At 70.3% G+C, this 115,343-nt stretch carries 99 protein-coding genes and 2 riboswitches; of the genes, 57 read left to right on the top strand and 42 right to left on the bottom strand.

Annotated features, from left to right (window positions below):
- Window positions 1-136: 136 nt before the first annotated feature.
- From IEY73_RS17900 to IEY73_RS17890, 3 genes are all read right to left on the bottom strand, one after another.
- A complete protein-coding gene (locus IEY73_RS17900; protein WP_189080370.1) occupies window positions 137-1,399 on the bottom strand; it encodes a pyridoxal phosphate-dependent aminotransferase in 1,263 nt (420 codons plus the stop codon).
- 97 nt (window positions 1,400-1,496) lie between these two features.
- Window positions 1,497-2,618: a phosphoserine transaminase gene (gene serC, locus IEY73_RS17895; protein ID WP_189080369.1), complete on the bottom strand. Its 1,122-nt coding sequence runs from the start codon at window positions 2,616-2,618 to the stop codon at window positions 1,497-1,499.
- Between the two features lie 36 nt (window positions 2,619-2,654).
- Entirely contained in the window at window positions 2,655-3,755 is a 1,101-nt protein-coding gene (locus tag IEY73_RS17890; RefSeq protein WP_189080368.1) for a citrate synthase 2, read from the bottom strand.
- A gap of 208 nt (window positions 3,756-3,963) precedes the next feature.
- On the opposite strand from IEY73_RS17890, the gene pdxH reads away from it, so the two are divergent.
- Genes pdxH through IEY73_RS17855 form a run of 7 tightly spaced genes read left to right on the top strand, consistent with a single transcriptional unit; the run spans window position 3,964 to window position 9,781 of the window.
- Window positions 3,964-4,587, top strand: coding sequence for a pyridoxamine 5'-phosphate oxidase (gene pdxH, locus IEY73_RS17885; RefSeq protein ID WP_189080412.1), 624 nt, complete (start codon window positions 3,964-3,966; stop codon window positions 4,585-4,587).
- A 59-nt stretch (window positions 4,588-4,646) separates the two neighbouring features.
- On the top strand, window positions 4,647-5,897 hold the full coding sequence (locus IEY73_RS17880) for an MFS transporter (RefSeq protein ID WP_189080411.1): 1,251 nt from the start codon (window positions 4,647-4,649) through the stop codon (window positions 5,895-5,897).
- 11 nt (window positions 5,898-5,908) lie between these two features.
- On the top strand, window positions 5,909-6,829 hold the full coding sequence (locus IEY73_RS17875) for an aldose 1-epimerase family protein (RefSeq protein WP_189080367.1): 921 nt from the start codon (window positions 5,909-5,911) through the stop codon (window positions 6,827-6,829).
- A 13-nt stretch (window positions 6,830-6,842) separates the two neighbouring features.
- On the top strand, window positions 6,843-7,472 hold the full coding sequence (locus IEY73_RS17870) for a nitroreductase family protein (RefSeq protein ID WP_189080366.1): 630 nt from the start codon (window positions 6,843-6,845) through the stop codon (window positions 7,470-7,472).
- Window positions 7,473-7,502: 30 nt separating this feature from the next.
- Window positions 7,503-7,799, top strand: coding sequence for a type II toxin-antitoxin system VapB family antitoxin (locus IEY73_RS17865; protein ID WP_189080365.1), 297 nt, complete (start codon window positions 7,503-7,505; stop codon window positions 7,797-7,799).
- Complete coding sequence (locus tag IEY73_RS17860) at window positions 7,796-8,962, top strand: acyl-CoA dehydrogenase family protein (protein WP_189080364.1); 1,167 nt, start codon at window positions 7,796-7,798, stop codon at window positions 8,960-8,962. The genes IEY73_RS17865 and IEY73_RS17860 overlap by 4 nt, the downstream gene beginning before the upstream one ends.
- A gap of 39 nt (window positions 8,963-9,001) precedes the next feature.
- On the top strand, window positions 9,002-9,781 hold the full coding sequence (locus IEY73_RS17855; protein WP_189080363.1) for a DUF4230 domain-containing protein: 780 nt from the start codon (window positions 9,002-9,004) through the stop codon (window positions 9,779-9,781).
- Window positions 9,782-9,811: 30 nt separating this feature from the next.
- Here IEY73_RS17855 and IEY73_RS17850 read toward each other — a convergent pair whose 3' ends face one another.
- Complete coding sequence (locus IEY73_RS17850; RefSeq protein WP_189080362.1) at window positions 9,812-9,991, bottom strand: PspC domain-containing protein; 180 nt, start codon at window positions 9,989-9,991, stop codon at window positions 9,812-9,814.
- Between the two features lie 142 nt (window positions 9,992-10,133).
- On the opposite strand from IEY73_RS17850, the gene IEY73_RS17845 reads away from it, so the two are divergent.
- From IEY73_RS17845 to IEY73_RS17815, 7 genes are all read left to right on the top strand, one after another.
- A complete protein-coding gene (locus IEY73_RS17845; RefSeq protein ID WP_189080361.1) occupies window positions 10,134-12,131 on the top strand; it encodes a DUF5941 domain-containing protein in 1,998 nt (665 codons plus the stop codon).
- Window positions 12,128-14,323, top strand: coding sequence for a bifunctional glycosyltransferase/CDP-glycerol:glycerophosphate glycerophosphotransferase (locus tag IEY73_RS17840; RefSeq protein ID WP_189080360.1), 2,196 nt, complete (start codon window positions 12,128-12,130; stop codon window positions 14,321-14,323). Before IEY73_RS17845 ends, IEY73_RS17840 begins: the two co-directional genes overlap by 4 nt.
- Window positions 14,324-14,456: 133 nt before the next feature.
- Window positions 14,457-15,767: an ABC transporter ATP-binding protein gene (locus IEY73_RS17835; RefSeq protein ID WP_189080359.1), complete on the top strand. Its 1,311-nt coding sequence runs from the start codon at window positions 14,457-14,459 to the stop codon at window positions 15,765-15,767.
- 155 nt (window positions 15,768-15,922) lie between these two features.
- On the top strand, window positions 15,923-16,792 hold the full coding sequence (locus IEY73_RS17830; RefSeq protein ID WP_189080358.1) for a hypothetical protein: 870 nt from the start codon (window positions 15,923-15,925) through the stop codon (window positions 16,790-16,792).
- A gap of 129 nt (window positions 16,793-16,921) precedes the next feature.
- On the top strand, window positions 16,922-17,449 hold the full coding sequence (locus tag IEY73_RS17825; RefSeq protein WP_229715922.1) for an ATP-binding protein: 528 nt from the start codon (window positions 16,922-16,924) through the stop codon (window positions 17,447-17,449).
- A gap of 77 nt (window positions 17,450-17,526) precedes the next feature.
- Window positions 17,527-18,267: an HAD family hydrolase gene (locus tag IEY73_RS17820; protein ID WP_189080357.1), complete on the top strand. Its 741-nt coding sequence runs from the start codon at window positions 17,527-17,529 to the stop codon at window positions 18,265-18,267.
- A gap of 55 nt (window positions 18,268-18,322) precedes the next feature.
- A complete protein-coding gene (locus IEY73_RS17815; protein WP_189080356.1) occupies window positions 18,323-20,689 on the top strand; it encodes a glycoside hydrolase family 65 protein in 2,367 nt (788 codons plus the stop codon).
- Between the two features lie 68 nt (window positions 20,690-20,757).
- Here the strand turns inward: IEY73_RS17815 and IEY73_RS17810 are convergent, their stop codons facing one another.
- Window positions 20,758-21,813 (bottom strand): coiled-coil domain-containing protein, encoded by a 1,056-nt coding sequence (locus IEY73_RS17810; RefSeq protein WP_189080355.1) that lies wholly within the window; start codon window positions 21,811-21,813, stop codon window positions 20,758-20,760.
- A 3-nt stretch (window positions 21,814-21,816) separates the two neighbouring features.
- Window positions 21,817-21,950, bottom strand: a riboswitch (cyclic di-AMP (ydaO/yuaA leader).
- 260 nt (window positions 21,951-22,210) lie between these two features.
- Window positions 22,211-22,346: riboswitch (cyclic di-AMP (ydaO/yuaA leader) on the top strand.
- Between the two features lie 51 nt (window positions 22,347-22,397).
- On the opposite strand from IEY73_RS17810, the gene IEY73_RS17805 reads away from it, so the two are divergent.
- Window positions 22,398-23,450, top strand: a complete 1,053-nt coding sequence (locus tag IEY73_RS17805) for a coiled-coil domain-containing protein (protein WP_189080409.1) — start codon at window positions 22,398-22,400, stop codon at window positions 23,448-23,450.
- A 26-nt stretch (window positions 23,451-23,476) separates the two neighbouring features.
- On the opposite strand, the gene IEY73_RS17800 is transcribed toward IEY73_RS17805, so the two are convergent.
- The gene (locus IEY73_RS17800) at window positions 23,477-24,247 is read right to left on the bottom strand and encodes an ABC transporter ATP-binding protein (protein WP_189080354.1); all 771 of its coding nucleotides are present in this window, start codon (window positions 24,245-24,247) and stop codon (window positions 23,477-23,479) included.
- Entirely contained in the window at window positions 24,240-25,136 is an 897-nt protein-coding gene (locus tag IEY73_RS17795; RefSeq protein WP_189080353.1) for an ABC transporter permease, read from the bottom strand. The genes IEY73_RS17800 and IEY73_RS17795 overlap by 8 nt, the downstream gene beginning before the upstream one ends.
- 261 nt (window positions 25,137-25,397) lie before the next feature.
- Here IEY73_RS17795 and IEY73_RS17790 point away from each other — a divergent pair, with 261 nt between their 5' ends.
- Window positions 25,398-25,961, top strand: coding sequence for a TetR/AcrR family transcriptional regulator (locus IEY73_RS17790; protein WP_189080408.1), 564 nt, complete (start codon window positions 25,398-25,400; stop codon window positions 25,959-25,961).
- Window positions 25,962-25,969: 8 nt separating this feature from the next.
- On the opposite strand, the gene IEY73_RS17785 is transcribed toward IEY73_RS17790, so the two are convergent.
- Genes IEY73_RS17785 through IEY73_RS17775 form a run of 3 tightly spaced genes read right to left on the bottom strand, consistent with a single transcriptional unit; the run spans window position 25,970 to window position 31,984 of the window.
- On the bottom strand, window positions 25,970-28,639 hold the full coding sequence (locus IEY73_RS17785; RefSeq protein ID WP_189080352.1) for a putative bifunctional diguanylate cyclase/phosphodiesterase: 2,670 nt from the start codon (window positions 28,637-28,639) through the stop codon (window positions 25,970-25,972).
- Window positions 28,636-30,537: a sensor domain-containing diguanylate cyclase gene (locus tag IEY73_RS17780; RefSeq protein ID WP_189080351.1), complete on the bottom strand. Its 1,902-nt coding sequence runs from the start codon at window positions 30,535-30,537 to the stop codon at window positions 28,636-28,638. The genes IEY73_RS17785 and IEY73_RS17780 overlap by 4 nt, the downstream gene beginning before the upstream one ends.
- Window positions 30,538-30,577: 40 nt before the next feature.
- On the bottom strand, window positions 30,578-31,984 hold the full coding sequence (locus IEY73_RS17775; RefSeq protein ID WP_229715920.1) for a glycoside hydrolase family 76 protein: 1,407 nt from the start codon (window positions 31,982-31,984) through the stop codon (window positions 30,578-30,580).
- A gap of 202 nt (window positions 31,985-32,186) precedes the next feature.
- Here IEY73_RS17775 and IEY73_RS17770 point away from each other — a divergent pair, with 202 nt between their 5' ends.
- Both IEY73_RS17770 and IEY73_RS17765 read left to right on the top strand, forming a co-directional pair.
- The gene (locus tag IEY73_RS17770; protein ID WP_189080350.1) at window positions 32,187-32,546 is read left to right on the top strand and encodes an Atu4866 domain-containing protein; all 360 of its coding nucleotides are present in this window, start codon (window positions 32,187-32,189) and stop codon (window positions 32,544-32,546) included.
- 168 nt (window positions 32,547-32,714) lie between these two features.
- On the top strand, window positions 32,715-33,293 hold the full coding sequence (locus IEY73_RS17765; protein ID WP_189080349.1) for a hypothetical protein: 579 nt from the start codon (window positions 32,715-32,717) through the stop codon (window positions 33,291-33,293).
- A gap of 16 nt (window positions 33,294-33,309) precedes the next feature.
- Here IEY73_RS17765 and IEY73_RS17760 read toward each other — a convergent pair whose 3' ends face one another.
- Entirely contained in the window at window positions 33,310-34,875 is a 1,566-nt protein-coding gene (locus IEY73_RS17760) for a serine/threonine kinase C-terminal domain-containing protein (protein ID WP_189080348.1), read from the bottom strand.
- Window positions 34,876-35,560: 685 nt separating this feature from the next.
- Here IEY73_RS17760 and IEY73_RS17755 point away from each other — a divergent pair.
- From IEY73_RS17755 to IEY73_RS17745, 3 genes are all read left to right on the top strand, one after another.
- Window positions 35,561-36,754, top strand: coding sequence for a neprosin family prolyl endopeptidase (locus IEY73_RS17755; RefSeq protein WP_189080347.1), 1,194 nt, complete (start codon window positions 35,561-35,563; stop codon window positions 36,752-36,754).
- Window positions 36,755-36,905: 151 nt separating this feature from the next.
- A complete protein-coding gene (locus tag IEY73_RS17750) occupies window positions 36,906-37,427 on the top strand; it encodes a sigma-70 family RNA polymerase sigma factor (protein ID WP_189080346.1) in 522 nt (173 codons plus the stop codon).
- Window positions 37,424-38,134: a zf-HC2 domain-containing protein gene (locus tag IEY73_RS17745; RefSeq protein ID WP_189080345.1), complete on the top strand. Its 711-nt coding sequence runs from the start codon at window positions 37,424-37,426 to the stop codon at window positions 38,132-38,134. Before IEY73_RS17750 ends, IEY73_RS17745 begins: the two co-directional genes overlap by 4 nt.
- 32 nt (window positions 38,135-38,166) lie before the next feature.
- Here the strand turns inward: IEY73_RS17745 and IEY73_RS17740 are convergent, their stop codons facing one another.
- From IEY73_RS17740 to IEY73_RS17705, 8 genes are all read right to left on the bottom strand, one after another.
- Window positions 38,167-38,556 carry a thiol-disulfide oxidoreductase DCC family protein gene (locus IEY73_RS17740; protein ID WP_189080344.1) on the bottom strand — a complete coding sequence of 130 codons (390 nt, stop codon included), beginning with the start codon at window positions 38,554-38,556 and terminating at the stop codon, window positions 38,167-38,169.
- 12 nt (window positions 38,557-38,568) lie between these two features.
- A complete protein-coding gene (locus IEY73_RS17735) occupies window positions 38,569-39,591 on the bottom strand; it encodes an ABC transporter permease (RefSeq protein WP_189080343.1) in 1,023 nt (340 codons plus the stop codon).
- Entirely contained in the window at window positions 39,588-40,556 is a 969-nt protein-coding gene (locus IEY73_RS17730) for an ABC transporter permease (protein ID WP_189080342.1), read from the bottom strand. Before IEY73_RS17730 ends, IEY73_RS17735 begins: the two co-directional genes overlap by 4 nt.
- Window positions 40,546-42,078, bottom strand: a complete 1,533-nt coding sequence (locus IEY73_RS17725) for a sugar ABC transporter ATP-binding protein (protein WP_189080341.1) — start codon at window positions 42,076-42,078, stop codon at window positions 40,546-40,548. Before IEY73_RS17725 ends, IEY73_RS17730 begins: the two co-directional genes overlap by 11 nt.
- A 96-nt stretch (window positions 42,079-42,174) precedes the next feature.
- Entirely contained in the window at window positions 42,175-44,940 is a 2,766-nt protein-coding gene (locus IEY73_RS17720; RefSeq protein ID WP_229715919.1) for an AbfB domain-containing protein, read from the bottom strand.
- 437 nt (window positions 44,941-45,377) lie between these two features.
- Complete coding sequence (locus tag IEY73_RS17715; RefSeq protein ID WP_189080340.1) at window positions 45,378-46,460, bottom strand: ABC transporter substrate-binding protein; 1,083 nt, start codon at window positions 46,458-46,460, stop codon at window positions 45,378-45,380.
- Between the two features lie 103 nt (window positions 46,461-46,563).
- Entirely contained in the window at window positions 46,564-49,926 is a 3,363-nt protein-coding gene (locus IEY73_RS34140; RefSeq protein WP_189080339.1) for an ATP-binding protein, read from the bottom strand.
- Between the two features lie 43 nt (window positions 49,927-49,969).
- On the bottom strand, window positions 49,970-52,030 hold the full coding sequence (locus tag IEY73_RS17705) for an ATP-binding protein (protein WP_189080338.1): 2,061 nt from the start codon (window positions 52,028-52,030) through the stop codon (window positions 49,970-49,972).
- A gap of 258 nt (window positions 52,031-52,288) precedes the next feature.
- Between IEY73_RS17705 and IEY73_RS17700 the strand changes: the two genes are divergently transcribed.
- On the top strand, window positions 52,289-52,615 hold the full coding sequence (locus IEY73_RS17700) for a hypothetical protein (protein WP_189080337.1): 327 nt from the start codon (window positions 52,289-52,291) through the stop codon (window positions 52,613-52,615).
- 63 nt (window positions 52,616-52,678) lie between these two features.
- The gene (locus IEY73_RS17695; RefSeq protein WP_189080336.1) at window positions 52,679-53,302 is read left to right on the top strand and encodes a helix-turn-helix transcriptional regulator; all 624 of its coding nucleotides are present in this window, start codon (window positions 52,679-52,681) and stop codon (window positions 53,300-53,302) included.
- A 10-nt stretch (window positions 53,303-53,312) separates the two neighbouring features.
- Here the strand turns inward: IEY73_RS17695 and IEY73_RS17690 are convergent, their stop codons facing one another.
- The 7 genes from IEY73_RS17690 to pseB all read right to left on the bottom strand — a co-directional run bounded on the left by IEY73_RS17690 (window position 53,313) and on the right by pseB (window position 61,277).
- Window positions 53,313-54,848, bottom strand: a complete 1,536-nt coding sequence (locus tag IEY73_RS17690; protein ID WP_189080335.1) for an MFS transporter — start codon at window positions 54,846-54,848, stop codon at window positions 53,313-53,315.
- Between the two features lie 72 nt (window positions 54,849-54,920).
- Window positions 54,921-55,967 carry a PseG/SpsG family protein gene (locus tag IEY73_RS17685; protein ID WP_189080334.1) on the bottom strand — a complete coding sequence of 349 codons (1,047 nt, stop codon included), beginning with the start codon at window positions 55,965-55,967 and terminating at the stop codon, window positions 54,921-54,923.
- Window positions 55,964-56,692 carry a cytidylyltransferase domain-containing protein gene (locus IEY73_RS17680; protein WP_189080333.1) on the bottom strand — a complete coding sequence of 243 codons (729 nt, stop codon included), beginning with the start codon at window positions 56,690-56,692 and terminating at the stop codon, window positions 55,964-55,966. Before IEY73_RS17680 ends, IEY73_RS17685 begins: the two co-directional genes overlap by 4 nt.
- A 23-nt stretch (window positions 56,693-56,715) precedes the next feature.
- Entirely contained in the window at window positions 56,716-58,332 is a 1,617-nt protein-coding gene (locus IEY73_RS17675) for a hypothetical protein (RefSeq protein WP_189080332.1), read from the bottom strand.
- Window positions 58,329-59,168, bottom strand: coding sequence for a hypothetical protein (locus IEY73_RS17670; protein ID WP_189080331.1), 840 nt, complete (start codon window positions 59,166-59,168; stop codon window positions 58,329-58,331). Before IEY73_RS17670 ends, IEY73_RS17675 begins: the two co-directional genes overlap by 4 nt.
- Window positions 59,169-59,172: 4 nt before the next feature.
- Window positions 59,173-60,297 (bottom strand): DegT/DnrJ/EryC1/StrS family aminotransferase, encoded by a 1,125-nt coding sequence (locus tag IEY73_RS17665; protein WP_189080330.1) that lies wholly within the window; start codon window positions 60,295-60,297, stop codon window positions 59,173-59,175.
- Window positions 60,297-61,277, bottom strand: a complete 981-nt coding sequence (gene pseB, locus IEY73_RS17660) for a UDP-N-acetylglucosamine 4,6-dehydratase (inverting) (RefSeq protein WP_189080329.1) — start codon at window positions 61,275-61,277, stop codon at window positions 60,297-60,299. Before pseB ends, IEY73_RS17665 begins: the two co-directional genes overlap by 1 nt.
- Window positions 61,278-61,462: 185 nt before the next feature.
- Between pseB and IEY73_RS17655 the strand changes: the two genes are divergently transcribed.
- The 7 genes from IEY73_RS17655 to IEY73_RS17625 are packed head-to-tail and all read left to right on the top strand — an operon-like array spanning window position 61,463 to window position 69,465.
- Entirely contained in the window at window positions 61,463-61,708 is a 246-nt protein-coding gene (locus IEY73_RS17655; RefSeq protein ID WP_229715918.1) for an acyl carrier protein, read from the top strand.
- Window positions 61,701-62,438: an SDR family NAD(P)-dependent oxidoreductase gene (locus IEY73_RS17650; RefSeq protein ID WP_189080327.1), complete on the top strand. Its 738-nt coding sequence runs from the start codon at window positions 61,701-61,703 to the stop codon at window positions 62,436-62,438. The genes IEY73_RS17655 and IEY73_RS17650 overlap by 8 nt, the downstream gene beginning before the upstream one ends.
- On the top strand, window positions 62,435-63,766 hold the full coding sequence (locus IEY73_RS17645; RefSeq protein WP_189080326.1) for an AMP-binding protein: 1,332 nt from the start codon (window positions 62,435-62,437) through the stop codon (window positions 63,764-63,766). Before IEY73_RS17650 ends, IEY73_RS17645 begins: the two co-directional genes overlap by 4 nt.
- Complete coding sequence (locus IEY73_RS17640) at window positions 63,763-64,827, top strand: LuxE/PaaK family acyltransferase (RefSeq protein WP_189080325.1); 1,065 nt, start codon at window positions 63,763-63,765, stop codon at window positions 64,825-64,827. The genes IEY73_RS17645 and IEY73_RS17640 overlap by 4 nt, the downstream gene beginning before the upstream one ends.
- Window positions 64,824-66,014, top strand: a complete 1,191-nt coding sequence (locus IEY73_RS17635; protein ID WP_189080324.1) for an acyl-CoA reductase — start codon at window positions 64,824-64,826, stop codon at window positions 66,012-66,014. The genes IEY73_RS17640 and IEY73_RS17635 overlap by 4 nt, the downstream gene beginning before the upstream one ends.
- A 13-nt stretch (window positions 66,015-66,027) precedes the next feature.
- Window positions 66,028-67,020, top strand: coding sequence for a glycosyltransferase family 2 protein (locus tag IEY73_RS17630; RefSeq protein WP_189080323.1), 993 nt, complete (start codon window positions 66,028-66,030; stop codon window positions 67,018-67,020).
- A 33-nt stretch (window positions 67,021-67,053) separates the two neighbouring features.
- Window positions 67,054-69,465, top strand: coding sequence for a hypothetical protein (locus tag IEY73_RS17625; protein ID WP_189080322.1), 2,412 nt, complete (start codon window positions 67,054-67,056; stop codon window positions 69,463-69,465).
- An 8-nt stretch (window positions 69,466-69,473) separates the two neighbouring features.
- Here IEY73_RS17625 and IEY73_RS17620 read toward each other — a convergent pair whose 3' ends face one another.
- The 6 genes from IEY73_RS17620 to IEY73_RS17595 all read right to left on the bottom strand — a co-directional run bounded on the left by IEY73_RS17620 (window position 69,474) and on the right by IEY73_RS17595 (window position 76,216).
- Window positions 69,474-70,898, bottom strand: coding sequence for an FAD-dependent oxidoreductase (locus IEY73_RS17620; protein ID WP_189080321.1), 1,425 nt, complete (start codon window positions 70,896-70,898; stop codon window positions 69,474-69,476).
- 113 nt (window positions 70,899-71,011) lie between these two features.
- Window positions 71,012-72,040: a right-handed parallel beta-helix repeat-containing protein gene (locus IEY73_RS17615; protein ID WP_189080320.1), complete on the bottom strand. Its 1,029-nt coding sequence runs from the start codon at window positions 72,038-72,040 to the stop codon at window positions 71,012-71,014.
- Window positions 72,037-73,017: a hypothetical protein gene (locus tag IEY73_RS17610; RefSeq protein ID WP_189080319.1), complete on the bottom strand. Its 981-nt coding sequence runs from the start codon at window positions 73,015-73,017 to the stop codon at window positions 72,037-72,039. Before IEY73_RS17610 ends, IEY73_RS17615 begins: the two co-directional genes overlap by 4 nt.
- The gene (locus IEY73_RS17605) at window positions 73,017-74,630 is read right to left on the bottom strand and encodes a hypothetical protein (RefSeq protein WP_189080318.1); all 1,614 of its coding nucleotides are present in this window, start codon (window positions 74,628-74,630) and stop codon (window positions 73,017-73,019) included. Before IEY73_RS17605 ends, IEY73_RS17610 begins: the two co-directional genes overlap by 1 nt.
- Window positions 74,631-74,684: 54 nt before the next feature.
- Complete coding sequence (gene pseI / locus IEY73_RS17600; protein WP_189080317.1) at window positions 74,685-75,737, bottom strand: pseudaminic acid synthase; 1,053 nt, start codon at window positions 75,735-75,737, stop codon at window positions 74,685-74,687.
- Complete coding sequence (locus IEY73_RS17595) at window positions 75,734-76,216, bottom strand: GNAT family N-acetyltransferase (RefSeq protein WP_229715917.1); 483 nt, start codon at window positions 76,214-76,216, stop codon at window positions 75,734-75,736. The genes pseI and IEY73_RS17595 overlap by 4 nt, the downstream gene beginning before the upstream one ends.
- Window positions 76,217-76,442: 226 nt before the next feature.
- Between IEY73_RS17595 and IEY73_RS17590 the strand changes: the two genes are divergently transcribed.
- Window positions 76,443-78,749 (top strand): putative bifunctional diguanylate cyclase/phosphodiesterase, encoded by a 2,307-nt coding sequence (locus IEY73_RS17590; RefSeq protein WP_189080315.1) that lies wholly within the window; start codon window positions 76,443-76,445, stop codon window positions 78,747-78,749.
- Window positions 78,750-78,821: 72 nt separating this feature from the next.
- Window positions 78,822-78,995 carry a CsbD family protein gene (locus tag IEY73_RS17585; RefSeq protein WP_189080314.1) on the top strand — a complete coding sequence of 58 codons (174 nt, stop codon included), beginning with the start codon at window positions 78,822-78,824 and terminating at the stop codon, window positions 78,993-78,995.
- A 245-nt stretch (window positions 78,996-79,240) separates the two neighbouring features.
- On the opposite strand, the gene IEY73_RS17580 is transcribed toward IEY73_RS17585, so the two are convergent.
- Window positions 79,241-81,490 (bottom strand): putative bifunctional diguanylate cyclase/phosphodiesterase, encoded by a 2,250-nt coding sequence (locus tag IEY73_RS17580; protein WP_189080313.1) that lies wholly within the window; start codon window positions 81,488-81,490, stop codon window positions 79,241-79,243.
- A gap of 496 nt (window positions 81,491-81,986) precedes the next feature.
- On the opposite strand from IEY73_RS17580, the gene IEY73_RS17575 reads away from it, so the two are divergent.
- The 8 genes from IEY73_RS17575 to IEY73_RS17540 all read left to right on the top strand — a co-directional run bounded on the left by IEY73_RS17575 (window position 81,987) and on the right by IEY73_RS17540 (window position 90,270).
- On the top strand, window positions 81,987-82,748 hold the full coding sequence (locus IEY73_RS17575) for a DeoR/GlpR family DNA-binding transcription regulator (protein WP_189080312.1): 762 nt from the start codon (window positions 81,987-81,989) through the stop codon (window positions 82,746-82,748).
- An 83-nt stretch (window positions 82,749-82,831) separates the two neighbouring features.
- A complete protein-coding gene (locus IEY73_RS17570) occupies window positions 82,832-84,196 on the top strand; it encodes an ABC transporter substrate-binding protein (RefSeq protein WP_189080311.1) in 1,365 nt (454 codons plus the stop codon).
- A 71-nt stretch (window positions 84,197-84,267) separates the two neighbouring features.
- Window positions 84,268-85,209 (top strand): carbohydrate ABC transporter permease, encoded by a 942-nt coding sequence (locus IEY73_RS17565; RefSeq protein WP_189080310.1) that lies wholly within the window; start codon window positions 84,268-84,270, stop codon window positions 85,207-85,209.
- Window positions 85,206-86,066, top strand: coding sequence for a carbohydrate ABC transporter permease (locus tag IEY73_RS17560; RefSeq protein ID WP_189080309.1), 861 nt, complete (start codon window positions 85,206-85,208; stop codon window positions 86,064-86,066). Before IEY73_RS17565 ends, IEY73_RS17560 begins: the two co-directional genes overlap by 4 nt.
- A complete protein-coding gene (locus tag IEY73_RS17555; protein WP_189080308.1) occupies window positions 86,063-87,052 on the top strand; it encodes a zinc-dependent alcohol dehydrogenase family protein in 990 nt (329 codons plus the stop codon). The genes IEY73_RS17560 and IEY73_RS17555 overlap by 4 nt, the downstream gene beginning before the upstream one ends.
- A 114-nt stretch (window positions 87,053-87,166) precedes the next feature.
- The gene (locus IEY73_RS17550) at window positions 87,167-88,684 is read left to right on the top strand and encodes an APC family permease (RefSeq protein ID WP_189080307.1); all 1,518 of its coding nucleotides are present in this window, start codon (window positions 87,167-87,169) and stop codon (window positions 88,682-88,684) included.
- Window positions 88,685-88,840: 156 nt separating this feature from the next.
- Window positions 88,841-89,932, top strand: a complete 1,092-nt coding sequence (locus IEY73_RS17545) for a WXG100 family type VII secretion target (protein WP_189080306.1) — start codon at window positions 88,841-88,843, stop codon at window positions 89,930-89,932.
- A gap of 11 nt (window positions 89,933-89,943) precedes the next feature.
- Complete coding sequence (locus IEY73_RS17540) at window positions 89,944-90,270, top strand: hypothetical protein (protein WP_189080305.1); 327 nt, start codon at window positions 89,944-89,946, stop codon at window positions 90,268-90,270.
- A gap of 1 nt (window position 90,271) precedes the next feature.
- On the opposite strand, the gene IEY73_RS17535 is transcribed toward IEY73_RS17540, so the two are convergent.
- The gene (locus tag IEY73_RS17535; RefSeq protein ID WP_189080304.1) at window positions 90,272-90,778 is read right to left on the bottom strand and encodes a hypothetical protein; all 507 of its coding nucleotides are present in this window, start codon (window positions 90,776-90,778) and stop codon (window positions 90,272-90,274) included.
- A 154-nt stretch (window positions 90,779-90,932) separates the two neighbouring features.
- On the opposite strand from IEY73_RS17535, the gene IEY73_RS17530 reads away from it, so the two are divergent.
- From IEY73_RS17530 to IEY73_RS17465, 14 genes are all read left to right on the top strand, one after another.
- Window positions 90,933-91,373 carry a MarR family winged helix-turn-helix transcriptional regulator gene (locus tag IEY73_RS17530; protein WP_189080303.1) on the top strand — a complete coding sequence of 147 codons (441 nt, stop codon included), beginning with the start codon at window positions 90,933-90,935 and terminating at the stop codon, window positions 91,371-91,373.
- A 62-nt stretch (window positions 91,374-91,435) separates the two neighbouring features.
- The gene (locus IEY73_RS17525) at window positions 91,436-93,256 is read left to right on the top strand and encodes an MFS transporter (RefSeq protein WP_189080302.1); all 1,821 of its coding nucleotides are present in this window, start codon (window positions 91,436-91,438) and stop codon (window positions 93,254-93,256) included.
- 75 nt (window positions 93,257-93,331) lie between these two features.
- Window positions 93,332-93,919, top strand: a complete 588-nt coding sequence (locus IEY73_RS17520; protein ID WP_189080405.1) for a TMEM165/GDT1 family protein — start codon at window positions 93,332-93,334, stop codon at window positions 93,917-93,919.
- 163 nt (window positions 93,920-94,082) lie between these two features.
- A complete protein-coding gene (locus IEY73_RS17515) occupies window positions 94,083-94,781 on the top strand; it encodes a tetratricopeptide repeat protein (RefSeq protein WP_189080301.1) in 699 nt (232 codons plus the stop codon).
- Between the two features lie 79 nt (window positions 94,782-94,860).
- On the top strand, window positions 94,861-96,285 hold the full coding sequence (locus IEY73_RS17510) for an FAD-dependent monooxygenase (protein WP_189080300.1): 1,425 nt from the start codon (window positions 94,861-94,863) through the stop codon (window positions 96,283-96,285).
- Window positions 96,282-96,848 (top strand): TetR family transcriptional regulator, encoded by a 567-nt coding sequence (locus tag IEY73_RS17505; RefSeq protein WP_189080299.1) that lies wholly within the window; start codon window positions 96,282-96,284, stop codon window positions 96,846-96,848. The genes IEY73_RS17510 and IEY73_RS17505 overlap by 4 nt, the downstream gene beginning before the upstream one ends.
- 115 nt (window positions 96,849-96,963) lie before the next feature.
- Window positions 96,964-98,037, top strand: a complete 1,074-nt coding sequence (gene mtlA, locus IEY73_RS17500; RefSeq protein WP_189080298.1) for a mannitol-specific PTS transporter subunit IIC — start codon at window positions 96,964-96,966, stop codon at window positions 98,035-98,037.
- Window positions 98,034-98,354, top strand: a complete 321-nt coding sequence (locus tag IEY73_RS17495) for a PTS sugar transporter subunit IIBC family protein (protein WP_189080297.1) — start codon at window positions 98,034-98,036, stop codon at window positions 98,352-98,354. Before mtlA ends, IEY73_RS17495 begins: the two co-directional genes overlap by 4 nt.
- A 13-nt stretch (window positions 98,355-98,367) precedes the next feature.
- Window positions 98,368-99,099, top strand: a complete 732-nt coding sequence (locus IEY73_RS17490) for a magnesium transporter MgtE N-terminal domain-containing protein (RefSeq protein WP_189080296.1) — start codon at window positions 98,368-98,370, stop codon at window positions 99,097-99,099.
- On the top strand, window positions 99,099-99,530 hold the full coding sequence (locus IEY73_RS17485; RefSeq protein WP_189080295.1) for a PTS mannitol transporter subunit IIA: 432 nt from the start codon (window positions 99,099-99,101) through the stop codon (window positions 99,528-99,530). The genes IEY73_RS17490 and IEY73_RS17485 overlap by 1 nt, the downstream gene beginning before the upstream one ends.
- Window positions 99,531-99,567: 37 nt before the next feature.
- A complete protein-coding gene (locus IEY73_RS17480; protein WP_189080294.1) occupies window positions 99,568-99,846 on the top strand; it encodes an HPr family phosphocarrier protein in 279 nt (92 codons plus the stop codon).
- Window positions 99,839-101,470, top strand: a complete 1,632-nt coding sequence (locus IEY73_RS17475) for a putative PEP-binding protein (RefSeq protein WP_189080293.1) — start codon at window positions 99,839-99,841, stop codon at window positions 101,468-101,470. The genes IEY73_RS17480 and IEY73_RS17475 overlap by 8 nt, the downstream gene beginning before the upstream one ends.
- A 96-nt stretch (window positions 101,471-101,566) precedes the next feature.
- Complete coding sequence (locus IEY73_RS17470) at window positions 101,567-102,886, top strand: NAD(P)/FAD-dependent oxidoreductase (protein ID WP_189080292.1); 1,320 nt, start codon at window positions 101,567-101,569, stop codon at window positions 102,884-102,886.
- A gap of 70 nt (window positions 102,887-102,956) precedes the next feature.
- Window positions 102,957-103,703, top strand: coding sequence for a LamG-like jellyroll fold domain-containing protein (locus IEY73_RS17465; RefSeq protein ID WP_189080291.1), 747 nt, complete (start codon window positions 102,957-102,959; stop codon window positions 103,701-103,703).
- Between the two features lie 47 nt (window positions 103,704-103,750).
- Here the strand turns inward: IEY73_RS17465 and IEY73_RS17460 are convergent, their stop codons facing one another.
- Window positions 103,751-104,179 (bottom strand): DUF6174 domain-containing protein, encoded by a 429-nt coding sequence (locus IEY73_RS17460; RefSeq protein ID WP_189080290.1) that lies wholly within the window; start codon window positions 104,177-104,179, stop codon window positions 103,751-103,753.
- 368 nt (window positions 104,180-104,547) lie between these two features.
- Between IEY73_RS17460 and IEY73_RS17455 the strand changes: the two genes are divergently transcribed.
- The gene (locus tag IEY73_RS17455; protein WP_189080289.1) at window positions 104,548-106,704 is read left to right on the top strand and encodes an alkaline phosphatase family protein; all 2,157 of its coding nucleotides are present in this window, start codon (window positions 104,548-104,550) and stop codon (window positions 106,702-106,704) included.
- A complete protein-coding gene (locus IEY73_RS17450; RefSeq protein ID WP_189080288.1) occupies window positions 106,701-107,453 on the top strand; it encodes a GntR family transcriptional regulator in 753 nt (250 codons plus the stop codon). Before IEY73_RS17455 ends, IEY73_RS17450 begins: the two co-directional genes overlap by 4 nt.
- 10 nt (window positions 107,454-107,463) lie before the next feature.
- On the opposite strand, the gene IEY73_RS17445 is transcribed toward IEY73_RS17450, so the two are convergent.
- The 6 genes from IEY73_RS17445 to IEY73_RS17420 all read right to left on the bottom strand — a co-directional run bounded on the left by IEY73_RS17445 (window position 107,464) and on the right by IEY73_RS17420 (window position 114,419).
- On the bottom strand, window positions 107,464-108,297 hold the full coding sequence (locus IEY73_RS17445) for an SDR family NAD(P)-dependent oxidoreductase (RefSeq protein WP_189080287.1): 834 nt from the start codon (window positions 108,295-108,297) through the stop codon (window positions 107,464-107,466).
- Entirely contained in the window at window positions 108,297-109,736 is a 1,440-nt protein-coding gene (locus tag IEY73_RS17440) for a flavin-containing monooxygenase (RefSeq protein WP_189080286.1), read from the bottom strand. Before IEY73_RS17440 ends, IEY73_RS17445 begins: the two co-directional genes overlap by 1 nt.
- An 83-nt stretch (window positions 109,737-109,819) precedes the next feature.
- Window positions 109,820-110,302, bottom strand: a complete 483-nt coding sequence (locus IEY73_RS17435) for a hypothetical protein (protein ID WP_189080285.1) — start codon at window positions 110,300-110,302, stop codon at window positions 109,820-109,822.
- An 83-nt stretch (window positions 110,303-110,385) separates the two neighbouring features.
- Window positions 110,386-111,075 (bottom strand): DedA family protein, encoded by a 690-nt coding sequence (locus IEY73_RS17430; RefSeq protein ID WP_189080284.1) that lies wholly within the window; start codon window positions 111,073-111,075, stop codon window positions 110,386-110,388.
- Between the two features lie 46 nt (window positions 111,076-111,121).
- Window positions 111,122-113,989 (bottom strand): GH92 family glycosyl hydrolase, encoded by a 2,868-nt coding sequence (locus tag IEY73_RS17425; RefSeq protein ID WP_189080283.1) that lies wholly within the window; start codon window positions 113,987-113,989, stop codon window positions 111,122-111,124.
- 70 nt (window positions 113,990-114,059) lie between these two features.
- On the bottom strand, window positions 114,060-114,419 hold the full coding sequence (locus IEY73_RS17420) for a DNA polymerase ligase N-terminal domain-containing protein (protein WP_189080282.1): 360 nt from the start codon (window positions 114,417-114,419) through the stop codon (window positions 114,060-114,062).
- A gap of 332 nt (window positions 114,420-114,751) precedes the next feature.
- Here IEY73_RS17420 and IEY73_RS17415 point away from each other — a divergent pair, with 332 nt between their 5' ends.
- The gene (locus tag IEY73_RS17415) at window positions 114,752-114,907 is read left to right on the top strand and encodes a hypothetical protein (RefSeq protein ID WP_189080281.1); all 156 of its coding nucleotides are present in this window, start codon (window positions 114,752-114,754) and stop codon (window positions 114,905-114,907) included.
- A gap of 342 nt (window positions 114,908-115,249) precedes the next feature.
- On the opposite strand, the gene IEY73_RS17410 is transcribed toward IEY73_RS17415, so the two are convergent.
- Window positions 115,250-115,343: sigma factor-like helix-turn-helix DNA-binding protein (locus IEY73_RS17410; protein ID WP_268240462.1), on the bottom strand; the 94-nt coding region annotated here is incomplete at its 5' end.

The raw sequence follows: 115,343 nt of genomic DNA, 5'->3' as shown, positions 1-115,343 counted from the left end.
TCTGGCCTGTGCTCCCGAGAGTTCGCTACCCGGGCGCGTTTCGGAACACGGTACGCGCCCCGGTCACTCGATGGGGGTATGCCACGCCGTCGAACTCCATTGAGCTGCGGTGATGATCTTCTGGTCTCCGTGAGGGTCAGCGCACCAGGGCCCGGCGGCCGGTGTACTCGGTGGTGCGCTGCGACGAATAACGCACCAGATTGTCCGGATTATCGTCGATGGTCCATCGACGGTCGTATCCGGCGTCCGCGGTCAGCTCGGCCGGTTCGTAGGCCTGCTGCTCATAGACGCCCGGTCCGCGCAGCCGCGCCGCATAGTCGCGCATGCCGTCGATCAGCCGGTCCACGTCCGCCGCCGGGCGCACCACCATGCGCATGAACTGGCTGGTCATGCCCAGCTTGTTGCCGCATTCGCGGGTATAGACGCCGTGCGTGGCGACCAGGAAGTCGCGCAACGCCACGCCGGACCAGCCTGGCGGGAGCTTGACCAGCAGAAAGTTGCCCTGCGACGGGAACACCGTCAGGCCCGGCACACGGGACAACTCGTCGGCCATGTCCCGGCGGTCCCGGCTGAGCAGGCGCAGACTCTCCGCGTACTCGCCGGCGTGCTCGGAGATCATGTAGACGACCTTCTCGGCCAGCGAGTTCAGGTTCCACTTCGGCAGCGCCTTGGCGATGCGGCCGGCGATGGCCGGATTGGCCAGCAGATAACCGAACCGGATGCCGTGCAGCCCGAAGTTCTTGCCCAGGCTCTTGAGCACCACCGCGTTCGGCCGGATCACCGCGTCCGGGCCGACCGAGGGGTACGGCTCGGCGTCCGAGAAGTCGATGAAAGACTCGTCGATCACCACGAGATCCAGGTCGCTCAGGTCGTCCATGAACCGGATCACGTCCCGGCGGGCCAGGTAGCCGCCGTCCGGGTTGTTGACGTTGCACACCACCGCCACCCGCGATCCGCGGTCCCGGATGAACCGCACGTATTCGTCCAGGTCCAGTCGGAAGCCGTCGCGTTCCTGCAGGGGGAACATGTCCACCCGCTTGCCGGTCTCCAACGGCTGGTCGGTCCACCGCCCGAAGGTCGGGATCGGGATCGCCACGCTGCTGGTGATGAGCAGGTGATCGATCCACGTGATGAGCTCGGTGGAGCCGTTGGCCATGGCCACGGTCTGCGGGTGCAGTCCGAGGACGCTGGCCAGCTTCGCGGTGATGGTGGCGGCGTCGCTCGGGTAGTACTTCAGGATGTCCTTCAGGTTGCGGGACAGCTCCTCGAACATCGCCGGGGTGGGGAAGTAGGGGTTGCACGGGATGCAGAAGTCGACGATGTCCGCGTCCGGGCCCATGGATCGGGTCAGGTCGAAATAGGAAGCGCTGTGCGCCCCCCGGTGCAGGATGTCCGCCATGCGCGTCCCTTCCGGTTCGTGTCATCGCCGACCGTCAGTACGGGCGCACGGGCGCATCGGTTCACCGGGGGGCGCGGGCCCGCCGGGCGTGCCGGCCTTACAGGCGTGGCACCACGTAGTCGATGCAGGCGGTCAGCGCCTCCACGTCCGAGGGGTCGACCGTGGGGTACAGCGCCACCCGCAACTGGTTGCGGCCCAGCTTGCGGTACGGCTCGGTGTCCACGATGCCGTTGGCGCGCAGCACCTTGGCGACCGCCGCCGCGTCCACCCCGGCCGCGAAGTCGATGGTGGCCACCGCGTTCGAACGCAGGCCCGGATCCACCACGAACGGGGTCGCGTACGCGCTGCGGTCCGCCCAGCCGTAGATCGCCGCCGCGCTCTCCGCGCATCGCTTGGTGGCCCACCCGAGGCCGCCCTGCGCGTTCATCCACTCCAACTGCTCGGCCGCCAAGAACACCGTGGCCAGCGCGGGCGTGTTGTACGTCTGATCCAGCCGCGACTGCTCGATGGCGGTGACCAGGTCCAGGAACTGCGGAATGTAACGCCCGCCGCCCTTGATCTCGAAGGCTCGCTCGATCGCGGCCGGTGACATGAGCGCCAGCCAGATGCCGCCGTCCGAGCCGAGAGCCTTCTGCGGGGCGAGGTAGTAGACGTCGGTCTCGCGCAGGTCGACGTCCAGGCTGCCGCCGCCGGAGGTGGCGTCGGTGAGCAGCAGGGCGCCCTCGTCCGCCCCGGCCACCCGGCGGACCGGCACCGAAACACCGGTGGACGTCTCGTTCTGCACGCTCGCGTAGACGTCGACGCCCGGCTCCGCGCGCAGGTGGGCGGCCTGACCGCCGGGCGCGCGATGCACCGTCGGGTCGGCCAGGAACGGCGCGTCGGTTGCCGCCTTGGCGAATTTGGCGCCGAACTCGCCGAACTCGGCGAACTGGGCCTTGTCGCGGATCAGGCCGAAGGCGGCAGCGTCCCAGAAGGCGCTGGTGCCGCCGTTGGACAGCACCACCTCGTAGCCGTCGGGCACGGCGAAGAACTCGGCCAGGCTCCGGCGCAGCCGGGCGACCTGGTCCTTCACCGTGCGCTGCCGATGCGAGGTGCCCATGTACGTCCGGGAGACGGCGGACAACGCATCGACACCCTCGGGGCGGACCTTGCTCGGACCGGAACCGAATCGTCCGTCCACGGGCCGGATCTCGTCGGGGATGCGGATGCCGTCAGCCATGCGTGTCCTTCCATCGGTGCCAGGGCCTGAGAGGCATTATGCGCCGAGCCGCTCCCAGCCCTCGACCTCGTGCGGTTTGCGTGGGGCAGGTCCCACATAACGCGCCGACGGCCGCACGATGCGACCCAATTTCTTCTGCTCCAGGATGTGCGCACTCCAGCCGGCCACCCGCGCGCAGGTGAACATGGAGGTGAACATGTGCGCCGGCACCTCGGCGAAGTCGAGCACCACCGCGGACCAGAACTCCACGTTGGTGGCCAGCACCCGGTCCGGCTTACGGGCGTGCAACTCGGCCAGCGCGGCGCGTTCCAGCGCCTCGGCCACCTCGAAGCGCGGCGCGCCCAGTTCCTTCGCGGTGCGCCGGAGCACCCGGGCGCGCGGATCCTCGGCACGGTAGACCCGATGCCCGAAGCCCATCAGCCGTTCGCCGCGGTCCAGCACCCCCTTCACGTACGCCTCGGCGTCGCCGCTGCGCTCGACTCCTTCGATCATGTGCAGCACGCGCGACGGTGCGCCACCGTGCAGCGGCCCGGACAGCGCGCCGATGCCGGACGAGATGCAGGCCGCCGCGTCGGCGCCGGTGGACGCCACGATCCGGCTGGTGAACGTGGACGCGTTCATCCCGTGCTCGGCAGCGGAGATGAAGTAGGCGTCCACCGCCTTGATGTGCCGCGGATCGGGTTCGCCGCGCCATCGCTTCATGAAACGCTCGACCACGGTCTGCGCCCTGTCGATATCCTTCTGCGGCACGGCCGGCAGGCCGAGGCCACGGGCCGCCTGGGCGACGAAGGACAGCGCGGTCACCGACACCCGCGCCAAGTCGCTGCGCACCTGCTCGTCGGAGATGTCGAGAAGCTGGGACAGGCCCCAGTAGGGCGCCAGCATGGCGACCGCCGACTGCACGTCGACGCGGATGTCGCCGGAGTGCACCGGGACCGGGAACGGCTCGGCCGGTGGCAGACCGGGGCCGAAGCGCCCGTCCACCAGCAGCGCCCAGACGTTCCCGAAGGAAACCTGGCCGATCAAATCCTCGATGTCCACGCCTCGGTAGCGCAGCGCACCACCGGCCTTGTCGGGTTCGGCGATCTCGGTCTCGAAGGCGATGACGCCTTCAAGCCCGGGCTTGAAGTCGGACATGGTCGCCCCTTTATGCGGTAAAAGGCCTTGCACATGGAAAGCCGTAAGGGTCTCATCTTGCCCGCCGGCCGATATCGCGGCGAGCCGCCTCGGATGTGCTCTCCGCGACACCTCATCCTTACCGACCGGACGCTTCGCCGGGGGCGACTTAGGGTCGTTGCGTTCGATGTGTGAGACAGGAGAGCGCGTGAGTCCCGATCTGGCCGGTATGCGGCGCGAGTACTCCGAGCGGGCGGGCCTGCGCGAGATCGACCTCGCCGCCGATCCGATCACCCAGTTCGACGCCTGGTTCGCGCAGGCGCGGCAGGCGGGGCTGCCGGAGCCGAACGCGATGGTGGTGGCGACGGCCACCGTGGCGGGGCGGCCCTCCACGCGGACCGTGCTGCTCAAGGCGTACGACGCCGACGGGTTCGTGTTCTTCACCAACTACGAGTCGCGCAAGGGCCGGGAGGCGCTCGCCAATCCGTCTGCCAGCCTGCTGTTCCCCTGGTTCGCCATGCAGCGTCAGGTGATCGTGACGGGGACCGTGGAGAGGGTGTCGCGCGCGCAGACCGAGGTCTATTTCGCGTCTCGTCCGCGCGGGTCGCAGCTCGGCGCCTGGGCCAGCCCGCAGTCCCAGGTGGTGCCGGACCGGGCCGCCGTCGAGGACGGCCTCGCGGCGGCCGAGCAACGCTTCGCCGACGCCGACGTCCCGGTTCCACCGCACTGGGGCGGGTTGCGGGTAGTGCCCGAGGCGGTGGAGTTCTGGCAGGGACGCGCGAGCCGCCTGCACGACCGGCTGCGCTACCGGCGCGGCGACGGGGAGTGGGTCGTCGAGCGGCTCGCTCCGTGAGTCAGGAGCCCGTGGAGGCCACCGAGCGCGTGGTCGAGTCGACTACGCGGCGCGGCTGGATGATCGACATCCGCCCGTTGCGCGGGGTCGCGTACCGGCGGATGTGGATCGGCAACGGCGTCTCGTTCTTCGGCTTCCAATTCACCTCGGTCGCGGTGCCGGTGGAGATGTTCGCCATCACCCGCTCGTCCGGCTGGGTGGGCCTGCTCGGCGTGGCCGGCCTGGTGCCGCTGCTCATCTTCGGCCTGTGGGGCGGCGCCGCCGCGGACGTCGTGGACCGGCGTCGTCTGCTGCTCGCCAGCTCGACGCTGGCCTGGCTGTCCACCGTCGGCCTGCTGGTGCAGGCGGTGGCCGGGGTGCGCAGTCCGGCGCTGCTGCTGGCGCTGACCGCGGTGCAGTCCGCGGGCTTCGCGGTGAGCTCCCCGGCACGCCAGGCGATCATCCCGCGGATCGTGCCCACGCGGTTGGTGCCCGCCGCCAACACGCTTGCCTACACGACCACCACGGCCGGCGGGGTGCTCGGCCCGCTCGCCGCCGGCCTGGTCTTCTCCGTCTGGGGCCAGGGCTCCGGCGTCACCGTCGCGTACGCGGTGGACGCCGCCCTGTTCACCATCTCGTTCTGGGCGACATATCGACTGCCGGCCATTCCGCCGCTGCACCACGACACCGCCGCACCCCGCCCCACCGCGGGTCTCCGGGGGATCGCGGACGGCCTGCGCTTCCTGTCCACCCAGCCGGTGCTGCTGCTGTCCTTCGCGGTGGACATCATCGCCATGGTGCTGGCGATGCCGCGGGCGTTGTTCCCGGAAGTGGCGGCGGAACGGTTCGGCGGTGGCTCCGCGGTCGGCTGGCTGTTCAGCGCGATCGCCATCGGCTCCATGATCGGCGGTCTCACCTCGGGATGGATCGGGCGCATCCGGCGGCAGGGCGTCGCCCTGGTGGTCGCGGTGATCGGTTGGGGGGTGGCGGTCGGCTTCGCCGGTTTCGCGCGGCAGCTCTGGCTGATGGTGCTGCTGCTCGCCGTCGGGGGCGCGGCGGACCTGGTCAGCGCGGTCTACCGGCAGTCGATCCTGCAGACGTACGCGCCGGACCGGTTGCGCGGCCGGCTGCAGGGCGTGTTCACCGTGGTGGTGGCCGGCGGTCCCCGGCTGGGCGACCTGCGAGCCGGCGCTACCGCGGACCTGACCGGACCGACCGCGTCCTGGGTCGGCGGTGGATTCGCCGCGGCCGGCCTGGCCGTGGGCCTGGCACTGCTCTTTCCCGCGCTGCTGCGCTACCGTCCGCCCGGCGACCCGCCGGCCACCGGCTAAGGTCGGGGGCCATGACGAGCGTGGTTCCCGCGAAGTCCGGGATGCAATGGGCCATCGAAGCCGACGGGCATCGGGCCGTGGTGGTGGAGGTCGGCGGCGTGCTGCGCAGCTACGCCGCCGGTGACCGGGAGATCCTGGACGGGTTCGCGGCCGACGAGCTGTCGCCCGCCTCGGCCGGGCAGATCCTGGCTCCGTGGCCCAACCGGATCCGGGACGGGCAATACACGTTTGAGGGGCATCCCTACCAGCTCGCGCTGACCGAGCCCGAGCGGCACAACGCGCTGCACGGCCTGACGAACTGGTCGCGCTGGCGGCTGGCGGAGCGCGCGGACGACGCCGTCACGCTGGAGTTCGACCTGCCCGCGCAGGTGGGCTACCCGTGGCCGCTGACGCTGCGCACGCGGTGGAGCGTCGGCCCCGGCGGGCTGCGCTGCGACCAGGAGGTCACCAACACCGGGGACGCGAACGCGCCCTGGGGTTATTCGGTCCACCCCTACCTCCAGCTCCCCGGCGTGGCGGTGGACGACATCCTGCTGCGGGTGCCCGGCCGCAGCAGGATCCTGGCGGACGCCCGCCTGCTGCCGATCGGCGCGGTCAAGGTGACCGGCACGGAGTACGACTTCACCGAGCCGCGCCGCATCGGCGAGGCGGTCCTGGACACCACGTTCGGCGATGTGGAGCACGACGCCGACGGCATCACCACGGTCACCATCACGGACCCGGCCGGCCAGACCGGCGTCACCGTCTGGGGCGACCAGAACTTCAAGTGGTGGCAGGTCTTCACCGGGGACACGCTGCGCGGTGAGCGACACCGGCGGTCGGTGGCCATCGAGCCGATGACCTGCCCGCCGGACGCGTTTCGCTCCGGTCGCGACCTGATCGTTCTGGTACCCGGGCAGACGTGGAGCGCCTCCTGGGGCGTGCGGCCGTGAAAGACCGGCGCTGATGGAGTTCGACGAGGTGGTGCGCCGCCGTCGGATGGTGCGTAGCTACGATCCGGACCGGCCGGTGCCGACGGAGATCGTACGGACGATCCTGGCGCACGCCCAGCGCGCCCCGTCCGCCGGATTCGCCCAGGGATGGGCCTTCCTGGTGCTGACGGACCGGGCGGACCGGGAGCGTTACTGGTCGGTGACGACCGAGGCCGATCGCGGCGATGCCGCGGCCGATCGGGAGTGGCGAGGCGGCTGGTTGCAGCGGATGCGGACCGCTCCGCTGATCATCGTCGCGTTGTCCAACAAGTCGGCCTATCTGGGCCGGTACGCGGAACCGGACAAGGGCTGGACGGATCGGGACGAGGCGCGGTGGCCGGTGCCGTACTGGGACATCGACACCGGCTTCGCCGCGTTGCTGATGCACCTGACCGCCGTCGACCGTGGCCTCGGCTCGTGCTTCTTCGGCCTGCCGGCGACCGCGATCGGCGCGTTCAAGGCCGCGTTCGGGGTTCCGGAGGAGTTCTCCCCGATCGGTGCGCTCACGGTCGGCTACCGTGCACCAGACAAGAGGTCACCGTCACTGAGCCGTGGCCGCCGCCCGATAGACGAAGTGGTGCATCATGGCCGGTGGAGCGGGTAACGGGAGCGGGATGGAAAGGGGCGCATCGGCGTGATCTTCAAAGCGGTCCGGGACGGAGCGCCATACCCCGAGCACCACACCACCCTGAAGATGTGGGCGGAGATCCCACCGCGCCCGATCCGCTTGGCCGATCTGATCACCACCAAGCGGGAGCTCGCGCTCGACAAGCTTCTGGCCGAGGACTCCACCTTCTACGGAGACCTGTTCCCGCACGTCGTGGAATATCAGGGCGCGCTCTATCTGGAGGACGGCCTGCACCGCGCGCTGCGCGCCGCCCTGCAACAGCGCAACCAGATCCACGCCCGAGTCCTGGTGGTGACCGGATGACCGCTCCCCTTGACCTGCTCGACCTGGACGAGCTGCTCTCCGACGAGGAACGGGACATCCGCGAGGTGGTCCGGCGGGTGGCCGACGACCGGGTGCGGCCGCACGTCGCCGGGTGGTACGAGCGCGGCGAGGTGCCGGTGCGCGATCTCGCCGTCGAGTTCGGCAAGCTCGGCCTGCTCGGCATGCACCTCACCGGCTACGGCTGCGCGGGTGCCTCGGCGGTCTCGTACGGCCTGGCCTGCATGGAGTTGGAAGCGGCCGACTCGGGTGTGCGATCGCTGGTCAGCGTGCAGGGCTCGCTGGCCATGTACGCGATCTGGCGATTCGGCACCGAGGAGCAGAAACAGCGCTGGCTGCCCGGCATGGCCACCGGTGAACTGATCGGCTGCTTCGGCCTGACCGAGCCGGACCATGGTTCGGACCCGGCGCACATGGCCACCCGTGCCCGTCGCGACGGCGATGACTGGGTGCTCGACGGTGGCAAGCTGTGGATCACCAACGCGCCGGCGGCGGACGTCGCGGTGATCTGGGCGCGCACCGACGAGGGCGTCACCGGGTTCGCGGTGCCCACGTCCACGCCGGGCTTCAGCGCCCGCGAGATCAAGCAGAAGATGTCCTTGCGCGCGTCGTCCACCGGCGAGATCGTGCTGGACGGCGTGCGGCTGGGTGATGACGCCCGGCTGACCGAGGCGCGCGGGCTGAAGGCGCCGTTGTCATGCCTGACCGAGGCGCGATTCGGCATCGTCTGGGGCGCGCTGGGCGCGGCCCGGGAGTGCCTGCACACCGCGATCGACTACGCCACCAGCCGGGAGCAGTTCGGGCGGCCGCTGGCCGGGTTCCAGCTCACCCAGGCGAAGCTCGCCGACATGGCTCTTGAGCTGCAGAAAGGCTATCTGTTGGCGATGCACCTGGGTCGTCGGCACGACGCCGTGGGGCTGCGCCCCGAGCAGGTCAGCGCCGGCAAGCTGAACAACGTGCGGGAGGCACTGGCGATCGCCCGGCAGTGCCGGACGATTCTCGGCGCGAACGGCATCAGCGGCGAATACCCGGTGATGCGGCACGCCAACAACCTGGAGAGCGTGCTCACGTACGAGGGAACGTCGGAGATCCACCAGCTCGTGCTGGGTCAGAAACTGACCGGCATCGACGCGTTCGGAGGCTGAGCGGTCGCGAGTGTCGCACCCCTTCCGTACCGTGGAACCATGGCCCACTCACCGGACACGGAATCAACGGACCGGGACGCCCTGGACACGGACGCCGCCGACGAGCCGACCAGGCAATACCCTGCCGTGCCCGAGGCGACCGACGACACACCGGCCGCCGAGGCGCCGCGTCGCACCAGCGTGCTGGCGCGGGTGCTGATCTTCTTCGGCGTGGTGTTCGCCCTGATGGTGGCCGTCTGTCTGGGTCTGCGCGCGACGAACGTGCTGCCGTCCTTCGACAACCCGTTCGCCGACAAGGAGACCGACCGCAGCCAGCCGGTGCTGCTGCAGTCGATGCGCGACCTGAGTCGCTACGTCGCGGCCGACGGCACCTTCCAGGTCATCGTCGATCTCCAGCAGAACAAGGAGAACGTGCCGGACTTCCTGCTGAACCAGCGGACCCTGTTCGTCGGCTCGGGCACCGTCGAGGCCTACGTCGACTTCGGGTCGCTGACCGACGGCGCGCTCGTGGTGGACGAGGAGAAGAAGACCGTGCGGATCGAGCTGCCCGCACCCGAGCTGAGCCAGGCGTCGCTGGACATGAGCAAGAGCTATGTGGTGGCAGAGGAGCGGGGCCTGCTCAACCGCATCGGTGACGCGTTCCGCGACGATCCGAACCAGCAGCAGCGGGTCTATCAGGAGGCACAGAAGCGGATCACCGAGGCGGCGCGGAGCAGCGGGCTGGACGCCCGGGCCAGGGAGAACACCCAGAAGATGCTGGAGAGTCTCCTGGCCCGCCTCGGCTACACCTCGGTCACCGTCACCTTCGGCAATCCATGATCACCGAACCGGCTTCGCCACGTGGAAAGTTCACTCGTTGGGCATGATCAGCCACAGCACCAGGTAGATCACCACCTGGGGGCCGGGGAGCAGGCACGACAACACGAAGAGCAGGCGCACGATGTTGGGCGCCAGGCCGAACCGCCGGCCCAGGCCGGAGCAGACTCCGGCGATCCAGCGGTCGTTGCGCGGGCGGGACAGGTGATTCACGTCGGTCAACTCCTTGTTCGGGGCCTGTGAGGGGGACCGATACCCGCACACGGCGCGCTGTTAACCTGTGCCCGACTTGGTGCCCTAGCTTCCGCCGGATCACCATGCCGGCGGTGACGAGGAGGCAAGCGGTGATGCTCCGGTGAGTCTGGCCGTCCTCTGCGCCAGCACCGGGAACGCCCTCGATCGGACCGACGCCGCCGGGCTTGCCGACGATCTCACCGCCGCGTTGCGCGCCGCAGGCGCCACCACGGTCGAACGGGATCGCGGCGACGGCGACACGGCAGCCCTCATGAGCGACGTCGCCCGGCGGGCCCGCGAGACGGGCGAGTCCCTGTTGATCTGCGCCGACAACCTGGTGGCCCATCCCAGCCTGGTGCGGACGCTGGCCACCGAGCCGTCCGGTCGCACGGCCGCCCTGGTGGTCGCCGATCCGGATGGTGGGCTGCGGGAGGACCGTGGTCTGCTGGTGTCCGGGTCGGCCGGTGCCGGCGCCCGGTTCGCCGGTGCGTTGTGCGTGGCCCCCGGTGACCTCGCGGTGTTGGAGCGGATGCCGGCCGCCGCCCCCGGCCCTCCGGACACCCCGGATGCGGTGCTGGCGGCGCTGCTCGACGCCGGCGTGAGCCCGGTCGCCAGCCGCGTGCGCCTGCTGCATGCCGAGCGGGTGCATGCGCCCGGCGAGTTGGCGGCGGCGCGGGCGGTGGTGGCGACGGTGGACGAGGACGCCGCGCGGCTGCGCCTGGCGGTCAAGGAGAAGGACGACTTCTTCACCACGTACGCGGTGAGTAGCTGGTCGCCACACGTGACCAAATGGTGTGCCCGGTGGGGTCTGTCCCCGAGCCAGGTCACCGTGGTCTCCATCGGGTTCGCCGTGGCCGCGGCGGCGGCGTTCTGGCAGGCGTCCCGGCCGGCGATGATCCTCGGCGCGATCCTGCTCTACCTCGGTTTCGTGCTGGACTGCGTGGACGGGCAACTGGCCCGGTACAGCCGCCGCTTCGACGCCTTCGGCGGATGGCTGGACACCATGGCCGACCGGGCCAAGGAGTACGCGGTCTACGCCGGCTTGGCGGCGGGCGCGGAACGGATCGGGCTGCCGTACGCGTGGCCGCTGGCCATCACCGCGATGCTGCTGCAGACCGTGCGCCACATGACCGACGCGTGGTACGGCGCCCTGCACGACGAGGCGGCCACCCGGGCGAAGCCCGCGACCGCCGCGGCGGGCGGCGTCGGCGCCCGGCTCACCGCCGCGTCCAACCGCGTGCAGTCGGACAGCGGCTCGGCGGCGTACTGGCTGAAGCGGATCGTGGTGTTCCCCATCGGGGAACGCTGGGCGCTGCTGGCCGTGCTGGCCGCGTTGTTCGACGGGCGGGTGGCGCTGGCCGCGGTGGTGGTCTGCGGGCTGCTCGCGGCGGCATACACGCTGGCCCTGCGCTCGCTGCGGTCGATGTCGATGCGCGTCGGTGTGCTGCACACGGTCGACACGGCGCGGCACCGGGACGACGGGCTTGCGACGCGACGCCTGACGAGCCGCGCTCGGCTGCCACGACCGCTGCTGCTGTCCGCGTTCGCCGCCGTGGCCGCCCTCGCGCTGGTGGTCGCCCTGCTCGCCGGCGCGCTGGAGCACGGCGAAGCATGGGGTATCTGGATCTCCGGAGACGTCACCGTGCCGCTGGTGCTGCCGGGCGTCGCGGGCTGGCCGTTGCTCGTCGTCGGGCTGCTCACGCTGGCCGCGGGCCTGTCGGCAGGCGTTCGGCACGACGGTCCGCTGGACTGGCTGGTACCGGCCGCCCTGCGCGCGGCGGAGTACCTGCTCGTGGTGGCCGTTGCGCTGGTCGCCGCGGTGCCGCCGCCGGTGACGTTCCTCCTCCTCTTCACGTTGGCCCTGCGCCACTACGATGTGACGGCGCGGATGGAGAAGAGCGCGCCCGCGGCCGATGGTCGCGGCTCGGTTTTCGGCTGGGAGGGCCGTGTCGTCGTGCTCCTGATCTTTGCCATGCTGGGCCTGGCCACGCCGGGTGAGCTGCTCATGGCGGTCCTCGTCGGCGGTGCCTTCCTGCACGCCGCCGTCGCCGCACACCGTGCCGGTCCGGTCCGCCCGGCCGGTGCGACGGCGGCGCTGAGCGGGGCCGGTGGCCGATGACCGCGATCAGCATCGTGTTGCCGGTCTACAAGGTCCAGGCATACCTGCGTCAGTGCCTGGATTCGCTGCTCGGACAGTCGTTCACCGATTTCGAAGTGGTGGCGGTCGACGACTGCTCACCGGATTACAGCGGCGCGATTCTCGCCGAGTACGCGCAACGGGACTCGCGCGTGCGGGTCGTCACCATGCCGGAGAACGTCGGCCTCGGCCGCGCCCGCAACGCCGGGCTCGACGAGGCGGTCGGGGAGTACGTCTGGTTCCTGGACAGCGACGACTGGATGGCGCACGGCGCCCTCGCCGCCGTGGCGAACCGGTTGCGCGCCACCGAGGCCGACGTGCTGGTGGTGGGCTTTGACCGGGTGCACTGGGACGGTCGCGTGGTGGCCGGGTCGGCCGCCACGGTGCTGCCCGGCGCGCCGGAGACGTTCACCGCGCAGGAATGGCCGCGGATCGTCAACGTGCTGCATGTCGCCTGGAACAAGATCGTGCGCCGGGATCTGCTGACCAAGCTGGGGTTCCGGTTCGAGCAGGGCTGGTACGAGGACGTCTCGTTCACCTACCCGGTGCTCGTCGCGGCGAGCCGGATCAGTGGCCTGCCGCGCACGTGCGTGCACTATCGGCAGCGACGCTCAGGCGCGATCACGCGCACCATCGACGATCGGCACTTCGAGATCTTCGACCATTGGGCGCACGCGTTCGCACTGATCGACGAGTACTCGCCGGACCGCGCCGAAGCGCTGCGGCCTCCGCTGTTCCGCCGGATGATCTGGCATTACCTGATGGTGCTGCGCAACGCCAACCGGGTGCCGTACCGGTCCCGGCGCCGGTTCTTCGCGCGCATGCACGACGCATACCGACAGTTCGCGCCGCCCGGCGGGTATGACGAGCCGGACGGCGGGCAGGGCGTCCGACACCGGCTGGTGGGCCGCGGGTCGTACCGCCGATACCGCGCCTTCGATCTGAGCACCAAACTGCGCACCGATGCCCGGCGCACGGCGAAGCGGGCGGTGCGATACGGGCGCCGTACCCTCCGGCGCGTCGAGCACGGGCTGCTCCGCCTTTACTACCTCGCGCAGTTGCGGCGTCCGGTGGATCCGGATCTCGCGCTCTTCGCCGCGTACTGGTATCGCGGCGTGGCGTGCAATCCGGCTGCGGTCGCGGCCAAGGCCGAGGAACTGGTGCCCGGGATGCGTCGCGTCTGGGTGGTCTCCCGGTCGCGTGTCCGCGCTCTGCCGCCGGGCACCGACTACGTGGTGGCCGGTACGCGCCAGTACTACCGCGCCGTCGCCCGCGCCCGGTGGATGGTGAACAACGTCAACTGGCCGCAGTGGCTGCGCAAGCGGCCGGGGACCATGCACGTGATGACGCATCACGGCACGCCGCTGAAGAAGATGGGCTTGGATCAGCTCGACCACTCGGCCGGCCGGCGGAGCGCCGATCTGGTCGCGCAGATGCAGCGGGCCGATCGGTGGGACTTCAGCGTCACCGCGAACGCGCATACCACCGTCGCCTGGGAGCGGGCCTACCCGTGCGGCTACCGGACGCTCGAAGTCGGTTATCCACGCAACGACCGCCTGGCGACCGCCGCCCCGGACGAATCCGTGCGGATCCGCGACGAGCTGGGTCTGGACCAGCGGATGCGGGTGGTGCTCTACGCGCCGACGCACCGGGACTGGCGCGCCGTCGACGACCCGCTGCTCGACGTCGATCACCTGGCCGAGCGGCTCGGTCCGGACACCGTGTTGCTGGTCCGGGCGCACTACTTCCACGTGCCCGCGGGTGGGCTCTCGTCGCCGCCGGGGCACGGGCGGATCGTCGACGTCTCGGCGCATCCGGCGGTGGAGGATCTCTACCTCGCCGCGGACCTGCTGATCACCGACTACTCGTCGGCGATGTTCGACTATGCGGTCCTCGACCGGCCGGTGGTCATCTATGCCCCGGACTGGCCGGTCTACCGGGAGCTGCGCGGCGTCTACTTCGACCTGATGGAGACCCCGCCGGGGGCGGTGGCCACCACGGAAGGCGAGCTGATCGACATTCTGTCCAGCGGTGCGTACGCCTCGGACGCGGCCACCTCCGCGCGTACGGCGTTCCGCGCGCGCTTCTGCTATCTCGACGACGGCGGGGCCGCCGAGCGTGTGGTCCGTCGGGTGTTCCTGAACGAAACGGCAAGCGATCGCAGCGGCAAGTAACCGCGACGTCACTGTCGGCAAATGGAACGTTTACCCGATGGCTAAGCGTCGATGGGTACGACGACAGTAAGCGACGATCGCGGACCGTCGTGGGGCCCGGATCGCCGCAGCTCGCCGGGCAGGAGGTCGGACGGTGTCCACCGTCGCTATCAAGGACGTCACCAAGATCTGGCCGGACGGGACGACTGCGGTCGACCGGGTGAGCGTCGACGTCAACGACGGCGAGTTCATGGTGCTGCTCGGGCCTTCCGGCTGCGGCAAGTCGACGATCCTGCGCATGATCGCCGGCTTGGAGGACCCGACGAGTGGGGACATTCTACTCAATGGCGAACCGGTGCTCAATCTGGCGCCGCGGGATCGCAGCATCGCCATGGTGTTCCAGGACTTCGCGCTCTACCCGCACATGACGGTCGGCGAGAACATCGGCTTCCCGCTCAAACTCTCCGGCGTCGACTCCTCGCCGCGCGGGGAGCGGGTCGGCGACGTGGCCAGCGCCCTCGGCATCGGGGACGTGCTGGCGCGCAAGCCCGCCCAGCTCTCCGGTGGCCAGCGCCAGCGGGTGGCCATGGGCCGGGCCATCGTCCGCCGGCCGGGCCTCTTCCTGATGGACGAGCCGCTGTCCAACCTGGACAGCGGGCTGCGCGCGGAGTTGCGCGCGGAGATCACCGGCCTGACCCGCGAGCTGGGCGTCACCACCATGTACGTCACGCACGATCAGGCCGAGGCGCTGACCATGGCGGACCGGGTCGCGATCCTCCGCAAGGGGGTGTTGCAGGACGTGGGCACGCCGACCGAGGTGTACGGGCGGCCGGCCACGCTCTATGTGGCCGCCTTCCTCGGCGCGCCCCGGATGAACCTGCTGGAGGCCAGCGTCTACGTCCACCTCGATCGGTACATCGCGCTCAATCTCGGTGAGCAGGCGCTCTATCTGCCGTGGGACGACATCCGTGCCCGGGCGGTCGCGCACTATCACGGCGAGCGCATCGTCGTCGGCATGCGTGCCGAGGCGCTCACCCCGGTCGCGCCGGACGCCCCGGGCGACGTGCTGCACGGGCGCATCCGCTACTTGGAACATCACGGCCACGAGTCGTTGGCCTTCCTGGACATCGGGGCGACCGCCATCGTGGTCGACGAGATGGGCGGAGCGGTGCATGACGCCGCTGAGGGTGGCGCGCTACGCCGCTTCGGTGGTGCGCTGCAACGCCTGACCGGGCGAGCGGAGCGTGGCGGCACCGGCACGAAGGTGCGCCACGGGCGTGATCCGGAGCGGACCAGCGTGCTGAGCGACCCGGGCCGACACCACCGTCGACCGGCCGAACTCGCGGTGCGCCTCGCGCCGTACCCGGCCGTCTCGCCCGGTCATCCGCTGGCGATCTCGGTGCGGATGGACGCCTTGCACTTCTTCGACGAGCGCGGCGACCGGATCGACGTCGGCTGGCGGTAAGCCCTTTCGCATAGACCACCGTTGACACGGTGGCTTATCGTGCGTGGACGTCGGTGCGATGGCGTATCGACGGTGACGTTCCGGCGTGACGAGCGGGTGCTGCGTCTCGGCGCTTGTCACGTCGGCGACGTCTCGACGCGAAAGGGTGATATGGCATGGCCAACGCATCCGGGCTTCTGGTGATCGAGCGGATCCTGCGTGACCGTCAGGGCGTGTGGCAACAAGTCGTCGAAGACCGAGCGCTGGGCCGACTGACCGGCCACATGCTGATGAGCTCCGTGGTCGCCCTCGCCTGCTACGGAGCGGTGCTCGGTTCGTTCCACAGCGTACTGATGGCCCTCACCTCAGCGGTCAAGCTGCCCCTGCTGTTCCTGGTCACCCTCGCCATCTGCCTGCCCACGCTCTACCTCTTCAACCTGGTGTTCGGGGCACGGCTCTCGGTGCGCCAGTCCCTCGCGCTGGTCATGGTCGCGCTGACGGTGACCGCGATGCTCGCCCTGGCGTTCGCCCCGATCAGCCTGTTCTTTCTGATCACGGCGCCGGATTACGGGTTCTTCAAGCTGCTCAACGTGGCCATCCTGGCGTTGTCCGCACTGGTCGGCCTGCGGTTCCTGACCGACGGCATGCGCGTGCTCAACCAGCACGGCCTGCTGGCACCGGGCCGAGCCGGACACGTCGCGCCGGTGTCGCCCGCAGTCCCGGCGCGGGTGCCCGCGGCGGTGGGCGCGACCGACGCACACGGGCCGGCGGCGGCGCAGCCCGTCGCCGCGACCTCGGCGGACGGCTCGGCTCCGCAGGCGCGGCCGATGTCCCCGATCGGCGCACCGCGCCCCCACTCGCCGGCGACCCCGCCGAGCATGACCCTGCTGCACGTCTGGATCCTGCTCTTCGGGTTCGTGGGCACACAGTTGGCGTGGACCCTGCGGCCCTTCTTCGGCAGTCCGGACAAGCCGTTCGGCCTGTACCGGGACATCGGTGGCAACTTCTACGCGGAGATCCTCCGGACGATCGCACACCTCTTTTGAGACGCCCGGAGATGGCCGCCGGATCGGCAACTGCTGTCCAAGATCGACGGTGCGCGAGGGGTTTGTATCGAAAGTCGCAACATACCGGCGACTGCCGCTTCCGGGCGGTTACGCGTAGGCTGCTGGGCGGTGGACGAGACATACGGTCCGCAGCGGGGCCTTGAATCGCTGCGTACGGCTGCGGCCGGGGAGCCAGCGGTGACCGCCCTCCCCGGCGACGATGATGCGGTCCTGTTCGATCGCGTCTTCGGGCGTGAGGAGATCACGGTGGTCCGGCACGAGGTGCAGGCGCGCCTGGGCCCGTCCGGTCTCACCGCCGATCAACTGCATGGTCTGGTGCTGGCGGTGAATGAGGTCATCACCAACGTGGTGCTGCACGCGGGTGGCACCGGCCGCCTTCGGCTGTGGCGCACGCCGGACTCGGTGTGGTGCGCGGTCACCGACTCCGGGCCGGGCATTCCGCGGCATTTCCTCCAGCAGCCGGAGGTGCCGGAGGCATTCGAGGTCGGCGGCCGAGGCATCTGGCTGGCGTACCAATTGTGCGACGACGTCACGGTGGCGACCGGTCCGATCGGCACGACGGTGGGGCTGCGCATCGCCCTGCCCGCCGCTCACGGCGCGTCTGACCAGGTCAGCGGCCCCGCGAAGGGCGAATGAAACCTCGGGGAATCGCTGGTGAAACGGAGTGTGCCGGTTAGGGCATGTGACAGGCCCGAGGCGTCTACCCTATGCCAGTGTTCGGTCTACCTCCTCATGTGACGGCCCTCCTCTTCGATCTCGACGGCGTGCTCACGCAGACAGCGTTGGTGCATAACGCCGCGTGGAAACAGACGTTCGACGAATTTCTGCGCGACTGGTCCGCGCGACACGAGCAGCCATTCGTGCCGTTCGATTCCGGGAGTGACTACCACCGGTACGTTGATGGACGGCCCCGCGCCGACGGCGTGCGGACCTTTCTCGCATCCCGGGACATCACGCTGCCCGACGGGTCGCCCGACGACGGCCCGGACGCGGAAACGGTGAACGGCGTCGGCAACCGCAAGAACGCGCTCGTCCTTCAGAAGATCAAGGAGGGCGCCGTCCAGGTCTATCCGGGCTCCGTGGACTACCTGCGTGCGGCTGCCTCGGCCGGGCTGCGGCGTGCCGTGGTGTCGGCGAGCGCCAACTGCAAGGACGTTCTGGAGGCCGCCGGAATCGCGGATCTGATAGAGGCACGCGTAGACGGAGTCACCGCCCGTGAGCGAAACTTGCCGGGGAAGCCGCAACCCGACACCTTCCTGTACGGCGCGCAGCTTCTGGACACCCCACCCGAGAACTGCGCAGTCTTTGAAGATGCCCAGGCCGGCGTCGCGGCCGGACGGGCGGGGGAGTTCGGCATCGTGGTCGGCGTGGACCGCGTGGGTCAAGCAGATGCGCTCCTGGAGCACGGCGCGAACATCGTCGTCCAGGATCTGTCCGAACTCCTGACGCGATGACGTCGTAATCCGTCTCAGACTTCACTTCTTTCTACTTGTTTCGAGAGGCACCACCGTGATCCGTGAACGGGCTTACCCCGTCGACCCGTGGCACATCCGCGAGACCCGCCTGGACCTGAATCTGCTGGCCCAGTCCGAGTCGGTCTTCGCGCTGGCGAACGGGCACATCGGGGTACGCGGCAACTTGGACGAGGGCGAGCCGCACGGCCTCCCCGGCACTTACCTGAACTCGTTCTACGAGTTGCGTCCGCTGCCCTACGCCGAGGCCGGCTATGGCTTCCCCGAGTCCGGCCAGACCATGGTCAATGTGACAAACGCCAAGCTCATGCGCCTGCTGGTGGACGACGAACCCTTCGACGTCCGGTACGGCGAACTCCGCTCCCACGAGCGGGTGCTGGATCTGCGGGCGGGTCTGCTGGAACGTACCGCCGAATGGGTGTCGCCGTCCGGCCAGGCCATCCGCATCCGCACCGTCCGGCTGGTCTCGTTCACCCAGCGGGCGGTGATCGCGATCATGTACGAGGTCGAGCCGCTGGAGCAGAGCGCCCGGCTGATCCTGCAGTCCGAACTGGTGGCCAACGAGCAACTGCCGCCGACCAGCAAGGATCCGCGAGTGGCGGCGGTGCTGGACAGCCCGTTGCAGGCCGAAGAGATGCTGGAGCAGCGCACCGGCGGTCTGCTGGTGCACCGCACGAAGGCCAGCGACCTGCGGATGGCCGCGGCCATGGAGCACCTGGTGGACGCGCCGGGCAAGCACGCCATCACCACCGAGGGGCACCCCGACTGGTTGCGGACGACCGTGGCCTGCAAGTTGGAGCCGGGGCAGAAGCTGCGGGTGGTCAAGCTCGCCGCGTACGGCTGGTCCAGTCACCGGTCCCTGCCGGCGGTGCGTGACCAGGTCGGCGGCGCCCTGGCGAGTGCCCGGCTGGACGGCTGGGACGGGCTCGTGGAGGCGCAGCGGGAGTACCTGGACACCTTCTGGGATCACTCCGACGTCCAGGTCGAGGGTGACCCGGAGGTGCAGCAGGCGGTCCGGTTCGGGCTGTTCCACACGTTGCAGGCGGGTGCGCGCGCCGAGCAGCGGCCGATCGGGTCGAAGGGCCTGAGCGGGCCGGGATATGACGGCCACACCTTCTGGGACGCGGAGACGTTCGTGCTGCCCGCGCTGACCTACACCCAGCCGGCCGCGGCGGCGGATGTGCTGCGGTGGCGGCATTCGACATTGGACTTGGCCCGGGAGCGGGCGCAGACGCTGGGCCTGCAGGGCGCCGCGTTCCCGTGGCGCACCATCCGGGGTCAGGAATGTTCGGCGTACTGGCCGGCCGGCACCGCGGGATTCCACATCGGCGCGGACATCGCGGACGCGGTACGCCGGTACGTGTCGGCCACCGGCGACGACGACTTCGAGCGGGACTTCGGGCTGGAGTTGCTGGTCGAGACCGCCCGCCTGTGGCGGTCGCTGGGCCACCACGACCGGCACGGCCGTTTCCACATCGACGGGGTGACCGGCCCGGACGAGTACACCGCGGTGGTGGACGACAACATCTACACCAACCTGATGGCGCAGCAGAACATGTACGCCGCGGTGGAGTCGGCGAAGCGTCACCCGGAGATGGCCCGCCGGCTGGGCGTCGACGACGAGGAGATGGCGTCGTGGCGGGACGCGGCCGCGGCGGTGCACATCCCGTACGACCGAGAACTGGGCGTGCACCAGCAGTCTCAGGGCTTCACCCGGCTGCAGGAGTGGGACTTCGACAACACGCCGCCGGAGGCGTACCCGCTGCTGCTCAACTACCCGTACTTCGACCTGTACCGCAAGCAGGTGGTGAAGCAGGCCGACCTGGTCATGGCGATGTATGTCCGGGGTGACGCGTTCACACCGGAGGAGAAGGCGCGCAACTTCGCCTACTACGACGCCCGGACCGTGCGGGACTCGTCGCTGTCCGCATGCATCCAGGCGGTGATCGCCGCCGAGGTGGGCTTTGTGGAGCTGGCCCACGACTATCTCGGCGAGGCCGCGCTGATGGATCTGCACGACCTGCACCGCAACGCCCGGGACGGGGTGCATGTGGCGTCGCTGGCGGGTTCCTGGATCGCGCTTGTCGCCGGTCTCGGCGGGATGCGGGACTACAACGGCGAGTTGTCCTTCGCGCCGCGCCTGCCCAGCCGGATCAACCGGCTGGAGTTCTCCCTGCTGTGGCGGGGTCTGCGGTTGCGGGTCGAGGTGAACGCCGGCGAGGTCACCTACTCGCTCCGTAACGGCGGCGGGTCGGCCCGCCTGCAGTTGCGGCACCACGGCAAGGAGGTCGAGGTGTCGCAGGTGAAGCCGGTGACCGTGGCGATTCCGCCGCCCGTGCCGACCGGTCCGGCGCCGACGCAGCCCGCGGGGCGGGCTCCGGTGCGCCGCGCTACAAATGTCTAGGACCGTGTGACGTGACGAGGCCCCGCCCGGGTCGACCCGGGCGGGGCCTCGTCACGTCGAGCGAGTGATCAGAGCATCGAGATGTGCACGTGGTCGATGTGCGCGCTGACGCCGTGGTAAGTCTTCCAGCCGCTGGCCGGGAACCAGATCATCCGGTTCCAGATGACGTAAAGGATGCCGAGCCGGTCCGCATTGCGCACCGCGAACGCCATCAGGTTGTTGCCGTACTGGAAGGTGTCGTCGTTGTGGAACGGCGCGAAACCGCTCTTCTGCAGCGACCAGTCGCAGGCGCGGCCCTTCGGATGCTCGAACGGACCGCCGTTGCGGTGGCAGCCGGCGAAGCGATTGAAACCCGCCTTGCGTACCTCTTTGTACATGTGCAGTGTGCGCTTAGTGACGCAGCCGCTGGTGGTGGGATCGTCCTGGGTGCACGCTTCCGGGGAGAAACCGCCGCTGGAATTGCGTGGGGCGGGGTCGGCCACCGGTGACTTGGCCAACACGAATCCCTTGGTGACCGTCTTGCCGCCGACCAACGCGAAGGCCTTGTCGGCCTCTTCCTTCTGCTTGGCCATCGCCGAGTAGTTCTGCTTCTGCGCCTTGACCTCGGCGTCCAAGCGGGCCTTGCTGGCCTGCACCTCGTCGATCGCCGCGTTGAGCTGCCGCAGCTTCCCGTCGTTGAGGGAGTTGATCTCCTCCAGCGAGATGGCGCGGTGCAGGAATGCGGTGGTGCTGCCGCTGTCCAGCAGGAAGCTCATGGTGGACACGCCGCCGGTGCGGTATTGCTGGTTGGCCACGGCGCTGACCTGGGGGATCAGCGCGTCGCGGCGGGCTTCCGCGTTTTTCACCTGCACCGACAGGGCGAGCTGCGCCTTGGTCGACTTGGCGACCGCGTCCTTGGCCGTTTGGTAACGCCGGCCGGTCGCTTCGAGTACGTCGTTGAGCAGGGTGTCTTCGTCGCCCTCGTCCGCGGTCTTGTCCTCGTCGGACTTTTTCGACTTGTCGTCCGAGCTGCTGGACGAGCTGCCCGGCTCGGCACTCGCCGAGGATGCCGGCGCGATCGTCATCGTCGCAGCGACCAGCGGGGTCAGGGCCCAGATGAGCCACCCGCGGGGGCGTGCCGTCATGCATAGTCCTTCCGGTTGTCCGCCGACCGGGTTAGCTGACGGGTTCGGGACGGAAGCGATCCCTACCGCGTAGTGCGGATTCACCCCACAAACCTGGTTCCCCGGCTCGCCTCGCGGCGATTGGGCGGTGGTCAGCCGGCACATCGGGGGCGTGCCTTCCTTGGCCTGACCGGCGGCCAGCTTACCTGAGAAACGGCGTACATCCAGGACGGCGAACGCGTGGCAATGGCGTTATCGGATAGCGACTCTCCGTGATATCCCCCGTAACCCACATCAATGTGAGTCGTTTCCTTCTCCTTGCCCCTCGGCCACATTACGGATGGTGTTCTCGAAGTTGCATTGAGTGCGACACCTGTCGATTCCCGAATTCCTCGGTAGTCTCTGTCACGGTCTCATCACGAGACCGCCGCCTAATCGCCCACAGCGAGCCGGGGACCCAGGTTCCTCAGGGGTGAATCCGCCTTCCCGGCGGTAGGGATCGCTTCCGTCCCGAACCCGTCAGCTAACCCGGTCGGCGGCCGACGGAAGGAAGGCACGTGCACGACCATCCTGTCCGCCGTCGCTGGGCGGCGGCACTCGCTTTCATGGTGATGGTGAGCGGCCTCGCCGTCGCCGCGGCCGCACCGGCATCCGCCGCGCCGGGCGACACCGGAGACGATGGAGAAGGCGGCTCCAAGACGCTGATTCAGCAGCTCGCCGCCGCCTCGAAGGGATATGTCGAGGCCAAGGAGGCGCTCGAACGGTCGAAGAAGCGCCAGTCGGAACTGGCCGCCAAGCTCAAGGAGTTGGACGGCGAGATCGGGCCGCGCCAGGCGGCGCTCGACGAGATCGTCCGGCGGACATACCAGACCGGTCGGCTCGGGGCGGTCAGCGCACTGATCACCGGCACCGGCTCCGGCGGTCTGCTGGACCGGGCGGAGACGCTGGAGAAGGTCGCGGTCAAGCAGGACACCGCGGTCAAGGAGCTGATCGGCACACGGGAGGAGCAGGCCCGCGCCAAGACGGCCATCGACGGCGAGATCAAGGACCAGCAGAAGCAGGTCACCGTCATGGCTAAGCGCAAGAATCAGGCGGAGGACGCGATCAAGGCGGCCAACGCGCGCGCGGCGGCAGCGGAGGCGGCGGCCCGTCGTCGGAGCAACTCCTCCAGTAGCAGTTCTTCCGGTGGTGGCAGTTCGTCCGGCGGTGGCAGCAGCAGCGGCAGCGCCAAGGCGGCCGCGGCGCCGCGCAACTCCGACGGGTCGCTACCCGCCGAGGGGTGCACCGTGAACGACCCCACCACCAGCGGGTGCATCACCCCGCGCATGCTTCATGCCCTGCAGGAAGCCAAGAAGGCCGGGTTCAATCACTATGTGGCCTGCTTCCGGCACCAGAACAGCGGGGAACACCCCAAGGGCAGGGCGTGCGACTTCGCGGCGGACAAGAACGGGTTCGGCGGCGTCGCCACCGGCAGCAGCAAGACGTACGGGAACCGGCTGGCGAACTTCTTCATCAGCAACTCCGGCCGCCTGGGTGTGCTCTACGTGATCTGGTTCCGGCGCATCTGGCTGCCCAGCAGTGGCTGGAAGTCCTACTCGGGGGCGCACGGCGACCCGTCCAGCAACCACGAGAACCATGTGCATCTGTCGGTGCGCTGAGGTCGCCCGCAGGAGTGCGGGGCCTGCTACTTACGCATGAAGGCCTCGTACTCCTTGAGCACCTCCTCGGTCGGTCCGTCGCCGCGGATCGTTCCGGACTCCAGCCAGATGCACCGCTCGCAGGTGTCCCGGATGGACTGCTCGCTGTGGCTGACCAGGAACACCGTGCCGGCTTCCGCGCGCAGGTCGCGGACCCGCTGCTCGCTGCGCCGCCGGAACTTGGCGTCGCCGGTGGCCAGCGCCTCGTCGATGAGCAGCACATCGTGCTTCTTGGCCGCCGCGATGGAGAAGCGCAGCCGGGCCGACATGCCGGAGGAGTAGGTCCGCATCGGCAGCGAGCTGAAATCGCCGCGGTCGTTGATGCCGGAGAACTTGATGATGTCGTCGGTCTGCGCCCGCACCTCGGCCGGGGACATGCCCATGGCCAGGCAGCCGAGCACCACGTTGCGCTCGCCGGACAGGTCATTCATCAGCGCCGCGTTGACGCCCAGCAGGGACGGTTGCCCGGCGGCGTAGATCGCGCCCCGTTCCACCGGGAGCAGGCCGGCGATGGCACGCAGCAGCGTCGACTTGCCGGAACCGTTGCTGCCGATCAGCCCGATCGCCTCACCCCGGTACGCCGCGAAGCTGACGCCCTTGACGGCGTGCACCTCGCGGACGGCGGACGGGCGCTTGCCGGTGATGATCCGCTTGAAGCTGGCCAGCGGGGTGTTCGACGCCGACGTGTTCGAGCCGTAGACCCGGTAGACCACGTGCGCGTCGTCCGCGATCACCGTCGGCACTTCGCTGTCAGCCACGGCCGTACCCCTTCTCTCCGCGCCAGAAGTAGACGTAACCGCTGACCCCGACGACGATCGCCCAGACCACTGCCTCGATCCAGAGCCGCGTCGGGGTGCCGGCCAACGGCACGTCCTCCATCAGCGCATGGCGCATCAGCTCGATGAAGACAAGCAGCGGGTTCGCCTCCACGAGGGTGAGCTTCCAGCCGTGCAGCGCATCGGTGAAGCGGGTCACCGGGTAGAGCACCGCCGAGCCGTACATCCAGAACCGCATGACGAACGGCACCAGTTGTTTCAGGTCGGTGATCTTGGCACCCAGGCGGGCGGCGCCGAGTGCCAGCCCCGCGTTGAACATCGCCTGGAGCAGCAGGATCGGAATGATCAGCAGCCACTCCACGGTGATCGGCTCGCCGTCGAACAGCACGATGGCGATCAGCACGACCATCGAGGCCAGCACGTTGCGCACCTCGACGAGGGTGACCGAGATGGGCAGGCTGGCGCGCGGGAAATGCAGCGCCCGGATCAGTCCCATGTTTCCGGTGATCGCCTGGATGCCGGCCTGCACGGTGTTCTGGGTGAACCCGTAGATGAAGACGCCGGTGCACAGGTAGGCGATGAAGTTGTCGATGCCGCCCCGGGTGCCCAGAATCACCCCGAAGATGACGTAGTAGACGGCGGCGTTGATCAGCGGGGTGAGCACTTGCCAGACCATGCCGAGCCGGGTCTTGCCCAGTGCGGAGGTCACCCGGGCGTTCGCATACGCCGCGATGAAGTGCCGGTAGGACCATAGCTGCCGGGTGTAATTGGGCAGGCTGGGCAGCGCCCCGGCCGAGCTCAAGCCGTGCCGCCGTGCCAGCTCCCGAAGTGACTTCTTCGTGCCGGTATCGGCTACCGCCGTCTGGGCCATGAAGTGGCGCTCCGATCTGGTAGGCCCCGCGGGACCCTCAACTTGCGCGTCAACACAGTAATCAGTCGTTGCCGATGAAACGGCATCGTATCGACGTGAGAATGAGAGTATCCGGCGGCACGGCGGAACGCAACCGTTACGTCGTAGCGGTATAGTGCCCCGGTGGGCACACCGAAACCGGCCTCGAACCAGCTCCCGTTACCGAGCCTGGCGACGCCCGAACGGACACCGGCACCCAAGCGCGCCCCGGCCGGCGCGGCCGTGCTGCGCGGCGACATCACCCGCGCGATCCGCAACGCGGTGATGAACGAGCTGGCCGAGGTGGGATATGGCCGGTTGTCCATCGAGGCGGTGGCCCGCCGCGCGGGCGTCGGGAAGACGGCGGTCTACCGTCGCTGGAGCAACAAGCTCGAAATGGTCCTCGAGATCGTTTCGGACGTGGCCGGGCGCTCCGTCCCGATGCCGGACACCGGCAGCTTCGCCGGTGACCTCCAGCTTCTCACGATGATCGTGAGCAAGGCGTTGCAGCATCGCATCGCTTCGCAGATCATCCCGGACCTGATGGCCGAGGCGGCCCGCACCCCGAAGATCGCCGAAACGCTTCAGGCCGCGTTGCACACGCACCAGCAGGCGGTCGGCGATCAACTGGTCGGCCAGGCGGTGGCCCGGGGTGAACTGCCCGCCGGCACCGATCCGGACGTCGCCGTCGACCTGATCCTGGGCCCGCTCTACTGGCGTCTCGCGGTGGCCCGGCGCCCCATCGACGACGAATACCTGGAACGGCTGACCGAGGCGCTGACCGCCGCCCTGCACGCGGGCCACTGAGCCGCCGGTCAACTCACCGCGGCGGTCACCGGCGGTGCGCTCAGCCGGGCCGACACCTCGGTGGCCGGCATCGGCCGGGCGAAGTGATAGCCCTGCGCCCGGCGGTATCCCATCTCGGTGAGCCGGGCGGCCTGGCGGGCTTCCTCCACACCCTCGGCGACCGCTTCGATGCCGAACGCGGCGGCCAACTGCACCACCGCGGCGGCGATCGCGTCCGGTCCGGGTACCGGCACGAAGGAGCGGTCCAGCTTGATCTGGTCGACCTGGAGATCGGCCAGCAGGCTGAGGGTAGAGGCGCCGGTGCCGAAGTCGTCCAGCGACAGACGCACTCCCATGGCCCGCAGGGCACGCAGGTTGTCCTGGGTGGCACCGCCGCCGACGGCCGTGGACTCGGTCACCTCGACGGTCAGCCGCTGCGCCGGGACGTCGTGATCGCGCAGCGCGGCGGCGACGTCGTCGGCGAACGAGGACTCCTGCAGTTGCCGGGGTGACGCGTTCACCGAGACCGTGGCCGGTGCCGCGACGCCGTACTCGGCGATCCAGGCCGCCATCTGACGCACCGCGGTGCGCAGCACCCAACGGCCCATCCCGACGATCACCCCGGTCTGCTCGGCGGCGGCGACGAATGCGCCCGGTCCCAGCAGGCCCCGCTCGGGATGCTGCCAGCGAACCAGCGCCTCGACGCCGGTGATCCGTCCCTCCGGGAGGGTGACCACGGGCTGGTAGTGCAGCACCAACTGCTCCTCGACGATGGCGGTGCGCAGGGCCGCTGCGAGCTCGTTGCGTTCGGCGCCGCGTGCCGTCATGCCGGCGTGGTAACGGCGGAAGGTTCCGCCGCCGGCCTGCTTGGCCTCATACATCGCGATGTCCGCGCGGCGCAGCAGATCGCCCGCGTCGCGGCAGCCGTCCGCCACCCCGAAGCTGGCCCGGACGCTGAGCAGATGGCCCTCGATCACCACCGGTTCGGCCAGCCGTCCGGCGAGCCGGTCCAGCACCCGGTCGATCTCCGAGGGCTCCACCTCGGCCAGCAGGATCGCGAACTCGTCACCGCCGAGCCGGGCGACGGTGTCCGCGAGCCGCAGGCTGTTGCGCATCCGCTCGGCCACCGTGGTCAGCAGCGCGTCACCGGCCCTGTGGCCGAGGTTGTCGTTCACGTGCTTGAAGTCGTCCAAGTCGACGAGCACGACGCTGACGCGCGGGTCCGCCGCGGTGCTGCCGCGCGGGTCCGCCGCGGCATCGCCGATGGCCGCATTCACCCGGTCGGCGAACAACGTCCGGTTGGCCAGGCCGGTCAGCGCGTCGTGGGTGGCCTCATAACTGAGCCGTTCCTGCACCTGCACGGTCTCGGTGATGTCCCGCGAGTTGCTCACCACACCGGCGATGCTCGGCACCTCCAGCATGTTCGCGCTGATGATCTCCAGCCACCGGTAGCTGCCGTCGGCGTGCATCAGGCGGGCGCGGTAGGTCTCGGTCGTGCCTGGCGCGGCGCAGACCGCCGCCACCCGCTCGGCGACCATCGCCCGGTCGTCCGGGTGCAGGCGGTGCGCGATGGTCGTGTCGCGCATGAGTTCCGGCTCGATGCCCAGCACGCGGTGCACCGCCGGGCTGACGTAACGGATCCGGCCGCCCGGGTCGGTGATGGTCACCACGTCGGTGGCGTTCTGCACCAGCGAGCGGAACCGCTCCTCCTCCCGTGCCACCTGGGCGAACAGCCGGTCGTTCTCCCAGAAGGCGATGACCTGCCGCAGCACCACCAGGCCGGTCACCGTCACCGCGGCGACGGCGACGGGAAACAGGTCGTCGCTTCCCCACCTGATCGCGTGCACCAGCAGCGCGCCCACCGCCGCGGCCACCAGGTACGGCAGCACGCTGTACCGCTTTCCGGAGCCGACCCGCCCGTGCGCGGCGGCAACCGCCTGGAGCCGGGCCGCCAGGCCGATCGCGAAGCCGCCCACCGGCACGGCGAACAACGCCACGTCCAGCTCCGGCCGGACCAGCAGCGGTTCGGCCATGGCGGAACTGAAGCCGCCCACCGCGAGCGCGGCGCCGAGAACCCGCAACGCGTCCGGGGACAGCACGGACGACCCGGTGACCGCGACCTTTGCGACCGCCAGCACGCCGACCAAGCCGACGACCATGAAGGCGACCCAGGCGATGTCTCCCACGTTGCCGGTTCGTGCCTGGGTGAACACCTCAACGCCGGCGAAGTACAGGAAGAACGTCGCGGTGCCCGCCACCAGGATGGCGCAGTCCAAGGCCAGCGCGATCTGCCGGGAGCGGGTGGCGCGTTCGATCGGCAGCGCCAGCAGTGACCACACCAGGAGCAGCAGCCCGACGGCCTGCGGGAGGCCGCTGTACACGGTCAGCCGGGACGTCATGCTGAGATCGGCGTTCAACGACTCGGCGACGTGTGTGGCGAGGGCCAACGCGAACACCACGTGCACGACACCGGCCCGGCGCCAGAAGCGGCGCGCGGCCGGTTGAACCGCCGGATCGCGGCCGGTACGCATGCACAGCGCCGCCGTGATCGCGGCGCACACCGGAGTCACGGCCCAGAGGATGACGATCGGTCCGTCCACCCCGGACAGCATCGCGGCGAGGAACCAGGCGACGCAGGCCACGGCGAGCCAGCCGGCGATGCGCAGCAGTCTGTCACCGCGCAGCAGTGGGTCGGTCACAGTGAGTCCCCTTCGGTGAACGACGGCGGCACACCGCGGTCAACGGCCGGGCGGAGCGGTGATCCGAGTTCCGCCATGTCCGGCGCGTACCGCAGGAATCCGCCGCCGTCGCGTCGCTTCGCCGCGTACATGGCCATGTCCGCCCGGTGCATCAGCCCGGCGGCGTCCTCGCCGGGCTGCCCGTCCGCGACGCCGAAGCTGGCTCGCACGCTGAGCAGCTCGTCCTCCACCTCGACCGGCACGAGCAGGGATTCCACGATGCGGTGCAACACCCGGTCCACGCCCTCCGGGGCCAGCCCGTCGAACAGAATGGCGAACTCGTCCCCGCCGAGCCGCGCGACCGTGTCCCCGGAGCGCACCGACCGGCGCATCCGCTCGGCCACCGCGACCAGCAGTGCGTCCCCGGCGGCATGGCCGCGAGTGTCGTTGACCACCTTGAAGTCGTCCAGGTCCACCAGGGCGACGCTGAGGTGGTGGCCGGGCCGGGGGTCACCGATGCTGCGCTCCACGCATCGCGCGAACAGTGCTCGGTTGGCCAGCCCGGTCAGCGCGTCGTGGGTCGCTTCGTGGCTGAGTCTCGCCTGAATGCGGCGGGTCTCGGTGACATCGCGGGCGTTGGTCACCCGCCCGCCGATGCTCGGCTCGTGCAGCAGGTTCGACGTGGTCAGCTCCAGCCAGCGCCACGACGTGTCGGCGTGTGCGAAGCGCACCTGGAATGTCGTCGACGCCCCCGGCGTCTGCATCACCAGTTCGACGGCGGCGCGGAAGGCCGGCAGGTCCTCGACGTGCACGAGCCGGCTGACGTCCGTGCCGACCACCTCCTCCGGCTGCCGGCCCAGCACCGTCGCGACGGCCGGACTGCAGTACCGCATGGTGCCGTCCGGCTCGGTGATGCTCACGATCTCGGCCGCGTTCTGCACCAGCAGGCGAAACCGCTGCTCTTGGGCGGCGATCCGGTCCAGCAGCACGGCGTTCTCCCGGAACGCGACGAGCTGCCGGACCACCACCAGGCCGATGAGCACGACGGCCGCCGCCGTCACCAGAGTGTGGTCGGGCGAATCGCGGACGCTGGTCCAGACCAGCAGCACGGCCACGGCGCCGGCGGCGGCGTACGGCACGATGCTGTACCGGCGGCGCGGCGCGGCGTCGGCGCTGCGGGTGCGGTCCACGGACTGGAAACGTGCGGACAGCGCGATGGCGAGAGAGGCGATCGGGTTGACGATCTCCAGGGAGTCCGCGCCGGAGCGGGTGGACAGCAGGATGCCGATGCCCGACCCGAGGCCGCCGACGGTGGCCGCGACGCAGTTCATGTACAGCGCGCGCGGAGGGACCGCCTGACGGCCGGAGAGGGCGGCCTTGGCGGCGAGAAAGACGCCCGCCAGGCCGGCGGCCATGATGGCGGCGGCGGAGGCGACGCCGCCGGTGCTCGGATGCACCGCCCGGTGCCCGGCGAAGTGCCACAGGAAGACGGCTGCGGCGATGGTCAGCACGGCGACGTCCAGCCACAGCGCGATCCGCTCCGAGCGGTTGCGCAGGCCCAGCGGCAACCGCAGCAGCGGCCAGCTCAGCAGCAGCGCGGACGCCCCGTGCAGGGCGTCCGCCACGGGATCGAGGGTGGTACCGGGGATGAGCGTGTCGATCAGCCGCAGCGTCAGCGAGACCGTCACGCCGGTCATGCCGGCCGCGGTGAAGCGCCAGAAGGACCGCGCGGCCGGGGCCGCGGAGGCGCGCATCGCGAGCATCGCGCCCAACGCGGCACCCAGTGGGACCGGAAGCCAGACCAGCGGGCCGGGCACGACCGGGCCACCGGCGAGGTTGACGCCGAACACCGCCACGCTGACCGCGGCCAGCGCGGCGGTCAGGCGCAGTGGCCAGCTATTCCAGAACTCCCGGTGCACGCTTGGACTATCGGTCGTGCGCGCACCGACGTGAGCTGCGTCAGGGTACCGCGTTGAGCAGATCCAGGACGCTGTGCTGGCACCCGTGCGCGGTCGGCACCATCGGGCCGGCCCAATGGCTGCCGTACGCGTCCAGCGCATCCCGGTTGTGCGCGACGTTGCTGTCGGCCTGCCGCCGCAGGTAGTCGTCGTAGGCACCGCCGACCGCGGTGTTGAGCACGCCCAGCCCGCGGATCGCCGCGCCCTTGAACGACGCGCCGTCGCCGGTGCAACTGTCGCTCTCGTTCGGCTCGCGCAGAATCCCGCCGGGGGAGAGGTAGGAGCTGTGCACCATGGCGTCGGCGATCCGCCGCGCGGTGGCGAGCGTGCTCGCGTCGCCGGTGAGCCGGTTGAGCTGGACCAGCGCGTTGATCAGCACACCCTGGTTGTACGTCCACGTCACGTCGCCGTTGTTGCGGCAACTGTTCATGTCGATGCCGTCGTTCACCAGGTCACCGGAATTGAGCATGCCGGTGCCACGGAACCAGTCCCAGCCCGCCTGGGCGCGTTGCCGGTAGGTGGCGTTGCCGCCCAGGCGTACCGAAAGCTCCGCGTTGAGCTGGATGTACAGGCTGTTTTCGATGGCGTTCTTGCCCGCCCGATCGGTCTTCCAATAGACGCCACCACCGCACCGGGTGTCCCAGTACGCGTACATGTGGTCGGCGTCCGCGCGGGCGGTGTCCAGATAGCGGCTGTCACCGGTCAGGTCATAGGCCGCGATCCACGCCAGGCCCCACCAGCCGGTGTCGTCCAGGAACTCGTTGCGGAACTGCCCGAGGCGGGCGCCCACGTTGCGGTCGTAGGTCTGCGCGACGGCGTACTCGTAACTGTGCATGCCGCTGCGCCGAATGTTGTCGATGATGCTGGTGAGGGCGTTGGCGCTGGTCCACCAGCCGGTGCCGCCGAACAGCCCGGTGCCGCGGTCGTAGCGCATCATCAGCGCGGTCGCCGCGGCGGTGCGCAGGTCCCAGGCGTTCCACGTGCTGCGTGCCCAGGCCGTGCAGACGATCTCCGGGCGATCCCCGGCCTTGCCGCAGGCACGGAGCGCGCCGACGCCGCGGGCGTTCCAGTCGTCGACGTTGAACATCGAGGTGCGCCAGCCGCCCGCGCCGGACGGAATCGCGGTGTCGCCGAGCCGGCTGCCGTCCGCCCAGGTCCGGCCGCCGTCGAAGGAACGGTCCAGCCACACCTCGTCGCCGGGTTGGCCGTCGTCGACCGTCGCCCAGGCCATCGCCGAGGTGTCGTCGACATGCATCGCGAAGCGGCGCCCGTACAGCGTGGTCGCGACCGGTTGCCGGTCGCCTCCGGCGAGCGCCGGGTCACGCCCGTCGCAGTAGCGGTTGCAGATGGTGGTGGCCGCTGCGGCCGGGCCGGCAAATGCCGGCGTGCCGAGCGCCAGGGCGCTCACGAGCAGAACCCGACCGGCGGTGCGGCGGAGACCGGAGGGGCGTGCGGCGGAAATGAACACCCTGTTAACAGATCAAACTCATCGCAGTTCGTCAATGAATTTGGTCGGTTCCGCAACTCGTCTGCTCCCCGGAAATCACTTCGCCGCACGCCGCACCCGCCGATACCCAGGGCCTACGCCAGAGCGTCCCCGGGAGCCCCCATTGCCGACGTACCTCGGTCCGCGTATCGACGCCACCATCCTCGGCACCGCATCGCTGCTCGCGTTGGCGGCCGGCGACGCGCGCGGAACCGCCCCGGAACGGTTCACCTACGCGTCCGCCGTGAGTGTTCAGCACTCCCTGGTCGGCCGATGGGAGAGCGCCGACCACGCGGTGCGGCTGCATCTGCGAGCCGACGAGACGTACGAATGCCGGGTGGCCGGCCGCGACCAGATCGCGCGGGGCACCTATCGCGTGGACAGCAACCGCATCGTGCTGCGCGACGACTCCGGCCTGACCACCCCGGCCACCCGGGTCGACGACGGGGCCCTCGACATGGCCGGTCACCGGCTGTACCGCTGACCAGCGACACCGCCCGGAACAAGCAGCGGCCCGTAACAAGCGGCGGCTCAGATCCTGGGCGGCTCGGATTCCGGGTGGCTCGGATTGCGGGTGGCTCGGATTGCGGGTGGCTCAGATTCCGGGCGCGGTGGCCGATCGGCCTACCGACGGCACGACGACGGGAGGCGCATGCGGTTCCGGACGGTGAGTGGCGCGCTGCTTGTCGCGGCTGCGGCGGCTCTCGGCGGCTGCGGCGGGCTCGGCGCGAGCGCCACACCCACCGCGACCCCGTCCGCGGCGCCCGGTCCGGGCGGATCCGGATGGATGGTGCTCGCCTCCGGGTCCGCGACGCCCAGCCCGGTGGTGACCTATACCGGCACCCGGCCGCCGGTGCTTCCGTCGGTCTCGTTCCTCGCCACACCCAGCGGCGATCCGTGCCCGGCAACACAGTGGACGGTCGACCCGGTGGAGATCCCGCTGACCGTGACGACCGGCACCGGGTCGCTGACGATAAGCTGGCCGCGGCAGGCCACCGCCACGTCGTACCGCGTCGCCGCCATCCCGCAACGGTTGATCTCCGGCGCCCAGCCCGACTACACCTGGCAGGATGTCACCCCCGGCACCGGGTGCACGGTGACTGCCACGATCGCCGGCCTGCAGTCCGGAGCGCCGTACGTGGTGTGGCTGGACGCTCCGAACGCGGGTCACCAGTGGGACGGCTCCCGTCACCCGTACAGCGGGAAGTCCGGCGTCGTCCGCCCGAACTGATCGCAGCGCCCGCGAGTTACGACAGGCTCGCCATGACGAGGCGCAGAAACGGCTCCGAGTCGGCCCAGTCCGGCTCGGCGGTGGACCACTCGACCAGGTAGGCCCGCCCGGACCCGAGGGACAGCAGCAATCGCCGCTCGTGCCGCACCGCGCCGCCGTCCGGCCGCCATGTGTACTCCCACGCGGCGCCACCCTCCTTGGCGTCGACCGGTCCGAGGTCGAGCCGTCGATAGCCGGGCAACGTCTGGTCGCCGAGCGCGGCGGCCTCGGCTTGCCGCCAGTGCTCGACCGGGGACTCGACCAGGCGGGCACTGGTGTCCACGACGAGCGTGCGGCTGCTGTCCGGGTCGCGGAAGCAGGTGCGGGTGCCCGACACGGCCTCGGTCCAGCCGCGCGGTACGGCCACGGTCAAGCCGTCCGTTCCGGTGTGCCACAACCAGCCGTCCGGAAGGGCGTACGGCTGAGGCTGCGAAGCGGGACGCACCGACGCGGCCAGGTCGGCACGGCATGACGGATCCACCACCGTGGTGTCGGGCGCCGGCGCGCTCGTGCCGGATCCTGCGCCGGACCCTGCGGTGGTGGCCGCGGCGACCGGTGTCGGCGCGTCCGCGTCGTCCCGGCCGGACCGGGTGGCCACCGCCACGGCGGCGACGGCGGCAAGCGCCGCGAGCGTGAGACCGGCCGCCACCCGTACGCCGGACTTGGTCCCCGGATCGTCTGCCGGCCCCGCCTCGGGGGCTGTCGGCGGCACGGGAGGAGGCGGCGGCGACGGCACCGGGACACGCGCGACGACGGAGGTCTGCGGGGTCGTCTCGGTGTCCGGTGATGCTCTCGGTTCCGGCTGCTCGACGGCCATACGCAACAGCGCCGCGGCTCGTTCCGCGGCTGCCTCGGCCGGGTCGGCCTCAGCGGTCGGGTTGCCGTGCCCGGCCGGGCCGGTCTCGGCGGTGGGTGTCGCCGTGCCGGCCCCCCGGAGAACCTCGATCGCCTGCCCGAGTGGTGCACCGGCCGCCTCGGTCGCCGGCACGCTCGCGGCGGCGTCGCGCAGCGTGCTGCCCAGCGACCGCAGGTCGTCCGAGCCGGTCGCGCCCTGGTCGGCGGTCACGCCCAGCCCGGTGAGCATCGTCCGGCCGTCCGTGGTGAGCATGAGGGCGTCGGCGGAGACCCGGCCGTGCCGGACGCCCGCGGCATGCGCCGCGCGCAGGGCTTGCAGCGCGGCCAGCCCGATCTCGGCCGTCCGGCGGGACGACAGCCGACCCGCGGCGTCGACCTCCTGACGCAGCGTCCGGGCGGGCACGTGTTCGGTGATGATCCAGGATCGGCCGGGCTGCCAGACCACGTCCAGAACGCCGAGCACCCCCGGGTGGTGGACGGCGGCGGCCTGGCGCGCGGCACCCATCGTGCGCAACTGGTCGTCGAGCGGCTCGGCAACGCCGGCGCCGTTGCCGGTCGGCGTCGCGGTCACCGGCTTGTCGAGCAGTTCGTCGTGCGCCAGCCACCCGCCGGGAACCGGCTCCACGAGTCGGTAGCGGCCACTGATCACGTCACCGGTTGCGGCGCGCGTGACGGGCGTGTCTGGCATCTCGGGCCGTACCTTCCTTCTCGATAGGTGTCGACCCCCGGCGACGCCTGCGTGCGAAATTCGGCGCGCCATCGCCCGTGGACGGGCCGCTCCGCCTCATTATTTGCCGGTGTCTCCCCCGGTCAAACCGATGTTTCCGCAGGTCAAAGGCATGGGACGGATGGGTTGAGACAGGTCGGAACGTCGCGTACCGCCCACGCGCCGCCCGCACCGGCGCCGACGGTGGGACCCGGCCGTACCTCGGCCCGCTGGGAGTGCCATAAGTGTGTTTCAGGTGCTTTGTCGCATCCACTGTGGACCATTGATGCGCCGGGGGAACTCCGTGGGCGCAAAATCGCCGTCGATTGCCCGGAGATGTCGCGCATAAACGTGCAATGCAGGCATGAGTACCGCGGATCCGGGGAGGCTCTGCTCCGCTTATCTGAAAGAAGCTCAGACCGTTTAGCCTCTTTCGACCCGGCGATCATCCTCGCCGTAGAGCGACCGATCTAGCACGCTCTGTCGAACAATTTCGACTCGGTATCCCCAGTTCGTACGACCGGCTCAGCCGTTAAGGCGGAAAACCAGCTCAGCAGGCTCACACATCAATGAGATGGCTATATGGTGAGCGGCGCCGCCGAGAACCGGTGCCGGAGGTTCCCTCGCCACCGCCTCCGCCCCCCAGCCAAAAAACGAGGACGGACACGTGTCGATCTCACGCCGCGGCTTGACCGCCGCCGGCCTTGCCGTAGCCGTAGTCGGCTCCATGGGTGTCGCCTGGACCTTCAACGCCGGAGCGGAAGAGATTCCCGCGTCGGCCAGGACGGCCACCACTGCGGACGGAACCACCGCCACTGTGGACGACAAGACGGTGGACGACAAGACGGTGGACGACAAGGCCGCGGACAGGGCCCGCGACGAGACGGATGCGGACGAGTCGGCTGTGGACGACGGGCCTGCGGACGGGACGGCCGCCGCGGAGTCCACGCCGCCGGCGAAGCTTCCGTGGGGCGCCCGACCGCGGCGTATGAAGATCGCCCGCGCCGGTGCCAGCAGTGCGGCGGTTGCCGCCGCCGGCGCCGACGGGGCCCGCGCGGACACCAGCGGATCGCGCGTCGCGGCGCCGGAGTACTCGCCGAAGGGCTACACCTCCCGCTTCGGCACCCTGGGCCGGACCAAGACGACGGTCCAGCCGCCCGCCCCGCCGGTGTCCGGTTTGCTCAACGAGCCGACCACCAACGCTGCCACCTCGGTCAACTTCTTCTACTCCTCGGGTTCGCAATACGCGCCGTCCGACGGGACGTACGCGAACCTGGTGATCGGCAGGCCGTTCCTGGCGCGGGAGGACTACCACACGCTCGCCGAGATCGCGGTGCAGTCGGCCGACGGCAAGCAGATCGTCGAGGTGGGCTGGAACGTCGACCGTTCGGTGAACGGCGACGAGGACCCGCACCTGTTCGTCTACCACTGGGTGGATCGTCAGGAGACCTGCTACAACGGCTGCGGTTTCGTCCAGTACAGCACCACCTTCAAGCCGGGCGACACGTTGCCCACCGGTGTCTCGAAGCGTTTCGGGGTTCAGTACTTCAACGGCGCCTGGTGGATCGCGTACGACTCGGAATGGATCGGATACTTCCCCGGCGGTCTGTGGGGCGGCAAGTACGACAAGTCCGGCCTCATCCAGTGGTTCGGTGAGGTCGCCGCTTCCTCCACGAAGCCGTGCACGGACATGGGTACCGGCGCGCCGGCGGGCAGCGAGGACGCCGCCCGCGTCGGCAGTGTCTCGCTGATCAACGGTCCGGACGCCAAGATGAACGTCAAGGCGACCGCCAGCGAGTACTACGGCGTGAACCCGCTCAGTGACCGCACCATGCGGTACGGCGGTGCGGGCGCCTGCTGAGACGCCCGCGGTAGTCCGATACCCCGGTCCCCGGCGAGGGGGGATCGGGGTATCGCCGTATTCGCCGGATTCGGTCCGGCACCCTGTCGAACCTCTTTCAGACGCGCGGTGTACAACCAGACGTGGCCGTCGAGGAGGGGACCGGGCGCCGATGAAAAAACGGGTGAGCTCGGACGAGCAGCTAATGACCGCGCTCTACACGGAGCACTATGCGGTTCTGCTCAGCTTCATCTCCCGATATGTGCGGGATCGGCACAAGGCCGAGGATCTCGTCCAGGAGACGTTGCTGCGTGCGTGGAAGCACATCGATCATCTGGACACCGAACCCGGGCGAACCCGGTCCTACCTGCTGACCATCGCCCGTAACGTGGTCACCAACGCGTGGCGGGCCGAGCAGCGCCGGCCGCACCTGGTGGCTGATGAGGCGGCGGTGAACGCAGTGCCCGCGACGGACAACGTCGACCGGATGGTCGAGGGCTGGCTGGTGGCCGAGGCCCTGCAACGGCTGTCCGCCGATCATCAGGCGGTGGTCCGCGCGATGTACTTCGAAGGGCGCAGCGTCGCCGACGCCGCCCGGAAGCTGTCCGTGCCGGAGGGAACGGTGAAGTCGCGCGCCTATTACGCGGTGCGCGCGTTGCGCACCGCGTTCGAGGAAATGGGGGTGCTGCGGTGAGCGACGAACACGATGAGCTGCGTCGTCTCTTCGGCGGCTACCTCCTGGGTGGCCTGGACGAGGCGGACACCGATCGTCTGGACGCGCACCTGGGAACGTGCGATAGCTGCCGGTTGGAGCTGGACCGACTGGCGCCGGTGCCGGAGATGTTGCGGCAGCTTCCGGAGGCGCAGCGCGCCGATGCGCCGGACGCGCCGGCCTCGGTGAATCTGGCCGCCCGGCCGTCCCCGCAGCGCATCGAGGAGATGCTCGGCAAGATGCGGGCGCAGCGTACGCGGGAACGTCGCCTGGCGGGTGTGCGCTGGCTCGCCGCCGCCGCGGTGGTGTTGATCGCGGCGCTGATCGGCTTCAGCGTGATCACCAGCGATCGTGGCGGTCGGCCGCCGCAGGTGTTGCCGAGCCCACAGCTCGTCACCGCCCAGTTCGAGTCGGAGGAGGGCAGCGGTCTCACCGGCGAGGCCGTACTCACTCCCAAAACCTGGGGCGTGTCGATTGCGCTGGACGTCTCCCGGCTGGAAGGCGCCGGGCCGTTCGTCTGCCAGGTGCACGGTGGCGGGGGCCAGGTCGAGCAGGCGGCGGTCTGGGGAACCACCCCGGACGGCGACGTGAAGGTGATCGGCGCGAGTTCGATGCAGCTCGCCTCGGTCAGCTCGATCACCGTGTCGGATCGCAACGGCCGGGTGCTGGGCGAGGCACACGTCAGCTAGGCGGCGTCGCCGGCACGCCGATGAGCCGTGGATCAGTGCGCCGCCGGTCGCTGGGCCACCGGCAGCGAGCATGCCGCCGTGCCGCCCGGCAGCAGGTGGCGATGATCCGCGATCCAGCGGTATGCCGGCCACGCCGCCAGCCGGACCGGGCCGAATCGCAGCGCCCGTCCGGGCACCGTCCAGAGCCGTCCGGCGTCTTGCAGCAGCAGCGCGATGGCGTCCGGCCCGGAGGCCACCGTGCCGTCCGGGCCGACCCACTGCACCGCCTCCTCGACCTGAGCCATGCTCAAGCCGAGGTCGTCCAGGTCGGCGAACTGCCACGGCACGACCGTGGCCGGTGACGGGATGCGCCGCTCGATGAAGCGGGCGCACGAGCTGCAGAACGCGCAGTCGCCGTCGTAGACGAAAACCGGTTGTCTCACCCGCACATCATCTCAGGTCACCCGGCGCAACTTGCCCAGGTAGGTCTGTGCGACCACCACCACGGCGAGAAAGGCCCCGCTGATCACCTGCTGATAGCTGGAGTTCAGGTTCCCCACCTGATTGATCATGTTTTGGATGACGCCCAGGAGCAGCACGCCGGCGATGGTTCCGGCGATGGTTCCGGCCCCGCCGGTGAGCAGCGTCCCACCGATGACCACGGCGGCGATGGCGTCCAGCTCCATGCCTGTGCCGAGGACCGTGACGCCGGATCCGAGCTTTGCCGCGTTGATCGCCCCGGCCAGCCCGGCCAGCACCCCGCTCATCACGTAGACCCAGACCTTGGTGCGGCGTACCGCCACGCCCATCAGGCTTGCCGCGTCCTCGCTGCCGCCGATCGCGTACACCGCGTGCCCGAACCGGGTGCGGGACAGCACCACGATGCCGATCAGCACCAGGACGGCGACGAGCCAGACCGGGTAGCCGATGCGCAGGAACGAACCGCTGCCCAACCGGTGGAAGGCGTCGCTGCGGACCAGGTAGGTGGTGGAACCCTCGCTGCTGAGCGCCCGCATCAGGCCACGGGCACCGAGGAGAGCAGCGAGGGTGACGATGAACGGTGCCATCCGGGTGTGAGCGATCAGCACCCCGTTGAGTAGTCCGATCGCACCGCAGATCAGCAGCGGCGCCAGCAGGGCGGCGATCAGGCCCCAGCGGGAGGCGTACGCCGCCACCACGCCGCCGAGCACGAACTGCGAACCCACCGACAGGTCGATTCCGCCCGTGATGATCACGAAGGTCATGCCCAACGCGATGAGCATCGGCGGGGCGGCCGCGACCAGGATGGTGGCGGTGTTGGCATAGCTGCGGAAGTTCGGGAACACGGCGGCGGCGATGATCACCACGGCGAGCAGCACGGCCAGCGCGCCCTGCCGCTGGACGTGGCCGACGATGCGGTCGGTGCGTTCCGCCCGGCGCGTCTCATCCGCGACGATCTTGCCGGGGACCTCCGGTTCCGCGACGACACCCTGGGTCATCGGGTCTTCCTCTCTCGGGCCACGTACACGGCGATGAGGATGATGACTGCCTGCACCATCTCGGTCGTGGACGGTTGCAGGTTGTGTTTGATCATGGTGGCGACGACCAACTGCATCAACAGCGCGCCCGCCACCGTGCCGAGCACCCGCACCCTGCCGCCGGTGAGCGGCGTGCCGCCGACCACCACCGCGGTGATCGCGGACAGCTCGATGAGCAGGCCGACCGCCGAGGCGTCGCTGGACTGGATGCGCGCCACCGCGAGGAGGCCGGCGATCGAGGCGAGCACCGAGCAGGTCACGTAGACGGCGATCAGGACCCGCTGCACGGGCAGGCCGGCCAGTTCCGCGGAGGCACGGTTCCCGCCGATCGCCAGCAGGCGGCGCCCGAAGACGGTGCGGCGCACCACGAAGGCCACGATCAGCACCAGGACGGCGGCGATCCACACCAGCACCGGAAGCCCGAACAGGTCACCGGAGCCGAGGAAGATCAGGTTGTCGTTGCGGACGTCCTTGAGCTGTCCGCCGGAGATCACCAGCGCCAGCCCCCGTCCGCCGACGAACAGCGCCAGTGTCGCCACGATGGGTTGCAAGCCGACGCGGGCGACAAGCGTGCCGTTGACCAGCCCGACGCCGAGCCCGGCGAGCAGGGAGACCAGGATCGCGCCGACGACCCCGTACCCGAGGTAGAGCGGAATCAGCGAGGCGGCCAGCGCCATCACCGAACCCACCGACAGGTCGATGCCCTCGGTGCCGATCACCAGTGCCATGCCCAGTGCCACGATCACGATCGGTGCCACCTGGATGAGCTGGATGCGCAGGTTGCTCCAGGTCAGGAAGTACGGCGTGAAGAAGATGTTGTACAGCACCAGCAGCACGATTGCCACGTAGACGCCGTACGCCGGAAGCCAGGCCCGGACGCGGGCCATGTCGATGCCGGCGCGGGCGGTCAGGGCCTCACTGCTCATCTTTGTCCTCCGGTGCAGCCGCCGCGATGGTGGCGAGCAGATCCTCGGTGGTCACCTCGGCGCCGGTGAGCATGCCGACCACGACACCGTCGCGCAGCACGACCACGCGGTGGGCGCCCTCGATCAGTTCCTCGGCGTCCGAGGAGACCAGCACCACGCCGAGCCCTTCGGCGGCCAACTCGTCGATCAGCGTCTGCACCTCGACCTTGGCGCCGACGTCGATGCCGCGGGTGGGTTCGTCCAGCAGCAGCACCTTGGGCTGGGTGGCCAGCAGCCGGGCCAACAGCACCTTCTGCTGGTTGCCGCCGGAGAGGTCACCGACGGCCTGGTGCGGGCTGGACGCCTTGATACGCAGCCGCTTCATGTAGACGTCGACGATCTCGTCGATCTTGGCGTCGCTGACCAATCCCATCCGCGCCATGCGCGGAAGCACGGCCAGGGCGATGTTCTCCCGTACCGACAATCCGGCCACGATGCCTTCGGCCTTGCGGTCCTCGGGCTGGATCGCGATGCCCGCCTTGACCGCCTGCACGGTGCTGTGTCGTTTCAGATGCCGGCCGTCGACCTCGATCTCGCCGCCGTCCAGCGGGTAGGCCCCGCCCACCGCCTTGATCGTCTCGCTGCGCCCGGCGCCCAGCAGGCCGCCCAGGCCGACCACCTCGCCCGGCTTCACGTCGAAGCTGATGTCGTGCAGCTTGTGCCGGCTGCGCAGGTTGGTCGCCCGCAGCACGGGCGCCCCGCCGGTGCCCTCGTGCTGGTCGGCCTCGAAGGCGGTGGCGCCCTCCTTGCGCACCTGGGAGGCGTCCCGGCCGAGCATCAGCGAGACCAGGCGCAGCCGTTCCAGTTCGGCCAACTGCCCGGTGTGCACCAGGCGGCCGTCGCGCAGGATCGTGACCGCGTCGCAGATCTGGTAGAGCTCGTCCAACCGGTGGCTGACGTAGATGATGCCGATGCCGCGGGCGTGCAGGTCGCGGATGACGCCGAAGAGCGTCTCCACCTCGCGCGGCTCCAGCGACGAGGTCGGTTCGTCCATGATGACCACGCGTGCGTCGATCATGACCGCCCGGGCCAGCGCGACCATCTGTTGCGCGCCGAGGGCCAGCGTGCCCAGTTGGCGACGCACGTCGGTGGTGACGCCGTACGGGCCGAGGATCTCGGCCGCTTCCCGGTTCATCCGGTTCTCGTCCAGCAGACCGAACCGGTTGCGTGGTTCCCGGCCGAGGAAGAGGTTGTGCGCCACACTCATCAGCGGAACCAGGTTGACCTCCTGATAGATCGTGGAGATCCCGGACCGCTGGGCGTCCATCGGGGTGGCGAACGAGACCGGCTCGTCGCAGTATCGCAACTCTCCGCCGTCCGGTTGGTAGACGCCGGTGAGCACCTTGATCAGGGTTGATTTGCCGGCGCCGTTCTCGCCCACCAGGGCGTGCACCTCGCCTGGCTGGAGGGTGAATGAGACGTCGTCCAGGGCGCGCACGCCCGGGAACACCTTGGAAACATTGACGACTTCTAGCAGCGCCATGAACGCATTCACTCACTACTCAACATATTCCGTCAAGACTTCGAACATGTAACGGGCCGGGCACCCGCGTTGCCCGGCCCGTACGGCCCTCGGGTGTCAGCCGAGCGGAGCGGCGTTGTTCCAGGTCGTGTCCGCCGCGTAGCTACCCGGGTTGTCCCAGGTGTTACCGCCGCCGTTGCTGGCGATGTAGACCGCCTCGGCGTAGTGCCGCCAGTGGTAACCGGGGTAGTTGAACGACTCCATCGACACGTTGCCGGCGCCACCGTTCAGGCCCGGCTGGGCGCAGAACGTGGCGTCCTGCTGGAAGACCGCGCTCCCGTCGTTGGACGCCTTCTGCAGGCGGTATCCGGAGTGACGCAGGTACTGGCCCGGGTAGTTGACGGATTCGAACGTGTAGCAGCTACCGTCCGCGAGCCCGGCACGTACGGTAAAGGTGGCGTCCGCACGGTCGGTGGCCGAGCTCGACGCGGAGATGACGTCGGTACGCGCCAGCCCGTCGTAGTGCCGCAGGTAGCGGTTGTCGTATCCGGGCGTGGTGACCCGGAACGACCGCCGCTGACCCACCGGCAGATCCGCGCCGCTGCGCCACAGCGGCGTGCTGACCGCCCAGGTGGCGTCGTCGGTGAACGAGCCGCCGGTGTCCTGGTCCATCCAGACCTCTTCGCTGCGATGCCGCAGGAAGTAGCCCGGCATGTTGGACGCCTCCAGCGAGGTGCCGCCGCCGGACAGGCCTGTGCGAGTGCAGAACGTGGCGTCCGCGGCGAAGCTTCCCCCGGTGTCCGTCTCGCTGTACACCCGATAGTTGCGGTGCCGCAGGTAACGTCCCGGATAGTTGCGCGACTCGAACGAGTAGCAGGCGGCGTCGGACAGGCCGGGCCGGACCCAGAAGGTCGCGTCCTGACGGTCCACCGTGGCGCTGGCCGTGCCGATCACGTCGGTCCGCGCGGCGCCGTCCCGGTGCCGCAGGTAGCGATCGGTGTACCCGGGGGTGGTGACGCGCAGCGAGGCGAGCTTGTTCACCGGCAGCGTGGTGCCGGAGGCCGCGCCGAGCACCCGCAGGTTGACCTCGCGAACCCGGGCGAAGTCCATCTTCTGCACCTGCCGGTCGTAGGTATAGAAGCCGTTCAGCTCCTCCTCGACGTCGGTCGGTTCGGTGTAGACCGAGCCGGACAGCCCGCGACTGTTGATCAGGGACACCAGGTTGCTCGTGATCTGCACATATCGGCTGGTCAGGGCGTTGGAGTCGGCGAGCCATTCGTACGCGAACTTGCCGCTGGTCGGCCATTCGTGACCGGACACGCGCAGGCCGAGGCCGCCGTACTCGCCGTTCACCGCGATCCGGGTGGCGCTGGGCGTCCGTGAGATGCCCGGCCCCACATACTGGTGGTCGTCGATCACGTCGCCGTTGCCCGGATCCGGGTCGGAGTCGCAGCAGTTGGAGCCGGAGTTGTGGTTGACCAGCCGGGTCGGGTCCCAGCTCTTGACCTCCTCCGCGATGCGGCCGGCGTCGTACTCGCCCCAGCCCTCGTTGAACGGCACCCACTGCACGATCGAGGTGATGCCCTTGTGCTCGTCGATCATCTCGCGCAGTTCCCGTTCGTACCGGGTGCGTCCGGCCTGCGACGGCTCGCGGCCGCTGGCCAGCGCGGGCATGTCCTGCCAGACCATCAGGCCGAGCCGGTCCGCCCAGTAGAACCAGCGGTCGCTCTCCACCTTGATGTGTTTGCGGACCATGTTGAAGCCCATCGCCTTCTGCTGCTCCAGGTCGAAGCGCAGCGCCGCGTCGGTGGGCGCGGTGTAGATGCCATCCGGCCAGAAGCCCTGGTCCAAGGTGCCGAGCTGATAGACGAACTTGCCGTTCAGCGTGGGCCGCAGCACGCCGCCGAGCATGGCCTTGCCCAGCGAGCGCATGCCGAAGTATCCGGCCACGGCATCGCCGCCGCCGGTGCCGGTCAACGTGACGCGCAGGTCGTACAGGAACGGGTCGTCGGGGGTCCAGAGATGGGCGTTCGGCACCGGGATCCGCAGCGCCGCGCCGACGCTGCCGTTCGCCGTGCCGACCACGATTCCGCCGGTCAGCACCTGGGCGGTGACGCCCTGGCCGCCGATGCCGGCGCCCTGCACCACCAGGTCGAGCGCGCCGGCGCCGACGTTCGGGGTGGTGTCCAGCCGGGTGATCCGGGCGGCGTTCACCGGCTCCAGCCAGACCGTCTGCCAGATGCCCGACGACGGCGTGTACCAGATGCCGCCCCGGGCGGTGCGTTGCTTGCCGACCGGGATGTCCTGCCCGTCGGTGGGATCCCAGACCCCCACCACGACCTCGTTGGAACCGGTACGCAGGGCGGACGTCACGTCGTACGAGAACTTGTCGTACCCGCCCTCGTGGGTGCCCATCAGGCTGCCGTTGACCCACACCTTGGACTGCCAGTCGACGGCGCCGAAGTTCAGTTGGACGTGCCGGCCGGCCCAGCCGGCGGGCACCGTGAACGTGCGCCGGTAGTACATGAAGTTCTCGTGCCGCATGATCCCGGAGAGGGCACTCTCGATCGGGTACGGGACCAGCACCTCCTCGCCGAGGTTCTGGTTCAGCGGCGGGTTGTCGATGTTGCCGGAGCCGGCGAACTGCCAGATGCCGTTGAGGCTCTGCCAGTCCGGGCGGACCATCTGCGGTCGCGGATATTCCGGCAGCGGGTTGCTGGTGGAGACCTGGCTGGTCCACGGCGTGCTCAGCGGTGGGGTCTTGGGGGCGAAGGCGGCCGCGGGGGAGGCGGTGGCCATCAGCGTGCCGAGGGAGGCCACCGTGGTCGCGGCGAGCACCGCGAGTGCGCGGCGGAGGCGGGGGAATCGGGGACGTGTGTGCACGGGATCGCTCTCCTTACGGGCGAGCCTGTGGGGACGGTTTCACAGCTTGAAACACATATTGACGGGAACGCACACACGCCCGCAATAGAGACCCGTCAATGGCACAACCCCCGCCCCGCCCGCGCCCTCCGCCCGCCCTCGCCCCGCCCTCGCCCTCCGCCCGCCCCGCACCCTGCCCGCCCCGCACCCTGCCCGCCCCGCACCCCGCCCCCGCCCCCGCACCCCGCCCGCCCCGCCCCCATCACCCCGCCGATCTTGAACTTTGCGGTCCGGCATATCGCATATAGCGGGGTGAAACTGGCACCGAAAGCTCAAGATCGACGGGGGTGGCGGGGCGTGGCGTCGGGCGCGACGGGGGTGGCGGGGCGGCTCGGCGGCGGGGGCGGGGCGTCGGGCGGCGGGGCGGGGGCAGGGCGGGTGGGGGTGTGGGTGGGGACTCAGTAGGCGCTGTTCAGGTCGCTCTTGGCGTTGCTCTCGTCGTACTGCCGGTCCTGGATGATGATGTTCGAGGGGATCGGCTCGCCGTTGAAGAACTTCGTCGCGGTGTCGAAGGCCAGTGGTCCGAAGCGCGGGTTGGACTCGATCACCGCGGAGAACCAGCCGTCCACGATGCCCTGCACGGCGCCCTTGGTGCCGTCCACCGACACGATCTTCACGTCGCCGGGCTGCTTGCCGGCGCCCTTGAGGGCCACCTCCGCCCCCAGGGCCATCTCGTCGTTCTCGCCGTAGATGCCGTTGATGTTCGGGTTGGACTGGAGCAGTTGTTCGGTGACGTTCTGCCCGTCCTTACGCGCGAAGTTGCCCGTCTGCTCAAAGGTGATCTTGATGTCCGGGGCGACCTTGGCGATCTCTTCCTTGAAGCCCTTGGTCCGCAGCGTGGTCACGTTGTTGCCGGGTGCGCCGAGCAGGATGGCGACCTCGCCCTTGTTGTCCAGCGCCTTGGCCATCTCGTCGGCCGCCCGCTGGCCCTGCTTCTCGAAGTCCGAGCCGATGAAGGTCAGATAGTCCTTGCAGGGCGTCGCGTTGATCTGGCGGTCGATGGTGATGATCGGGATCTTCTTGGCCGACGCCTTGGCGAAGACCGAGTCCCAGCCGTCGGAGTTCAACGGCGCGATGACGAGCAACTGCACGCCCGCGTCGATCATCTGCTCCACATCGCTGATCTGCTTGTTGAACTCGGAGTTCGCGTTGGTCGTGGTGAGGTTGGTGATGCCGAGCTTGGCCGCCTCGTCCTTGATGGACTGGGTCTCGGCGATGCGGAACGGGTTGGCCTCCTTCTCCGACTGGGAGAAGCCGACCTTTGCCGTCTTCAGATCGATCTTGCTGCCGCCGAACTGGTCCAAGGTGCACGTCTCGGCGCCCGGAGCGGCGGACTGAACCACCTGGGCGCCGGCGGATGAGGTGCCCGCCGAGTCGGCGGCGGTGTCGCTGTCCTCCGACTTCGCACAGGCACTGACGAGAAGAAGGGCCGCACCGAGAGTGGCGGCCGCCGGCCGCCAACGACCGGACGTAGCGCTCATGACATGGGCTCCTTAGCGGTGGATGCGACATCATCGGGTAACCACCCGGAAACACATTCACCCACTATCAAACTTTTCTTGTCAAGGTCGCCGTCATAACCAATCAGAAACGAACGTTGCGAGGGGATGCCGGGGTCGAATCCGCAGGTCGCGGGCGTATCCCAGCGAAGTGGACACCGGCCTCCGAAAGCCGCCAACGGACCCGTGCGGCGTCCCGCGCGGCGCCGATTCGTTCGAAGATGTCGACCGCTTCGCGCCCCGGGTCGGCGGCGTCGCCGGGGTTTCGGGACACGGCCAGCAAGGCCGCGTCCTCCAGCGCCTCGGCCAGCTCGACCGGGCGCCCCACGGCCCGGTAGTGCGCGGCAGCGGCCATGGCCGGGCCGGGATCGGCGGTCAGCAAGGCCCGGCAGCGCAGCGCGGACGCATGCGCGCGGGCCGCGACCTTCTCCCTGGCCGCCTCCGCCGCGCAGATCGCATCGGCCTCCTCGGCGACATCCGGCCGGCCCGCCTCCAGCGCCAGCCGCACTACTGCAGGTAACCACTGGTGACGCAGCATCATCGGGGCGTAGTCCGGTCGCAGCAGCGGATCCATCAGCCGCAGTGCCTCATGTGGACGGTCCCGCTCGGCCACCGCCAGCGCCCGTGCCACCAGCAGAAAGTCGCAGCTTTCACGTTCCGATTCGCTGGCCGGGAGGGCGTCCGCCGCGTTCAGATGTGCGGACACCAGGTCGGGGGCGCGGCGCCGCAGGGCGATCAGCGCGGCCACGCCGTGCAACAGCATGCTCATCGCCTCCGGTTCGCGCAGGCCCTCGACGGTGACCCCGGCCGCCGCCTCGGACATCGCCTCGTCCCACCGGCCGAGCCAGTAGCACTGCACCGCGGTGGCCACCGGCATCCGCGCCTCGCGCAGGGTCTGCTGCGCCTCCGCCAAACGGTCCAGGTTCTGCAGCGAGAAGACCCGGTTGTCGAGCAGATCCGCGTACATCCCGGCGGTGTGGGTGTCCTCGCGCATGAGGTCCAGCGCGCGATCCACGTGGTGCAGCGCGCGCTCATGGTCGCGCCGGATGGAGCTGGTCAGCCAGACGGTCTGCAGAGCGAAGGCCGCCTCGTACCGTTCCCCGGCGGTGGTCGCCTCGGCGAGCATGGCGTCCGCATCCCGCTCGGTGCGGGCCAGGTCGGTGAGGTCGCCCCGGCGGAAGTTGGCGAGCAGCACCCGATGCCGGGTGCGCCACATCTGCGGTTCGTCCGGCACTTGCAGCGCGGTACGCAGCAGCCGGATCGCCCCGTCCAGGTCGCCCAGGCGGAATCGCATGGTGGCCACGAGCTGACGCATCTCGGCCCGTTCCCCCGGATCGGCGGCCACCTCGATCGCCCGCTCGCCCAGCTCGACCGGGTAGCGATCGTGGCGCACCTCCAACCGGACCAGGGCGGGCAGCAGGACGGCGCGTTGACACGCGTCCGGCAGCGCGCTGTCCAGCACCCGGCGGATCAGGTCGCCGGCCGCCTGCGGCATCCGGCGGGCGACCTCGGCATGATGGTCGACCAGCCACGCCACCAGCCACCCGTCCACCTCGGGCGGGGCGGCGGCGAGCTGACCGGCGACCGCGACCACCGGCCCGCCGGCGGCGGCCAGGATCTGGGCGGCCCGGCGGTGCGCCTCGGCTCGCCGCGCCGCGGGCGTGTCGTCGTGCAGCGCCTGACGCAGGAACGGATGCCGGAAGGCGAGGTCCGCCCCCGAGTCCACAAGCACGTTCGCGGCCAGCGCCTCCTCCAGATCGGCCATCAGCTCCAGCGGCGACCGGCCGGTCAGCGCCACCACGTCGGCCACCGCGAACTCCATGCCCAGCAGCGCGGCCTGCCGCAACACCGCCCGGGCGCGTGTCGACAAGGCGTCGATGGAGGCGCGGACGGCGGCGAACACCGACTCCGGCGGGTCGGCCTCGACGGCGGCGTCCACGTCCGACATCCCCCGCACGGCTCGCACGGCGTCACGGCGCACCAGCGCGTCGACCATCTCGCGGGCGTAGAGCGGGTTGCCGGCCGCGCGGGCGGCGAGTGCGCGCAGGTTGACGCCCAGCGGCCCGCCGACCACGCCCGCGATGATCAGCTCGATGTCCGCCGGGCCGAGGGGACGCAGCCCGACGAACCTGCCCGGCCGAGCCCGGACGCCCTGGCGGAGCCGGTCCAGCCCGGCCGGGTGCGGGCCCATGCGGACCGCCACCACCAGCAGCAGCGGCAACCGATCGACGGCACCGAGTAGCCGTTCCAGCACCTGCACGGTGGCCGCGTCGGCCCACTGCGCGTCGTCGATGACCAGCACCATCGGTCCGGTGGCGCAGGCGGAACGCACCTGGGCGAGCATGCGGTCGGCGTCGTCGATCGGGCCGGAACCCATCGCCCGCGCGATCACCTGCAGCGGTACCCGTTGACCGAGCTCGTCGGCGGCACCCCAGGCCACCCGGCAGCCGGCGCCCGCCGCGTCGGCGAACGCCTGGATCAGCAGCTCCGTCTTGCCGATGCCGGCCTCGCCCTCCAACCAGACGACGCCGCCGGTGCCCGAGGCGACGGCAGCCATCTGCTCCCGCAGGTGTGCCAGCTCTTCGCCGCGTCCGAAGCAGGCACGACTGGCGAGCCCGTCACGCACCGCCCGCGCCACCGGCGTGGGCAGCACCGCGGTCGCCGCCCGAGGCCGGCCCGCGGCCGGCGCACCGGGCCGGGTGTCCTCGCCGGCCAGAATGCGCCGCTGTGTCTCGCGCAGCGCCGGGCCGGGTTCCACCCCGAGCTCGGCGACCAGGACACGGCGTGCGGTGCGGAACGCCTCCAGCGCCTCGGCGGAGCGCCCGGACCGGTCCAGCGCGCGCATCAGCAGGTCGTGCAGGGGCTCGTGCAGCGGGTGGGCGCGGACCAGGCTGGTCAGCTCGGCGACCAGGTCCGGGTCCCCGTCCAGCTCCAGCAGCGTCCGGGCGCGCAACTCCATCGCAGCCAGCCGCAGGTCGGCCAGCCGCTGCCGGTCCAGCTCGATGAACGGTCCGGCCAGTCCGGCGTACGCGTCTCCGTGCCACAGGTGTAGCGCCTCGTCCAGCCGGGCCACCGCGGCGCGGCGGTCGCCCGCGGCGATGAGCTCGGCCGCCGCGTCGCGCAGCCGCCGGAACCGTTCCGCGTCCACGTCCTCAGCCCGCACGCGCAGCCCGTACCCGGACGGGCCGGAGACCAGCGTGTCGGTCCCGGGCAGCCGGCGGCGCAGCCCGGAGATGTAGGTGTAGATGCTGCCCGCCGCGGTCGGCGGTGCGGCCGGCCCCCACACCGCGGCGATCAGGTCGTCCCGGCCGACCAGCCGCCCGGCGTTGGCGGCCAGCACCGCGAAGACCGTGCGCTGCCGCCCGGGACCGAGATCGATCTCCCGGCCCGCCACCGAGCAGCGCACCCGGCCGAGGACGGCGACGCGAAGATGGCTCTGTGCCGGCACGAAACCTCCCGTCCACGCATGGTCCACCGAGAGGAGACCGATGTCAGCGGGCCGGGATAACAGAAATTTCCGGGTCGGGCCGGCTCGCGGCGACAATGCGGCGCATCTCGGCCGCCAGATCGGGGTCAGAGGTGTGTGACGCCACCCAGTCTGCCGGGACGCCCGCTCCTTCGCTGCGCGGATCACCGGCGCGGGACAGCGCACGCGCGAGCCACGCGGTCAGATCCAGATGCACCGTCGGGTCGGCGGACGGGTGTGCCGTCGCCGCCCGCAACACCGCCGCGCCCACCGCGGGCGCCCGCGTGACCAGTTCCTCGGCGTGCCCGGCAAGCCAGCCCGTGGCCCAGGCATCGATCGGAACCGGACCGGCCAGCAATTGACCGGCCACGCGCTGCGGTGCGGCGCCGCGGCGGGCGAGCTGTTCGGCGAACGCCCGGTGCAACATCACCCGCAGCGCCGTCGGCGTCCCGTCGTGCAGCACACGTCCGACGACCGGGTGCCGGAACACCGGCCGCTCCGCCGCCCGGTCCGCCAGCAAGCCGGCGTCGCGCGCGTCGTCGAGGGCATGCCGGAGCCGGGCGCCCGGTCGTTCGGTCACCGCGGCCAGCTCGTCGAGAGTGCAGCCGGAACCGAGGAACGCGATCGCGCGCAGCAGGTTGCGGGTCTCCTCGGGCAGCGGACTCAGGTGCGCACCGACCGCGGCGCTCAACGCCGGACCGGGGGAGGCACTGCCGTCGCGCCGTTCGGCGACCAGACATTGCAGGTACTGCGGGTTGCCGCCGGCCTCGGCGACCACCGTGGTGACCGCGTCGGCGGCCAGCTCCGGACAAAGCCGACGAGCCAGCTCGGCCGCGTCGGCCGCGGCCAGCGGCGGAAGCGTCAACACCGCCGCGCCCCGGGTGGTGAGCGAGCGCCGCAGCCGGTCCAGCGCCGCGCGGTCACCTGTCGGCCGGACGGCGCTGATCAGCAGCAACGGCACCTGGCCTGCGAGGCGGTGCAGCTCGCGCCACGCGGTGCGACTCGCGTCGTCGGCCCACTGCAGGTCGTCGATCACCAGCACGGTCGGCGTGCGTTCGCAGGCCGCGTGCACCGCGGAGAGGTCGTCCACGCCTGCCCGCCGCAGGCCATCGCGCAGCACACCCATCGGGGCGCGGTCGCCCAGTTCGTCCGCGGTCGCCCAGCCCAGCCGGGCCACGCCGACGAGGGCCGCGGCCAGCAGCGCGGATTTGCCCGCGCCGGGCTCGCCCTCGATCCAGATCGCGCCGCCGGTGCCGTCCGCCAGCGCGCCGACCGCCGCCCGCAGGCGCTCCAGCAGGTCGTGCCGGCCGATCAGACCGCCCGGTGGTTCGGTCTCCGGCGTCGGCTCGTCGCCCGGTTCGCCGAGCATGTGCCGGTGCAGCGAGCGCAGCGCCGCGCCCGGTTCCGTCCCGGCCTCCTCCACGAGCAACCGGCACAACCGCGCGTAGAGGTCGAGGGCTTCGTCGCGCCGGCCGTCGCGGTCCAAGGCGGTCATCAGCAGGCCGTACGAGTTCTCCCGCAGCCGGTGTGTGCCGACGATCTCGCGCAGCCCGGCGATCGCCTCGCCCGCCCGGCCGGCCTCGACCAGCAGTTCGGCGTGCAATTCCCGGGTGGCCAGCAGCAGTTCGGTCAGGCGCACCCGCTGCGCCGCGGCGAACGGTCCGGGCACGCCGGCCAGCGCCTCCGCGCGCCACAGCGCCAACGCCGATTCGAGGTCGTGCAGCGCGCCGACCAGGTCGCCGGCCACGCGCTTCTCCCGGGCCGCGTCCCGCAGCGCCTCGAAGGCGAACACGTCGATGTCGGCGCGCTCGGCGCGCAGGCTGTAGCCCCCGCCCGCGGACGCCAGGGTGCCGCGCGCCGGGCGCAGGATCCGGCGCAGCCCGGACACGTACGTGTAGAGGCTGCCCAACGCGCTGGCCGGCGGGTCCTCGCCCCACACCGCGGCGATCATCTCCGGTGGGGTGACGGGACGACCGGCGTTTAAGGCCAGAAGGCTCAGCACCGCTACGCGGTGTGCCGAGCCGAGCACGACCTCGGAGCCGTCGTCGCGCTGCACACTCACCGGACCGAGCAGGCGAACGCGCATGACCGCAGAATATAGCCGAAATCGCGGCGATTCATGTCGCAAGTGGACGGTAGCGGAGAGTGTTCGCGGGCTTCGAGAATCCGTTCGAGTTAGTAAAGCGGGCAAACGATCGGGGCGGCCGGGCACATTCCGTGCCCGCCCCTTCAAGTCCGTTTCCCCGGCTGGTGCACTGAGCCTTGTCTCGAAAACCCTGGCCGGACCGCGCATGCGCCGGACCGGGATGCGCAGGACACGGCTCGATCCGGGGGAGGAGGGGCGATGGGCGAGCAGTCGCAGCCGTTCGCGGGAGAGCTCTTCCTCGCCCTGGCGAGCGAGGGACGCCTGGTCATCGACGCGGCCCGTGCCGACGACGCGATCGCCGGCCTGGAACGTACGTTGAACGAGCTCACCTCTCGGCTGCAGCTCTTGCGGATGTGGGAGCGCACGCCGGAACCGACGGTGGACGGCCTCCCGGACGACATCGTGCTCGACGTCGTCGACGCGGTCTTCGCCGAACAGCTCGCCCCCGGGCAGCTCGAACGCGCCGTCCTGGAGCTCCCCAAATACATTCAGGCTCTGCATCTGGCCCGCCGTCCCACATCGTGAAGGTTTTCTGAAGACCCGGTCCCGACACTGGTCCGGCAGAGGAAACCGACACGGAGGTGGGCTGTGGATCAGGTGCGGGTAGCGGTGCAGGCATCGGATCCGCTGAGCCATGCCGGACTCGTGGGTTTCCTGCAGAGCCGTTCCGAGATCACCGTGCTGCGTGGCACTCGGCGGGCCGAGGCGGATGTGCTGGTGGTGGCCGCGGACAGACTCAGCGCCGACGTGGTGGCGGGGCTGCGCCGATCGGCCACCGAGGTCGCCGCGCCGGTGGTGCTTGTCGTCGGCGAGATCTCCGAGGCGGAGCTGCTGACCGCGGTCGAGTGCCGGGTGGTGGCGATCCTGCCCCGCCCCGCAGTCACCGCCGAGCGGCTGGTGCACAGCGTGACCGCGGCCGCCGTGGGCGGCGGCGTGATGCCGCCGAACCTGGTCGGTGAGCTGCTCAAGCACATCGAGCGCCTGCAGCGCGACGTGCTCGCACCGAACGGCCTGAACGGCGCCGGTCTCACCCCGCGCGAGGTGGACGTGCTGCGCCTGATGGCGGACGGGCTGGACACCAACGAGATCGCGAGCAAGCTCTGTTATTCCGAGCGCACCGTCAAGAACGTCATCTACGGCGTCACGCATCGACTCAAGTTGCGCAACCGCTCGCACGCGGTCGCGTACGCCCTGCGCGCCGGCATGATCTGAGCGCCGTCGGTCAGTGGCCGGCGTGATCGGCTTCCTGGACCGGCGGCCCACCGGGATCTTCGTGGACCGGCGGCCCACCGGGATCGCAGTGCCGACGGGCCGGCTTGAGCGTGGCCGGAGCGCCGTCCTCCGGCGTCCCGTCCTGCTTGGTCAGCCGGCTCGGCACGAACAGCGCGGCAAGCGCACCGCCGGTCACCATCAGCCCGGCGCAGATCAGCATCGCGTGACGGTATGTGGGTGCGAGGTCGCCCGGGTCGGTGAGGTTGCCACCGCCGATGCCCGCGGCCAGCGGAAGCGCCGCCACCGCCAGCAGCCCGGCCGCGCGGGCGACCGCGTTGTTCACCCCGCTGGCGATGCCCGCGTACGCGTCGGAAAGCGAACCCAACGCCGTCGCGGTGAGCGGTGCCACCAGCAGCGACAGGCCCAAGCCGAAGATCACCACGGCGGGTAGCACGTCGGTCAGGTACGCGGCGCCGGGCCCGATGCGGGACAACAGCACCAAGGCGACGGCGCACACCAGCGGGCCCACGGACATCGGGATCCGCGGCCCGATCCGTTGCGACAGCGCCCCGGCCCGCGCGGAGAGCACCAGCATGAGGGCGGTGATCGGGAGCATCGAGATGCCACCGGTCAGCGGGCTGAAACCGGCGACCACCTGCAGGTTTACCACCACCAGGAAGAACACCCCGCCGTTGGCGGCGTAGACCAGGAAGGTCACCACGTTCGCGGCGGTGAACGCCCGCGAGCCGAACACCCGCAGCGGCAGCATGGGATGCGTGGAACGGCGCTCGACCAGCACGAAGGCGATCATCCCCAGCACACCGACCGCCAGCGGGCCGAGCACCCGCGTGCTGGCCGGCCCGTGCACCGGCCAAGCGGTGAAACCGTACGTGAGGCCCGCCAGCCCGATGGCGCCGGCGAGCACGCCCGGCACATCCAGGCCCCGCGCGGCGGCGGCGTTGCGGGTCTCCGGCACGTGCCGGGCGGCGACCAGGATGACCACCGCCGCGACCGGCGCGTTGATCAGGAAGATGAGCCGCCAGTTCGCCACGTCGACCAGCCAGCCACCGAGGAACGGGCCGAGGGCGCCGCCGATGCCGCCCAGCCCGGACCACGCGCCGATGGCCCGCGCCCGATCGGCCGGCACGAACGACGCCTCCAGGATGGCCAGCGCGCCCGGGGTGAGCAGCGCGCCACCGATGCCCTGCAACACCCGGGCCGCGATCAGGAACTCGATGTTCGGCGCCAGGCCACACAGCAGCGACGCGGTGGCGAACCAGCCCACGCCGAACTGGAACAGCCGCTTGCGCCCGAACCGGTCGCCGAGCGAGCCGCCGAGCAGAATCAGGGAGGCCAGGCTGAGCGCGTACCCGTTGATCGTCCACTGCAGGCCGGCGGCGTCCGCGCCGAGGTTTTCCCCGATGGCCGGCAGGGCGATGTTCACCACCGTGGCGTCGATGAACGCGAGGCTGGAGCCTAGGACGGTGGCGAGCAGCACCCACCGGCCGGTCGCGGTGCGGTACCGGATGCCCGGCGGTTGACCCATGACGTGACCCTACGCCCGCCTCGTCGTGCGTCGTGCCGGTGCGGGACGAAGAAGTCCGCAGCGGTCCTCCGGCTACGGGACGGCGTCCGCGGCCCGCCCGATCAGCTCGTCGGCCACCCGGGCGACGCCCCGCCCGTCCACCGCGGCCCAGGCGCGTGCCGCCAGCGCGGCGCGTGCCGCAGCGTCGGTCAGCAGGTCACGCAGCACCGCGACGGCGGCAAGCGCCTCGGCCGAACCCGGCTCCCGCAACGACGGCAGGTGGCCGACACCCGCGGCGAGTCCCCGCTCCACCGCCCGGCCGTACCCGACGATCTGGTTGTCCACCACCCAGACCAGGGCGGCCGGAAGCCCCAGACACAGCAGCTCCCACGTCGACGTCCCGCTCGCGCTGACCGCCACGTCGGCCCCGGCGAGCAGCTTGGGCAAGTCGTCCGTGGGGGCCAGCACCTCCACGAGCTGCCCCGGCCCGGTGGCGAGCGCCCGCACCTCGGCACGCAGTCCCTCGTCGGCGCCGATCACCGTGGCGTCGAACGGTGCTCCGGTGCGGATCAGCAGGCCGGCGAGCACGGGCGCGGCCCGGTACGCGTCGGTGCCGCCGAAGAAGCACACCACCCGAGGCACCCGGCCCGGATCGGCGCCCGGCGCGGCCGGCGGGCGCAGTTCGCGGACCGCGGTGCGCAGCAGCGCGTACCGCAGGCCGGCCAGCCGCACCGCGCCGGGCGGCAGATCCGGGGCGGCCAACTCGGCGTCCAGGTTCTGGTCCACGTAGACGTCGGCCTGCTGACCGCGCAGATCGGCGTCCACCACGGCGAGCACCGTACGGCCCGACGCGCGCAGCGCCGCACCGTGTGCACCGGACAGTTCGTAGGAGTCCAGCACCAGCGCGTCCAGGCCCAGCCGATCGGCGGCGGCGACCAGCGCGTCCGGCCCGTCCGGCGCCGGGTGCCGGGGCAGGCCGCGGCCCGCGAGCTGCTGCTCGGCCCAGGCGAAACCGCCGAGGTCGCTGAGGAAATGGACCGGCACGCCGCGGCCGACGAGCTCCTCGGCCAGCGCCACGCAGCGGATCAGATGCCCGACCCCGGTGCGGCCGCCGGCATCGCAGCGAATCCCGACTCTCACGCTTGGACGAGCGACTTCTGTTCCACGTGCGCGTTGAGCGCGGCGAGCTCGGGACGGTGGCCCAGCCAATCGGTGAGGGTGCGCACCGGGATCGCACGGTCCCCGAAGTGGTCGATGATGCGCTCGATCAACGCCCAGTCCTCCGGGGTGTCCAGGGTCAGCCGCAGGTGCGACAGGTCCGGCTGCATGGTAAGGCCGAGGACGGTGAAGTCCTCCGGATGGGTGTAGATGTACGAGGTGACGTGCGTCCGGTGATGTCCGGTGGCGAGCTTGTCGATGGTGCGCAGCACCTCACCGCGGGTGACCTCGACGTCCAGGCCGCGGGGCAGCGTGCGGGCGATCGAGGTGCTCAGGTAGTCCACGTACGGCGCGGCGGCGAACACCTTGGCAGCGAGCGCGACCAGTTCCGGGTCCAGCAGCGGGCAGTCGGCGGTGAACCGCAACACGGTGTCCGCCGGGTGGTCGTCGAGCACCTTGAGGAACCGGCTCAGCACGTCGTCCACCGGCCCGCGGGAGACCGGGACGCCGATCCGCTCGCACTCGGCCACCACGGCGTCGTCGGTGCTCTCGTCCGTGGTGGCCACGACCAGTTCGTCCAGCACTTCGCTGGCCTGTGCGGCCCGCACCACGCGGTCGAGCACGGTGCGGCCGCTGAGCCGCCGCAGAACCTTGCCGGGCAGCCGGGTGGAGCCCATCCGGGCCTGGATGATGCCGAGGGTATGCATGGAAGGAACCTTCTGTGGAGGGGTCAGCGCCGTGACCGGCGCCATGCCTTGCGGGTGGTGCGGAGGGCCGCCGCGCCGAGCTTGGCGGCCCGATAGCCGAGGCTGCCGTCGAACATCGCGATCGTCCGCCGGGCGCGGGCGAGTTCCTGTTCCCGTTTGGTCAGTTGCCGCTCGTGCCAGAGCAACTGGTCCCGGGTGTCCGCCAACTGCTGCCGCAGGGAACGGATCTGCTCCTCGGTCTCGCGCTGCGACACCGGCTTCAGCGGTCCCTGCGGTTCCGGCACCGGCCGGTCGCAGCGCATCCCCGCCGCGCCGGTGAGCACCGCGGTCAGCGTCTCCACGTCGGTGACGGCCGGCCACGGATGCGCGTAGCCGCCGGCCATCAGGGTGTCCGCGAAGCGCCGCATGGCCGCGGCGACCGCGGACGACGTGGCGACCGGCTCGGGGCTGCGCCAGCTCGGATCGAGAAGGGCGGGCGTGTCGCCGTCCAGCAGCACGTTGTCCACCGTGGCGTAGGCGCGGGCCGCGTCGGGCAGCGTGCCGACCCAGGCCGCCCACCGGCTGAGCAGCGCGCGCACGGCACGCGCGTCGTAGCGGACGGCGGCGGCGATCAGCAACTCCTCCAGCAGCCGACCGTTGGGTAGCGGGCCGTCGAGCCGGGCCGGGTCCCGTCCCGCGGTCGGCGTCCCGCGGTCGAGCACGCTGCGGTGCCACGTGCCGCGCTCGTCGCGGGTCAGGGCCAGCACGGGACCGTCGGCGAGCAGCACCGGCGGCACCGGCGGGCGGGTAGCCGACGGCGGGTGCGCGGACGGGTCGCCGCGGTGCGCGACGACCAGCCAGGCGGCGGCGAACTCGACGCCCAGCCCGGCACGCACCGCAGCCGCGGCGAGCCGGCGCGGATCGCTGAGCACCGGGTGGCCGGCGTACGCCGTGCCGGCGGCCCGTGCGGCAGTGGCGGCGAGCGCCGCGGCGGGTCCGGCGCGCAGCGCCTCCGGCTCGGCGATCAGGGCCGGCTGCCCCGGCCGGGCCCAGGCGGCGCCGAGCCATGCCAGACTCCACCCCTCCGCGGACAGATGCGCGCCGAGCCTGTCCGGGCTGCCCGGTTTCGTCTCGTCGTACTCGCCGATCGGGAGCCATTGCTCGTCACCCTGCGGCGAGGTGGGCGTGCCGAGGTCGACCAGGCGATGCACGCCGAGGTCGTTCTCCACCGCGATCAGCAGACGTCCGCCGGGGCGCAACGTGCGATGCAGCGCTCGCAACGACTCGGACCAGTCGTACTGCGGCCCCTCGACCGAGCAGAGCCGGCCCATCCCGTCCAGCGCGACCACCAGGTCGTACCGCCCGGTCTCTTGGAGTTTGGGCAGCGTGCCGCAGAGCACGCGGACCCCGCGGGCGGCGACCGTCGCGGCGTCGGCCTCGGCGCGCACCAGGCACGTGGTCGGCGCGTGTGCGGCGAGCACGTCCAGCAGGACGTCCGCGTGCGGCCCGGCGACCAGCGCCTCGCCGCCGTCCGGGAGCTGCCGGGCGACCGCGTCGACCAGGGGGACCAGGGCGGCGCTGCCGGCCGGCGGGCGCTGCGGATGCTGCCGGTCGGACCAGGCCGGCATTTCGCCGCCGATGAGGGCGACTTCGGTGGTCATGCCCGGCTCGCGATCGCCGGTGTCGGGGCGGGCCGCCGCCAGCCCAGCAGGGCGCGCAGCTCGTCCGGGCCGACCATGCCGTCCGCGCCGAGCTCGGCGGCGGCGGATGCGGACGCGTCGACCGGGTCCGGGTCCGTGCCGTGCAGTTCCGGCCACTGGCGGCGGATCCACGCGGCGAGACGCCGGTCCTCGCCGTTGAGCTGCATCGGGTCGCCATAGACGGCCGGTTCGCATCCGGTGACCGCGCCGTACAGCACCGCGCTGCTCAGCCGGTTGGAGGCCACCCGACGGTGCCGACGCAACTCGGTGAGCTGTTGATGCAGAAACTGCCGGTCGGTGTCCTGCCAGCGCTTGCCGCGGTAGCCGTGGCAGATGACGCGGCCGGCTCGTTCGTACGCGGCCCGGATCCGCGGGTTGTGGTATTCCTGCCAGTACAGGCAGAAGGTGATCGGGCCCGGTTCGGTGGCCACCGCCTCGTCGATCAGGCGCTGGTGATCGCCCGCGACGGACTGCCGCTCCCAGCCGTGAAACGGGTACCAGATGGTGCCGGAACGCTCCGGCGGGCCGGCGGCGGGCCGCAGGGACAGCAGGTAGAGATACGGCGCGCCGACCACCGTCGCCTGCCGGCGTCCCATCGACCAGGCGCGACGCCGCGTCCGCTGCGACCACACGAAGATCGGCAGGCCGGGCAGGTAGGGCGTCTCCGGGCCGAGCCCGTCCAGCACATTCCAACCGTGCTGCAGGAAGCCATGGATGCGCGGTGGGTCTGCCGGGTCGAGACCGCAGTATGCCGCCAACACGTGTGCGTGGCCGTAGAAGTGATTGGCGTGGTGCACCTGGTCAGCCCCCGAGCACCGTGCGCAGGGTCTCGATCACACGGTCCTGGTCGGCTTCGCTGAGATCCACGAAGAGAGGCAGCGACAACTGCTCGGCGTAGAAGTCCTCGGCGACGGGACACATGCCGCGACGGTAACCCAGGTCTTCAAACGCCGGGTGCCAATAGACCGGCATGTAATTGACCTGTACGCCGATGCCGGCCGCGCGCATCCGGTCGTAGACCTCCCGGCGGCGGCCGTCGCGGATGCGCACCGGGTAGAGGTGACGCAACGGGTCCACCCAGGCCCGCCGTGGAGGCAGGCGCAGGCCCGGCACGTCGGCCAGCAGCTCGTCGTAGCGCGCGGTGAGGTGCGCCCGGCGCTGCTTGAACATGTCCAGCCGTGCGAGCTGCGTGCTGCCCAGTGCGCACAGCACGTCGGGCAGCCGGTAGTTCAGCCCGAACTCGTGCACCTCCTGGTGCCAGCCGCCCTCCTCCGGGTACCGCATCTTGGCCCGGTCCCGCACTAGACCCACGGTGCGGAAGGTGCGCAGCCGTTCGACAAGCGCCGGGTCGGTCGCGGCGACCGCGCCGCCCTCCGCGGTGGTCATGTTCTTGGTCGGGAAGAACGAGAACGTGGTGAGGTCCGCCAACGAACCCACCGGACGGCCGCGATAGGTCGAGCCGATGGCGTGCGCGGCGTCGGCGAGCAGCGTGGCCTCCGCACGGTCGGCGACCTTGCGCAGCGCGTCGTACTCGGCGGGGTGTCCCGCGTAATCGACCGCGGTGACGGCTCGCGTGCGGGACGTGACCGCGGCCTCCACCGCTACCGGGTCGATGTTGCCGGTGTCCTCCTCGACGTCGGCGAAGACCACCGTGGCGCCGAGCATGGCGGCGGCCGAGGCGGTCGCCACGAAGGTCATCGGCGTGGTGATCACTTCGTCGTCGGTCCCGATCCGGGCGGCCGCGTACGCCGCATGCAGCGCGACCGTGCCGTTGGTGACGGTGACGCACGGCGCGCCGGCCACCGCTTCCAGCTCCGCCTCGAACCGGGCGACCCGGGGCCCGGTGGTCAGCCAGTCGCTGCCCAGCGCGGCGACCACCGCCTCGACGTCGGTGGCATCGACGTGCTGCCGTCCGTACGGCAGCATCACTTGTCCTCGAGCAGGGCGTGCATCGCCTCGACGTCCAGCCAGAGGTCGTTGTTGTCGGAGCGGTAGTTGAAGCCGTCCTCCACCCGCTCACCGCCGGCCGGTGGTTCGTAGCCCCAACTGGCCACCACCGGCTGGACCACGTATCGGTCCGGGAACCGCAGCGTGCGGCGGCTGTCGTCGGCGGAGATCATCTCCTCGTGCAGCTTCTCGCCGGGGCGGATGCCGGTCTCGTGGGTGGGTGCGTCCGGGGCCACCGCGTCGATCAGGTCGAGGATGCGCATGCTCGGGATGCGCGGCACGAACAGCTCGCCACCCTGCATCCGGTCGAAGGAGTCGACCACGAATCGCACCGCCTGGGGCAGCGTGATCCAGAAGCGGGTCATCCGCTTGTCGGTCACCGGCAGGCTCTTGCCCTCGGCGTTCAACGCCCGGAACAGCGGCACCACCGAACCGCGGCTGCCCATCACGTTGCCGTAGCGCACCACGGCGAACCGGGTGGGGTGGTGTGCCGCGTAGTGGTTGCCGGAGATGAACAGCTTGTCGGCGACCAGCTTGGTGGCGCCGTACAGGTTGATCGGGCTGGACGCCTTGTCGGTGGACAGCGCCACGACCTTCTGCACGCCGGCGTCGATGGCGGTGTCGATCACGTTCTGCGAGCCGTTGATGTTGGTCGCGACGTACTCGGAGGGGTTGTACTCCGCGGTGTCGACCTGCTTCAGGGCGGCGGCGTGGATGACGTACTCGATGCCGTGCATGGCCCGCGCCAGCCGGTCCTTGTCGCGCACGTCGCCGATGAAGAACCGCAGCCGGGGGTCGTCGCCGAACATCTGCCGGACCTCGTACTGCTTCAACTCGTCCCGGGAGAACACCACGATCCGCTGCGGGTCGAGATGCTCCAGGGCGTACCTGAGAAACGCCTTACCGAAGGAACCGGTGGCGCCGGTGACGAGAATGGAGGATCCGGCCAGTACAGACACAGTGAACTCCCGCGAGGGGTCGAGCGGTGAGGGGACGAGAGCGGAGCATAACCCTGTTTCGTGATCGTGGAAGAGACTGAAGCGAATGCCAACCTCAATTCACCCACCGTTAAACTTCGATTTCGTAACCCGTCGAAGTTGCTGCCACAATGAAGACTGCCCGTCCGCTAGATCTTGGAGAAACCGTGGCTGACCTGCAAAGACTCCGCGATGCCTTCCGCACATCGCTCGATCTTCCGGCGGATACTCCCGTTGACGAACTGCAATATCAAGATAACGCTCAGTGGGATTCGCTGGCCCACATGTCCTTGATCGCGGCGATCGAGGACGAGTTCTCGATCATGATTGACACTGATGACGTGATCAATATGAGCAGCTTCCAGGAGGCTGTGCGAATTCTGGGTAAATACGGAGTAGCTTTCAATGAATGATCATGTCGCCCTAATCACCGGCGCCTCGCGAGGCATCGGCCGGGCGACCGCGCATCGCCTGGCCGAGCAGGGATACGACCTCGTCCTGCATGCGGGCGGGGAACAAGGCGTGGCGGACGCCGCCGCCGAGATCTCCGGCAAACACGGGGTCCGCGTGGTGACCGCGTTCGGCGACATCGCCGATCCGGGGACCAGCCGCGCCATGATGCGCACCGCGTTCGAGGCGTTCCGGCGGCTGGACGCCCTCGTGGTGAACGCGGGCACGCACGCGGCCGGCATGCTCGGCATGACCGACGACGGCACGATCCAGCGGTTGTTCGACGTGAACGCGGTCGGCGCGGCCTACACGCTGCAGGGCGCGGTCCGGTTGCTGGCGCGCGGGAAGGCGCCCGCCGTCGTGCTGGTCTCCTCCATCACCGGCACCGTCGGGGCATCCGGGCAGGCGGTCTATGCCGCCAGCAAGGCCGCAGTGGCCGGGCTGGCCCGGTCCGCGGCCAAGGAACTCGGCCCGCGGGGCATCCGGGTCAACGCGGTGGCACCCGGCTTCATCGCCACCGACATGCTCGACACGTTGGACGACAAGGGTCGCGCCGAGCGCATCGCGGACACCGCGCTGGGCCGGCTGGGCGAGCCCGCCGAGGTCGCCGACGTGGTCGCCTTCCTGCTCTCCGGCCAGGCACGCTTCGTCACCGGTCAGGTGCTCGGCGTCGACGGGGGAATGACGCTGTGACTCTGCTCCACCCCGATGCCCGCGTCATCGATGCGGCGACCGGCGCGACGCTGTGCCGCGCCGAAGTGGACGCGGCCGCCGAGTTCTTCGCCGCGCAACCGCCCGGGGCGGTGTTCGCGCTGACCGCCACCGAGCTTCCGGCCATCGCGCGCTACGTGGCCGCCGTCGAGACCGGCCGGCCGGTGGCACTGCTCGACCCCGACATGGACCGGGCGGCGCTGGGCGCCCTGCTGGACAGGTTCGCCCCGGCCCTGGTCACTGGCGTCGCGGACGCTCCTCCGGCGGGTTACCGCGCCGAGCGCGACGTGTGGATTCGAGAGGCCCCCGCCGCGCCGGTGCACCCCGACCTGGCGCTGCTGCTCACCACCAGCGGATCCACCGGAAACCCGAAGCTGGTCCGGCTGTCTCGGTCGGCGGTGCTGGCCAACGCCGAATCCATCGCGCAGAGCCTGTCCCTGGATGCCGACGAGGTCGCACCGACCACGCTGCCGCTGTTCTACTCGTACGGCATGTCCGTGCTGAACACACACCTGTTGCGCGGCGCGACGCTGGTGCTGGAGCGCACCGGCATCCTGCAACGCGACTTCTGGACCGCGGTGCGCGAACATCGGTGCACCTCGCTGGCGGCCGTGCCGTACCAGTACGAAATGCTCCGGCGGCTGCGCTTCGACCCGGCGAAGTACCCGTCGCTGCGCACCCTCACCCAGGCCGGCGGCCGGTTGCGGGCCGAACTGGTCAGCGAGTTCGCGGCCAAGATGGCCGCGGTCGGCGGCCGGATGATCGTCATGTACGGCCAGACCGAGGCCGGGCCGCGGATGGCCGCGCTGCCCGCCGACCGGCTGGCGGACAAGCTGGGCTCGGCGGGCCGGGCCATCCCGGGCGGCTCGTTCACCATCGAGGACGACGAGGTCGTCTACCGTGGCCCGAACGTCATGATGGGGTACGCGGAGTCGGCGGACGATCTGGCGAAAGGCGACGAACTCGGCGGCGTGCTACACACCGAGGACCTCGGCCGGCTGGACGACGAGGGCTTTCTGTTCATCACCGGGCGCCGCAAGCGCATGGGCAAGGTGTTCGGTGAGCGCGTCAACCTCGATGACGTCGAGCGGCACCTGACCGGGCACGGGGCGGTCGCGGCGGTGGCCGACGGGGACCGGATCCGGGTGTTCGTGGAGGGTGCCGACGCCGCGCAGGCCCAGGTGGTTCGCAAGGAACTGGCGTCCTGGCTGCACACGCACTTCTCCGGACTGGACGTGCGGGGGATCGAGGCGTTGCCGCTGCTGCCCAACGGAAAGATCGACTATCGCACCCTGGAGGCGTCGTCGTGAGCGTTTTCACGTTGCCGCAGGCTGCCAAGGAGACCGCCCTGGTCAAGGAGCTCTCCGAGCTGGTCGCCCACCATCGCGCCGCCTGTCCGCCGTACGCGCGAATCCTTGACGCGTCCGGTGCGGGCGACCGGTTCGACACGGTGGCCGATCTGCCCTGGCTCCCGGTACGCCTGTTCAAGAACCTCGAACTGAAGAGCATCGGTGACGACGAGGTGTTCAAGGTGCTCACCTCCAGCGGCACCACCGGCGAGGTGAGCCGCATCTATCTGGACAAGGCCGCCGCTGCCACGCAGACGCGGATGCTGGGTGCCACCGTGCAGTCGGTGCTCGGACCCAAGCGGCTACCGATGCTGCTGGTCGACACCAAGTCGCTGCTCAAGGACCGCCGGTCGTTCAGCGCTCGGGGTGCGGGCGTGCTCGGCATGGCCACCTTCGGCCGCGACCACGTGTGGGCGCTGGACTCCGACGGCAAGCCCGACGTCGACGCGATCCGCGGGTTCCTCGCCGCGCACGGCGACCAGCCGTTCCTGATCTTCGGGTTCACCTATCTCGTCTGGCTGCACCTCTACGAGGTGGCCCGCGAGCATGGACTGGATCTGAGCAACGGCACCCTGATCCACTCCGGAGGGTGGAAGAAGCTCGTCGATCAGGCGGTCGATCCGGACGAGTTCCGGCGGCGGCTGCGCGTGGACGCCGGACTGACCAGGGTGCACAACTTCTACGGCATGGTCGAGCAGATCGGCACGATCTTCCTGGAAGGCCCGTCGGGCGGATCGCTGTACTGCCCCGACTTCGCCGACGTCGTGGTGCGCGACCCGGACACCTGGGCGGAGTTGCCGCCCGGCAAGCCCGGCCTGTTGGAGGTGGTCAGCACGCTGCCCACGTCGTATCCCGGACACGTGCTGCTCACCGAGGACCTCGGGGTGGTGCACGGCGTCGACGACGGCGACTGGCCCGGCAAACGGTTCTCCGTGCGGGGACGTCTGCCCCGTGCGGAGGCGCGTGGATGCTCGGACACTTACCAGGGCGGTGCCGCGCCGCGGGCAGGAGCGATCGCATGAGATTCCGGTTCGGCGCCGAGGGCGACCTGACCGCGCCGTCGGCGGACCGCTTGGCCGTCGGCGACGCCCGGATCATCGACTTCCTGTCCCGGTTCGCCCGCAAGCTGCTCGCCCCGGCGGTCGCCCGGCGGCATCCCGAGCTCGGTTCGCTCGGTTTCTTCCTGCGCCCTGCCGAACTGCGCCGGGCGGTCGCGGCGATGCAGCGCCCGGACGCGCTGACCTTTCCCCGCGGCAACGTCTTCCACGTGCCGCCGGCCAACGTGGACACCATCTTCGTGTATTCGTGGGCGCTGTCGGCGCTGGCCGGCAACCACAACGTGGTGCGGATCTCGGAGCGGTCGGCGAACGCCGCGGACACCGTGCTGGAGGCGCTCAACGCCACCCTGGCCGACGCCGATCCGATCATCGGCCGTACCCAACGGATGGTCACCTACGGCCGCGAGGATGCCATCACCGGCGCGCTCAGCTCCTGGGCCGACCTGCGGGTGATCTGGGGTGGCGACGCCGCGGTGGACACCATCCGCCGGCATCCGCTGCGGCCGTCGGCGCGCGACCTGACGTTCCCGGACCGCACGTCATGGGCCGCGCTGTGCACGGCCGGGTGGGCGGCGGCGGACGACGCGACGCGCCGGGCCGCCGTGCTCGGCTTCACCAACGACGCGTACTGGTTCGACCAGGCGGCCTGCTCGTCACCGCGGACGGTGTTCCTGGTGGGCGACCCCGCGGACGCCGACCGAGTGCAGGACGAGTTCCTCACACTGCTGGGCGCGGTGGTGGCCGAGCGCGGCTGGACCGTGGACCCGGCGATGGCGGTGGAGAAACGGGTGAACGCCTATGGGCTGGCCGCCGTCGGAGCGGCCACCGGCTTGACGTTCGCCGGCAACGCGGTCACCGGCATCGCGCTGGCGGACATCGAAGCGTTGCCCCGACGCTGGCTGGGTGCCGGCGCGTTTCCCTTCGTGGCCGTTCGGGACCTGGCCGACCTGGTGCCGGTGATGAACCGCCAGGACCAGACCTTCAGCCACTTCGGATTCACCGCGACGCAGCTACGTGACTTCGCGACCGCGCTGGGCGGGCGCGGCGTCGACCGGATCGTGCCGTTCGGGTCCGCCTTGACGTTCAGCGCCGTCTGGGACGGGTACGACCTGCCTCGGGAGTTCACCCGGCTCACCACGCTGCAGGTCTAGGAGCTGTACGGCAATGGAAGCACCGCCACCTCCGTCGTTGTCCGTCGTGGTGCCGATGTTCAACGAGGAGACCGTGATCCCGGCTCTGGTCGCCCGCCTCCGGCCGATCCTGGACGGCATCGGCATGTCGTACGAAGTGGTCGCGGTCGACGACGGCAGCCGCGACGCGACCGCGCGGATGCTCGTCGAGCAGCGCCGCGACTGGCCGCAGCTACGCACCATCCGGCTGCGGTCCAACAGCGGGCATCAGGCCGCGCTGACCGCCGGGCTGCGCCGCGCGTACGGCGACTGGGTGGTGAGCATGGACGCCGACCTGCAGGACCCGCCGGAGATGATCACCGAGATGGTGGCCGAGGCCCGGGAGCGCGACCTGGAGGTGGTATACGCGGTCCGCGTCGACCGCAGCGCCGACTCCCTGTTCAAGCGGGTGACGGCGGGTGCCTACTACCGCCTGATGCGCCGCGTCATCGGCACTCGGATGCCCGCTCAGGCGGGTGACTTCCGGCTGCTCAGCCGCGCCGCGGTGGAGGTGCTGCGACAACTGCCGGAACGGTCGCCGGTCTACCGCATGCTGGTGCCGTCGCTGGGTTTCGCCTCCGGATCGGTCACCTACACCCGGGAGCGCCGCGCGGCCGGTGACACGAAATATCCGGTGCACAAGATGGCGAGCCTGGCCTGGCAGAGCCTGGCCGACTTCTCCGCCGCACCGCTGCGCGTGGCCACCTGGCTCGGGTCGGTGGCGTTCGTGTTCTGCCTGATCCTGATCGTCTTCGGGCTGGCAGCCTGGGCCGCCGGGACGGTCATCCCCGGCTGGACTTCGCTGTTCCTGGCGATGCTCATGCTCGCGGCGGTGCAGCTCATCTGCCTGGGCCTGCTGGGTGAATACGTGAGCCGGATCTACGCCGTGGTGCAGAACCGGCCGAGCTTCCACATCGCCTACGACTCGGCGGCGCCGGACGGCACGCCGGTGGTTCCCGTGCCGCGCTCCGCCGCAGACGACGGCTGAACGTTGGGCACCACGGTCCTGCCCACTGCGAATGTGGCGTCGCCCGGGTCACCGACGCCGCCCGTCGCGTCGCGTCGGTGGTCACACTTCGTCCAGCACCTCGTTGCCTGGTCCCTGCCGGCCGCCGCGCTGGTCGCCGTGCTGGTGCTGAGCGGGACTTCGGTCGCCGACATCGTCCGGTACGCCGCCTACCTCATCCTCGCCGTGGTGGTGCCCGGCACCCTGGTGCACCGTGCGGTGCGTGGCAGCCGCCGGAACCTGCCCGAGGACGTGGGCTGCGGCGCCGCCACCGGTCTGGTGCTGCAACTGCTCGTGTGGGCGCTCGCCGCCGCGGTCGGTGCCGCGGCGCTGGTCCGCTGGTGGCCGCTGGTGGTGATCGCGGTGTTCGTCGCCGTGCCGGGACTGCGCCGGCACTGGCGGATCCGGTCACCACGACCGCTGCCCGTGCGGTGGACGTGGCTGATGTCGGCGGTGCTGTTGTCCGCCGTGGGGTGGGGATATCACGAGTGGCGGTTCACCCCGTTGCCGCCCGCCGACACCGCGTACTACCAGGATCTGATGTACCACCTGGCGCTGGTGCACGAGATGACGCGGTCGATGCCGTTCCAGGTGCCGCAGCTCGCCGGCGACACCTTGCACTACCACTTCCTCTCCGATGCCGACATGGCGATGGGCAGCATGGTCTCCGGCGTGGCGCCGGCGGTGGTGCTGCTGCGGTTGTGGGCGGTGCCGATCATCGCGATCGCCGCCCTGGTGCTGGCGGCGCTCGCGCGGGACCTCACCGGGCGCTGGTGGGCCGGTCCGCTGGCCGCCGGGCTCGGGTTCGCCGGTCTTCCGGCCGTGCTCGGGGGAGTCGCCGAGGTCCCGGGCGGCCTGGCGGTCTCCTATGTCAGCCCATCACAGACGTATGCGCTGCCCCTGCTGTGCCTGCTGATCGCGATCGCCGTGGACGCCTTCCGCGGCGGTCTCCGGGCCGGCGTGTGGGTGATGCTGCCGCTGCTCGCGGTGGCCTGCGCGGGAGCCAAGTCGAGCGCGTTGCCGCCGGTGGTGGCCGGGCTGGTCGCCGGCGTGGTGGTGGCCGCGGTGGTGCACCGTCGGGTGCCCTGGGCGGCGCTCGGTGTCCTGGTGCACACCGTCGTCGCGATCCTGATCGGCTTGCGGTTGTTCGCCGGCGGCGGCGCCGGCGTGCTGGGGGTGCAGGCGCTGTCCGTGTTGCGCTGGATGACGCCCTATGTGGACACCCTCGGGGTGGGGCAGGGTCGGGACAAGGGTGGCCTGGTGCCGTTGGGCGTGGAGGTGGCGACCACTCGGGGCGCGTGGTTCGTGGCCTGGCTGGTGCTGTGGTGGGTGCTGTTGCAGGCGCCGCGGCTGGCCGGACTGGCCGCGCTGGGCGTGCCGGGCACCCGCTCGGACCCGGTGACGTGGCTGCTGGCCGGGACCACCGCGGCGGGCGCGGGCGGACTGTGGCTCTTCTGGCACCCGTCCGCCAGCCAGGTCTACTTTTACGTCGGCGTGATCCCGATCGGCGCGCTGCTCACCGTGCGGCTCCTGGCCGCCGTGCACCGGTCGCGATGGGCGGTGCCCGGCGGGCTGGCGGCCGGCGCGGTCTGGGCGGTGGTGGTGCCCCCGACGCGGTATCCGCGGCACAACACGGTCGTCGACTGGTTCGGGGCGCTGGCCGCGCCGTTGCTCGGCGCCGCGGCGGCGGGCGCCGTCGTGCTGGTCGCGGCAATGGTGGTGTGCCACCTGATGATCCGACGGCGGCCGTGGCGGGCGATCGCGCCGGCCGTGCTGGCGGCGACGGTGGGCGTGAGCCTGGGCGCCGCGGGCGTGACCACGGTGCGCGATACCTGGGACACGGCGGCCGGCGCCCCGCGGGACGTCCCGGACAGCCGGCAGATGATCACACGGGAGGAGATGGTCGCGGCGCAGTGGCTTGACGACACCGCCGGGCCGGACGACGTGGTGGCGACAAACGTGCACTGCTCGGGAATGCGGCAGAGTCCGTTGTGCGACGCCCGCGCCTTCTGGGTCGCCGGGCTGGGCGGGCGGCGCACCCTCGTGGAGAGCTGGGGCTATGCGGATGCCACCGTCGCGGCGCACGGAGCGAACGACCGGAGCTACCCGCAGCAGCCCGCGCCGTACCCGTCGGTGGCTCTGCTCAACGACTGCCTGTTCACCACCGGGGACCGGGCCGTGCTGGCCGAACTGCGACAGCGATTCGGCGTGCGTTGGTTGTTCGCCGACAGCCGGGCGGACGAGGTGTCACCGCGGCTGGCCCGGATTGCGGTGCCGCGCTTCGTCTCCGGCACGGCGGTGGTCTACGAGGTGCCGCGGGGACGGTCGCTGGCGCCCGCTGCCGGGGACGGCCTGCCCCCGGCGGATGCCGGGCCGCCTGCGGCCGGGGCGGGCGTGGCGGCGCCCACCCCGGCCTGTTCCGGGTGACGGACGCGTCAGGCGGTCAGACGCGGTAGCAGCGACTCGGTGAATTGCCACAGCAGCGACGAGTCGTGGGTATGGAACGCCGCGCCTGTCCAGAAGGTGCTGTTGTGGCCCTGAAGCGCAGAGAGCTCGCGGTAGAAACCGGCCGCGATGGCCGAGGTGGGCACGGTGAGCTCGAACGGGGTGTGGCTGGCGAACACCGCGAACTCCGGACGGCCGGAGCCGTCGATCGTGCCGGCCGCGCGCATCCGACGGATCGACGCGAGGATGTCCGCCTTGACGTGGTGCGCGGGCAGCGAGCCGGGACTGCCGTATTTCACGTTGTGCAATCCGGGGACGCCGGTGGGGGAGATCGAGTAGACCCCCGGCAGGGGCGGCAGGTGATAGGGGGTGTGCTGAGCGATGTTGTCGATCGAGAGGTTGTCCGGGATGCCGGTGCCGCGCAGCACGCCGGTGTAGTAGCCGCTGTTGCGGAACTGCCCGAACAGCCGGCGCTCGGTGCGGTCCACATCGAACCCGCGCAGGTTGTCCAGCTTCGGGGGAATCGTCATCAGCAGCTTGCGGGCACGGATCAGCCGGATCCCGGACGGTCCGCGCACCAGGAGGTTGGCGTGGCCGGCGGCGTCCCGGTCGGCGGCGACCACGGTGCTGCACAGCAGGGCGTCCTCGCCCAGCTCGGCACGGGCCTTTCGGTAGAGCTCGCTGTTGTCGTGCCGGGACGTGGTCAGGAAGCCGACCTGCAAGTTGCGCAGGATGTCCAGGCCGAAGTTCTTGAACACGTACAGCGTCGGCTGGCGGAGCAGGTCGCCCAGCCCCTGACCGAAGTTGAAGATCATGTTGACTGCGGAATCGACGTTGTACTTGCGCACGAACTCGCCGAACGGCAGCAGCAGATCGGCGGGCACCGGATCCGGCAGGTCGAACCCGGCCTCCAGATAGGGGTAGCGGGCGAGCTGCTCGGCATACGCCGCCAGGCCGGCCGACGGATCCGGCGGTGTCCACCCGGTCACCGGCTTGCCGGTGCGGTAGTCGACGGCGAGCGACTCCTGGCCCGGGATGTCGAAGTTCGCCTTCTCCAGGGGCACGTCGAAACGCGCGAACCAGTCACGCACCAGGGGCAGGTCGTGCCACACGACCACGCCGATGTCCACGTGTGCGCCGGTGGCCGGATCGGTGTAGGTGTGCGTGTGACCGCCGAGCCGGTCCTGCTGCTCGATCACCGCCACGCTGCGGCCCTCGTCGCGCAGGCGGATGGCGGCATAGGTGCCGGTCGCGCCGCCGCCGATCACGGCGATGTCCCGGGTGACCACGGTGGCTCCGGCCGCCTCGGCCGCCGTGACGGGAGTCGCACCGGCGGTCAGCCCCCAGCGGCCGGCCGCCGCTGCGCCGGCACCGGCGCCGAAGATCCTCAGGACTTCCTTGCGGGTGATCCCCATGACGCCCCTCGAAGAAATCTCACGTTACGCGGATCCACTGTAGGCGACCTTGTGACACCACGGTGGACCTTGGCGATGCGTTTCCGCGAATCCTAACCCCGAGAGATCGAGAATCAGTTTCTTTCGCTCAGTGTGCAAGAACATTCACCGATGGTGCTGGACAGAATGCCGGTCAGCTCCACACCGGCGGCCCGCTCCACCATCACCGGCGCCCACTGCTCACCACTGCCCGCCCCGAACAGCCGGCAGTCGCGGATCACCGCGTTCTCGTACGCGAGCTCGCTCACCAAGCCGTCCACCTCGCTGCGACCCCAACCCGCGACCCGTACGCCGTACCGTGGACCGTTCCACGAGACGCACTGGTCGGCGATCTCGATGTTCGAGCCGATGCGTGGCGCCGTGCCGTCGTACGAGGAGGGCGCCCACCGGTCGGTGTTGTCGCCGGGCAGCAGGCGGAAGCCGAAGTCCACGTTGCGCATGCACCCGCCGCGCACCGTCGCATCGTGCACCGAGGACAGGTAAAAGCCCTCGATCGCGTCCCGGACCCGCAGGTCGGTGATGGTCAGGCCATGCGGGTGGAAGGTCGGTCCGACGATCGTGGACACGTCCCCGCCGACCGCGCCCCAATGCACCGCCACCCCGGTGTACCCGCCCCGGATGGTGATGTCGTGCAGCACGATGTCGCGCACCGCGCCCATCACGGCGACGCAGTTCGCGTGCCGCTCGTCCGGACGCTCCACGTGCACCCGGCGCACGTCCACCCGCTCGATCCAGGCCGGTGCCGCTTCGTACAGGTAATCGCCGATGGTGATCGCGGTGCCGCGATCCCCGCCGTGCTCACCCGGGTCGGCCGCAGGCGGACGCAACCCCAGGTCGCGGATCGCCACGTCGGAGCCGGTCACGTGCAGGATCGGATGCCCGGCGGTGCCGGTCGACTCGATCCAGGTCTGCGGGACCGTGCCGTCCCCGGCGGCGGACCGGCCGGACACCGTCCACCCGGCGGGTACGCGCAACCCGTCGGCGACCCGATGGGTGCCCGCGGGCACCACGAGTTCCCCACCCTCGGCGGCGCCGTCCAGGATCTCCTGGAGCGTGCGCCGGTTGTCCTCCGGATCGGCGGACAGGGCCGGACGATGGATCATCGGTGCTCTCCCATGGTGCGGACGCGCAGGGACAGGCCACGGCGGGGCGAATCCAGGCCGAGGAGCACGGGTGCCGTGGGCGTCTCCGGCAGGCGCAGGTCGAACCCGCCTTCCCGACGCCGCAGCACCTCGACCGCGACCGGCTCCGCGGTGTACGCGTCCGCCGCCAGCACGCCGAGGTCGCCCTCCGGGCGCCCGGGCCGCACCTCGGCCAGGCCGCGCACCGCGGCCCGGCGCGCGATCCGCAGCGCCTTGAAGCCGGCCCGCGCCTCCTTGCGGCGGGTCCAGCGATTGGACGGGCTGCGCGGCAGCGGTGGCGCGGGCGCCGCCGTGACCATGTCGAGCCGCACGTCACGTTCGGCACCAGCGGGGACCACCACGAAGTCGCATCCGCTGCCACCGACCGCGGCCGGCGGCGCGGCGGCCGACCCGGACCCGTCCGGCTCGCCCACCACGATGCTGTCGAAGCGCAACCCGATCGCCGACCGCGGCGACACGCGGTCGGCCAGCCAGGACGGATGCGGTGCTTCGGCCAGCTCAACCACGAGCAGGCCGTCCTCGTCCACCTCGTCCGCGCGCAGGTCGACGTCGAATGCACGCTTGACGTTCCCGGCGCCACGCCAGCCCTGCCGGCGGGCCAGGAGCGCGGCGCCGCGGTTTTCGCCCTGGACCCGCAGGATCGCCAGCCGGGGCAGCTCCGCGGCGGACTGCCGCGGCTTGACCCGGTCGGCCCACCAGCGGGTGGCCAGCTCGTCCAACTGCACCGTGACCCGGACCCGGGTCGGCCGACCGGTGCCCTGCACGCGCAACGCCACGGCTCCGAAGTCGCCGGTCACCCGGCCGACGATGCCCTTGCCCCGGACCACCTGGTCGACGATGGCCACACCGGGGTCGATGCCGCTGGTGACGGTGGCCGGCAGGTCGATCACGTGCTGCGGATGATCGTGCTCGGTGCGGAACCACGCGCCGACGGCCATCAGCCCTGCCCCTGACCGATGTGGTCGGTGCGCATGTCGGTGCGGGTCAGCATCGGCTCCTGCCGTTGCCACATGCGTTCCACCGTGGCGAACAACGGGTCGGCGTCGCTCTCGATGTGCCGGAAGGTGGCCCGCATCGCCTTCAACAGAATCCCGGCCGGCCACACCTCCCACTGCGGCACCTGCGGGGTCACCACGTCGGTGCCGCTGCGGTACAGCCACAGCCACAACCGCGCCCGGCGCACCTGCTCCTCGGAGACCAGATCGGTGCCCTCCGCAATGGCGGCGATGTGGCGTTCCAGGATGGCCCAGTACTCGTCGGCGCTTTCGGCGACCGTGGACAGCCCGCACGAGCTCCACTCGGACCAGCCCGCCTGGACGACCGGGATCCCGTACGCGGGAAGCTCGTTGCTGACGCTGCCGCGCACCGTGACACCCAGGTCGGTGAGGCTCCACAGGGCGTTCTTGCTCAGCGTGGCGCTGGGTCGGAAGACCAGGTGCTTGTCGTCGCGATGGGCGCGAGCGACGGAATCGAAGAACCCGGTCGAGTCATAGAGGACCTGGCTCGGGTGGTCCAGGAACAGCCACTGCGCCTCCCGGTGGCGTGCCGCGAAGTCCGCGGTCTGGGCGAACCAGTCGGCCAGATCGGGGAACAACTCCCGGTTGGTGCCCAGCGCATCGGACACCGCGTGGTTGAACACCGCGATGATCGGCTTGCCGGGGTCGAGACCGAAGCGGGCCGCGGCGTGGGTGCGCAACCGGGCGCGGTCCGCCGGATTGCTCAGGTCGACCGATGCGGTCACCCCGCCCCGCCACCAGCTCGGCCGACCCAGGTTGACCTTGGCGCGCCAGGCGACCAGCTCCGCCGTCGCCTTGAGATCCTCCCGGTGCGCCCACACCTGAGACTCGAAGACCTCGCCGATCTGCTTGGTCAGCTCGCCGCGGAAGGTCTCGGTATGCGTGTCCTTGGCCGGGAACAGCGCGTACGCCTTGAGGCAACCGGTCTGCTGGGAATGCACCACCGGCACCCCGCAGTTGCGCGCTACCTCGGTGGCCAGTCCCCACTGGTCGTAGTCGACGTGGCTGGTGACCAGCGCGACGACTGGCTGCGCGGCGAACATCTGCTCGTACACCGCGGCCAGCCCGGCGGCGTACCGGCGACGCCGCTGGTAGTCCGGCCGGGACTGGTGGTCCGCGGGGAGGCTGGGCACCTTGGCCAGCCGGCAGTACGTGGCGTCGGTGTACGCCAGCAGGGTCTTGTCGTCCATCTGCGGCATGCCGTGCGCACCGCGCCGCACGGCGTCCCAGACGTCGATCACCTCGCTGGCCCCGTACGCCTGCGCCAGCCGCGTCATCTTGCTGACGTCAAACTCGGTCCACAGCGTCTGATGCCAGTGTTCCTCGACGCCGGTGAACACCACCAGCCGGGCCGGCTGCAGCTTGCGGATGGCGTTGGCAATGGCCAGATTGCGGAGGTTGACGCGGATGTCCTGGTGGAAGGCCTCGACCAGCACGACGGCATCGGTCGACGGCTGGGGGAGGTTCTTCTCCCAGTACGTATGTGCGGCCTCCAGGAATAGCTGGAGTTCCTTGTTACTCGCCTTGAGCCACACCGTCTTGGTCCGTGCCTTTCCGTTGTCGTCGAGAGCGCGTCTCGCCGCGTGAAATCAGATCAAGTCCCACGTCAGCGGCGTGCCCTTGGTCGCGTCCTGCCGGAAGGTGCGTCCGAGCACCGTACCGATGGCGTCCGGCTCAAGCCCACCCGTGGGACGGATGGAGCGGACGTTTTCCTCCGTCACGGTGTCACCTGCCCGCACGTCGCTCACCACATAGAGCGAGCGGCGGAAGCGCAGGCTCTCCCGTTCCGCCTCGGTCGGGCCGATGTGCGTGGTGCCCAGCGCCTGCCAGGCTCGTTCCGACTCGGTCACCAGAGCGGCGACCTCCTGCGGTTCCAGCGAGAAGGCGGAGTCGACGCCCTTGTCGCCGCGGCTCAGCGTCATGTGCTTCTCGATCAGGCAGGCGCCGAAGGCGACCGCCGCGAGGGGAACGCCGATGCCGAGCGTGTGATCGCTGAGCCCGATCGGCACGCCGAGCATCTCGGCGAGCACCGGGATGCGGCGCAGGTTGGTCTCCTCGGGCGGTGCCGGGTAGGAGGCGGTGCAGGACAGCACGATCAGATCGGTGCATCCCGCACCCTGCGCCGCGTCCACTGCCGCGGCGATCTCCGTGACGCTGGCCATGCCGGTCGAGATGATCAGCGGCTTCCCGGTGCCGGCGGCCAGCCGGATCAGCGGCAGGTCGGTGATCTCCGAGGAGGCGATCTTGTACATCGGCGCGTCGAGCTTCTGCAGCAGCTCCACCGCCGTGCGGTCGAACGGACTGGAGAACGGGGCGAGACCGTGCTGACGCGCCCGCTCGAAGATCGCCTCGTGCCATTCCCACGGCGTGTGCGCCTCTTCGAAGAGCTGGTAGAGGTATCGGTCGCCCCACAGCTCGTGACCCTTGGAGATCTGGAACCGCGGATGCCGGACGTCCACCGTCATGGTGTCGGCCGTGTAGGTCTGCAGCTTGATGGCGTGCGCTCCGGCCTGTGCCGCCGCATCCACCAGCGCCAGCGCGGTGTCCAGCGAACCGTTGTGGTTGCCGGACATCTCCGCCACGATGTACGGCCGTTGTCCCGCGCCGAGCCGCATGCCGTTCACGTCGAACGTGCTGTTCATGGTCTACCTCTCTCGGTCCACACCACGGTCTGCAGCGCGCCGTCGACCTCTCGTTCATACCTGCGTGTCTCGCGGAACCCGAAACGGCGATGCAAGGCGATCACCTGCCGGTTGGACGCCAGGGTCTCGCCACCCAGACGGTCCAGGCCGAGCTGCCCGAATGCGAAGTCGACCGTCTCCTTCTCCAACCGCATCCAGGCGGGCAGCAGCACGCCCCGCTCGGACAGGCCGGCCACGTCGAGATAGAAGCCCCAGGTGGGCACCGAATCGCGCAGATCGATCGTGACCACGCCGGCCGGCACCCCGCCGTCCTCGAAGATCAGCACGTGGCGCTGCGGGTCGTCGAGCGCCCGCTGCCACCAGCCCGCATGCTCGTCCGGCGTGATCACATGCGTGGTGAAGCTGACACTGCGCACCTCGGGATGGTTGCGCCAGGCCAGCACGACATCGCGGTCGGCCTCGGCGGCGGCACGGAGCACGGCAGGAAGGGACCTTTCAAGTTTTGGGATCGCCGCGCCACCGTAGGGACGTCGCCTGTGTCGGTGATGGCGCTTAGATGAGCGCGCGGCGAATGCGAGGTATCGAGTCGGCATCGATGGTAGTGGCGGTCGCAGCCGGCGCGACCCGTAGCCGCCGGAAACCTCAAGTTGTCACCTCGCCCGGTCGATCGTGCGGTGAGCGGGAACGGCGTGAGGAGGCAACGGCATGGGCGGGTGGGGTTTGCTGCCCAGGCTGGTCGGCCATATCCGGGGCACCAGCCGCCTGTTGCTGCTGTCCGGTTCGGTCCTGGGGGCGGTGGTGCTCTGGACCGCGGTGACCGCCGTGCACCCGATCGGCCCGCCCACGCTGCTCTGGATCGCCACCCCGGCCAGCGCCCTGGTCGCCACGGCCATCTTCTGGCGTACGTCGCGCAGCCCCGGCCTTCCGTTGCCGACCCGCCGGTTCTGGCGCCGGTTGACCCTCGCGGTGGTCATGGTCGGGATTGCCAGCACGTCGCAGGCGGTCGACGTGACCCTGCATCCTGATGTGCCGGGTCCGCACAACGGCCCGGTGCTGCTCACGTTCGACACCATCGCCTTGACGGTCGTCATCTGGGCCCTGTACCGCCTACCTTTCGGCCGCCAAACGCTGGGTGAACTGACCCGCATGGTGCTGGACGCGGGCACGGTGATGCTGGCCGCCGCCGCGTTCATGTGGCATTTTCAGACTCGGCCGCTGCTCGACTCGGCGGATCGCAGCGAGCTCGTCGCGTCACTGGTGCTGACGGTCCTGGCACTGTTCGCGGTGTTCGCCGTGGCCAAGGTGATGCTCAGCGGATACACCTTCATTCAGGGCAAGGGACTGCGGCTGCTCGCCATCGCGATGGCGATCGGCGCGTTCACGCAATTGCTGGAGCCGGTCCTGAAGGCCATGGACCCGGGCTTCTATCCGATGCAAATCGGCATTCCCGGCGTTTACTTCTTCGCGGCGTGGGCGGCCGAACATCAGCGCCACGTCGTCGTCGCGCCGCGCCGAAACGCGCGCGGTGGCGCGCGCCGGTCGTTCAGCTTCCTGCCGTACGCCGCGGTGGCGGCCGTCGACGGACTGCTGATCTACGTCTCCTGGTTCGACCGCGCCGACGAGCCCTTGGTGGTCGCCTCGGCCGTGCTGCTCACCGCGCTGGTGGTGGCCCGGCAGATCACCGCCCTGCGAGACAACGGCCGGCTGCTCGCCCGCCTGGACCACGGCGCCACTCACGACGCGTTGACCCAACTGCCCAACCGTGCCCTCTTCCACGACCGGCTGCAGAAGGCTCTGGCCGCCCCGGTCGACCGTGCGGTCGCCGTGGCGCTGATCGACCTGGACGACTTCAAGGAAGTCAACGACACCCTCGGCCACGAGGTCGGCGACGTCTTGCTGATCTCCGTCGCGCGCCGCCTGCAGACGTGCCTGCGCAGCGGGGACACCGTCGCCCGGCTGGGCGGCGACGAATTCGTGGTGGTGCTTGAGGACGCCGATCCGGCCGCCGCCGACCTGGCCGCGGAACGGATGATCGAGGCGCTGCGCCGGCCGGTGCTCGCCGAGGGGCACGAGTTGCCCATCCGGGCCAGCATCGGCATCGCCGACGGGCGCGGTGGCGACGAGGCGAGCAAGCTGTTGCGGCATGCGGACATCGCCATGTACGCCGCCAAGAAGATCCCGGGCACCGCCCACCTGCACTTCGACGAAAGCATGGCCGCCTCCGGCGCGGACTATGCGCAACTGGGCGCCGAGCTGCGCGAGGCCATCCACGACGACCAGCTCTTCCTGCTCTACCAGCCGATCGTGTCGCTGGACGACGGCCGGGTGATCGGCGCCGAGGCGCTGGTCCGCTGGGCGCACCCGGTGCGCGGCACGCTGGCGCCGGACTCGTTCATCCCGGCCGCCGAGCGGACCGGCCTGATCGTGCCGTTGAGCCGGTGGGTGCTGGCCAGCGCGTTCCGGCAGCTCGCCGAATGGATCGAGCGGTACGGCGACGATGCCCCGGAGGTGCTCAACGTCAACATCTCCGCCCGTGACCTGCGCGAGCCGGGGTTCGCCACGATGGTCACCGACCTGCTGGCGCAGCACCGCATCGCCCCGGAGAAGGTGACCCTGGAAATCACCGAGACGGTGGCGCTGGAACTCGGCGACTCGGTCGCCCACCTGCATCAATTGCGCGAGTCGGGGATCCGGATCGCCCTGGACGACTTCGGCACCGGGCACTCCACGCTCAGCCTGCTGCACGACTGCCCGGTCGACGGGATCAAGCTGGACCGGTCGTTCACCCAGTCGGCGATCGACGGCCGCGTACCGGTCAGCGCCGCGGTCATCCACCTGGCGCAGGCGCTCGGTCTGTACGCGGTGGCCGAAGGGGTGGAGACGGCGGAACAGGCCGAGCAGTTGCTGGCCCTGGGGTACATCGCGGCGCAGGGATACCACTTCGCCCGGCCGCTGCCGCCGGAGCGCTTCGCGGAGTCGTTGCGCCCGCGCGACCGCGAGTTGGCGGCCTGACGGTTCGCGGGGGTTGCGTCGCCGGTGGCGGGGTATTCAGGGGGTGTTCGCATCATCCCCACGGAGGTTCCGATGGCTTTCGACGACAAGGTTGACAACAAGGCCGAGGAATACGGCGGCAAGGCGAAGGAGCAGGTCGGCAAGGCTACCGACGACGAGCAGTTGGAGGCGGAAGGCCGGGCGGATCAGACCAGCTCGAAGCTCAAGCAGGCGGGCGAGAAGATCAAGGACGCCTTCAAGCACTGAACTGATCGTCGCGCACTGAACTGATCGTCGCGCGCAGGCCCGCCCCGATCCCAGGCCCCAGCCCCAGCCCCGGCCGACGCGCCGGGGCTGGGCCGGGTGACCGGGGCCGGGCTGGCCGCGATCTTGGACATCGTGTGCCCAGTTCGCGGCGGCGAAACCGACTTGTCCGACCACAGAGTCCAAGATCGACGGCTATTGAGATCGAGCCTGCCGCGCCGAGCGCGGGGCGGGTGTGCTGGGCGTGTTCAGGATTCGTCCGCTGGCGGGAACAGCAGGTCGCCCATCGCCTGCTCGGTCAGCGGCTCCGCGAAGTAGTAACCCTGCCCCAGGTCGCAGTCATTCGTCAGCTCGTTCAGTTGCCCCGCGTGTTCGATGCCTTCGGCGATCGTGGACAGGTGCAGCGCCTGGCCCAGTTGGATGATGCCGTGCGTCAGCGCCGCCGCGGTCGGGCCGTCGCCGATGTCGTCGACGAATGACTTGTCGATTTTGATGATGTCGAAGGGGAACTGGCGCAGATACGCGAGCGACGAATAGCCGGTGCCGAAGTCGTCGATCGCCAGCCGTACGCCGATCGCCTTGAGTTCTTCCAGTTGCCGCAGGGTACCGATGCGATGGTCGACAAGCAGCGACTCGGTCATCTCCAGCACCAGACAGGCGGCCGGCAGACCGCTGGACGCCAGGGATTCGCGTACCGCCGCCGGCACGCCACCCTGCTCCAACTGAACCGCGGACACGTTCACGCTCACCGACAGCGGCCGTCCACCGCGGCGCAGGTTCCACGCCGCGGCCTGGTGGCAGGCTTCGCGTAACACCCATTCGCCGATCGGAACGATCAGTCCGGTTTCTTCGGCGAGGGGGACGAAGTCCATCGGCGGCACGATGCCGCGTTCCGGGTGCTGCCATCGGACCAGCGCTTCCAGCCCGGTGATGTCGTTGGTGCGCAGGTGCACGATCGGCTGGTACCGCAGCTCGAACTCGTGCCGCACGACGGCCCGGCGCAGGTCGGCCTCCATCTGCAAGCCCGCCTGGAAGTCCGCCTGCATGGCCGGTTCGAAAACGGTGTAGCGGTCCTTGCCGCTCTTCTTCGCCTGGTAGACGGCCAGGTCGGTGCGCACCATGAGGTCCTGTGCGCTGTCCGTGGCGGTTTCCGCGCTCGCCATGCCGATGCTCACGCCCACGTACGTCTCGCGGTCGGCCAGGATGAACGGCTCGTGCAGGGCCGCCATGATGCGCTCGGCCAGCGGCAGCAGGTCGTCCGCGCCGCGGATGCCGGGAAGCAGGACGGCGAATTCGTCCCCGCCGAGCCGGGCGGCGGTGTCCGTGGCGCGCAGGCAGTTGTCGATCCGCCGGGCCACCTCTTTCAGCAGTTCGTCGCCGGCCGCGTGGCCCAGCGCGTCGTTGACGACCTTGAACCGGTCGAGGTCGATGACCAGCGCGCCGACACGGTCGTGTGTGCCGCTGAACGCGCCTTCCATCCGGGTCATGAACAGGGTGCGGCTGGCCAGCCCGGTCAGCGTGTCGTGGAAGGCGCCGTTCATCGCCTCCATGGTCTTGGCGTCCGTGATGGCGAGGCTGATGTGTTCGGCGAACGTCTGCAGAATGTCCCGCGCGGTCTTGTCCCATTCCCGTGGCACGCCGAGGGTGGCGACGGAGAGCGCGCCGACCGGCTCGCCCTGCTCGTGCACCGGCGCGGCCATCACCGCGCGGATGTCCAGGCGGGCGACCTCCGGGATGGCGATCGGGGAGAGGCTGTAGTCGTCCACCGCGACCAGTTCGTTGCCCATGACGGCGAGTCCCGCCACGCCGCGCGCGGCGATCGGCGCCTGTTTCATGCGTTCCTGCATCTCGGGCGTGAAGTTGTGCGCCGACACCAGGTTGCTGAGGCTCGGATCGTTCTCGTCGACCAGGCTCAGCGCGGCCAGGTCGGTGCCGAGCAGTTCGGCGGCGGCCGCGGTGACGGAGTCCAGCACCTCGGTCAGCGGTACGCGATTCGCGATGGCCCGCTGGATGCCGGAGAGGTGACGGAACAACCGTTCATGATCGTTGGCGGCGTCCGTACGGTGGTCGTCCTCCTGGGCTCGGCGACGTTCCGATTCGAGGGCATGCAGGGTGCGAAGGCTGAGTTCGAGCACCCGTGCCATGCCGCGCAGCACGCAGACTTCCTCGGCAGTGAACGATTCGCCGCGTCGCCCGAGCAGCAGGGCACCCGGGGCGTCGCCGTCGATGGTGGCGAAGGTGAGTCCGTGCGGATAGCCGTCCAGGTCCACCGTCGTCCGTCGTCCGGCGGCCACCTCGGACAGGGCGAACACCGGAAGTTCCTCCGCGGCGGTACCCACGGTGGCGACGATCGCATGGTCGATGAGCAGGACGGCGACGTCCGCTTCGAGCGCCCGCGCGGCGCATTCCAGCGCGGCGCGGTGCGCGCCCGGGCGGTCCGGACGCTCGGCGACGACGGTGAGGAAATCGGCGAGTTGCTGGGTGGCCACGGCGCCCATGGCGGCCCTCAGTTCTGCGTGCACGGTGGGGTGGCGTTCACGTCTGTTCGAGTCGGCCGGTTCGGCGGCGAACTGAGCAAAACGGCTGGCGGGAAGCCGGCCCGGGGGTCGGTCGATGACCGCCTGACCGTTTTCCACGCCCGTTCTGACCGTCTCGGCGCAACGTCGCTGGATCTCGGTTTGATCACAACCAGCAGGTAGCCGTGAAACGGGCATCCGAGACGCCGAGCGCCCGAACGAACATGTGGACGTCTTCCCGAGCGAACACCTGCAGGCACGAGTCGGGCATCGTTTGCGGAGATTCGGGCATCACCTTGATCCTTCTTCGTCCCGGAGTGGCACGATATTCCTTGGGGGAGCGTTCAGGAAAACCGGGCATGGAGACCACACACTTTGTCTAGCCTGTGATGGGGGCCACACGTTTCGCCGGTGTTACAAAGGGACCACGGCAGGCGGGGCAGCGAAATCGCCTGCAGTGAGGGGCGGAGGTGCGGGATTGAATGCTGACGAGCGGCAACACCAGATCGTCGCTCTGGCTCGGCGTCAGGGCGAGGTCGACGTTGCCAAACTCGCCGCTGAGCTGACCGTTTCCGCGGAGACAATTCGGCGAGATCTGCGCCTGCTCGAAAAGCACGGTCTGCTCCGGCGTACGCACGGTGGTGCCTATCCGGTGGAGACCGCCAAGTTCGAGACCGACCTGGCCATGCGCACCACGCGCGGGGTCCCGGAGAAGAGGCGTATCGCGGCGGCCGCGGTAGGTCTGATCGGCGACGCCGAGACGATCTTCATCGACGAGGGATTCACCCCCCAGTTGATCGCCGAGGCGTTGCCCACCGACCGTCCGCTCACCGTGGTCACCGCGTCGCTGAACACGGCGGCCTGGCTGTCCACCAACACCCCGATCACCGTGCTGCTGCTCGGTGGCCGGGTCCGGGGGCGGACGCTGGCCACGGTCGACCACTGGGCCAGTGGCATGCTCGGCGGCTTCGTCATCGACCTCGCCTTCGTGGGTGCCAACGGCATCTCCCGCGAGGTCGGCCTCACCACCCCCGATCCCGCGGTGGCCGACGTGAAGGCACAGGCCGTGCGGGCCGCTCGACGGCGCATCTTCGCCGGCATACACACCAAATTCGGCGTGCGGACGTTCTGCCGGTTCGCCGAGATATCGGATTTTGAATCACTGGTCACGGACACCGCATTGCCGGCGTCCGAGGCGCACCGCTATTCACGACTCGGGCCGCAAGTCATCCGAGTCTAGGAGAAAAAACAAATACCGTTCCCTGTGGCCGGCGATCATTGGCCGGTCCGGCCAATGTGCGTCTGTAAAACGGAGGATCTGCTGTGCAGAAACCAGGTAAGAAAGTTTCGTTCCTGATTGCCGGGGCGGCCGCCGGTGCCCTCGTGCTGTCCGGGTGTTCCGGAGCCGGGTCCACCGGCGGCAGCGGTGACTCCGGTGACGACACCATCACCGCGCTGATGGTCGGCAACCCGCAGATGGAGGACATCCAGAAGCTCACCGCCGACAACTTCACCAAGGAGACCGGCATCAAGGTCCGGTTCACCGTCCTGCCGGAGAACGAGCTGCGGGACAAGGTGACGCAGGACGTGGCCAACCAGGGCGGACAGTACGACGTCGCCACGGTCGGCGCGTACGAGGTGCCGATCTGGGCGAAGAACGGCTGGCTGCACGAGCTGTCCACCCAGGCTGACGCGGACTCCGGGTACGACAAGGCCGACCTGATCAAGCCGATGGTGCAGTCGCTGACCGGCGAGGACGGCAAGATGTACGCCGCGCCGTTCTACGGCGAGTCGTCGTTCCTGATGTACAACAAGGAGATGTTCGAGGCCAAGGGCCTCACCATGCCGGAGCACCCGACCTGGGCGCAGGTGGCCGACTTCGCGGCCAAGCTGGACGACAAGTCCAGCGGCGTGGCGGGCATCTGCCTGCGTGGTCTGCCCGGCTGGGGCGAGATGTTCGCGCCGCTGACCACCGTGGTGAACACCTACGGCGGCACCTGGTTCGAGAAGGACTGGACGCCGAAGGTGAATGCGCCGGAGTTCAAGGAAGCGGCGAACTTCTACGTCAACCTGATCAAGGAGCACGGCGAGTCGGGCGCGCCGCAGGCCGGCTTCACCGAGTGCCTGAACACCTTCAGCCAGGGCAAGGCGGCCATGTGGTACGACGCCACCTCGGCGGCCGGCACGCTGGAAGACCCGAACGCCAGCAAGGTGGCGGGCAAGGTCGGTTACGCGTACGCCCCGGTGAACAAGACCGAGTACTCCGGCTGGCTGTGGACCTGGGCGTGGGCCATGCCCAAGACCACGAAGAAGGAGGACGCGGCGTGGAAGTTCATCTCCTGGGCCACCGGTAAGGACTACGAGAAGCTGGTCGGCGAGAAGCTCGGCTGGTCGCGTGTGCCGTCCGGCAAGCGCACCTCGACCTACTCGATCCCGGAGTACAAGGACTCGGCGAAGGCCTTCGCCGACATCACCCTCGGCTCCATCGAGCACGCGGACCCGACCAACCCGGGTGTGCAGCCGCGGCCCGCGCTGGGTGTGCAGTTCGTCGGCATCCCGGAGTTCGCCGACCTCGGCACCAAGGTCTCGCAGGAACTGAGCGCAGCGATCGCCGGCAGCAAGACGGTCGACGCCGCACTCAACGACGGACAGAAGCTCGCCGAGGACGTGGCGAAGAACTACCAGTAAGGGAGCTCGGGTGCGCCGTCGTCAGAGATCAGCTCGGCGGCGGCGCACCCGCATAAGGAAGGCTCGATCCGATGACTGATGTCATTCCCCGGGCGGACGAGAAGACGGACACCCCGCCCCCCAAAACCCCCGCACCCGCCAAGGGCGGCGCCAAAGAGCGGTGGGTGCGACGCGCCCCGCTGCTGCCCGCGCTGATCTTCGCCATCATCGTGACTCAGGTGCCGTTCCTGATCACGCTCTATTTCTCCACGCTGAGCTGGAACGCGCTGCGCCCGGGGTCGAAGAAGTTCGTCGGGTTCGACAACTACGTCACCGTGCTCACCGACAACCGGCTGCGCAGCGCCCTGTTCAACACGGTGGTCCTCACCGCCGGTGCGGTCATCTTCTCGATGATCCTCGGACTGGCCCTGGCGGTCCTGCTGGACCGCAAGTTCCTCGGCCGCTCCATCGTCCGGACCATGCTGATCACCCCGTTCCTGATCATGCCGGTGGCGGCTGCCCTGCTCTGGAAGCACGGCCTCTACAACCCCGACTACGGTCTGATCAACGGCATCTTCGGCGGCAACACGGCGTGGGCGACCACGTATCCGAAGACCGCGATCATCGCCACCCTGGTGTGGCAGTGGACCCCGTTCATGATGCTGATCCTGCTGGCCGGCCTGCAGTCGCAGAGCAATGAGGTGCTGGAGGCGGCCCGCGTGGACGGGGCCGGCGCCTGGCGCATCTTCACTCAGATGACGCTGCCGCATCTGCGCCAGTACCTGGAGCTGGGCGCGCTGCTCGGCTCGATCTACCTGGTGAACACCTTCGACTCGATCTACACGATCACCCAGGGCGGTCCCGGAACGGCGACCACCAACCTGCCGTACGAGATCTCTCAGACCATCTTCAGCAAGTACGAGTACGGCGAGGCGTCCGCGGCCGGTGTCGTCGTGGTGATCCTGACGATCATCGTGGCGACGTTCGCGTTGCGGGTCATCTCGGGCCTGTTCAAGGTGGAGGAGGGCCGATGACCACGATCGCGCCGCCGGTGACCGGCAAGGCCAGCACCACGACCAAACGCCGGATCACGAACGGGTTCTGGGGTGTCGTCGCGTGGGTGGCCGGGATCATCTTCGTCTTCCCGGTCATCTGGATGATCCTGACCAGCCTCAAGCAGGCCCGGGATGTGACCACCAACCCGCCGGTGTGGTTCTTCACGCCGACGTGGGATCACTACCAGAAGGTGTTCGACACCAACATCACGCCGTTCCTGCTCAATTCGCTGATGGCCAGCGTGTTCTCCACGCTTCTCGTGGTGGTGCTGGCCACGCCGGCGGCGTTCGCGCTGTCGTTGCGGCCGGTGAAGAAGTGGACCGACGTGCTGTTCTTCTTCATCTCCACCAAGATGCTGCCGGTGGTCGCCGCGGTGCTGCCGATCTACCTGCTCGCGGTGCAGATCGGCATGAAGGACAACATCTGGACCATGGTCATCCTCTACACGGCGATGAACCTGCCGCTCGCGGTCTGGATGATGCGATCCTTCCTGCTGGAGGTGCCGCGTGAGGTGCTGGAGGCGGGCGAGGTCGACGGGGCCGGCCTGGTCACCTCGATCCGGCGGATCATCCTGCCGATGGTCGCGCCCGGCCTGGCCGCCACCGCGCTGATCTGCTTCATCTTCTCCTGGAACGAGTTCTTCCTGGCGGTCAACCTGACCGACACGAACGCGAGCACCGCGCCGATCTTCCTGCTCGGCTTCATCTCCGGACGCGGGCCGTTCCTCGCCGACCTGTCCGCGGCGGCCGTCCTGCTGTCGTTGCCGGTGCTGGTCGCCGGGTGGGTGGCGCAGAACAAGCTGGTCCGCGGTCTGTCGATGGGTGCGGTCAAATGAGGGCTGCGGTCGTCGTCACCCCCGGCACGCTGGAGATCCAGACCGTGCCGGACCCCACACCCGGTCCCACCGACGTGGTGGTCAAGCCGGCCGCCGTCGGAATCTGCGGCACCGACCTGCACATCATGGACGGCGAGTTCGCGCCCGCCTTCCCGATCGTGCCCGGTCACGAGTTCGCCGGAGAGATCGTCGCGGTCGGCGCCGAGGTCACCGGCTATGCGGTCGGTGACCAGGTGGCCGTGGACCCGTCGCTGTACTGCGGGCATTGCTATTACTGCAAGCGCGCCCGTGGCAACCAGTGCGAGAACTGGAACGCGATCGGTGTCTCGGTCGCCGGTGGGGCAGCCGAGTACGTCGCCGCGCCGATGGCCAACCTGTTCACGCTCCCGGCGCATCTGCCGGCCCGCGACGCGGCACTCATCGAACCGTTGTCCTGTGCGGTACGCGGGTTCGACGTGTTGCCGCGCCGGATGGCCGACAACTTCCTCATCTACGGCTCGGGCACCATGGGGCTGATGATGTTGGAGCTGGCCAAGCGGGCCGGCGCCGCCACGGTGTCCATGGTGGACCTCAACCCGGAACGCCTGGAGACCGCCAAGCTGCTCGGTTGCACGGCGGCGGTCACCAACGCCGACGAGTTGGACGCTCCGCGCGGCTGGGACGTGGTGGTGGACTGCACCGGCGTGGCCGCCGCGATCAAGGACGGCCTGGGCCGCGTCGGGCGGGGCGGCACGTTCCTCCAGTTCGGCGTGGCGGCGTACGACGCCCGGGTGGAGATCGAGCCGTACGAGATCTACCGGCGCGAGATCACCATCACCGGCTCGATGGCGGTGCTGCACAGTTTCGACCGTGCCGGTGAACTGTTGGCCGGCGGTGTGCTGGATCCCGGGGTGTTCATCAGTCACCGGTTCCCGCTGGACGCGTATGCCGAGGCGCTGGGCCAATTCCGGGCCGGCGTGGGACGCAAGACGCTGGTCGAGCCGTAGCCGTAGCGATCCGAATCGGCCGGTGCCCTCGCGGGGGTGCCGGCCGTTTTCGGCGAACAGTCTTATCACTATCAGTCAGATCAATATCACTTTCGGTTGTCTATTGGTGGGTCGATGCCGCTCAATGGAGGGGTGGCCCCGACCGACCATGCGACACGCTCCCTCGCCGGAGGCCGGCTTGCCGTCGCGGCCGTCGTCTTCTTCGCGATCACCGCCGCGGCCCCGATGACCGTCGTCTGCACGATCGTCCCGGCCCTGTACGCCCGCGACGATCTCCCGCCGCCGGCGCTCGCCTTCGTCGCGGTGGCCGCACCCCTGCTGCTCTTCAGCCTCGGATATGGCGCGATGATGCGGCGTGCGCCGAACGCCGGAGCGCTGTACGCGGTGGTCGCCCGCGGCCTGGGGCGACCCCTCGGCGCCGGCGCGGCCTGGCTGGCGTTGCTCTCCTATCAGTGTGTCCAGCTCGGGCTGTACGCGGTGACCGGCGCCGCCGCCGCGCCCCTGCTCTCCGCATGGCTGCACCTCACCGTGCCGTGGTGGCAGGTGGCTGCGGTGTGCTGGCTCGTCGTGGCGATCTGCGGACCACTGCGTGTCGCCGCCGTGGCCGCCGTCGTGGCCCTGATCGCCATCGCCGAGATGGCGGTGATCACCGGGTTCGCGCTGGCCGATGTGCTGGAACCGGCCGACGGGCGGATCGCCGTCGGCGCCGCCTGGCCCACCGCGACGAGTCTGGACCGGGCCGGGCTCGGCCTGCTCCTGGTGATCGCGATCCTGAGCTTCACCGGCTTCGAGACCACCGCCGCGTACAGCGAAGAGGCGATGCGGCCGCGGCGCTCGATCGGCCGCGCCGCCCCGGTGACCGTGCTGCTGCTCATGTTGATCTTCGTGGTCGGCTCGTGGACCACGGCGGTGGCGGCCGGGGCCGGCCAGGTCGGCGACCTCGCCGCGGCGTACCGATCGGACCTGCTCTTCCAGCTCGCGGGCGCGCGTCTCGCCCCCTGGGCGGTGACGCTCGGCCGGGTGCTGCTGCTCACCGGCCTGGTCGCCGCGTTGATCGCGCTGCACCAGACCATTGCGCGTTACCTGTACGCGGCGGGCCGCGAACGCCTGTTGCCGGTCGTGATGGCGCGCACCGCGCGCCGTACCGGCGCACCCCGCGTCGCCTCGATCACCCAGAGCCTGTTCGCGGCGGCCGTGCTCGGCGCGTACGTGTCCGTCGGGGCCATGCCGGACGCGCGTCTCGCGGTGGTCGGCGGCCTGGGCATCCTGGTGCTGTTGTGCCTCGCCGCCCTGGCCACGCTGTTGTTCCTCAACCGTTCGCCGGACGACGAGACAATCTGGCGGCGATTCGTGGCGCCGGCGCTGGCCACCATCTCCCTGGGAGTGTTCGGCTGGCTGGCATACCGCAATCTGCCCATCCTGCTCGGCACCGACCTCCCCCGATGGACCTTGCCGGCGGCGATGGGAGCGACATTGACGCTGGGCGTGGTGCAGGGATTGCTGCTGCGTCTGGTACGCCGCATCACGTACGCGGGCATCGGTGTCGGCGGCGCGGCGGTGGTGACGCGGACCACGGCGCCGGAGCAGCGAGCACCCGGCGCGCACCGGCCGGAGAGGGTGGACCGCGGCTGAGCCGATGTGGATCGACGTGCCAGGTTGGCGAGCAAGCGTTGACTCAGGTATCCCGGTTGTCGAAGCTTCCGGCATGGCGCGGCGATCGGGCGAGCAATGACGGTCAACCCGCTGATCGCCGGGCGCGTCGAGGATTCGGACGGCCCGTGGGCGGGAGTGTGGATCGCCGAAGACATCGAGCTCATCACGCAAGGGGTGCGGACGCACAGCTGGGTGGACGGCTCGCTGGGCGTCGTTGGTGCCGGGCTCGACGGGCTGGCCTTGGTGTCCGACCCGGTCGGGGTGCTGCTGCAGTACGGCATCGCCTGGCTGATCGAACACGTCAAGCCCCTATCCGAAACGTTGGACCGGTTGGCCGGTGACCCGGGACAGATCGCCGCCCACGCCCAAACCTGGCGCAACGCGGCCGAGGCGTTGCGGCTGGAGTCGGACGAACTCGTCAAGGCGATCCGGCTGGACCTGACGGAGTGGTCCGGCGCCGCGGCTACGGCGTACCGGCACTGGGCGTCCGAGCGAGAGCAGTCGTTGGCGGCCCTCGCGCAGGCATCCGAGACCATGGCGTTGATCACGGAGGGTGCGGGCGCGCTGATCGGCACGGTCCGGATGATGGTTCGTGACGCCGTGGCCACCGCGGTATCTCGCCTCATCGTGTACGCGGGGGAATTACTGGCGACGGTGGGCCTGGCGGCGCCGCTGGTGGCGGAACAGGTGGCGACGCTGTGCGCGTCATGGGCGGCGAAGATCGCCCGATGGCTGCGGGGTCTGATCGGAAGCCTCCGTCGCTTGATGGGCGAGGGAGACAAGCTCGCCGCATTGGTCCAGCGTCTTCGCGAATCGCTCTCCCGCGGCGGCAAGGATCCCATGCTCATGCGCGAGGGTGACGGCATTGCCCGCAACGGCAACAAGATCCTCATGAGCGAGGCCAACGTGACCGCGGTGGCGCACAAGTACGGCATTGATCTCGCGGACGTCACCATCGTGATCGACAAGGCTCGCAGCGGGGGCGGCCCGGGGCGCGAATTGTATGGGATCACGACACCTGACGGGCGGGTGACACTGACCAGAGACGCGTTCGTGAATGAAGAGCAGCTTGCACGTACGCTGGCTCATGAGCGATTCCATGTGGAGGAGATCCGTAGTGGAATGGTGGTGCCACGCAATCCGGTGAAGCTTGCGCAGTGGGAGCAGCGCGCTCATGCGTACGAGCGGAAATGGTGGCAGGAGCATCAGCACCTGATGGACGGATGACGGGAGCCGAGGTGACCTCCGCGCAGGCGGTCTGGGAGTCGTGGTTCCGCGCCTTCCTGACGATTCACCAAGCCTGGCCCGATGCCGTCGAGGTGGCTTGTCCAGACGGCGATGGCGGCCGGATGCGGGTCGGCTACCTTGCGGATCCGGACACTCGGCTGGGCACGGCCATGGCGTGGTGCGACAAGTGTCGGCGAGGGATCTATATCTCTCGTGTTTCAGTACCTGAGGGGGCTCCAATGGCGGGTTTCGAGGCTTCCGCCGCCGAACAGGCGTCCGTTGTGCCGCCGGATCTCGAGTTGTTCGACCCTGATCCGGCGCCTCCGTCCACGGCCTGACTCAGCCGAAGAATTCCTGGATCTCGGACAGCGTCAGATAGCCCTGTTGTTCCAGCTCCCGTGGCAGCGACGGCAGCGACTTGGTGGTCACTTCGAGGTCGCGTGCGTTTGCCGGGATCTCCGGCAGTGGCGGGGTCGGGGGCAGTTCCGGCATTCGCATCGCCACCCGGATGACCCCGAACATCGCGGTCAGTTCGGCCGTCGCCAGCTCGACCAGCTCGGCCGGGAGATCGGTGTCGAGCTCGGGCAGCGCGCAGGTAAAGTTCGCTCGCACCTTGCCGTCGACCTGGCGGATGTCCGCGGTGGGGCGCAGGTGGTCGAGGCTTCCCTCGGCGACGATGCCCAGCTCACACGTCGGCACTCCGCTATGTTGCCACCACGCGTGCCACCCCGGGTCGGCGTCCAGCACTCGGGCGACGTGCCATAGGGCGATCATGAAGGCGCGCGCTGCCGGCTCTCCGCGAGTGGTCGTGCCCATCAGGGGGCGCAGCCAGGCGTCGGAGCTCATTGCTAAATCGTGACAGAGTCGTCGCTCTCCGCATGGATTCTTTCATGCGCGCGTCCGGGTGGTTACCGATCGAAGTGCGCGTGAGTTCTGTATCACGTTGCATAACGCGCTTCTATAAGTGGGTGATATAAAAGCGTCTGTGCAGCCAGGGCTCATGATCTCCGCTGAGGACGCCGCGGTCGCGGCGACCTTGGAGCGACTCTTCGAGGCGCTCCGCCGGATGACGCCGCGCGGCGAGCTGAGCTTGACCGCCGTCTCCACCCTGCGCCGCCTGGAGCGTTCCGGGCCGCACCGGCTCAGCGAGCTGCACGCGGCCGAGGGCGTCACGCAGCCGGCCATGACGCAGCTCGTGACGCGGCTGGAGAAGGAGGGTCTGGCCACGCGCGGCGCCGATCCGCATGACGGGCGCGCGGTGGTGGTCACCATCACCGACGCCGGCCGGGCCGCCGTGGCCCGCCGCCGGACCGGCCGGGCGCAGGCGTTGTCCCGGCTGTTGTCCCAGTTGCCGGAGGCGGAGAGGGCGGCCGTGTGCGCCGTGCTGCCGGCGCTCGACCATCTCAGCAGCCTCGTCGCGGAGCAACCGCCGAACACCTGATTCGTCCCGTGCGCCGGGATCCCCCCGCGCGTGCTCGCTGTGCCCTTCGAAGGGAGCATCGCGTGCTTTCCGTGGATCATCCGCGATACAAGTGGATCGCGCTGTCGAACACCACGCTCGGCACTCTGCTGGCGACCGTCAACGCGTCCATCGTGCTGATCTCCCTGCCGGCCATCTTCAAGGGCATCGAGCTCAATCCACTGGAGCCGGGGAACGTGAGTTACCTGCTCTGGATGCTGATGGGCTACATGCTGGTCACCGCGGTGCTGGTGGTCACGCTCGGCCGGCTCGGGGACATGTACGGCCGCGTCAAGATCTATAACGCCGGCTTCGCCATCTTCACCCTCACCTCGATCATCCTCTCGCTGGACCCGTTCACCGGCGGTTCCGGAGCGCTCTGGTTGATCGGCTGGCGAGTCCTGCAAGCCATCGGCGGCGCGATGCTGATGGCCAACTCGGCGGCGATCATCACCGACGCGTTCAGCGCCCGCCAGCGCGGCATGGCGCTGGGCGTCAACATCGTCTCGGCTCTGGCCGGCTCGTTCATCGGCCTGGTCGCCGGCGGCGTGCTGGCGGAGTGGGACTGGCGGTCGATCTTCTGGGTCAACATCCCCCTTGGCGTCCTCGGCACCGTGTGGGCGTACCGGTCGCTGCACGACACCGGTGTCCGCCGCACCGCGAAGATCGACTGGTGGGGCAACGCGACCTTCGCGGTGGGGCTCACCGCGGTACTGGCCGCCATCACGTACGGCATTCAGCCGTACGGCGGGCACACCATGGGCTGGACCAACCCGTGGGTGCTGGCCGGGTTGATCGGCGGGGGCGCCGTGCTGGTGGCCTTCGGCCTGATCGAGGCCCGGGTGACCGAGCCGATGTTTCCGCTCGCGCTGTTCCGGAACATTGCCTTCACCAGCGGTAACGCGGCGAACCTGCTGGCTTCGGTGGCTCGTGGCGGGCTGCAGTTCATGCTGATCATCTGGTTGCAGGGCATCTGGCTGCCGCTGCACGGGTACAGCTACGAGTCCACGCCGCTGTGGGCGGGCATCTATCTCGTCCCGATGACGGTCGGGTTCCTGGCCGCCGGGCCGCTGTCCGGGGCGTTGTCGGACCGGTTCGGTCCGCGCCTGTTCGCCTCCGGCGGGCTGGTGCTGATGGCGATCTCGTTCGCCGGGCTGCTGGTGCTGCCGGGCGACTTCGCCTATCCGGCATTCGCCACGCTGATCTTCATCAACGGGGTGGGCGGCGGCTTGTTCTCGGCCCCGAACACCTCCCTGGTCATGTCCAGCGTCCCGGCGAACATGCGGGGTGCCGCCTCGGGCATGCGTGCCACCTTCATGAACGCCGGTCAGGTGCTGTCCATCGGGGTCTTCTTCTCGCTGATGGTGGCCGGTTTGGCGTCCTCGCTTCCGGACACGCTCACCTCGGGGCTGACCGCCCAGGGCGTACCCGCCGCGACCGCGGCCGGCATCGCCGCGCTGCCGCCGGTGGGCACCCTGTTCGCCGCGTTCCTCGGCTACAACCCGATCGCCGAGCTGCTCGGTCCGCAGGTGCTGGGTGCGCTGCCGCCGGCGAACGCGGCGCGGCTGACCGGCTTGGAGTTCTTCCCGCGGCTCATCTCCGAGCCGTTCCACGACGGTCTGATCATCGTCTTCTGGCTGGCCATCGCGATGGCGTTGGTGGGTGCCGCGGCGTCGCTGCTGCGTGGTGGGTCGCGGACCGCGGCGCAGCCCGCCGACCCGGTCACCGAGGATGCGGAGCTGCGGGCCGAACTGGTGGAGTCGCAGCCGTTCGCGCCGTCGGCGCCGGAACCGGAGCCGCTGGACGGGCCGTCCGCGCAGGGAGCCCCGGCCGGCGCGGTGCCCGCCGAGGGGCGTGGCGCCTGACCACGCAGCGGATACGCTGATCATCGTCAGGGGGTGCGTTCCGTCTCCCAGTTCGCAGAGTTCCCGGGAGGCAGCGTGCACGGCGTCATCGCCGCGACCGTGGTCAGTTTCGCCGTCGTCTTCGTGGCGGAGCTGGGCGACAAGTCGCAGTTGATGGCGCTCACCTTCGCCACGCGCTTCCGCCCGTGGCCGGTGCTGGTCGGCATCTCCGTGGCCACCGCGGTGGTGCACCTGGTCTCGGTCGGCATCGGGTACGGCCTCGGCACCACGCTGCCCACCGGCTGGCTGGCGCTGGCCGCCGGTCTCGCGTTTCTCGCCTTCGGCGCCTGGACGTTGCGCGGCGACAGCCTCACCGCGGAGGAGCGGGAGAAGGCGGAACGGTCCACCGGCTCGGCGATGATCGCCGTCGGCGTCGCGTTCTTCCTGGCCGAGCTCGGTGACAAGACCATGCTGGCCACGATCACCCTGGCAACCCGGTACGGATGGTTCGGCACGTGGGTGGGGTCCACTCTCGGCATGGTGGCGGCGGACGCGCTGGCCATCCTGGTCGGCCGCTACCTGGGCCGCCGCCTTCCGGAGCGCGTGATCAAGTGGGGTGCCGCCGCGCTGTTCGTGGTGTTCGGCGTGTGGCTGCTGGTGGAGGCGATCCTCGAACTGCGCTGACCGGCCCCTGTTCCCTGCGGTCGCCGCGCGCCGCCTTCGGGTGCAGTTTGCCGGATCCGGCTAAACACCGGCCGCGATGTGCCGAAGATGTGGCGTGTGAGCCGGAATCTCTGACCCTCCTCCAAGCCCGGCCCCCCGATGCCGTCTGTACCGGAGTGTCCCGATGACCGACCTCGCCCCGCCCGTGGCCGATCCCCGCGTGGGCATGTCCGAGACCGAGCTCGGCGTGGCGCGTGCCGCCGCGCTCTTCGAGCGGGTCGACCCGGGTAAGGCGGCTGCGCTGCTGGAGACGGTGCTGGACGCCGAACCTGAATCGGCGGCCGGATGGGTCCTGATGGCCCGCGTCCGGCTCACCCTGGACGAGAACGACCGTGCGCTGGACGCGGCCAACCGTGCCATCGAGCTGACTCCCGAGGACGCGCGCCCGCTTGCCACGGCGAGCCGGGCCCTGACCCTGCTCGGGCGGCACGAGGAGGCGGTGACCATGGCGTACCGCGCGGTCGTCGCCGAGCCGAAGAACCCGCTGTGGCATGACCGGGTCGCGTGGGCTCTGCTGGCCTCGGACCGCCACCTGGCGGATGCCGAACAGGCGGCCCGTACGGCGATCGGGCTGGCACCCGACGAGGCGCATTACCACTTCACGCACGGCGTGGCGCTTGACGCCCTGGGCCACATCGATCAGGCGCGCCGGGCGCTGCTCACATCGTTGCGGCTGGAACCGGAGAACCCGGTGGCGCAGCATCGCCTGGCGGTGTTGAACGGCGACATCGAGCGGGCGCCGGAGAAGAAGCGCGGCTGGCGGTTGCTCGGGCGGCGGCGGCCGAAGGAGCGCTCGGCGCGACCGGAGGAGTTTCTGCCGTAGGCCGGTCCCTTGCCGGCGGCGGCCGTCGAGTGTAAATGTTAGCTGATAACTATTATTATTGGCTAACACTGGAGTCGTCATGTCCGTGCTCGTCGTCGGCGCCGGGCCGACCGGTCTTGCCCTTGCCTGCGGCCTGCGCGCCGCGGGCGTACCCATCCGGATCGTGGACGCGGCCGACGGGCCCGCCGTCACCTCCCGGGCGCTCGGCCTGCATCCGCGGGGGATGGAGGTGCTGGACCGGCTCGGCGCCCTGGGCGATCTGCCCGCCCGGGGGATGCCGGTGCGTGCGGTGGCCATCTACGTGGGCGATCGTGAGGTGGCCCGGCTGCGGCTGCGCCCGACGAGACTGGTAACCCGGCCGGGCGTCACCATGTCCCAGGCATCCGTGGAGAGTGCGCTGCGGCGACGCCTGGCCGCGCTCGGCACCGAGGTGACCTGGAATCGCCCGGTCACCGACGTGACGGCGGAGGACGCCGAGTGGATCGTCGGCTGCGACGGCGCGCACAGCGGCGTGCGCAAGTCCGCCGGCATCGGCTTCCCGGGCGTGCCGCTGGTCGAGCGCTTCCTGATCGCCGACGTGCGGGCCGCGCTGGCCTTACCGCGCGACGTGGTGCACACCTGGCTGCGCGGTGACGAGATGTTCGGACTGTTCCCGCTGCCGGGTACGGACATGTGGCGGATTCTCATGCCGCAGGGCGACCGGGCGCCGGGGGAGGTGTCCGACCTGTTCGCCGAGTGCACCGGCCTTCCGGCGTCGGCGATCACCGAGCAGATGTGGACCTCCACCTTCCGCATTCACCGGCGCCTGGCCGACACCTACCGCTCGGGACGTGTTCTGCTGGCCGGCGACGCCGCGCACATCCACAGCCCGTTCGGCGGGCAGGGGATGAACACCGGACTGGGCGACGCGGAGAACCTGGCCTGGAAGCTGGCGCTTGTCGTGCGGCACCGGTGCGGCACGGAACTGCTGGACACGTACCAGGCGGAGCGGCGCCCGATCGCGGCGCAGGTGCTGGACAACACCAGTTCGCTGACGCACCTGATGCTGGGGCGCGGTGCGGTCGCGCGCCTGCTGCGGGATCATGTGGTGGTGCCCCTGATGGACCGGCCGCTCACCCAGCGCCTGATCACCGAGACCTCGTCTCAGCTCCGCGTCTCCTATCGCCGGGGTCCGCTCGCCGACGGGCGGGCGGTCGCCCGCGCGCCGCGCCCCGGCGACCGGGTTCCGGACCTCTCCTGCCGTCGTGCCGACGGCTCGCCCACCCGGCTGCACGCCGAATGGGGCGGCCGGTGGGTGATCGTGACCGCCGATGACCATGCGGCGCGTGTCGCGTGCACCTATTTGGGCGCGGACGCGGTGACCGTGCTGCGCCCGGATGCCGGCGTCGAGACCCTGCTGGTCCGGCCGGACGGGCATCTGGCCTGCCGCGGGGACGCCCGGCGGATGGATGCTTGGCTGTCCGGTGTGCTGCGGGCGCGAGCGGAGGTGCCGGTTTCCTCGTGAGCGGGCTGCGAGAACGGAAGAAGGCGGAGACCCGACGCTCCCTTCAGGAGCACGCGCTGCGGCTGTTCGCGGAGAAGGGCTACGACGCCACCACGGTGGAGGAGATCGCCGCCGCCGCGGGCGTCTCGCACATGACGTTCTTCCGCTATTTCCCGAGCAAGCCCGCGGTGGTGGAGAACGACGACTACGATCCCATGCTGGCTGCGGCGATCCGGTCGCGGCCACCGGACGAGGCGCCGCTCACCGCGATCCGCCATGCCCTGGTGGCCGCGCTGCGCGCGATGCCGGCCGGCGAACTGTCCACGGTGCTCGCCCGATCCCGGCTCATCGTGCGGGAGCCGACGCTGCGCGCCCGGCAGTCCGAGGCGCAACGGGCCACCCGGCAGATGTTCGCCGAGTCCCTCGCCGGGCGGGGTGCGCTGTCGGATTTCGAGCGTCAGGTGGTGGCCGGCGCCGCGCTGGCAGCCCTCACCATGGCCATCGAGGAATGGGTGCGCGTCGATGGCAGGCAGGAACTCGCCGATCTGGTCGAATGCGCAATGACGTCGCTGACTCGTGAGTAGGGCGCACATTCGCGCACGTCAACGGCCCGATAGGCCCGAACTTAGGGAATTCGTTGACGTACGCCTGGTGTGATAAGTACAACAAGATCTCTTTGCACTGAACGTGAGGAGAGTGATGGCCGTGGTCGAGCTGTACGCGCCTCCCGCGGGAGATTCCGGTTTCAAGGCCCGCGTGCAGCGCTTCGGCGGCTACCTCGCCGGCATGGTGATGCCCAACATCGCGGCATTCATCGCCTGGGGACTCATCACCGCTCTGTTCATCCCCCACGGCTGGCTGCCGAACGAGCGGCTGGCGGTGCTGGTGGACCCGACCGTCCACATTCTGCTGCCGATCCTCATCGGATACACCGGCGGCCGGATGGTGCACGAACAGCGCGGCGCGGTGGTCGGCGCGGTCGCCACCATCGGGATCGTGATCGGCTCGGAAGCGCCCATGTTCTTCGGCGCGATGATCGCCGGTCCGCTGGCCGCGTACCTGTTGAAGCTGGTCGACCGTGTGACGGTGGACCGGATCCGGCCGGGCTTCGAAATGCTGATCGACAACTTCACCGCCGGCGTCGTCGGCGCGGTCACCGCGGTGCTCGGCGTGCTCGCCATCGGCCCGGTGATGCGGACGTTCACCGCCGCGGCCGGCCATGGCGTCAGCTTCCTCGTCACGCACCACCTGCTCCCGGCCGCGTCGCTGGTCATCGAGCCGGCGAAGGTGCTGTTCCTGAACAACGCGATCAACCACGGCGTCCTCGGGCCGCTGGGAGTCGCGGAGTCCGCGGAGACCGGCAAATCCATCCTGTACATGCTGGAGTCGAACCCCGGTCCCGGCTTCGGCATCCTGCTGGCCTATCTGCTGTTCGGGCCCCGGGCGCTGCGGCCCAGCGTGCCCGCGGCCATGGCCATCCAGTTCCTCGGCGGCATCCACGAGATCTACTTCCCGTACGTCCTGATGAAGCCGTCCATGGTGCTCGCCGCCATCTCCGGCGGCGCGGCCGGCATCGTGACCTTCATGATCACCGGTGCCGGGCTGGTGGCGACGCCGTCGCCGGGCAGCATCTTCGCCTATCTCGCCGAAACGCCGCGGGGCGGATACTTCGGCGTGCTGGCGGGCGTGGTGGTGGCGGCCGGTGTCTCGTTCGTCGTCGGGTCGCTGCTGCTCGGCTTCGGCCGGCTGGCCCGCGACGAGGAGGGGCTGTGACCGGCATCTCCGGCGCCGACGTGCGCAAGCTCGTGGTGGCCTGCGACGCCGGGATGGGCAGCAGCGTGATGCTGGCCGGCCAGCTACGGCGGGAACTGCGCACGACCCCGGTGACCGTGGAGCATCACCCGCTGAACGCCATCCCGGCCGACGCCGACGTGGTGCTCTGCCAGCAGGGTCTCGCCGACCGCGCGAGCCGGGCCGCGCCCGGAGCCGTGGTGGTGGGCTTCCGGCTGTTCCTCGGCGATCCGGCGGTGTCCGCCGTGGTCGCCGCCCTGAAACAGGGCGGCCCGGTCACCGGCACGGTCGGCGGCTGAGGTGCTGAACTCGATGCCCACCGAGCACCTGGTGACCATGCTCGCCGCCTCGCCTCCGCAGCGTGCGGTGCAGGTGCTGATGTCCATGCCGGTCGCTCGGCGCGGAAAACTGCTCGCCGCGATGAACGGCCCGCTGCTCGCCCGCCTGCTGCTCGCCGCCGACGCCGATCGCCGTGCCGCGTTGCTCACCCTCCTCGACGACGACCGGCTCGCCGCCGAACTGGCCTCGCTGCCGCCGGCTGACGCCGCCGCCGTGCTGGCCGCGATGCCCGCGGACCGCACCGCCGCGCAGTTGCGGCGGGTGCCGTCCGAACATCTGACCACCCTGCTGGAGGCGGTGGACTCGCCGCAGCGCGAACATCTGGTGCGTGTGCTGGACCCGGAACGGTTGACCGACCTGCGGCGCATCCGGTACGAGAAGGCGGTGATCGAGTCGCTGCGCCGCACTTCTGCCGAGCTGTCGTGGGTGCCGCAGGACACCGGCAGCAACCTGTTCGCCGTGGTCTTCCAACGGGTCTTCGGCATCTCGCTGTGCCATGTGGACACCCCGCCGCTTCCCGCGGCGGCCGTGATCATGGCACATCAGCTGTTCGCCAAGCACCGGGTGGACGGCGTGCTCGCGGTCACCAATGCGGTGGCCGCACCATTTCCCCCGCTCGATCCGCCACCCACCCATGTGCTCACCTGGGCGCCGGACGACACTGACGGGGTACTCGCTCGCGCTCTCGTGAGGTTGGCCGGCTGATGCTCGTTCGTCCACTGCTTTCCCCGTACGCGGTCCGCCTGGCCGAATTCGCCCCGGACCGGGCCGCGGCCATTCATCGCTGCGCCGACGTGCTGGAGGACATCGGCGCGGTGGCCCCGGCGTACCGAACGTCGATGCTGGACCGGGAACGGCTGATGTCCACCTACCTCGGTGAATGCGTGGCCATCCCGCACGGCATGGACAGCCGGCTGGTGCAGCGCGACGCTCTCGCCGTGCTGCGGCTGCCCGACGGGGTGGACTGGGCCGGATCCCGGGTGACCATGTGCGTGGCGATCGCCGCGCGTGGCGACGGGCACATCGAGATGCTGGCCAACCTGGCCGCGATCCTGCTCGATCCGCCGCGGGCGGCGGCACTGCGTTCGGCGGCTGCGCCGGAAGACGTGATCCGCATGCTCGGGGAGACGACGTGACCCGCGACGGCCGCCGTTGCCGAGAGCGGGCCCGGCCATGATGCGTACCGTCGCCCTCGGCACCAGCACCGGACTGCATATGCGCGCCGCCGCCACCATTGCGCGGGCGGCGGCCGTGCTCGGTGTGCCGGTCACCGTGCGTGTGCCGGGCCGTCCGCCGGTGCCCGCCGACAGTCTGCTCGCGCTGCTGACGCTGGGCGCGGGGCGGGGCACTGAGCTGGTGCTGGAAGCCTTCGGTGAGGGCGCTCCGTCCGCCCTGGACCGCCTCGCCGACCTGCTGGAGCGTGACCTGGACGCGGAGGGCGCCCATGGGTGAGCAGTTGCGTGGCATCGGGGCCAGCGGGGGTTCGGTCACGGGTCCGGCGTACCGTCTCGCCGACCCGCCTCGGCTCCCGCCGCCCGGGCCGGTCACCGACGCCGCCGCCGAGCGTGCGCGCGTCGCGGACGCGGTCGCCGCGGTGCGCGCGGACATCGAGTCACGCGCCGTTCGAGCGGGTGATCCCACCACGGCGGAGATCCTGCGCGTCCAGGCGGCGCTGGTCGCCGACCGTACGCTGCTGGACGAGATCGCCGTGGCGATCGGCGAGGGCCACCAGGCTCCGCACGCGATCTCCGCGGTGCTGGCGTCGCACCGATCCGCTCTCATCGACGCCGGCGGGCTGCTCGCGGCGCGCGCGGCGGACCTGGACGACGTGCGCGATCGGCTGATCGCCCACTGCCTCGGCGTGCCGATGCCCACACTGCCTCAGCCCGGTCACCCGTTCGTGCTGGTGGCGGTGGACGTGTCACCCGCCGACGCGGCGCTGCTCGATCCCACACGGGTGCTCGCCGTGGTCACCTCCGCGGGCAGTTTCGTCAGCCACACCGCGATCCTCGCCCGCGCCCGCGGCTTGCCGACCGTGGTGGCCTGCGGCGGTGCGGTGCTGGAGGTGGCGGACGGCACCACGGTCACGGTGGACGGCACCACCGGCAGGGTCACGGTCGGTGAAGCTGCAGCCGAGCCGCCCTCGGCCGTCCCCCCGGTGGTCGCGGCGAAGGGCGCCCCGGGTTGCGACCCCGGACGCACCCGCGACGGGCAGCCGATCGCGCTGTTGGCGAACATCGGCTCGGCCGACGAACTGACGGGTGTCGCCGCCGAAGGGGTGGGGCTGTTCCGCACCGAGATGCTGTTCCAGCACCACACCGTGGCACCCTCGCCGGAGGAACAGATCGCCGCGTACTCGGCGGTCTTCCGCGAGATGTCCGGACGGCCGGTGATCGTGCGTACGTTCGACGCCGGATCGGACAAGCCCCTGCCGTTCCTGCGCGACAACCAGGAGCCGAACCCGGCCCTGGGCATCCGGGGTCTGCGGGTGGCCCGGCGCCGGTCCGACATCCTGTCCACGCAGCTCGCCGCGATCGCGGTCGCCGCGCGCGAGTCGGAAGCCAAGGTGTCGGTGATGGCGCCGATGGTGACCACGGTTGCCGAGGCGGCGTCGTTCGCGGCGCTGTGCCGCGATGCGGGGCTGGCCACGGTCGGCGCCATGGTCGAGGTGCCCGCCGCGGCGGTCCGGGCCGCCGAGTTGTTGCAGGTGGTCGACTTCCTCAGCGTCGGCACGAACGATCTGAGCCAGTACGCGTTCGCCGCCGACCGGCGCAGCGGCGAGCTGGCGGATCTGCTGGATCCGTGGCAGCCCGCGCTGTTGTCCCTGGTGGCGCTTTGCGCGGCGGCCGGTGCGGCGGTGGGCCGCCCGGTCGGCGTGTGCGGCGAGGCGGCGGCCGACCCGGCGTTTGCGGTGGTGCTGGCCGGGCTCGGGGTCACCAGCCTGTCCATGGCGCCGCGGGCGATCGCCGACATCCGCGCCGCACTGGCCGAGCGGTCCATGGACGAATGTCGCCGGGCGGCACAGGCGGCGCTCGCCGCGGGTGACCCGGCCGCCGCCCGCGCCGCGGTGGGTTGAGCCGACCGGCCGTGCGGTCACCGGCCGGCGCGACGCGTTTTCCCGGCGGCGATCCGGGCAATCGCTGTGGCAACGGCCGACGCGGAAGGACATCCCATGGCACGCCCGAAGATCGTGGTCGTCGGCGCCGGCTTCGCCGGTTACCAGGCCGCGCGCAAGCTCTCTCAGCTCTCCGGGGGCAGCGCCGACATCGTGATCATCAACCCCACCGACTATTTCCTCTACCTCCCGCTGCTGCCCGAGGTGGCGGCGGGCATCCTGGAGCCGCGCCGGGTGTCCGTGTCGCTGGCCGGCACGCTGCCGAACGTGCGGGTGATCCTGGGTGAGGTCAACCATTTCGACCTGGACGCGCGCACGGTCAGCTACGAGGACCCGGAGGGCGGGACCGGCACCATCGGCTACCACCGGCTGGTCATCGCCGCGGGCAGCGTGAACCAGTTGCTGCCGGTGCCCGGCGTGACGGAGTACGCCCACGGCTTCCGCGGCATCTCCGAGGCGTTGTATCTGCGTGACCACATGACACGCCAGATCGAGATGGCGGACACCGCCGCGACCGACGGGGAGCGTGACGCGCGGTGCACCTTCGTGGTGGTCGGCGCGGGATACACCGGCACCGAGGTGGCCGCCCAGGGCGTGCTCTACACCGACGCGCTCACGCGGCACCGTGACCGTCTGCGCGGACGCCCCCGCTGGTTGCTGATCGACATCGCGGATCGGGTGCTGCCCCAGCTCGACGAGCGCCTCGGCAGCGCCGCGGACGAGGTGCTGCGCGAACGGGGCGTGGAGATCCGTACCGGAACCAGCGTGCAGGAGGCCACGCCGGACGGCGTGCATCTGAGCGACGGTGAGTTCGTGCCCACCAAGTCGCTGATCTGGTGTGTCGGCGTGCGGCCGGACCCGCTGGTGGAGAGCCTCGGGCTGAAGACCGAGAAGGGGCGGCTGGTGGTGGACGAGTTCCTCACCGTCCCCGGATACCCGGACGTGTACGCCTGCGGTGACGCGGCGGCGGTGCCCGACCTGACCCGGCCCGGGGAGATCACCGGCATGACCGCGCAGCACGCCACGCGGCAGGGGCAGACCGTTGCGCGCAACATCGCGGCCTCGTACGGACACGGCCGTCGCCGTCCGTACAAGCACAGCGACCTCGGCTTCGTGGTGGACCTCGGCGGATATGACTCGGCGGCGAATCCGCTGGGTGTGCAGATGTCCGGTTTCCCGGCGAAGGTTGCGACGCGTGGATACCACCTGTGGTCGATGCCCGGCAACCGCGTACGGGTCGCGGCGGACTGGTTGCTGAGCACGGTGCTGCCGCGGCAGGGTGTGCAGCTCGGCTTGGTGTCCGCGGCGGCGGTTCCGCTGGACAGCGCGAATCCGCAGGCCGCCCCGAACACTCCGATCGCCCAGAAGCGGCAGTGATCGGCGGGAGCCGGGTGCACCGACAAGCGGTTTGCCCGGTGGTAATACGGACTTAATGCATAATTCGGTCATGCTTTCTCGACGCCTGGCCGCCGTCGCGGCCCTCTCCGTACCGCTCCTCGTCGCGCCGCTCGCCATGCCCGGCGCGGCGGTCGCGCGGCGGTCCGGGGACAGTCGGGAGTTGGTCGCCCTGTACCGGTTCGACAGCGGACGCGTCGGCGGCACGGTGGCCGACGACTCCGGCCGCGGCCACGCCATGCGGGTGGCGGCCAGCAACGGGGGCGAGTGGCTCGCCGTCCCGCGTGCGGGCGGACGGGCCGCCCAGCTCCCGACCGCCTGCGCGGCGCGCCGGTCATGCCCGAGGATGGTGCTGCAGAGTGGTACGGCGGGCGACCTCAACCCCTGGCGACGGTCCTTGGCGTACGGCGCCACCGTGCGGCTGCCCGGCGACCAGACCAGCAAGGGGCAGAACATCCTGCAGAAGGGGTACTCGGCCACCAGCAGCCAGTACAAACTGCAGATCGACGGATACGCCGGCAAGCCCAGTTGCGTCCTGGTGGGTCGGCACGACACGCAGATCAGGATCGTCCGCAGCGCCGTACCGGTCGCCGACGGCGCCTGGCACGACGTCTCCTGCCGCCGGTCCCGATCGGTCTTCACCATCATCGTGGACGGCATGGTTCGCGGACGCGCCTGGGTACCCACGACGCTGTCGGTGGCCAACAGCCATCCGCTGAGCATCGGCGGCAAGGGCGGCTATTACGACAACGACCAGTTTCAGGGCGCGATCGACGACGTGTGGCTGATGATCGGCTGACCGCTCGCGGTCTCGCGGTCGGGGCGCGCTGGGCCTGTTCTGGCGGGTCAGGTCGCGCTGGGTGCCGGCAGCTTCCCCACCGCATAGTCGGTGATCTCATAGCAGGTCTCGTCGTCCACGGCGGCCGAATCCGGATCGATGCGGACCGAGGTCGGGTGGCCGTCCGCCGGGTCCCGCCGGACGATCACCTCGTCCGCGCCCTCGCGCATGGCCGCCTGAGCCTCGGTACGCATCTGCGCCAGCGTCGGCACCAGTTGCGCCAGTCGCAGCATGAGCGCCCGGCGGGCCGCATCGTCCAGCCCGATGGTGCGCACCACCAGCCCGTCCTTGACACCGACGCGGTAGGTGCCGATCAGGGCCCGCTCGCCGCAGGACGACTCCAGGGTGAACGAGTAGACCGTCGGTTCCTGCCACGATCCCGGTGCGGCGGCGGTGTGCGGGGTGCCGCCGGGCAGCGAGGCCGCGGGACCGGGCATCGAAGCGGCAGCATCGGGTGGTGAAGCGGCGGGCTCGGCAGCTCCGCCGGTGCCGGGCCCGGCGCAGCCGGCCGCGAAGGCTGCGGCGCATGCCAGGGTGCCCGACCAAGCTCGCAGCGCGTGTGCGGGAATGGCCGCGGGCGGCGGACCGGCACCCTCTGCTCGGGAAAGTCTGCTCACCGTTCGCCCCTGCCACCGTCGCACCACGCACCTCCACCGTCGCGTCCTGTCCACTCCGACGAAGAACCCCCCGCGCCGGTTCCGTGCCGCTCCGGCGTTGATCCCTGGTGCACGCCCGCGAGGTGACACGGGCGTGTCCTTGGCGACGCGGGCACACTCGTTGCGCTCGGCTGTGCGATTGTTTGCCCGTGGCCGTACGCACTCCGCCCGAACTCGCCCGGAGCTGGCGCGGCGAGTTGCGTGCGCTGCTGAGCTGGCAACGGATCGTCAATCGTCTCCGCGCCGTGCTGCGGAGCGCCACCGTCACCTTCGTGGTGCTCACCCTGACGCTGTGGCTGATGCCCGGCGTGGCCAGCGCCGACGTGGTGGACACGCTCGGCCTGGTCGGCCTGGTGGCGCTCGTGGGTGCCGTGCTTCGCCCGCTGCTGCTCGTCGGCATCACCGCGCTGGGCGGCTGGGGCGCGATGCTGCTCGGCGTCATCGCCCAGGTCGCGGTCATCGCGGTGGCGCTGGAACTGGACCCGGCCAACCGGATCAGCAATCTTCCGATGACCGTGGCCGCGGCGATTCTGGCCGTGGTCTTCGCGGCGATCCTCGACTGGATGGCGGACAGCGGCCGGGACGACACGTTCGTCCGGGAGGCGCGGCGACTCATGCGCGGCGTGCGGCGCCGACAGGCTCGGCGCGCCGGCGGGCGCTGGCTCACGCTGCGTCGTCCGCGGCCGGGCATGGAGCCCGGCATGCTGATGGTGCAGTTGGATGGGGTCGCCGAGCCGGTGCTGCGCTGGGCGGTGCGGGCGGGCAACCTGCCCACGCTCGGCCAGTGGCTGCGCTCCGGCAGTCACACGATGCGAGGCTGGCACACCGGACTGCCGTCCACCACGCCCGCGGCACAGGCGGGCATCCTGCATGCCGCGTCCCAGCAGATACCCGGTTTCCGCTGGTTTGAGAAGGACACCGGCAAGCTCATGGTCTCCAACCGCCCGCGGGACGCGGCGGTGATTCAGCAGCGCCTGACCGACAGACGGGGTCTGCTGTGCCGGGGCGGGGTGAGCATCGGCAACGCGTTCTCCGGCGACGCCGAGATCAATCTGCTCACGGTGAGCCACGCCGCGCTGCCCGGCCGCTCGGCACGCGGGTGGGCCACGTTCATGGCTTCGCCGTACGGCTTCACCCGCGCCCTGGTCCTCGGCGTCGGGGAGGTCTTCACCGAGTTGCACCAGGCCCGGCTGCAGCGCCGGCGCAACCTGGTGCCGCGGGTCAGCCGGTCGGGTGCCTTCCTGGCGCTGCGCCCGGCCTCGATGCTGCTGCGGGACGTGAACGTCTCGCTGATCGCCGAGCAGATGGCGCGGGGAGCGCCGGCGATCTACTGCGACCTGGTGGACTACGACGAGGTGGCGCACCACGCGGGCCCGGCACGACCGGAGTCGATGCGGCAGTTGGAGAGCCTGGACCGGATGCTCGGCGTGCTCGGCCGGCTGGCGCCGGAGGCGGCCCGCCGCTACCACCTGGTGATCCTCTCCGACCACGGGCAGAGTCAGGGTGCCACCTTCCGCCAGCGGCACGGGGAAACCCTGGACGATGTGGTCCGTCGGCTGACCGCTCCGGACGGCGCCGATGCGCCGCGCATCGCCGCCGAGGACGAGGCCGCGACGGAGCACGAGTTCCCGACGTCGCCGGTGGCACCGCTGCTGGTGGTGTCGTCGGGCAACCTGGCGTTGCTCTATCTGACGCGCAGCCGGACGCGTCAGGCCCGGGACGCGATCGAGCGCGAATACCCGGCGCTGATCCCCGGGCTGGCCGCCCACCCGGGCATCGGCCTGGTGGTCGTGGACAGCGCCGACGGCCCGGTCGCCTTCGGCACGGCCGGTACGCACCGGCTGCGTGACGGGCATGTGGAGGGCATCGACCCGCTCCTGCCGTACGGGCCGAACGCCCGCGCCGACCTGCTCCGCCACCAGGAGACCGCGCACGTCGGTGATCTGGTGGTGATCAGCGCGATCGACCCGGTGACCCAGGAGGTGTCGGCGTTCGAGGAACTGGTCGGCTCGCACGGCGGCCTCGGCGGCTGGCAGACCGACGCGGTGCTGGTGCACCCGACGGACTGGCCGTTGCTGACCGACGAGCTGAACGGCCCGGATGCCGTGCACCGGCAGTTGGTGGAGTGGCTGGCGATGCTGGGACTGCGAGACGACGCGGCGGAGGCCGCCGGTGCGGAACCACAGCCGCCGGACCCCCCGGAGATCGAACCGGCCGCCGTGGACGAGGCTGTGCCCACCGGCGACGTCCCGGCCGGTGACGGTCCGTCGGTCCTCGACCTGGCGACGCGGCGGCGGGCGCCATGACGGGCCGTACGCCGAAGTATCGAACGATCGCCGAGGACCTGACCCGGCGGATCGGTTCCGGGGAGCTGGCGCCGGGCTCGACCCTGCCGCCGCAGAAGCAGTTGAGCTCGGCGTACGGCGTCACCCTCGCCACCCTGCGCCAAGCGCTCCAGCAACTGGAGGACGACGGCCTGATCTCGCAGGAGCCGGGCCGCGGCACCTTCGTCACCGGGCCACGGCTGGCCTACCGCCTGGACACGCTGCGCGGGCTGGCCGAGGACCTGCGGGCGCAGGGCCGTACGGTGACCACCCGCGTCCTCGACCGGCGGCGAAGTCGTCCGCCGGCCTGGGTCGCCGCGGTGCTCGGGACGGCGCAGACCCACCCGGTGCTCCGGCTGTGTCGGCTGCGTCTGCTCTCCGGGCGGCCCGCCGTGCACCAGGTGTCCTGGGTGCCGGACCCGTTCGCGAGCGAGTTGGCGGACGTGGACCTCGGCGGCCCTTCGCTGTACGCGATCCTCGCCGAGCGGGGGGTGGTGGTGCACCGCGCGTCCGAGTCCGTGCGGCCGGGGCTGCTCGACGAGGACATCGCCGCGATGCTGGGCCAGCCGGTCGGCACGCCGGTGTTCGTGTCCGACCGGATCACGTACGGCCTGGACGGCCGCCCGGTGCTGGTCGACCGGGCCACCATCCCGGGCAGCGTGATGGAGATCCGGGCGGAGCGCGCCGCGACCGGCGTGTCCCTGCAATGGAGCCACACGCCGGGCGCGTGACACCGGACGGTCACCGGCTGCGGCGGCGCTCCAGCCACCGGGTGACATCCCAGTAGCGGCTCGGGGTGAGCCGGGCGAGCATGTCCGCCGCCTTCGCCGGCCGCGTGATGACCAGGCGCGGTTTGCGCGTCTGGATCGCGGCGACGATCTGCCGGGCCGCCTCGGCGGGCGGCATGGTCAGCGAGGCCGCGGCGAACTCGCGAGCCTGCCGCGCCTGCGTGCCGTCCGGGTCCGGGCCACTGATCCGGGCGTTGGCGGCGATGTTGGTGGCGATCCCGCCCGGGTGCACGACGGTCACCCCGACGCCACGGGCGGCCAGTTCGTGGCGCAACGCCTCGGTGAAGCCCCGGACGCCGAACTTGCTTGTCGCGTACGCCACCTGAGCGGCCGGCGCGATCAGCCCGAACACGCTTGACACGTTCACCACGTGCGCGCCGGGACGGTCCAGCAGTTGCGGCAGGAACGCCTTCGTCATGCGCACCACGGCCCGCAGGTTGATCTCCATCAGCCAGTCGAAGTCGTCCATGCTCACCTGCTCGAAGGAGCCGGACAGCGCCACGCCCGCGTTGTTCACCAGCAGGTCGGCGCCGCCGTGGCGGGACGCGACGTCGGCCGCGAGGTCGAGCCGGTCACCGCCGTCGGCCAGGTCCACCGGGTACGTGTGGACGGCGGTCGCGCCGAGCTCGGCCGCCGAGGAGGCCACCCTGGCGAGTCCCTCGGCGTCCTTGTCCACCAGTGCCAGCACCGCCTTGCGCCGGGCCAAGTCGAGGGCCAGCGCGGCGCCGATGCCACTGGCCGCGCCGGTCACCACGCAGGTGCGGCCGGCGAAGGCGAAGCGGCGCATCAGGCGTCTCCGCCCGTGCGGGCGAAGGTCATCGCGCCGTCGTCGATCCGGCCCACCCGCATCCGGGGCAGGTCGGTGAGGTAGTTGTTCCGGTGCCGCCACGGCCACCGGGCACCTTGCCGGGGCATCTGCGCGGCGGCCCGTCGCACGTACCCGGAGGTCAGGTCGAGGAGCGGGACGTCCGAGCCGGAGTCGGCCGGGTCCCGGCGCGGGGTCACCATGTCGATGTGGTGGCGCGTCATGTAGTTCAGCAGCCGGCAGACGTACCGCGAGGCGAGGTCGGCGCGCAGCGTCCAGGAGGAGTTGGTGTAGCCCAGGCACCAGGCGAGGTTCGGCAGGCCGTCGAACATCATGCCCTTGTAGACCTGCAGCGACTCCGGACGGACCACGCGGCCGTCCACGGTCAGCGTCATCTCGCCGAACGCCACCATGGTCAGGCCGGTTGCGGTCACCACGATGTCCGCCTCGACCTCCGTGCCGTCGTGCATCCGCAGGCCCTTCTCGGTGAACCGGTCGATCGTGCCGGTGACCACGGAGACGTCACCGGCGCGCATGGCCTGGAAGAGGTCGCCGTTCGGCACCACGCACAGGCGCTGGTCCCACGGGCGATAGCGGGGCAGGAAGTGGGGCTCCACCGGCACGTCCGGCGGAAGTTGCCGGGCCACGCCCTCGCGCAGCCGCGTCGCGACGCGTTCCGGCCAGCGCCGGGACGCCTGATACATGGCGGTGCTCAGCAGCACGTTGCGGGCGCGCACGAAACGCGACCGGACCGGGCCGAGCTGCTCCCGCTCATGCGCATGGTTCGGCAGGCTGATCAGGTACGACGGGGAACGCTGCACCATCGTCACGTGCGCGGCGTCGCCCGCCAGCGCCGGGACCAGCGTGACGGCGGTGGTGCCGCTGCCGATCACCGCCACCCGGGCTCCGGTGTGGTCCAGGTCGTCCGGCCACTGCTGCGGGTGCACCACGGTGCCGGCGAACCGGGCCCGGTCCACGAAATCGGCCTCGTACCCGGCGGAGTACCGGTAGTAGCCGGTGCAGAGGTAGAGGAATGTGCAGCGGTACTCGTCACCCGTGGCGGTGCGCACGGTCCACCGGCCGGTGGCGGAGGACCAGCTCGCGGATTCGGCTCGCCGGCCGAAACGGATCCGCCGATCGATGCCGTACGCGGCGGCGGTGGCCCGGATGTACGCGCGGATCGTGTCGCCCGCGCCGATCGCGTACGGCCGGCGCCACGGCCGGAACGGGTAACTGAGCGTGAACATGTCGGAATCGGAACGTACGCCCGGATAGCGGAACAGGTCCCAGGTTCCGCCGATGGCGTTCCGCGCCTCCAGGATCGCGTAGCTGAGCCGCGGACATGTGGTCTGCAGCCGGTAGGCCGCGCCGATCCCGGACAGGCCAGCCCCGATCACGAGGACGTCCACATGTTCGCTCATGGATCGATTATCCGGTCGCTTCGCTCATCCGGCCGGGCGACGACGGCGGCGCACTCGCCGGAGCGCGCCGCCGTCGGTCGGCCTCAGCCCGCCGGGGTGGGGCGATTCTGCGGCTCACTGTTGCCGGCGTCCGCCGCGGTCTTGCGTGCGGCGGTGCTGGTGGCGGTGGAGGTGGCCTGGTTCGGCCGCTCGGGTTCCGGATCGGCGGCCGAGCCGGACTCGCGCTCCTTCTCCCGGCGGACCATCTCGGCCAGCACCATCTTGTCGTACCGCTGCTCGGCGCTCTTGGCCTTGGCCCGCGCCTTCTCCGCCTTGCTGGCGGCCTTCTTGCGCCGCTTGGAGAGGTTTTCGCGTTCCCGTTCGCCTGCCTTCAACGCCGCCTTGAGGCGGTCGGCCTCGGCGAGGGCGTTGCGCAGCGCCTGCTTCTGCTCCTTGGTCTGCGACGCGTTCATCCGCAGCCGAGAATCCAGATCGGCGACGCTCTCGCGGGCCTTCTCGGCGGCCTGGCCGGTGGAGGCGGCCTTCTCGCGTCGGTTGGTCATCGGGTCCTTGGCGGGTGCGGTCACGGATCATCACTCCTTCCTCAGTAGCCGTGCCCGGCGATGCTTTCTCCCCGACATTTCCTACCCGAACGGCGGATCGGCAATCGTCAGGGCGCCGACTCTTCGACCGGCATCGCCGGCTCCGCGCCGTCGCGGTCGCTGTCGGCGCGGGCGCGCCGGCGGCGCAGATGCCGCACATGCAGCACCGCGTACGTGCCCACAGCCAGCACGCCCAGCGTCAGCGCCCACCACGTGTATTTGTGCGCGTGCTCGATGATGTCGACCAGATGGGTGCCCAACAGGTATGACACGGTGGTCCACCAACCCACCCACAGCGCCGCGCCGATGGCGTTGTAGAGCAGGAATGTGCGCCAGGGCATCGCCGTGATGCCGGCGATGACGCCGTTGAGCTGCCGCAGTCCGTCGATGAAACGGGCGACGACGACGATGCGGCTGCCGCGCCGGGCGAAGAACTTCTCCGCCCGGTCCAGTCGTGCGGGAGTGATCAGGACGTACCGGCCCCAGCGATGCACGAGCTTGCGGCCGCCGCGCACCCCGATCCAGTAACCGACGTTGTCGCCCAGCACGGCCGCCACGAACGCGATCACACCGACCGCCACCACGTTCAGGCGGCCCGCGCCGGCATAGATCGCCGCGGCGACCATGATCGTCTGACCCGGCGCGGGCACCCCGAAGCTTTCGACGCCGATGACGCCCGCGACGGCGAAGTAACCCCAGCGGTCCAGGATCGGGGCGACTCCGTGCAGGAATCCGGGGAGGTCGGCGGGCGGTGGCATCGCCTACACGTTAGCCGCCCGGGGGTGATCCAAACCCCCGGAGCGGTCAGTTCTGTGGCGGAACATCGGCCGGGCGGCTGCCCCACTTGGTGTTCGGGACCGGTCCCAGGGTGTACGCCAGGTGCGCGCCGTCGCGCACCGCCGTGGCCGGCAACCAGGCACGGGAGGTGGCCGTCCCATCGACCGTGAGCTTGCGGACGTAGGTGCCGTCGGCGCCGGCCGCGGGGGCGTCAATCGTCAGATCCTTTCCACCCGCCAGGTGGACCACCGACCGGGGGAACAACGGGCTGGTCAGCACCAGTTCGGCGCGCGTCGGCACGGTCGGGTAGAGGCCGAGCGCGGAGAACACATACCACGCGCTCATCGTGCCGGCGTCGTCGTTGCCCGGGATGCCGCCGGTCTCGTTGTGCCACAGCCCGTCCAGCACCGCGCGTACCGTCTCCTGGGTCTTGTACGCCGCGCCGAAGTAGTTGTACAGATACGGCGTCTGGATGTCCGGCTCGTTGGTGGCGTCGTACCGGGTGCTCTTGTCCGCGCTGAGGTCGAACGTCCCGTCCGGGTTCCGGAAGAACGCGTCCAGCCGCTCCACCGCTATGTCCTTGCCGCCCATCGCGTCGGCCAGCCCGACCACGTCGGAGTAGACCATCCACGTGTATCGGGCGCTGCTGCCCTCGACGAAGCCCGCGCCGGTGGACGGGCTGAAGCCCTCCGCCCAGTGCCCGTCGGAGTAGCGGTCGCGCATCCAGCCGCGGAACTCGCCGTCCGCGGGCACCGGGGTGGTCACCGCCGGGTCCGCCAGTTCGAGCTCGGCGAGCTGCACGATGTCCGCGCCGCCGTTGCGGCTCACGGTCAGCCGGTAGTAGCGGTACGCCTGCGGGTCGGCGACCGCGTACTCGTGGGTCTCACCACGGGTGGCGAAGCTCTGCCCGGTCTGCGCGTCGACGGTCGACCAGGTGGAGCCGTCGTCGGAGCCCTCCAGCGTCCAGTCCACCGGGTCCCGTTCCGGCACGTCGTTGGCCGAGGTCAGGGCATAGCGGTTGACCGTACGCGGCGCGTCCAGCTCGGCCTGGACCCAACCGGTCGTGTCGAAGGTGAGCCACTTGGTGCCCTTGTCACCGTCGAACGCCTGGGCCTTACCCTCGCCGCTCGATGCGTTCTCGCCGCTGGCGGTGATCTCGGTGATGTGCTCCCGGATGTTGTGCGCCAGCCCGGCATCGGCCTGGGCGTCCGGGTCGTAGACGTTGCGCCAATGGTGCGAGCGGTCCAGGAACTGCGCATACCGCGCGTCGTCGCCGAGCGCCTTCGCCAGTTCGGCCAGGCCGTAGTCGGCCGCGGCGTCCTCCAGCGTCTCCGCCGCGCCGCCCCAGCAGTGGCAGTCGTCCGCCGGTACCCAGCCCAGCTCCATGTACTTGTCCAGGGCCGGGCGCTGCCCCACGCACTCGACGTTGCATCCCGCGTCGCTGGAGTCGTTGGCCGTGGGCACGGTGGCCGCGTGCACCAGCGAGTCGAAGGCGCCCCGTACGTCGAAGTCGCGCGCGCCGAACGCGTACATGCCGGCGACGGCTGCGGCCGACGGGTCGCCGGACATCACGCTGGTCTTTCCGTGCTGCAGCAGCCACCGGTCCCACTCGCCGCCGCGCTGACCCGCGTAGTTGAACAGCGACTGCGCGAAGTCGGATGCCATCGACGGGTCCAACAGTGCGAGCAACTGCACCTGCGCGCGGTAGACGTCCCATCCGGAGAAGGTGCCGTACTGCGCGTCCTGTCCACTCTCCAGCGCATGCGCGGCGCCGTCCGCGCCCGTGTAGCGTCCGTCGACGTCGCTGGTCAGGGTGGGTTCTAGCTGGGCGTGGTAGAGCGCGGTGTAGAAGACCGTCTTCTGCTCCTCGGTGCCGCCGCCGACGCCGATCCGCTTCAACCGGCCGGACCATGCGGCGCGGGCGTTCGCCGCGATCGAGGCGAAGCCGTAGGGCAGGTTCTCCTGCGTCAGGTTGCGCTCGGCACCGGCCAGATCCACGTACGAGACGGCGACACGCACGCCGACGCTGGTGGTGCCGGCGGGGAAGGTGACGTAGCCGCCCGATCCGCGGCCCGCGTTCGGCCGCCCGCTGGAGCTGTAGCCGCTGCCGCCGGTGGCGTCCCGGGTGTCCGGGCGCAGCGTGCCGTCCTGCCACGTTCCGGTGGTCGTGAACGGCTGGTCCAGGCGGGCCGTGAAGTGCAGCGTGTAGAGCGCCTTGCGGTTGTTCGACGACTGCGGGCCGCAGAAATTGCCCGCGGTGACCGAACCGGTGATCGTCTGCGTGTCCGGGTCGAGGTGCACCGTCGCGTCGGTGCTGCCGGTCTCCGACATCGAGGTGCGGAAGAGCAGGCTGGCCGGCTTGTCGGCAGGGAAGGTGAACCGCCCGAAACCGGTGCGCGGGGTCGCGGTCAATTCGGCGCCGGTGCCGCCCGCCATGCCCACCCGGTAGTAGCCGGGGCGGGCCTCCTCGTCGTCGTGCGAGAAGTCCGCCGCGAACGTCGCGTCCGTGGTGTCCGCGGTCGGGGAGGAGGTCACCTCACCCGCGTACGGCATGATCGGGATGTCGCCGTTAGCACCCGAGCAACCCACGCCGCTGAGGTGGGTCAGGCTGAAGCCGCGAGTCCGGGTCGCGGTGTACTGATAGCCGCCGGGCGCAGGGGTGGACACCTGACTGCCGCGGGTGGTTTGCGGGCTCCACGCCAGCATGCCGAACGGCGTCACCGCACCCGGGTAGGTGTTGCCCAAGTTCGTGGTGCCGATGAACGGATTCACGTATGACGCCGGGTCGGCGACCAGTGGCGGCAGCGGAGCGGCGTGGGCAGCCGGTGCGGCCGCGGTCACCGCTGCCGCCGTCGCCGTCACCGCCACCACGGACAGGGTCCGGAACCCGAGCATGCGTCCCCCTCATGACATCGATGTCAGACCGGCATCAGGAGATCAGCATCTATTTACTCAGTTAAATGTGTCAAGCGGTTGGCTGGTCCTTGGTGAGATGGAGCAGCCAGTTCGGCCCGCCCGTGTGGATCAGTGCGTACCGTCGCGCCGGCCCCGCACCGTGCAGCGTGAACACGAGCCGGTGATCATTGCGGTCGTTCTGCTCCCACCACCCGGTGTCCGCGATCGACTTCTCGTCATCGTGGTAGCTCAAATGCTCCATCGCGTGATCCGTCACCGCCACCGCGAGCCGGTTGGCGTCCGGCTCGGTGGGTAACCCGCGAGGCACGGCCCAGCTCTTCAACACGCCGTCCTCCTCCAGCCGCAGATCGTAATGCGGCCGCGGCTTCTGGTGATCGTGCAGCACGAAGGCTGGCTGACGCGCCGTCACGGTTCGCTATCCTTCCGTAGTATCCCCAGGTCGGTCCCTTGTGTCCGGTCATCCAGGCCAGACATCAAGCACTAGCCTGCCAAAAGGGTGGGACACCTCGCAGCGCCACCGGGGCATTCGTGATCATGAGCGTCCCGGCGCGGGGCCGACGACTCCTCCCCGCGCGGGGCCGACGGCGTCTCCCGTACCGGACCGGTGGCACCTCCCGTGCCGGGTCGGCCGTCGGCGATGGTCGCGCTCCCACGGGCGTCGGTTGGCAAGGATTGGCGAGCTCAGGGATCGGGTAGAACCCGAATCGCGATCGGAGACTCCGACGCTGAATGGAGCCCCTCATGCTTGTCGTCGGCCTGATTCTGTTGCTGTTGGGCATCTTCCTGCACGTGTCGATCCTCTACACCATCGGCATCATCTTGCTGATCGTCGGCGCCGTGTTCTGGATCCTCGGTGCGGTCGGCCGTCCCATCGGTGGTCGAAAGTATTGGTACTGACGCCCACGTACGACGCACGAACGGCCGAGCGGAGACTCTCCGCTCGGCCGTTCGCATTCGTCGATGCCCGTCGCGACCCCTCACGGCCGTCGATCTTGGAGATTCGGTGCCCGACTCGACATCCCATGCCCGACTTGTCGGACCATGAAAGTCCAAGATCAGTCGGGGGATCGGTGGCGCGGCAAGATCGACGGGTGGTCTGGCCAGGTATTGGGCGCATGCGGGTGCCGACCGACGCACGCCAGGGGTGCCGGCTCCCGCAACGAGAGCCGGCACCCCTGGCGAGCTGCCCTATTACCGCACCCCGATCACCGGGCGGCGGTGATCACCGAACGCCGGTGATCACAGGGCGTCGGTGTTCAACTGGCTCCGCAGCTTGCCCAGCGCCTTGGTCAGCAACCGCGACACATGCATCTGCGAAATCCCCACCTGCTCG

The organism is Mangrovihabitans endophyticus, from assembly GCF_014646155.1.
GTDB classification, from domain to species: Bacteria; Actinomycetota; Actinomycetes; order Mycobacteriales; family Micromonosporaceae; genus Actinoplanes; species Actinoplanes endophyticus.
This window is presented reverse-complemented; position numbering and strand designations above follow the sequence as displayed.

Bases quoted from the DNA above. Each gene is read 5' to 3' on its own strand.
- IEY73_RS17870 (WP_189080366.1), top strand. From the start codon at position 6,843: ATGGAGTTCGACGAGGTGGTGCGCCGCCGTCGGATGGTGCGTAGCTAC.
- pseI (WP_189080317.1), bottom strand. From the start codon at position 75,737: ATGAACAGCACGTTCGACGTGAACGGCATGCGGCTCGGCGCGGGACAA.
- IEY73_RS17620 (WP_189080321.1), bottom strand. From the start codon at position 70,898: ATGGGGATCACCCGCAAGGAAGTCCTGAGGATCTTCGGCGCCGGTGCC.
- IEY73_RS17470 (WP_189080292.1), top strand. From the start codon at position 101,567: ATGGCACGCCCGAAGATCGTGGTCGTCGGCGCCGGCTTCGCCGGTTAC.
- IEY73_RS17795 (WP_189080353.1), bottom strand. From the start codon at position 25,136: ATGGCCCAGACGGCGGTAGCCGATACCGGCACGAAGAAGTCACTTCGG.
- IEY73_RS17690 (WP_189080335.1), bottom strand. From the start codon at position 54,848: ATGGGTCAACCGCCGGGCATCCGGTACCGCACCGCGACCGGCCGGTGG.
- IEY73_RS17730 (WP_189080342.1), bottom strand. From the start codon at position 40,556: ATGAGCAGTGAGGCCCTGACCGCCCGCGCCGGCATCGACATGGCCCGC.
- IEY73_RS17580 (WP_189080313.1), bottom strand. From the start codon at position 81,490: ATGGGCGCCGTGGCCACCCAGCAACTCGCCGATTTCCTCACCGTCGTC.
- IEY73_RS17480 (WP_189080294.1), top strand. From the start codon at position 99,568: ATGATGCGTACCGTCGCCCTCGGCACCAGCACCGGACTGCATATGCGC.
- IEY73_RS17900 (WP_189080370.1), bottom strand. From the start codon at position 1,399: ATGGCGGACATCCTGCACCGGGGGGCGCACAGCGCTTCCTATTTCGAC.
- IEY73_RS17590 (WP_189080315.1), top strand. From the start codon at position 76,443: ATGGGCGGGTGGGGTTTGCTGCCCAGGCTGGTCGGCCATATCCGGGGC.
- IEY73_RS17510 (WP_189080300.1), top strand. From the start codon at position 94,861: ATGTCCGTGCTCGTCGTCGGCGCCGGGCCGACCGGTCTTGCCCTTGCC.
- IEY73_RS17875 (WP_189080367.1), top strand. From the start codon at position 5,909: ATGACGAGCGTGGTTCCCGCGAAGTCCGGGATGCAATGGGCCATCGAA.
- IEY73_RS17425 (WP_189080283.1), bottom strand. From the start codon at position 113,989: ATGCTCGGGTTCCGGACCCTGTCCGTGGTGGCGGTGACGGCGACGGCG.
- IEY73_RS17530 (WP_189080303.1), top strand. From the start codon at position 90,933: ATGATCTCCGCTGAGGACGCCGCGGTCGCGGCGACCTTGGAGCGACTC.
- IEY73_RS17705 (WP_189080338.1), bottom strand. From the start codon at position 52,030: ATGCGCGTTCGCCTGCTCGGTCCGGTGAGTGTGCAGCGCGACGACGGC.
- IEY73_RS17615 (WP_189080320.1), bottom strand. From the start codon at position 72,040: ATGATCCATCGTCCGGCCCTGTCCGCCGATCCGGAGGACAACCGGCGC.
- IEY73_RS17460 (WP_189080290.1), bottom strand. From the start codon at position 104,179: ATGCCCGGTCCCGCGGCCTCGCTGCCCGGCGGCACCCCGCACACCGCC.
- IEY73_RS17585 (WP_189080314.1), top strand. From the start codon at position 78,822: ATGGCTTTCGACGACAAGGTTGACAACAAGGCCGAGGAATACGGCGGC.
- IEY73_RS17440 (WP_189080286.1), bottom strand. From the start codon at position 109,736: ATGAGCGAACATGTGGACGTCCTCGTGATCGGGGCTGGCCTGTCCGGG.
- IEY73_RS17430 (WP_189080284.1), bottom strand. From the start codon at position 111,075: ATGCCACCGCCCGCCGACCTCCCCGGATTCCTGCACGGAGTCGCCCCG.
- IEY73_RS17630 (WP_189080323.1), top strand. From the start codon at position 66,028: ATGGAAGCACCGCCACCTCCGTCGTTGTCCGTCGTGGTGCCGATGTTC.
- IEY73_RS17555 (WP_189080308.1), top strand. From the start codon at position 86,063: ATGAGGGCTGCGGTCGTCGTCACCCCCGGCACGCTGGAGATCCAGACC.
- IEY73_RS17450 (WP_189080288.1), top strand. From the start codon at position 106,701: ATGACGGGCCGTACGCCGAAGTATCGAACGATCGCCGAGGACCTGACC.
- serC (WP_189080369.1), bottom strand. From the start codon at position 2,618: ATGGCTGACGGCATCCGCATCCCCGACGAGATCCGGCCCGTGGACGGA.
- IEY73_RS17650 (WP_189080327.1), top strand. From the start codon at position 61,701: ATGAATGATCATGTCGCCCTAATCACCGGCGCCTCGCGAGGCATCGGC.
- IEY73_RS17765 (WP_189080349.1), top strand. From the start codon at position 32,715: ATGCGGTTCCGGACGGTGAGTGGCGCGCTGCTTGTCGCGGCTGCGGCG.
- IEY73_RS17610 (WP_189080319.1), bottom strand. From the start codon at position 73,017: ATGGCCGTCGGCGCGTGGTTCCGCACCGAGCACGATCATCCGCAGCAC.
- IEY73_RS17565 (WP_189080310.1), top strand. From the start codon at position 84,268: ATGACTGATGTCATTCCCCGGGCGGACGAGAAGACGGACACCCCGCCC.
- IEY73_RS17635 (WP_189080324.1), top strand. From the start codon at position 64,824: ATGAGATTCCGGTTCGGCGCCGAGGGCGACCTGACCGCGCCGTCGGCG.
- IEY73_RS17515 (WP_189080301.1), top strand. From the start codon at position 94,083: ATGACCGACCTCGCCCCGCCCGTGGCCGATCCCCGCGTGGGCATGTCC.
- IEY73_RS17805 (WP_189080409.1), top strand. From the start codon at position 22,398: ATGGTGATGGTGAGCGGCCTCGCCGTCGCCGCGGCCGCACCGGCATCC.
- IEY73_RS17830 (WP_189080358.1), top strand. From the start codon at position 15,923: ATGGCCAACGCATCCGGGCTTCTGGTGATCGAGCGGATCCTGCGTGAC.
- IEY73_RS17750 (WP_189080346.1), top strand. From the start codon at position 36,906: ATGAAAAAACGGGTGAGCTCGGACGAGCAGCTAATGACCGCGCTCTAC.
- IEY73_RS17760 (WP_189080348.1), bottom strand. From the start codon at position 34,875: ATGCCAGACACGCCCGTCACGCGCGCCGCAACCGGTGACGTGATCAGT.
- IEY73_RS17415 (WP_189080281.1), top strand. From the start codon at position 114,752: ATGCTTGTCGTCGGCCTGATTCTGTTGCTGTTGGGCATCTTCCTGCAC.
- IEY73_RS17550 (WP_189080307.1), top strand. From the start codon at position 87,167: ATGCCGCTCAATGGAGGGGTGGCCCCGACCGACCATGCGACACGCTCC.
- IEY73_RS17725 (WP_189080341.1), bottom strand. From the start codon at position 42,078: ATGGCGCTGCTAGAAGTCGTCAATGTTTCCAAGGTGTTCCCGGGCGTG.
- pdxH (WP_189080412.1), top strand. From the start codon at position 3,964: ATGCGGCGCGAGTACTCCGAGCGGGCGGGCCTGCGCGAGATCGACCTC.
- IEY73_RS17560 (WP_189080309.1), top strand. From the start codon at position 85,206: ATGACCACGATCGCGCCGCCGGTGACCGGCAAGGCCAGCACCACGACC.
- IEY73_RS17810 (WP_189080355.1), bottom strand. From the start codon at position 21,813: ATGACGGCACGCCCCCGCGGGTGGCTCATCTGGGCCCTGACCCCGCTG.
- IEY73_RS17890 (WP_189080368.1), bottom strand. From the start codon at position 3,755: ATGTCCGACTTCAAGCCCGGGCTTGAAGGCGTCATCGCCTTCGAGACC.
- mtlA (WP_189080298.1), top strand. From the start codon at position 96,964: ATGGCCGTGGTCGAGCTGTACGCGCCTCCCGCGGGAGATTCCGGTTTC.
- IEY73_RS17840 (WP_189080360.1), top strand. From the start codon at position 12,128: ATGACCGCGATCAGCATCGTGTTGCCGGTCTACAAGGTCCAGGCATAC.
- IEY73_RS17860 (WP_189080364.1), top strand. From the start codon at position 7,796: ATGACCGCTCCCCTTGACCTGCTCGACCTGGACGAGCTGCTCTCCGAC.
- IEY73_RS17715 (WP_189080340.1), bottom strand. From the start codon at position 46,460: ATGAGCGCTACGTCCGGTCGTTGGCGGCCGGCGGCCGCCACTCTCGGT.
- IEY73_RS17665 (WP_189080330.1), bottom strand. From the start codon at position 60,297: ATGCTGCCGTACGGACGGCAGCACGTCGATGCCACCGACGTCGAGGCG.
- IEY73_RS17475 (WP_189080293.1), top strand. From the start codon at position 99,839: ATGGGTGAGCAGTTGCGTGGCATCGGGGCCAGCGGGGGTTCGGTCACG.
- IEY73_RS17680 (WP_189080333.1), bottom strand. From the start codon at position 56,692: ATGCATACCCTCGGCATCATCCAGGCCCGGATGGGCTCCACCCGGCTG.
- IEY73_RS17880 (WP_189080411.1), top strand. From the start codon at position 4,647: ATGATCGACATCCGCCCGTTGCGCGGGGTCGCGTACCGGCGGATGTGG.
- IEY73_RS17735 (WP_189080343.1), bottom strand. From the start codon at position 39,591: ATGACCCAGGGTGTCGTCGCGGAACCGGAGGTCCCCGGCAAGATCGTC.
- IEY73_RS17490 (WP_189080296.1), top strand. From the start codon at position 98,368: ATGCCCACCGAGCACCTGGTGACCATGCTCGCCGCCTCGCCTCCGCAG.
- IEY73_RS17855 (WP_189080363.1), top strand. From the start codon at position 9,002: ATGGCCCACTCACCGGACACGGAATCAACGGACCGGGACGCCCTGGAC.
- IEY73_RS17445 (WP_189080287.1), bottom strand. From the start codon at position 108,297: ATGCGCCGCTTCGCCTTCGCCGGCCGCACCTGCGTGGTGACCGGCGCG.
- IEY73_RS17700 (WP_189080337.1), top strand. From the start codon at position 52,289: ATGGGCGAGCAGTCGCAGCCGTTCGCGGGAGAGCTCTTCCTCGCCCTG.
- IEY73_RS17485 (WP_189080295.1), top strand. From the start codon at position 99,099: ATGCTCGTTCGTCCACTGCTTTCCCCGTACGCGGTCCGCCTGGCCGAA.
- IEY73_RS17675 (WP_189080332.1), bottom strand. From the start codon at position 58,332: ATGACCACCGAAGTCGCCCTCATCGGCGGCGAAATGCCGGCCTGGTCC.
- IEY73_RS17465 (WP_189080291.1), top strand. From the start codon at position 102,957: ATGCTTTCTCGACGCCTGGCCGCCGTCGCGGCCCTCTCCGTACCGCTC.
- IEY73_RS17535 (WP_189080304.1), bottom strand. From the start codon at position 90,778: ATGAGCTCCGACGCCTGGCTGCGCCCCCTGATGGGCACGACCACTCGC.